112 protein-coding genes (1 of these 112 cut by a window edge) are annotated in these 112,189 nt (G+C 57.8%); 64 read left to right on the top strand and 48 right to left on the bottom strand.

The genetic code is table 11. The features are described 5' to 3' along the window. Positions 1-332: 332 nt before the first annotated feature. On the bottom strand, positions 333-1,208 hold the full coding sequence (locus AC2FH6_RS15160; protein ID WP_496703394.1) for an EamA family transporter: 876 nt from the start codon (positions 1,206-1,208) through the stop codon (positions 333-335). 109 nt (positions 1,209-1,317) lie between these two features. Here AC2FH6_RS15160 and AC2FH6_RS15165 point away from each other — a divergent pair, with 109 nt between their 5' ends. Continuing rightward, a complete protein-coding gene (locus AC2FH6_RS15165) occupies positions 1,318-1,752 on the top strand; it encodes a group II truncated hemoglobin (protein WP_496702431.1) in 435 nt (144 codons plus the stop codon). 431 nt (positions 1,753-2,183) lie between these two features. Here AC2FH6_RS15165 and glnT read toward each other — a convergent pair whose 3' ends face one another. From glnT to AC2FH6_RS15195, 6 genes are all read right to left on the bottom strand, one after another. Then, the gene (gene glnT / locus AC2FH6_RS15170) at positions 2,184-3,512 is read right to left on the bottom strand and encodes a type III glutamate--ammonia ligase (protein WP_142638474.1); all 1,329 of its coding nucleotides are present in this window, start codon (positions 3,510-3,512) and stop codon (positions 2,184-2,186) included. Between the two features lie 80 nt (positions 3,513-3,592). After that, positions 3,593-4,921 (bottom strand): FMN-binding glutamate synthase family protein, encoded by a 1,329-nt coding sequence (locus AC2FH6_RS15175; RefSeq protein ID WP_496678521.1) that lies wholly within the window; start codon positions 4,919-4,921, stop codon positions 3,593-3,595. 20 nt (positions 4,922-4,941) lie between these two features. Continuing rightward, positions 4,942-5,625, bottom strand: a complete 684-nt coding sequence (locus tag AC2FH6_RS15180) for a protein GlxC (protein ID WP_496678512.1) — start codon at positions 5,623-5,625, stop codon at positions 4,942-4,944. 1 nt (position 5,626) lies between these two features. After that, positions 5,627-6,556 (bottom strand): class II glutamine amidotransferase, encoded by a 930-nt coding sequence (locus AC2FH6_RS15185; protein WP_496703396.1) that lies wholly within the window; start codon positions 6,554-6,556, stop codon positions 5,627-5,629. 148 nt (positions 6,557-6,704) lie between these two features. Beyond that, complete coding sequence (locus tag AC2FH6_RS15190; protein WP_142638480.1) at positions 6,705-6,920, bottom strand: hypothetical protein; 216 nt, start codon at positions 6,918-6,920, stop codon at positions 6,705-6,707. 11 nt (positions 6,921-6,931) lie between these two features. Further along, positions 6,932-8,305 carry an ammonium transporter gene (locus tag AC2FH6_RS15195; RefSeq protein ID WP_271951763.1) on the bottom strand — a complete coding sequence of 458 codons (1,374 nt, stop codon included), beginning with the start codon at positions 8,303-8,305 and terminating at the stop codon, positions 6,932-6,934. Positions 8,306-8,644: 339 nt separating this feature from the next. On the opposite strand from AC2FH6_RS15195, the gene AC2FH6_RS15200 reads away from it, so the two are divergent. The 5 genes from AC2FH6_RS15200 to AC2FH6_RS15220 are packed head-to-tail and all read left to right on the top strand — an operon-like array spanning position 8,645 to position 13,007. After that, positions 8,645-9,790, top strand: coding sequence for an aminomethyl transferase family protein (locus AC2FH6_RS15200; RefSeq protein ID WP_496703398.1), 1,146 nt, complete (start codon positions 8,645-8,647; stop codon positions 9,788-9,790). 54 nt (positions 9,791-9,844) lie between these two features. Next, complete coding sequence (locus AC2FH6_RS15205) at positions 9,845-10,441, top strand: dimethylamine monooxygenase subunit DmmA family protein (RefSeq protein WP_496703400.1); 597 nt, start codon at positions 9,845-9,847, stop codon at positions 10,439-10,441. Continuing rightward, positions 10,438-11,400 carry a PDR/VanB family oxidoreductase gene (locus tag AC2FH6_RS15210; protein ID WP_496703401.1) on the top strand — a complete coding sequence of 321 codons (963 nt, stop codon included), beginning with the start codon at positions 10,438-10,440 and terminating at the stop codon, positions 11,398-11,400. Before AC2FH6_RS15205 ends, AC2FH6_RS15210 begins: the two co-directional genes overlap by 4 nt. Before the next feature lie 13 nt (positions 11,401-11,413). Continuing rightward, entirely contained in the window at positions 11,414-12,481 is a 1,068-nt protein-coding gene (locus AC2FH6_RS15215; RefSeq protein ID WP_142638490.1) for a heme-dependent oxidative N-demethylase family protein, read from the top strand. A gap of 7 nt (positions 12,482-12,488) precedes the next feature. Then, entirely contained in the window at positions 12,489-13,007 is a 519-nt protein-coding gene (locus AC2FH6_RS15220; protein WP_496703403.1) for a GNAT family N-acetyltransferase, read from the top strand. On the opposite strand, the gene AC2FH6_RS15225 is transcribed toward AC2FH6_RS15220, so the two are convergent. Then, a complete protein-coding gene (locus AC2FH6_RS15225; protein ID WP_496692831.1) occupies positions 12,985-13,641 on the bottom strand; it encodes a helix-turn-helix domain-containing protein in 657 nt (218 codons plus the stop codon). The two genes, AC2FH6_RS15220 and AC2FH6_RS15225, sit on opposite strands and share 23 nt — an antisense overlap. A gap of 237 nt (positions 13,642-13,878) precedes the next feature. Further along, positions 13,879-14,901 (bottom strand): helix-turn-helix domain-containing protein, encoded by a 1,023-nt coding sequence (locus tag AC2FH6_RS15230; RefSeq protein ID WP_496692830.1) that lies wholly within the window; start codon positions 14,899-14,901, stop codon positions 13,879-13,881. 138 nt (positions 14,902-15,039) lie between these two features. Between AC2FH6_RS15230 and AC2FH6_RS15235 the strand changes: the two genes are divergently transcribed. Next, positions 15,040-16,062 (top strand): alpha/beta hydrolase family protein, encoded by a 1,023-nt coding sequence (locus AC2FH6_RS15235; protein ID WP_496692829.1) that lies wholly within the window; start codon positions 15,040-15,042, stop codon positions 16,060-16,062. Positions 16,063-16,157: 95 nt separating this feature from the next. Here AC2FH6_RS15235 and AC2FH6_RS15240 read toward each other — a convergent pair whose 3' ends face one another. Next, the gene (locus tag AC2FH6_RS15240) at positions 16,158-16,574 is read right to left on the bottom strand and encodes a helix-turn-helix domain-containing protein (protein WP_142638500.1); all 417 of its coding nucleotides are present in this window, start codon (positions 16,572-16,574) and stop codon (positions 16,158-16,160) included. Positions 16,575-16,644: 70 nt separating this feature from the next. Between AC2FH6_RS15240 and AC2FH6_RS15245 the strand changes: the two genes are divergently transcribed. Further along, positions 16,645-17,892, top strand: coding sequence for an MFS transporter (locus AC2FH6_RS15245; protein WP_281995746.1), 1,248 nt, complete (start codon positions 16,645-16,647; stop codon positions 17,890-17,892). Positions 17,893-17,918: 26 nt separating this feature from the next. Next, positions 17,919-18,815, top strand: a complete 897-nt coding sequence (locus AC2FH6_RS15250; protein ID WP_496703404.1) for an alpha/beta fold hydrolase — start codon at positions 17,919-17,921, stop codon at positions 18,813-18,815. Positions 18,816-19,326: 511 nt separating this feature from the next. Here AC2FH6_RS15250 and AC2FH6_RS15255 read toward each other — a convergent pair. The 6 genes from AC2FH6_RS15255 to AC2FH6_RS15280 all read right to left on the bottom strand — a co-directional run bounded on the left by AC2FH6_RS15255 (position 19,327) and on the right by AC2FH6_RS15280 (position 28,020). After that, the gene (locus tag AC2FH6_RS15255) at positions 19,327-19,791 is read right to left on the bottom strand and encodes a hypothetical protein (protein WP_496703406.1); all 465 of its coding nucleotides are present in this window, start codon (positions 19,789-19,791) and stop codon (positions 19,327-19,329) included. A 133-nt stretch (positions 19,792-19,924) separates the two neighbouring features. Continuing rightward, complete coding sequence (locus tag AC2FH6_RS15260; protein WP_496703408.1) at positions 19,925-20,995, bottom strand: polyprenyl synthetase family protein; 1,071 nt, start codon at positions 20,993-20,995, stop codon at positions 19,925-19,927. Positions 20,996-20,998: 3 nt separating this feature from the next. Continuing rightward, complete coding sequence (locus AC2FH6_RS15265) at positions 20,999-23,047, bottom strand: hydroxysqualene dehydroxylase (RefSeq protein WP_496703410.1); 2,049 nt, start codon at positions 23,045-23,047, stop codon at positions 20,999-21,001. Next, positions 23,040-23,867, bottom strand: a complete 828-nt coding sequence (locus AC2FH6_RS15270; protein WP_496703412.1) for a DUF3237 domain-containing protein — start codon at positions 23,865-23,867, stop codon at positions 23,040-23,042. The genes AC2FH6_RS15265 and AC2FH6_RS15270 overlap by 8 nt, the downstream gene beginning before the upstream one ends. Before the next feature lie 14 nt (positions 23,868-23,881). Then, complete coding sequence (locus tag AC2FH6_RS15275) at positions 23,882-24,763, bottom strand: encapsulin (RefSeq protein WP_271951782.1); 882 nt, start codon at positions 24,761-24,763, stop codon at positions 23,882-23,884. 53 nt (positions 24,764-24,816) lie between these two features. Beyond that, positions 24,817-28,020 carry an adenylate/guanylate cyclase domain-containing protein gene (locus tag AC2FH6_RS15280; protein ID WP_496692823.1) on the bottom strand — a complete coding sequence of 1,068 codons (3,204 nt, stop codon included), beginning with the start codon at positions 28,018-28,020 and terminating at the stop codon, positions 24,817-24,819. A gap of 448 nt (positions 28,021-28,468) precedes the next feature. Here AC2FH6_RS15280 and AC2FH6_RS15285 point away from each other — a divergent pair, with 448 nt between their 5' ends. The 6 genes from AC2FH6_RS15285 (at position 28,469) to AC2FH6_RS15310 (ending at position 32,885) form a co-directional block, all read left to right on the top strand. Continuing rightward, on the top strand, positions 28,469-28,903 hold the full coding sequence (locus AC2FH6_RS15285; protein ID WP_496703414.1) for a hypothetical protein: 435 nt from the start codon (positions 28,469-28,471) through the stop codon (positions 28,901-28,903). Beyond that, positions 28,900-29,565, top strand: coding sequence for a MotA/TolQ/ExbB proton channel family protein (locus AC2FH6_RS15290; RefSeq protein WP_496697937.1), 666 nt, complete (start codon positions 28,900-28,902; stop codon positions 29,563-29,565). The genes AC2FH6_RS15285 and AC2FH6_RS15290 overlap by 4 nt, the downstream gene beginning before the upstream one ends. Continuing rightward, positions 29,558-29,923 (top strand): biopolymer transporter ExbD, encoded by a 366-nt coding sequence (locus tag AC2FH6_RS15295; RefSeq protein ID WP_496703416.1) that lies wholly within the window; start codon positions 29,558-29,560, stop codon positions 29,921-29,923. The genes AC2FH6_RS15290 and AC2FH6_RS15295 overlap by 8 nt, the downstream gene beginning before the upstream one ends. A 4-nt stretch (positions 29,924-29,927) precedes the next feature. Then, positions 29,928-30,305 (top strand): ExbD/TolR family protein, encoded by a 378-nt coding sequence (locus AC2FH6_RS15300; RefSeq protein ID WP_271951792.1) that lies wholly within the window; start codon positions 29,928-29,930, stop codon positions 30,303-30,305. After that, the gene (locus AC2FH6_RS15305) at positions 30,302-31,435 is read left to right on the top strand and encodes an energy transducer TonB family protein (RefSeq protein WP_496703418.1); all 1,134 of its coding nucleotides are present in this window, start codon (positions 30,302-30,304) and stop codon (positions 31,433-31,435) included. The genes AC2FH6_RS15300 and AC2FH6_RS15305 overlap by 4 nt, the downstream gene beginning before the upstream one ends. Positions 31,436-31,877: 442 nt before the next feature. Then, positions 31,878-32,885: a porin gene (locus AC2FH6_RS15310; RefSeq protein ID WP_496678480.1), complete on the top strand. Its 1,008-nt coding sequence runs from the start codon at positions 31,878-31,880 to the stop codon at positions 32,883-32,885. 60 nt (positions 32,886-32,945) lie between these two features. Here AC2FH6_RS15310 and AC2FH6_RS15315 read toward each other — a convergent pair whose 3' ends face one another. Genes AC2FH6_RS15315 through AC2FH6_RS15335 form a run of 5 tightly spaced genes read right to left on the bottom strand, consistent with a single transcriptional unit; the run spans position 32,946 to position 37,152 of the window. After that, positions 32,946-33,488: a DUF3833 domain-containing protein gene (locus AC2FH6_RS15315; protein WP_496703420.1), complete on the bottom strand. Its 543-nt coding sequence runs from the start codon at positions 33,486-33,488 to the stop codon at positions 32,946-32,948. Then, positions 33,485-34,102, bottom strand: a complete 618-nt coding sequence (locus AC2FH6_RS15320; protein ID WP_496692817.1) for a DUF3833 domain-containing protein — start codon at positions 34,100-34,102, stop codon at positions 33,485-33,487. The genes AC2FH6_RS15315 and AC2FH6_RS15320 overlap by 4 nt, the downstream gene beginning before the upstream one ends. After that, positions 34,099-35,322, bottom strand: coding sequence for an MFS transporter (locus tag AC2FH6_RS15325; protein ID WP_496703422.1), 1,224 nt, complete (start codon positions 35,320-35,322; stop codon positions 34,099-34,101). The genes AC2FH6_RS15320 and AC2FH6_RS15325 overlap by 4 nt, the downstream gene beginning before the upstream one ends. Further along, complete coding sequence (locus AC2FH6_RS15330) at positions 35,322-35,867, bottom strand: hypothetical protein (protein WP_496703424.1); 546 nt, start codon at positions 35,865-35,867, stop codon at positions 35,322-35,324. Before AC2FH6_RS15330 ends, AC2FH6_RS15325 begins: the two co-directional genes overlap by 1 nt. After that, positions 35,818-37,152, bottom strand: coding sequence for an NAD(P)/FAD-dependent oxidoreductase (locus AC2FH6_RS15335; protein WP_496703426.1), 1,335 nt, complete (start codon positions 37,150-37,152; stop codon positions 35,818-35,820). Before AC2FH6_RS15335 ends, AC2FH6_RS15330 begins: the two co-directional genes overlap by 50 nt. 178 nt (positions 37,153-37,330) lie before the next feature. Between AC2FH6_RS15335 and AC2FH6_RS15340 the strand changes: the two genes are divergently transcribed. Continuing rightward, the gene (locus tag AC2FH6_RS15340) at positions 37,331-38,056 is read left to right on the top strand and encodes an SDR family NAD(P)-dependent oxidoreductase (RefSeq protein ID WP_142638532.1); all 726 of its coding nucleotides are present in this window, start codon (positions 37,331-37,333) and stop codon (positions 38,054-38,056) included. Between the two features lie 34 nt (positions 38,057-38,090). On the opposite strand, the gene AC2FH6_RS15345 is transcribed toward AC2FH6_RS15340, so the two are convergent. Next, positions 38,091-38,378, bottom strand: coding sequence for an I78 family peptidase inhibitor (locus tag AC2FH6_RS15345; RefSeq protein ID WP_496678465.1), 288 nt, complete (start codon positions 38,376-38,378; stop codon positions 38,091-38,093). A gap of 130 nt (positions 38,379-38,508) precedes the next feature. On the opposite strand from AC2FH6_RS15345, the gene AC2FH6_RS15350 reads away from it, so the two are divergent. Next, the gene (locus AC2FH6_RS15350; protein WP_496694302.1) at positions 38,509-39,621 is read left to right on the top strand and encodes an S-(hydroxymethyl)glutathione dehydrogenase/class III alcohol dehydrogenase; all 1,113 of its coding nucleotides are present in this window, start codon (positions 38,509-38,511) and stop codon (positions 39,619-39,621) included. A 95-nt stretch (positions 39,622-39,716) separates the two neighbouring features. Next, positions 39,717-40,442, top strand: coding sequence for an NYN domain-containing protein (locus tag AC2FH6_RS15355; protein WP_496703428.1), 726 nt, complete (start codon positions 39,717-39,719; stop codon positions 40,440-40,442). Between the two features lie 8 nt (positions 40,443-40,450). Here the strand turns inward: AC2FH6_RS15355 and AC2FH6_RS15360 are convergent, their stop codons facing one another. Next, on the bottom strand, positions 40,451-41,389 hold the full coding sequence (locus AC2FH6_RS15360; protein WP_142638537.1) for a DMT family transporter: 939 nt from the start codon (positions 41,387-41,389) through the stop codon (positions 40,451-40,453). Positions 41,390-41,501: 112 nt separating this feature from the next. After that, positions 41,502-41,933 carry a group III truncated hemoglobin gene (locus AC2FH6_RS15365; protein ID WP_496703430.1) on the bottom strand — a complete coding sequence of 144 codons (432 nt, stop codon included), beginning with the start codon at positions 41,931-41,933 and terminating at the stop codon, positions 41,502-41,504. Between the two features lie 165 nt (positions 41,934-42,098). Here AC2FH6_RS15365 and AC2FH6_RS15370 point away from each other — a divergent pair, with 165 nt between their 5' ends. Then, positions 42,099-42,566: a DUF1203 domain-containing protein gene (locus tag AC2FH6_RS15370; protein ID WP_496703432.1), complete on the top strand. Its 468-nt coding sequence runs from the start codon at positions 42,099-42,101 to the stop codon at positions 42,564-42,566. On the opposite strand, the gene AC2FH6_RS15375 is transcribed toward AC2FH6_RS15370, so the two are convergent. After that, on the bottom strand, positions 42,563-43,555 hold the full coding sequence (locus tag AC2FH6_RS15375) for an ABC transporter ATP-binding protein (RefSeq protein ID WP_496703582.1): 993 nt from the start codon (positions 43,553-43,555) through the stop codon (positions 42,563-42,565). The two genes, AC2FH6_RS15370 and AC2FH6_RS15375, sit on opposite strands and share 4 nt — an antisense overlap. An 87-nt stretch (positions 43,556-43,642) precedes the next feature. Between AC2FH6_RS15375 and AC2FH6_RS15380 the strand changes: the two genes are divergently transcribed. The 3 genes from AC2FH6_RS15380 to polA all read left to right on the top strand — a co-directional run bounded on the left by AC2FH6_RS15380 (position 43,643) and on the right by polA (position 47,570). Beyond that, positions 43,643-43,822 (top strand): zinc-finger domain-containing protein, encoded by a 180-nt coding sequence (locus tag AC2FH6_RS15380; protein WP_142638543.1) that lies wholly within the window; start codon positions 43,643-43,645, stop codon positions 43,820-43,822. Between the two features lie 411 nt (positions 43,823-44,233). Next, positions 44,234-44,701 carry a hypothetical protein gene (locus AC2FH6_RS15385; protein WP_496703434.1) on the top strand — a complete coding sequence of 156 codons (468 nt, stop codon included), beginning with the start codon at positions 44,234-44,236 and terminating at the stop codon, positions 44,699-44,701. Between the two features lie 70 nt (positions 44,702-44,771). Then, positions 44,772-47,570 (top strand): DNA polymerase I, encoded by a 2,799-nt coding sequence (polA, locus tag AC2FH6_RS15390; protein WP_496703436.1) that lies wholly within the window; start codon positions 44,772-44,774, stop codon positions 47,568-47,570. A gap of 42 nt (positions 47,571-47,612) precedes the next feature. Here polA and AC2FH6_RS15395 read toward each other — a convergent pair whose 3' ends face one another. Continuing rightward, complete coding sequence (locus AC2FH6_RS15395) at positions 47,613-47,843, bottom strand: DUF2798 domain-containing protein (protein ID WP_142638700.1); 231 nt, start codon at positions 47,841-47,843, stop codon at positions 47,613-47,615. Positions 47,844-47,914: 71 nt separating this feature from the next. Continuing rightward, positions 47,915-48,670, bottom strand: a complete 756-nt coding sequence (locus tag AC2FH6_RS15400; RefSeq protein ID WP_496703438.1) for a hydroxypyruvate isomerase family protein — start codon at positions 48,668-48,670, stop codon at positions 47,915-47,917. A 178-nt stretch (positions 48,671-48,848) separates the two neighbouring features. Between AC2FH6_RS15400 and AC2FH6_RS15405 the strand changes: the two genes are divergently transcribed. Continuing rightward, positions 48,849-49,793: a DMT family transporter gene (locus AC2FH6_RS15405; RefSeq protein ID WP_496703440.1), complete on the top strand. Its 945-nt coding sequence runs from the start codon at positions 48,849-48,851 to the stop codon at positions 49,791-49,793. On the opposite strand, the gene AC2FH6_RS15410 is transcribed toward AC2FH6_RS15405, so the two are convergent. After that, complete coding sequence (locus AC2FH6_RS15410; protein WP_281995727.1) at positions 49,776-50,351, bottom strand: DUF1285 domain-containing protein; 576 nt, start codon at positions 50,349-50,351, stop codon at positions 49,776-49,778. The two genes, AC2FH6_RS15405 and AC2FH6_RS15410, sit on opposite strands and share 18 nt — an antisense overlap. Before the next feature lie 64 nt (positions 50,352-50,415). Between AC2FH6_RS15410 and AC2FH6_RS15415 the strand changes: the two genes are divergently transcribed. From AC2FH6_RS15415 to AC2FH6_RS15440, 6 genes are all read left to right on the top strand, one after another. Next, positions 50,416-51,423 carry an AAA family ATPase gene (locus AC2FH6_RS15415; protein WP_496703442.1) on the top strand — a complete coding sequence of 336 codons (1,008 nt, stop codon included), beginning with the start codon at positions 50,416-50,418 and terminating at the stop codon, positions 51,421-51,423. Beyond that, on the top strand, positions 51,420-52,295 hold the full coding sequence (locus AC2FH6_RS15420; protein WP_496697902.1) for a DUF58 domain-containing protein: 876 nt from the start codon (positions 51,420-51,422) through the stop codon (positions 52,293-52,295). Before AC2FH6_RS15415 ends, AC2FH6_RS15420 begins: the two co-directional genes overlap by 4 nt. Then, on the top strand, positions 52,292-55,054 hold the full coding sequence (locus tag AC2FH6_RS15425) for a DUF4159 domain-containing protein (protein WP_496703444.1): 2,763 nt from the start codon (positions 52,292-52,294) through the stop codon (positions 55,052-55,054). The genes AC2FH6_RS15420 and AC2FH6_RS15425 overlap by 4 nt, the downstream gene beginning before the upstream one ends. Further along, complete coding sequence (locus tag AC2FH6_RS15430; RefSeq protein ID WP_496703446.1) at positions 55,051-57,093, top strand: hypothetical protein; 2,043 nt, start codon at positions 55,051-55,053, stop codon at positions 57,091-57,093. The genes AC2FH6_RS15425 and AC2FH6_RS15430 overlap by 4 nt, the downstream gene beginning before the upstream one ends. 313 nt (positions 57,094-57,406) lie before the next feature. After that, positions 57,407-59,623 carry a response regulator gene (locus tag AC2FH6_RS15435; protein ID WP_496703448.1) on the top strand — a complete coding sequence of 739 codons (2,217 nt, stop codon included), beginning with the start codon at positions 57,407-57,409 and terminating at the stop codon, positions 59,621-59,623. A 9-nt stretch (positions 59,624-59,632) separates the two neighbouring features. Then, positions 59,633-60,094: a VOC family protein gene (locus tag AC2FH6_RS15440; protein ID WP_496703450.1), complete on the top strand. Its 462-nt coding sequence runs from the start codon at positions 59,633-59,635 to the stop codon at positions 60,092-60,094. Here the strand turns inward: AC2FH6_RS15440 and yaaA are convergent. The 3 genes from yaaA to AC2FH6_RS15455 form a co-directional block, all read right to left on the bottom strand. Further along, positions 60,064-60,855 carry a peroxide stress protein YaaA gene (gene yaaA, locus AC2FH6_RS15445; protein ID WP_496703451.1) on the bottom strand — a complete coding sequence of 264 codons (792 nt, stop codon included), beginning with the start codon at positions 60,853-60,855 and terminating at the stop codon, positions 60,064-60,066. The genes AC2FH6_RS15440 and yaaA overlap by 31 nt on opposite strands. Positions 60,856-60,888: 33 nt before the next feature. Next, positions 60,889-62,928, bottom strand: coding sequence for a DNA helicase RecQ (gene recQ, locus AC2FH6_RS15450; RefSeq protein WP_496703453.1), 2,040 nt, complete (start codon positions 62,926-62,928; stop codon positions 60,889-60,891). Between the two features lie 88 nt (positions 62,929-63,016). After that, on the bottom strand, positions 63,017-63,304 hold the full coding sequence (locus tag AC2FH6_RS15455; RefSeq protein ID WP_496703455.1) for a YggT family protein: 288 nt from the start codon (positions 63,302-63,304) through the stop codon (positions 63,017-63,019). 133 nt (positions 63,305-63,437) lie between these two features. On the opposite strand from AC2FH6_RS15455, the gene AC2FH6_RS15460 reads away from it, so the two are divergent. The 10 genes from AC2FH6_RS15460 to smpB all read left to right on the top strand — a co-directional run bounded on the left by AC2FH6_RS15460 (position 63,438) and on the right by smpB (position 71,634). Next, positions 63,438-64,805, top strand: a complete 1,368-nt coding sequence (locus AC2FH6_RS15460; RefSeq protein WP_496703457.1) for an MFS transporter — start codon at positions 63,438-63,440, stop codon at positions 64,803-64,805. Next, positions 64,802-65,665: a penicillin-insensitive murein endopeptidase gene (gene mepA, locus AC2FH6_RS15465; RefSeq protein ID WP_496692797.1), complete on the top strand. Its 864-nt coding sequence runs from the start codon at positions 64,802-64,804 to the stop codon at positions 65,663-65,665. Before AC2FH6_RS15460 ends, mepA begins: the two co-directional genes overlap by 4 nt. Next, positions 65,638-66,522, top strand: a complete 885-nt coding sequence (locus AC2FH6_RS15470; protein ID WP_496703458.1) for an esterase-like activity of phytase family protein — start codon at positions 65,638-65,640, stop codon at positions 66,520-66,522. The genes mepA and AC2FH6_RS15470 overlap by 28 nt, the downstream gene beginning before the upstream one ends. A gap of 91 nt (positions 66,523-66,613) precedes the next feature. Continuing rightward, complete coding sequence (locus tag AC2FH6_RS15475; RefSeq protein WP_496703461.1) at positions 66,614-67,258, top strand: queuosine precursor transporter; 645 nt, start codon at positions 66,614-66,616, stop codon at positions 67,256-67,258. Between the two features lie 262 nt (positions 67,259-67,520). Beyond that, on the top strand, positions 67,521-67,940 hold the full coding sequence (gene arfB, locus AC2FH6_RS15480) for an alternative ribosome rescue aminoacyl-tRNA hydrolase ArfB (RefSeq protein WP_142638575.1): 420 nt from the start codon (positions 67,521-67,523) through the stop codon (positions 67,938-67,940). Between the two features lie 59 nt (positions 67,941-67,999). After that, on the top strand, positions 68,000-68,746 hold the full coding sequence (locus tag AC2FH6_RS15485; protein ID WP_496703462.1) for an SDR family oxidoreductase: 747 nt from the start codon (positions 68,000-68,002) through the stop codon (positions 68,744-68,746). 82 nt (positions 68,747-68,828) lie between these two features. Further along, on the top strand, positions 68,829-69,842 hold the full coding sequence (locus tag AC2FH6_RS15490) for a P1 family peptidase (protein WP_496692793.1): 1,014 nt from the start codon (positions 68,829-68,831) through the stop codon (positions 69,840-69,842). Between the two features lie 113 nt (positions 69,843-69,955). Further along, a complete protein-coding gene (locus tag AC2FH6_RS15495; protein ID WP_496703464.1) occupies positions 69,956-70,369 on the top strand; it encodes a c-type cytochrome in 414 nt (137 codons plus the stop codon). A gap of 199 nt (positions 70,370-70,568) precedes the next feature. Beyond that, positions 70,569-71,111, top strand: coding sequence for an isopentenyl-diphosphate Delta-isomerase (gene idi, locus AC2FH6_RS15500; protein WP_271951847.1), 543 nt, complete (start codon positions 70,569-70,571; stop codon positions 71,109-71,111). 46 nt (positions 71,112-71,157) lie between these two features. Beyond that, on the top strand, positions 71,158-71,634 hold the full coding sequence (gene smpB, locus AC2FH6_RS15505; RefSeq protein ID WP_496692792.1) for an SsrA-binding protein SmpB: 477 nt from the start codon (positions 71,158-71,160) through the stop codon (positions 71,632-71,634). Between the two features lie 221 nt (positions 71,635-71,855). Here the strand turns inward: smpB and AC2FH6_RS15510 are convergent, their stop codons facing one another. Both AC2FH6_RS15510 and AC2FH6_RS15515 read right to left on the bottom strand, forming a co-directional pair. Next, positions 71,856-72,758, bottom strand: a complete 903-nt coding sequence (locus AC2FH6_RS15510) for a 2OG-Fe(II) oxygenase family protein (protein ID WP_496703466.1) — start codon at positions 72,756-72,758, stop codon at positions 71,856-71,858. 130 nt (positions 72,759-72,888) lie between these two features. Further along, positions 72,889-73,797, bottom strand: a complete 909-nt coding sequence (locus AC2FH6_RS15515) for a LysR family transcriptional regulator (RefSeq protein WP_496703468.1) — start codon at positions 73,795-73,797, stop codon at positions 72,889-72,891. Positions 73,798-73,893: 96 nt separating this feature from the next. Here AC2FH6_RS15515 and AC2FH6_RS15520 point away from each other — a divergent pair, with 96 nt between their 5' ends. The 3 genes from AC2FH6_RS15520 (at position 73,894) to AC2FH6_RS15530 (ending at position 76,457) form a co-directional block, all read left to right on the top strand. Beyond that, positions 73,894-74,676 (top strand): CmcJ/NvfI family oxidoreductase, encoded by a 783-nt coding sequence (locus tag AC2FH6_RS15520; RefSeq protein WP_496703469.1) that lies wholly within the window; start codon positions 73,894-73,896, stop codon positions 74,674-74,676. Positions 74,677-74,723: 47 nt separating this feature from the next. Next, positions 74,724-75,512, top strand: coding sequence for an SDR family NAD(P)-dependent oxidoreductase (locus tag AC2FH6_RS15525; protein ID WP_142640333.1), 789 nt, complete (start codon positions 74,724-74,726; stop codon positions 75,510-75,512). Between the two features lie 99 nt (positions 75,513-75,611). Further along, positions 75,612-76,457 (top strand): enoyl-CoA hydratase/isomerase family protein, encoded by an 846-nt coding sequence (locus AC2FH6_RS15530; protein ID WP_142640334.1) that lies wholly within the window; start codon positions 75,612-75,614, stop codon positions 76,455-76,457. Positions 76,458-76,637: 180 nt separating this feature from the next. Here AC2FH6_RS15530 and glpK read toward each other — a convergent pair whose 3' ends face one another. The 3 genes from glpK to panB all read right to left on the bottom strand — a co-directional run bounded on the left by glpK (position 76,638) and on the right by panB (position 79,864). Further along, positions 76,638-78,116, bottom strand: coding sequence for a glycerol kinase GlpK (glpK, locus tag AC2FH6_RS15535; protein ID WP_496703471.1), 1,479 nt, complete (start codon positions 78,114-78,116; stop codon positions 76,638-76,640). A gap of 69 nt (positions 78,117-78,185) precedes the next feature. Continuing rightward, positions 78,186-79,028, bottom strand: coding sequence for a pantoate--beta-alanine ligase (panC, locus tag AC2FH6_RS15540; protein ID WP_496702499.1), 843 nt, complete (start codon positions 79,026-79,028; stop codon positions 78,186-78,188). Then, a complete protein-coding gene (gene panB, locus AC2FH6_RS15545) occupies positions 79,025-79,864 on the bottom strand; it encodes a 3-methyl-2-oxobutanoate hydroxymethyltransferase (protein ID WP_496703474.1) in 840 nt (279 codons plus the stop codon). Before panB ends, panC begins: the two co-directional genes overlap by 4 nt. 170 nt (positions 79,865-80,034) lie before the next feature. On the opposite strand from panB, the gene AC2FH6_RS15550 reads away from it, so the two are divergent. Genes AC2FH6_RS15550 through AC2FH6_RS15575 form a run of 6 tightly spaced genes read left to right on the top strand, consistent with a single transcriptional unit; the run spans position 80,035 to position 87,448 of the window. Then, positions 80,035-81,522: an ABC transporter substrate-binding protein gene (locus tag AC2FH6_RS15550; RefSeq protein WP_496703476.1), complete on the top strand. Its 1,488-nt coding sequence runs from the start codon at positions 80,035-80,037 to the stop codon at positions 81,520-81,522. Between the two features lie 27 nt (positions 81,523-81,549). After that, a complete protein-coding gene (locus tag AC2FH6_RS15555) occupies positions 81,550-82,569 on the top strand; it encodes a hypothetical protein (RefSeq protein WP_496703478.1) in 1,020 nt (339 codons plus the stop codon). A 40-nt stretch (positions 82,570-82,609) separates the two neighbouring features. After that, positions 82,610-83,557 (top strand): ABC transporter permease, encoded by a 948-nt coding sequence (locus AC2FH6_RS15560; RefSeq protein ID WP_281995706.1) that lies wholly within the window; start codon positions 82,610-82,612, stop codon positions 83,555-83,557. Continuing rightward, positions 83,554-84,369 (top strand): ABC transporter permease, encoded by an 816-nt coding sequence (locus AC2FH6_RS15565; protein WP_496690260.1) that lies wholly within the window; start codon positions 83,554-83,556, stop codon positions 84,367-84,369. Before AC2FH6_RS15560 ends, AC2FH6_RS15565 begins: the two co-directional genes overlap by 4 nt. After that, a complete protein-coding gene (locus AC2FH6_RS15570) occupies positions 84,366-85,964 on the top strand; it encodes an ABC transporter ATP-binding protein (protein ID WP_496703480.1) in 1,599 nt (532 codons plus the stop codon). The genes AC2FH6_RS15565 and AC2FH6_RS15570 overlap by 4 nt, the downstream gene beginning before the upstream one ends. A gap of 32 nt (positions 85,965-85,996) precedes the next feature. Continuing rightward, a complete protein-coding gene (locus AC2FH6_RS15575; RefSeq protein ID WP_496703482.1) occupies positions 85,997-87,448 on the top strand; it encodes an aldehyde dehydrogenase family protein in 1,452 nt (483 codons plus the stop codon). A 3-nt stretch (positions 87,449-87,451) separates the two neighbouring features. On the opposite strand, the gene pncB is transcribed toward AC2FH6_RS15575, so the two are convergent. Then, a complete protein-coding gene (gene pncB / locus AC2FH6_RS15580) occupies positions 87,452-88,744 on the bottom strand; it encodes a nicotinate phosphoribosyltransferase (RefSeq protein WP_496703484.1) in 1,293 nt (430 codons plus the stop codon). Positions 88,745-88,909: 165 nt separating this feature from the next. Here pncB and AC2FH6_RS15585 point away from each other — a divergent pair, with 165 nt between their 5' ends. Next, positions 88,910-89,443 (top strand): hypothetical protein, encoded by a 534-nt coding sequence (locus AC2FH6_RS15585; RefSeq protein ID WP_281973310.1) that lies wholly within the window; start codon positions 88,910-88,912, stop codon positions 89,441-89,443. Here the strand turns inward: AC2FH6_RS15585 and pncA are convergent. Next, on the bottom strand, positions 89,440-90,033 hold the full coding sequence (pncA, locus tag AC2FH6_RS15590) for a bifunctional nicotinamidase/pyrazinamidase (RefSeq protein WP_142638619.1): 594 nt from the start codon (positions 90,031-90,033) through the stop codon (positions 89,440-89,442). The genes AC2FH6_RS15585 and pncA overlap by 4 nt on opposite strands. Before the next feature lie 96 nt (positions 90,034-90,129). On the opposite strand from pncA, the gene trhO reads away from it, so the two are divergent. Then, positions 90,130-91,035: an oxygen-dependent tRNA uridine(34) hydroxylase TrhO gene (trhO, locus tag AC2FH6_RS15595; protein WP_282022092.1), complete on the top strand. Its 906-nt coding sequence runs from the start codon at positions 90,130-90,132 to the stop codon at positions 91,033-91,035. A 73-nt stretch (positions 91,036-91,108) separates the two neighbouring features. Beyond that, entirely contained in the window at positions 91,109-91,612 is a 504-nt protein-coding gene (locus tag AC2FH6_RS15600) for a potassium channel family protein (RefSeq protein ID WP_281973307.1), read from the top strand. Positions 91,613-91,625: 13 nt separating this feature from the next. On the opposite strand, the gene AC2FH6_RS15605 is transcribed toward AC2FH6_RS15600, so the two are convergent. Beyond that, positions 91,626-91,955 carry a hypothetical protein gene (locus AC2FH6_RS15605; protein WP_142638625.1) on the bottom strand — a complete coding sequence of 110 codons (330 nt, stop codon included), beginning with the start codon at positions 91,953-91,955 and terminating at the stop codon, positions 91,626-91,628. A 166-nt stretch (positions 91,956-92,121) separates the two neighbouring features. Between AC2FH6_RS15605 and betB the strand changes: the two genes are divergently transcribed. Further along, positions 92,122-93,576, top strand: a complete 1,455-nt coding sequence (gene betB, locus AC2FH6_RS15610) for a betaine-aldehyde dehydrogenase (protein WP_281995702.1) — start codon at positions 92,122-92,124, stop codon at positions 93,574-93,576. 122 nt (positions 93,577-93,698) lie between these two features. Here betB and AC2FH6_RS15615 read toward each other — a convergent pair whose 3' ends face one another. From AC2FH6_RS15615 to AC2FH6_RS15635, 5 genes are read right to left on the bottom strand one after another with little or no spacing between them, the layout of a single operon-like run. Further along, positions 93,699-95,834, bottom strand: coding sequence for a hypothetical protein (locus AC2FH6_RS15615; protein ID WP_496703485.1), 2,136 nt, complete (start codon positions 95,832-95,834; stop codon positions 93,699-93,701). After that, complete coding sequence (gene motA, locus AC2FH6_RS15620; protein WP_496678419.1) at positions 95,831-96,700, bottom strand: flagellar motor stator protein MotA; 870 nt, start codon at positions 96,698-96,700, stop codon at positions 95,831-95,833. Before motA ends, AC2FH6_RS15615 begins: the two co-directional genes overlap by 4 nt. Positions 96,701-96,746: 46 nt before the next feature. Beyond that, the gene (locus tag AC2FH6_RS15625; RefSeq protein WP_496703487.1) at positions 96,747-97,322 is read right to left on the bottom strand and encodes a MotE family protein; all 576 of its coding nucleotides are present in this window, start codon (positions 97,320-97,322) and stop codon (positions 96,747-96,749) included. Beyond that, positions 97,319-97,825: a hypothetical protein gene (locus AC2FH6_RS15630; protein ID WP_496703489.1), complete on the bottom strand. Its 507-nt coding sequence runs from the start codon at positions 97,823-97,825 to the stop codon at positions 97,319-97,321. Before AC2FH6_RS15630 ends, AC2FH6_RS15625 begins: the two co-directional genes overlap by 4 nt. A gap of 9 nt (positions 97,826-97,834) precedes the next feature. Next, a complete protein-coding gene (locus AC2FH6_RS15635) occupies positions 97,835-98,332 on the bottom strand; it encodes a flagellar basal body-associated FliL family protein (RefSeq protein WP_496703491.1) in 498 nt (165 codons plus the stop codon). Positions 98,333-98,451: 119 nt separating this feature from the next. Here AC2FH6_RS15635 and fliF point away from each other — a divergent pair, with 119 nt between their 5' ends. The 4 genes from fliF to fliP are packed head-to-tail and all read left to right on the top strand — an operon-like array spanning position 98,452 to position 101,642. Continuing rightward, positions 98,452-100,038 carry a flagellar basal-body MS-ring/collar protein FliF gene (gene fliF / locus AC2FH6_RS15640; protein WP_496703492.1) on the top strand — a complete coding sequence of 529 codons (1,587 nt, stop codon included), beginning with the start codon at positions 98,452-98,454 and terminating at the stop codon, positions 100,036-100,038. Beyond that, positions 100,038-100,634, top strand: coding sequence for a FliH/SctL family protein (locus AC2FH6_RS15645; RefSeq protein ID WP_496692771.1), 597 nt, complete (start codon positions 100,038-100,040; stop codon positions 100,632-100,634). The genes fliF and AC2FH6_RS15645 overlap by 1 nt, the downstream gene beginning before the upstream one ends. Continuing rightward, positions 100,627-100,914, top strand: a complete 288-nt coding sequence (locus AC2FH6_RS15650) for a FliM/FliN family flagellar motor switch protein (RefSeq protein WP_271952383.1) — start codon at positions 100,627-100,629, stop codon at positions 100,912-100,914. Before AC2FH6_RS15645 ends, AC2FH6_RS15650 begins: the two co-directional genes overlap by 8 nt. Next, positions 100,914-101,642, top strand: a complete 729-nt coding sequence (gene fliP, locus AC2FH6_RS15655) for a flagellar type III secretion system pore protein FliP (RefSeq protein ID WP_496692770.1) — start codon at positions 100,914-100,916, stop codon at positions 101,640-101,642. Before AC2FH6_RS15650 ends, fliP begins: the two co-directional genes overlap by 1 nt. Positions 101,643-101,646: 4 nt before the next feature. Here the strand turns inward: fliP and AC2FH6_RS15660 are convergent, their stop codons facing one another. Together AC2FH6_RS15660 and AC2FH6_RS15665 are read right to left on the bottom strand one after the other, a co-directional pair. Next, complete coding sequence (locus AC2FH6_RS15660) at positions 101,647-103,098, bottom strand: sensor histidine kinase (protein ID WP_496692769.1); 1,452 nt, start codon at positions 103,096-103,098, stop codon at positions 101,647-101,649. Next, positions 103,095-103,832, bottom strand: a complete 738-nt coding sequence (locus AC2FH6_RS15665) for a response regulator transcription factor (RefSeq protein WP_496692768.1) — start codon at positions 103,830-103,832, stop codon at positions 103,095-103,097. The genes AC2FH6_RS15660 and AC2FH6_RS15665 overlap by 4 nt, the downstream gene beginning before the upstream one ends. A 214-nt stretch (positions 103,833-104,046) precedes the next feature. On the opposite strand from AC2FH6_RS15665, the gene AC2FH6_RS15670 reads away from it, so the two are divergent. From AC2FH6_RS15670 to AC2FH6_RS15690, 5 genes are all read left to right on the top strand, one after another. After that, positions 104,047-105,291 (top strand): ABC transporter substrate-binding protein, encoded by a 1,245-nt coding sequence (locus AC2FH6_RS15670; protein WP_496703494.1) that lies wholly within the window; start codon positions 104,047-104,049, stop codon positions 105,289-105,291. A 57-nt stretch (positions 105,292-105,348) separates the two neighbouring features. Further along, positions 105,349-106,221, top strand: a complete 873-nt coding sequence (locus tag AC2FH6_RS15675) for a carbohydrate ABC transporter permease (RefSeq protein WP_142638652.1) — start codon at positions 105,349-105,351, stop codon at positions 106,219-106,221. After that, the gene (locus AC2FH6_RS15680; RefSeq protein WP_271952391.1) at positions 106,214-107,113 is read left to right on the top strand and encodes a carbohydrate ABC transporter permease; all 900 of its coding nucleotides are present in this window, start codon (positions 106,214-106,216) and stop codon (positions 107,111-107,113) included. The genes AC2FH6_RS15675 and AC2FH6_RS15680 overlap by 8 nt, the downstream gene beginning before the upstream one ends. Positions 107,114-107,117: 4 nt before the next feature. Next, a complete protein-coding gene (locus AC2FH6_RS15685) occupies positions 107,118-108,215 on the top strand; it encodes an ABC transporter ATP-binding protein (RefSeq protein WP_496703496.1) in 1,098 nt (365 codons plus the stop codon). A gap of 92 nt (positions 108,216-108,307) precedes the next feature. Next, a complete protein-coding gene (locus AC2FH6_RS15690) occupies positions 108,308-108,640 on the top strand; it encodes a putative quinol monooxygenase (protein WP_496703497.1) in 333 nt (110 codons plus the stop codon). A 2-nt stretch (positions 108,641-108,642) separates the two neighbouring features. Here the strand turns inward: AC2FH6_RS15690 and AC2FH6_RS15695 are convergent, their stop codons facing one another. After that, positions 108,643-109,251 (bottom strand): MlaC/ttg2D family ABC transporter substrate-binding protein, encoded by a 609-nt coding sequence (locus AC2FH6_RS15695; RefSeq protein ID WP_271952395.1) that lies wholly within the window; start codon positions 109,249-109,251, stop codon positions 108,643-108,645. Then, on the bottom strand, positions 109,241-110,011 hold the full coding sequence (locus AC2FH6_RS15700; RefSeq protein ID WP_142638706.1) for an MlaA family lipoprotein: 771 nt from the start codon (positions 110,009-110,011) through the stop codon (positions 109,241-109,243). The genes AC2FH6_RS15695 and AC2FH6_RS15700 overlap by 11 nt, the downstream gene beginning before the upstream one ends. A 345-nt stretch (positions 110,012-110,356) precedes the next feature. Here AC2FH6_RS15700 and AC2FH6_RS15705 point away from each other — a divergent pair, with 345 nt between their 5' ends. The 3 genes in view from AC2FH6_RS15705 to AC2FH6_RS15715 are tightly spaced (at most 45 nt apart) and all read left to right on the top strand, a layout consistent with a single transcriptional unit that may run on beyond the window. Next, the gene (locus AC2FH6_RS15705) at positions 110,357-110,812 is read left to right on the top strand and encodes a RidA family protein (protein ID WP_142638661.1); all 456 of its coding nucleotides are present in this window, start codon (positions 110,357-110,359) and stop codon (positions 110,810-110,812) included. After that, positions 110,809-111,576, top strand: coding sequence for a glycerophosphodiester phosphodiesterase family protein (locus AC2FH6_RS15710; protein ID WP_142638663.1), 768 nt, complete (start codon positions 110,809-110,811; stop codon positions 111,574-111,576). Before AC2FH6_RS15705 ends, AC2FH6_RS15710 begins: the two co-directional genes overlap by 4 nt. Positions 111,577-111,621: 45 nt before the next feature. Beyond that, positions 111,622-112,189, top strand: the 5' end (the start) of a protein-coding gene (locus AC2FH6_RS15715; protein WP_496703500.1) for a GNAT family N-acetyltransferase. 620 nt of this gene lie beyond the right edge of the window; only the first 568 of its 1,188 coding nucleotides appear in the window; the start codon lies at positions 111,622-111,624; its stop codon lies off the right edge, out of view.

The following is a 112,189-nucleotide window of genomic DNA, read 5'->3' on the forward strand; positions in this document are numbered from 1 at the left end:
ACAATCGCATGCCTGCTGGCCAACACCCTGACCGCCGCATGCCGCGCAAACAAACTCCCAGAACCAGAAGGCCTGACGGCTTAAAACGAGGCCGCCGTTGTTCAAACTGCGGCTGTTCTTTTTTCCGTTCTGATTTTGGTAGGTATTGGCGACCTTTTAGGTCGTAACTTGTGCATGGTGATCGTATCCATTGGCGTGTCGCCTACCAATTCCCTCCGATCCCCGTACTACGAGCGTTGTGTGAATCCGGACCGCCACGCTCAGGCGAGATTGAGTGCCTGCGGAACAGCCCGGCTGCAGCCCATCAGGCACGTCAATTCGCAAGGCCGTTCTCAGAGCGCGAGATAGCCGATTCCGGCAAACGCGACGACACAACCAAGCCACTGGCTTGGTGACATACGCTCCTTCAAGATTGCCCAGGCAAGGACAACGGTCAGTAATCCAAAAACCGAAGCCGCGACGGATGCATATTGGGCATTGGGCAACCTACCAGCCGCGACCACACTGAGAATTGCGACGGCGTCCAGTAAACCCATTAAGCACAATAGGGGCAGAGCTTTTGTGCCGGGCCAAATCGACTTGCGAGACGCAAAAGCTATCGCTGCCAGAACCAGAATTGCCGTGAGTCGACCGATTAGAGACACGGTGTATTCGTTGCTGATCTCTGCCGCGTATTGCCCCAGGGCAAATGCTGCGGCGAACCCGGTTGCGGCGAGCAAAGACAAGACAATGGTTAGGCCACGGGCAGGGTAGGTTGTCTCGGTTTTGTCTGAGCGGGCTGCGACGATGGATACTCCGAGGCCGATCGCAATTACGGCCAACCAGTGCCATGCACTGACAGTCGAGCCGCGCCAAATTGCGACGGTGACGGACAAGACTGGATAGCTGGCAACTAGCGGCGCAACCAATCGCACGGGCCCTCGATGAAAAGCCTCGTACATGCTGAGCCCGGCCAAGAGGTAAAAAAAACCTGCTGCAATCGCATAAGCCATCGCGTTGCCCGATATGGAGTTGATGTCGCCCCAGGCTGCAACCATCCCGATCTGCAGGATGGCACCAAAGAGCAAAACAAACATAAGCGAGGCGACCACGCTGACGGACTGGCTGATATAGCGGACCGAGAGATCATGAATGCCCCAGCACAACGCAGCTAGCAACCCGAGTGCAAGGGCGCTCATGTAAGGGAAGATTGTTGTAGTGTCGACCATATTGGCATGTGTTCGGTCCCAGATATCAACAGCGCCAAGATGTCACTGTTGATAAACTAATATTCCTGTTATGCAATAAATTAGGCAATGGAGACCCGGAGAATCCACTATGTCCTCGGCTTTGGATCAACTTGGAGGCGAAGAGAGCCTGCGCGCGCTTGTCGAACAATTTTATGATCGAATGGAGGCCGATCCGGCTGTGTATTCCTTGCACCGGCTGCATTTTCGGGGTCACGGATTGAACCATACAAGGCAAGCGCAGTTCGAGTTCCTCAGCGGTTTTTTGGGCGGGAGAGCATATTACCGGGAACGATTTGGCCACATGGATTTACGGGAAATACATGCCCATGTGCCTATTCGCGAGGCCGATGCAGAGCTTTGGCTGGAAACCTTTGACGCCGCTTTGGAAGATTGTGAACTGCGCGGCCCGACGGTGGATAAAATGCGAACCTCCCTGCGACGTGCGGCATTGATGCTTGTTAACGACGTTCCCGACTGGCGCATCGAGGTGGATAGGGAAAAAGAACAAGAAGTCCCAGAATAGGCTATTTGCAGGGTCTCGAAATCAGTCGTCAAACAACCGACCGTTCAGATTAGATGAAGCTGGTCTAAAGTGTTGAACGTCATAAAGATTTGCTCGATCGCGATATCGTCGATTAGGTGTCATCTCTTGCACAGCACCCTTAGCCCATGCCCTGATTGACTGCTTTTCGGCCGCAAGCCAGGGATGATTCCGATTTCCCAGACAACCAAGGGGCCGCACAAAGCAGCTGTGCAATGCGGGGATTGGGTTCCCGTCTTAAAGCGCACAATTTCAACGGAATCCCCGTTTGACGATATGTGTGCAAAAGACGCGCCTCGATCTTCGCCCGGCGCGTGTTGACTGAAAAAACATCCCGGCGTGATCGTTGTTGGTGAATGAACAACAAGGCCGCGGCACAGGCCGCAACCTCGATGTCTTCCAGTTTTACCAGATCAGATATCCAGCGTGTTTTCCTTTTCCCAGCGCGAGAAATGCGACACGAAGGAATTCCACTCCTGATGCTTCATCTTCAGGAAAGCAGACGAGAATTCGGCGCCCATCATGCCCTTCAGGTCTTTGTCTTTGTCGTATTCGCGCAGTGCATCAAGCATGTTCAACGGCAGCTTTGGTGCTCCGCGCACTTTATGGCCTTCGGCATACATATCGATATCCCAGCGCTTGCCAGGGTCTGCTTTGGATCGGATACCTGACAGTCCAGCCGCAATGATCACGGCCTGAAGCAGGTATGGGTTGGTTGCTCCGTCCGGCAGACGCAATTCAAACCGCCCGGGGCCGGGCACACGCACCATGTGAGTCCGGTTGTTGCCCGTCCATGTCACGGTGTTGGGCGCCCATGTTGCACCCGACATCGTCCGCGGCGCGTTGATGCGTTTGTAGCTGTTCACCGTGGGGTTGGTGATCGCGGCCAGTGCTGACGCGTGCTTCATGATGCCACCGAGGAAGTGCTTGCCACGCTCTCCCAGACCAACCTCACCGGTCGGGCCGTCGCCCTCGCCTGCAAACACGTTGGTCTTGGCCGCATCGCCTGGCGCATCCCAGACCGAGATATGCGCATGACAGCCATTACCGGTCAGGCCTTCCACCGGTTTCGGCATGAACGTCGCACGCAGCCCGTGTTTTTCAGCAACCGATTTGGTCATGAACTTGAAGAAAGAGTGTTTATCAGCAGTGCGCAGAACGTCGTCAAATTCCCAATTCATCTCGAACTGGCCGTTGGCGTCCTCGTGGTCGTTCTGATAAGGTCCCCAGCCCAGTTCCAGCATGTAGTCACAGATTTCGCGCACGACATCATACCGGCGCATCACGGCCTGTTGGTCATAGCAAGGCTTTTCAGCTGTATCGAAAGGATCGCTAATCTGTTCTCCGTCCGGCGTCATCAGGAAGAACTCGGCTTCGATACCGGTTTTGACATGCATGCCTTCGCTTGCAGCTTCGTCGATCAGGCGGCGCAATACGTTACGAGGGGCTTGCGCGACATCGCTGCCTTCCATAACGCAGTTGCCAGCAACCCAAGCCACTTCGGGCTTCCAGGGCAGCTGAATGACCGATGAGGGGTCTGGAACTGCCAGCATGTCAGGATGAGCCGGTGTCATATCCAGCCAGGTGGCGAACCCGGCAAAGCCCGCACCATCTTGCTGCATGTCGGCAATCGCCTGCGCTGGCACAAGCTTGGCCCGTTGTCCACCGAACAGGTCGGTGAACGAGATCATGAAGTATTTGACGCCTTTTTCTTTTGCGAAAGCTGCGAGATCTGTCGTCACGATTGCTTTCCTTTCCCTGTTGAATTCTAGTTTTTCAAAGCAAAAACGCGGCCCCCATCAGGGAGCCGCGCAGCATCGGTTCAGAACCCTTCCTTGCCCGGGTACCAACTGGTGCCCGCCAAGGGGACTCGCGCCATGGCGGCCGCCTCCATTGTCAGGGCACACAGGTCTTCAGGTTCCAGATTGTGCAGGTGATTGTGGCCACATGCACGCGCGATGGTTTGGGCCTCAAGCGCCATCACCTTCAAATAGTTGCGCAGCCTGCGACCCGCAGCAACCGGGTCAAGACGCGAAGCCAGGTCGGGGTCTTGCGTGGTGATCCCTGCCGGGTCCTGACCTTCGTGCCAATCGTCATAAGCGCCAGTGGTTGTGCCCAGCTTCTGGTATTCGGATTCCCATTTGGGATCGTTGTCCCCAAGGGCCACCAGAGCAGCCGTGCCAATGGCAACTGCATCTGCACCCAGTGCCAATGCCTTGGCCACATCGGCCCCGGTGCGAATGCCGCCCGAGATGACCAACTGAACCTCACGATGTACGCCCAGATCCTGCAATGCCTGAACGGCAGGGCGGATGCATGACAGTGTTGGCAACCCGACATGCTCAATGAATACGTCCTGCGTCGCAGCGGTGCCGCCCTGCATGCCATCCATGACGACAACGTCCGCCCCGGCTTTCACTGCCAATGCAGTGTCGTAGTAGGGGCGCGTGGCGCCAACTTTCACATAGATAGGCACTTGCCAATCAGTGATTTCCCGAAGTTCGAGGATCTTGATCTCAAGGTCGTCCGGCCCTGTCCAGTCTGGATGGCGGCAAGCGGACCGTTGGTCAATGCCTTTGGGCAGGGTCCGCATCTCGGCCACACGGTCACTGATCTTTTGACCCAACAACATACCGCCCCCGCCGGGTTTGGCGCCTTGGCCAACCACAATCTCAATCGCATCAGCCTTACGCAGATCGTTGGGATTCATGCCATAGCGTGAGGGCAGGTATTGATACACCAGCTTGGTTGAGTGGCCACGTTCCTCGGGCGTCATGCCACCATCACCGGTGGTGGTTGACGTGCCCGCTGCGGATGCGCCGCGGCCCAGAGCTTCTTTCGCCGGACCGGACAATGCGCCAAAGCTCATACCCGCAATGGTGATCGGGATATCCAGCTCGATCGGCTTTTTGGCAAAGCGTGTGCCCAGCGTAACTGAGGTATCACAGCGTTCCCGATAGCCTTCCAACGGATAGCGCGACACCGACGCACCCAGAAAGAGTAGATCGTCGAAATGAGGAACTTTCCGTTTGGCGCCACCGCCACGAATGTCATAGATACCTGTCGCAGCTGCGCGACGGATCTCAGCATTGATCGGATTGGTAAATGTCGCCGACTGAATCGGCAGGGTGCGGGGGATCTGATCGTCCATATCTTTCATACCCTTCTTCCTCAGTAAGCTGCGGAATTGTCGATGTCGAAATTGTAAAGCTGACGAGCCGAGCCATAGCGTTTGAACTCTTCCGGCTTGGCGTCGCTGCCAGCGCGGTCCAGCAGATCCCTCAGAATATCCAGATGCTCAGGGCGCATTTCTTTCTCGATGCAATCAGCACCGAGGCTTTTGACCGAACCACGCACGAACAGCCGTGCCTCGTAGAGTGAATCCCCCAGCGCATCGCCCGCATCTCCGCAGACGACCAGATTTCCTGCCTGTGCCATGAAGGCGGACATGTGGCCGATATTGCCATGCACCACGATGTCGATACCTTTCATCGAAATACCGCAGCGCGAGCTTGCGTTGCCCTTGATGACCAGCAACCCACCATGGCCTGTGGCCCCGGCATACTGGCTGGCGTCGCCATCGACGATGACCTGGCCGGACATCATATTCTCAGCCACACCCGGACCAACTGAGCCGTGAACCTTGATGGTCGCCTGTTGGTTCATGCCGGCACAATAGTACCCGGTAGACCCCTTGACCGTCACTTCGATCGGCGCGTCCAGTCCGACAGCAATCGCATGGCTGCCTTTTGGATTTACAATTTCCCAGCTGGTTTGGTTGGTCTCAGCGTTTTGCGCCTGCAGGGACGAGTTCAATCCACGCAGTCCGTCTGCCTCTAAATCATAGGTCTGCATTTCAGGCGGCCTTTTCGTGGGTTGTGGGACTGTCGTTGTGCGACCAGAAATATACGGTGGCCGGTTCAGGTTCCCAAACTCGGGCGTCTTCGATTCCTGGCAGGTTCACCAAGGCGCGGTATTCGCTGCCAAAGGCAACATATTGATCCGTTTCTGCCATCACTGCAGGCTTGCAAGCGATTGGGTCACGTACGACGCCAAACCCGTCTTTGGTCCCTACTACAAAGGTGAAAAACCCGTCCAGATCATCAATGCTGGATTCCAGAGCTTCCCCTAAAGTGGCGCCATTCATCATTTTCCAGGTCAGGTATGCGGCACCAACTTCGGTGTCGTTCTCTGTCTGGATGGTAACGCCTTCGCGGCGCAACTTGCGGCGCAACGAGTTGTGGTTGGACAGCGACCCGTTGTGAACCAGACATTGATCGGACCCCGTGTTGAACGGATGTGCGCCCATTGTTGTCACGGCGGATTCCGTCGCCATGCGTGTGTGTCCAATGCCATGAGTGCCGCTCATGCCGCTGAGGCTGAAGCGGTCTGCAACATCCTTGGGCAGGCCAACTTCCTTGTAGATTTCGAGGCTTTCGCCACGACTCATGATACGAACCGTCGGCCGGATTTCAGCCAGCGCGGCGCGCGCGGCTTCGAACTGACGGGCGGGAATTTCCAAGACGGCATGTGTATCATTGTCTGCCTGACCAACCGTCACCCCAAGACTTTTGCCTAGCTCATCAGCCAAGTTGACGAAGTCCGTTTCGGGGTTGGGGGACTGAACTGTAATCTTGGTTTTGCCATCGGACTCAGAGCCGTAGATTGCAATACCGGCACTATCGGGGCCACGATCTGTCATCGTGATCAGCATGTCTGTCAGCATATTGCCCAGTTGGGGCGCAAGAGACTGGTCTTTGAGGAATAATCCAACAATTCCGCACATGGCTGGCAGATCTCCTTATGTGTTTCATTATGATTCGACGGTACCAACAAATCAGTGGGACATCAATAATCATAGGAAAGTTTTTTTCCTAAGAGGCAATGGGCGCGACCTGTGTTTTTCGCGCCCATTGCAAGCATTCAAGGCTGGATCAATATCGCTCCAACTGTGCTTTCACCTTTTCTTCGTCACCGGTGTGGCGCGCCTTTTCCAGGTGCTCAGCTTCGCGGACGAATTGGATGCGATGCCAGCCAACCCAGAAGACGACACCAATGATGACCATTAGAACTTCGTAACCTTGGAAGGGATAGACCGGCCCGACTTCGGCCAGATCCACGGCCCAGTTTGTATAACCATTCGTAGACATATCTTACTCCCTCATTTCGCTGCTACGCCACGGGCGGCCAGTTCTTCTTTATCGGCTTCGATAATGGCAGCTTTGGCGTCCTCATAGGCATGGTGTTCAGCGTAATCGAGACCCTGAAGTTCAACTTCTTCCGGGATGCGCAGTACGCCGGCAGCGGATTGCATTTTCGCCAGAGCCCAGCCTGGCAGGAACCCAAGGACAAAGAACATGATGACGGCACCCGTGATCTGACCGATTGGGTTGATGGTTGCATAACCTTCATATGGTGACGAAGGCACGCCCCACAGGACAAAGCCCGCGATGACCAGCCCGACGACACCTGCATAGCCATGCACGGCTACAGCACCGACAGCATCATCCAGCTTGAACCGACGCTCTACCCAGTAGTGCAGATTATAGACGATCACGACGCCGATTGCGGCAATGATCATCGCTTGGATCGGGTGATACAAATCGTTTCCAGCAGACGCGGTGATGATACCGGCCAGACCGCCCGAGAAGGTCCAGAAGGCATCTCCCTTCGAGACGACATAGGCTGCCATCAACCCACCCGACAGCGACATCAGGAAGTTAAAGGTAATCGCCGACAGCGTGGTCGGGGCCAGATAGATGTTGGTTGCAGTCCAGGTGGCGCCAACGATCTGACCGTCGATAACCTCGGGCGAGATTACAGGCACGTTGCATGCCGCATAGAAACCCCAGAACCCGGTATAGATCAGGAAAATACCGATGGTCAGCAACCATGGATTATGCGGAGGAATATCCCGCGGCGTTCCATCCTTGGCAAACTTGCCAAGTCGCGGACCCAGCACCATGATCACACCAAGTGCGTAACCACCTGCGATTGCATGGATAACGCCTGATGCATAAGCATCGTGATACCCCAAGATGCGCACCATCCAGCCACCATAGTGCCAGCCCCAAGCAGCGTCGATGATCCACCAGACGGACCCGATCATGACTGCATGGACCCACAAAGCCGATGACCTGATCCGTTCGATCACTGAACCAGAAACAATCGAGGCAGCTGTCCACGAGAACAGAAGGAACGCGGCCCAGAAGACCCCTGTGATTCTGTCGTCCAAATTGGTTGCCATTGTGTTCGCCCACGGTAGATTTGCGGCACCTGCTTCGGTGTCGAGACCGCCCCAGAACGGAAAGTTCGGGAACGCCCAGTAGATCCACCATCCAAAGAAGAAGAACGTGACCGTCACCAGCGGGATGATCATGATGTTTTTCATCAATGTGTGCATATGGTTACGGGCCCGGCTGGCGCCGACTTCGTACATGCAAAAGCCCACATGGATGAGGAACATGAAGACGACCGTTACCCAGTAATAAAACTCGGTAAAGACCGTCGTAAGTGCATTTAGATTGCCATCCACTTCGTAGTCTCCCTGTTGTTGCAGCAGGAGGTCTTTCTGCGAAGCATTTCCTGCTGGGAATAATTGTATACTAAGGGGACAATCTCATTGGCGACCTGTCAATAGATATGTGGGGCAAACATCTTTAAGGTCTGTGCTTGAGGTATGTCCTCTCACGTCCAAAAACGCACTAAGCCACAGATAAAGAAAAGAAATATCAATACTCCCGGATGATTTTAGGGTGCAAAAATTGCAGGCAAATATTCCCAACAGGAAAAAATTCTGCACACAAGTGTTGATTTTCAACCCAACATCGGCCTCAATATGGGCAACAAAAACGATCAACGGGAGAACCGAACCATGGCCATTCTTTGGAGGACGTCGGCCCTTGCGCAGCGCCACGCCGAGATCGGCGGCGAGCTTGAAGACTGGAACGGGATGGGGACTGCTTGGTTCTATGACCAAAGCCCTGAACGCGCCAAAGCTGACTACGAAGCAATTCGGACCAAAGCTGGTCTTATGGATGTTTCCGGTTTGAAAAAGGTTCACGTGGTTGGTGAGGATGCCGCCTATGTCATTGATCGTGTCACCACGCGGAACGTCGAAAAGATCATGCCGGGGCGGTCGACCTATGCCTCGATCCTGAATGCCGAAGGCAAGTTTGTTGATGATTGCATCATCTATCGCCTGTCGGTGAACACGTGGCTGGTGGTGCATGGCACAGGCACCGGAATGGAGCAGCTGACATCCGTGGCGGCGGGTAAGAATTGTTCGGTCATCTTTGATGATGACATGCATGACATGTCGCTGCAGGGTCCGGTGGCTGTAGACTTCCTGGCTAAGCACATCCCCGGAATTCGCGATCTGGCCTATTTCGGCATCATGCAGACCAAGCTATATGGCTGCCCGGTGATGATTTCGCGGACCGGCTATACCGGTGAGCGCGGGTATGAGATCTTCTGTCAGGCCAAGCACGCCGTTCACTTGTGGGACAGCATTCTGGTTGATGGCAAGGATATGGGCATCGTCCCGGTCCAGTTTTCGACGCTCGACCTGTTGCGCACCGAAAGCTACCTGCTGTTTTACCCCGGCGACAATTCCGAAACCTATCCGTTCGATGGCGATACCTGTGGTGATACACTGTGGGAACTGGGCCTGGATTTCACTGTCTCACCTGGAAAAACCGGCTTTATCGGCGCCGAGAACCACTATGCATCGCAAGGCAAAGAGCGGTTTAAGATCTATGGCGTCAAACTGAACGGCACGACGCCGGCGGATGAAGGCGCGGATCTGCTGCAAAACGGCGAGAAAGTCGGCGTTGTCACCTTCGGCATGTATTCTGATATCAATGGTCACAATGTGGGTATCGCGCGGATGCCGGTCGCATGTGCATCACCCGGTACCAAGCTGACGGTGCGCAACGGCGATGGGACAGAAATAACGGCAACTGCGGAAGAGATGCCGTTCTACGATCAGGACAAATCGATCAGAACCGCAAAGGGCTGAGTTTCAGGGGGCGCGACGGACACACCGTGGCGCCCTTTTCCTATTGAGGGCACAATGTCAAAGTTCGAATTTCCCAAGTCAATCGCAAGCCGCCCGGTCTGGGGCACGCTAGAGGTTCGCCAGGGCGAACATCATCTCATGATAGCCGAGGCCGAAGGGGCCGAAGCCATTCTCGACATCGCAACACCTGGCCTGATGGCCAAAACCCATCTGATCTACATCCCGAAAGGCACGGATTTCGCGGAAAAGCTAAGGGCATTGAACCCTGCTCAGTTCTATGAAGGCCCGTCTTTCGAGGCGTCTCTGACGCGCATTCGCCGGGTTCTGGAGGACGCGCATATGGGATTGCAGGTCTACCTGACCGGCACCGAAGGCATGATGGGGCAGGCCATGAATGAAGTGATGGCTGTGGGTCTGCCACACACGGCGATCCAGACCGAACATCGCGGATCGGTCGCCCGTCGGATGCAATGCGTGCATTGCAAAGGCATCACCGAAGACGTCGAGATTGACCCGTTTGTCTGTTCACATTGCGGCCTAAACCTGTTTGTGCGCGATCACTACTCCCGCCGTCTTGCCGCCTATCAGGGCGTCCGTATCGACGCCGAGGATCATGGTAATGTGCCCGAGTCGAAGGGGATTTACGAATGAGCGGTGCTGAGAAAATTCAGGTCAAAGTGACCGAGATCACTCCGCTGAACGAATTGGTGACGCGGTTCCGGTTCGAACGTATCGACGGCGCGCCATTACCAACCTTTTCGGGCGGGGCACATACTGTGGTCGAAATGCAGGATGGTGCCATTACACGGCTTAACCCCTATTCGTTGATGTCGGATCCGTTTGATCAGTCATCTTATGCAATTTCGGTTCGACGCGATGATGAGGGCAGGGGTGGTTCGCTGTTCATGCACCGCCAGGTCAAGCTGGGCGACGAGATGACCATCAGCTATCCGGTCAACTTGTTTTCACTGGACTTGCGCGCCCGCAAGCATCTGTTTCTGGCCGGTGGCATCGGGATCACCCCGTTTCTGGCGCAGATCAAACAGTTGGAACTGCTGCACGGGCATTGGGAGTTGCATTACGCGTGCCGAAACACTGCCTTGGCATCTTATGCTGAGCAACTGACAGACAGACATCCGAACGAAACCCATCTGTACTATGACGATCAGAGCCAGGCGATTGATCTGAAAAATCTGCTCAGCGGGCAACCCTTGGGAACGCATGTGTATGTGTGTGGTCCAAAGGGCATGATCGACTGGGTCCGAAACACGGCTGCCGCCGAAGGCTGGCCCGAAGATTGCGTGCACTACGAAGAGTTCCTGGCGCCTCAGCCCGGTAAACCGTTCGAGGTGCGCTTGGCGGCATCGGATAAGGTCATTCATGTGGGTGAAAACGAAAGCCTGCTGGAGGCCATCGAACGTGAAGGCGTGGACGCACCGTATCTGTGCCGCGGAGGGGCCTGCGGTCAGTGCGAAACCGTTGTGCTCGACCATGAAGGTAATTTCGTTCACCGCGATCACTGGCTGACCGGCGAAGAAAAGGCCGCGGGCAAGAAAATCATGCCCTGTGTATCGCGCTTCGAGGGCAAGTCCCTCGTGCTGGACCGTTGAGAGGAGGCCCAACATGACCATTCAATTCAACGACGAATCCTTCCGCGATGACTATACGTTTCACAACTCGGACTGGGCGATCAAACGCTTTCCGTTTCCGTTTCACGAAGACAGCTATATGTATTCGGTCAACATGGAACAGCATCGCGGCGGGCCCAAAGGATCGGTCTACGAGATGCGATTCGACGTCGACGAACACTATGTGTCCGAGATGAAAGACCGCGCCATGGTATTGGATCAGGATCCGTTGCGCTGCCAGTCACTGCCGCATATGACTTTGGCCGGTTGGGACTTGCTGGAGCTGATCATGGTCAGCAAATCCGAAGACTATCCCGATCTGTTCGAACTGCATCGCAATGGCAACCAGTGGCGCTGGGTCAACAAACCGATGGGCATTGATCACAGCTTTACCTTCATGGACGAAACCACGCTTCCGTACGGGCCGATGGAATACATCACCCGTCAGGCACAGGGTGATTTCGCCGTGCTGGATCAGCGTGACGAGATGCTGTGGATGGACGCGGGAATGGTGACGACCCAAGCGGATTGGAGCCTGGATTTTGACATCGGAATGAACTTTTTCGAATGGCACGCGCCGGTTCCCAAAGCCCATGAAATGGGTATTTTTCAACGCGCCCTGAAATTCCTGCTGAACATTCAACAGGGTGCCCCGGCACGGCGTCTGAATTGGACTATGACAGTGAATCCGCTGCTGGATACCAGCCCGGAGAACTATCACAAATGGGGTATCCAGAAGACGACGCTGACACCTGAAAACATAGCGCACAAACAGTATCTGCGGGTCGAGTTGCAAACCTTTTTCCGTCTACCGCGATCCAACGCCCTGGTATTCCCGATCCGCTGCTACCTGTGTAGTTTTCAGGACCTGATGACCGTTCCCAAATGGGGCCGCCGTCTGCATCGGGTCATCCGGGACCTGCCGGTCGAGCTGGCAACCTATAAAGGGTTCATCGATAACCGCCCCATGATGTTGGACTATCTCAGCCAGTTTGACGACGGGTTGCCCACGTCTCCGGGGATCTGGCCGGATTTGGAAACGGAACCACCTTTGTCTAAGTAAGCGAGACTTGCGAAATTTCTCAACTCATATGATTGATCCGGGCGAAGCGCCTTGGCTCATCTCGAGTAACGATTTTGCATTGTATGACGTGCTTGCGCTGCTTCGCGGGTCATTTCAGTACATGGATGCCCGGATCGACCCTCCGTCTTCTATCCATAGTCTGAACGTGGAAGGAATGCAGGTGCATTGTCAGGGTGGCGGCGAAATCTGGGCTGTTGGGCGACCACTTTTCGCGTGTATGTTTCTGACGCCCAAGCCCGACAGTTTGTACCTTGGAAAGCTTGCGGTGAAGGATGGATTGCGGGGTCAGGGTATCGGCCGCAGGTTGGTGGATCATGCTGCACGCCGTGCAGTAGAGCTTGGCTTACCTGCGCTGGAACTGGAAACACGCGTGGAACTTACTGAAAACCATCGCGTATTTTCGAGGCTGGGGTTCACGATCGTAAGCACGGGCAGTCGCGAAGGTTATGACAGACCCACAGATTTCTTATTGCGCAAACCGATCAGTTTGTCTGCGGATAGCTGATCACTGATATATACCGCGCCGGCAGGCTGACAAGCCGTTCGGGCCCATGCGGAGCATCTGCATCAAAGAACAGGGTATCGCCGGGTTTTAGCGGGTAAATCTGGTCCCCGTGGCGGTAATCCACCTCACCGTCCAGCATGTAAATCGTCTCGATCCCGCCATGTTGGAAAGTTGGGAACACATCTGATTCAGCGGTCAGGGTAATCAGATACGGTTCGACGATCACGCCGGATCCGTTGGCACCAATATGTCCCAACAGGTTATACTGATGGTTCGCACGTGTTCCTTCACGCTCCAGTTCGACGCCTTCTCCTGCTTTTGTATGAACCGCCTCGCGGCGTTCTTCAAACTGTCGAAAAAAGCTTGTCAAAGGAACCGAAAGCGCATCCGCCAGCGATTGCAGAGTCGTCAAGGACGGTGACGTATTTCCGTTTTCGATCTTGGACAGCATGCCAATCGAGAGGCCGGTCAACTGGGCCAGCTCTGCGACCGTTATGTTCTGCTGTTTGCGAAAGGCACGAACCTCGCGGCCGATGGCAACTTCAAGAACTTTCTCTCTGTCACCCGAACGAACGGAATGTGGGTCTTGCGTCAGGTTTGTTGCCATTTCTTTGTCGCGTTTTTTCAATTTCATTCTTTCAACGTCTTGCTACACGTGTCCAAACCGGTTCTGCAAGCAGGCGCGGCGCAATACCCAATTCAATTCGGATTACCATAGCATCAGTTTTTCCTGATAGTAATATAATCATGCTGGCAGAAAACAGAATAGAGATCGGATTCTCACTGTTTGACGGCTTTCACGGCTCTGACGCCGATGTCCTAAATCAAGGTTCGGCAGCTGTGGCAAGGATGCTTGGTGCACCGGAACGTCTTAGGTTTTGACCCTTTCATCGGGCACTTCCACAAGAGACCTCAACCAGCGACGCGGATTGACGCCGATCACCCTTAAGAACTCGCGGTTGAAGTTCGACTTGGTGTTAAACCCGCTGGCCAGCATCGCCTCGGTCACCGATTTTCCAGTCTTCATTACGGCGCAAGCGTGAGATATCCGATGCCTATTGATGTAGCGAGACACATTCTCGCTTTTGCCTTTGTTGATTGCGCTTGAAAGCTGCTTTTCTGGAACCTGCAACTTTCGGGCCAACCGGGCCAGTGTGAGATCGGGATCGAGATATGGCTTATGTGTTTCCATATAAGCGTCGAGCTTTTCGACAATAGCGGTGTCACGGGTTTTATCTTGCTTGGAATACGCATCGCGCGTGTCAGAACCAATGCTCTGGCTTTCGATTGCATGCGATAGGCTGAGCGCCCCTAATATGAGCAATGTGATTGCGGAAAACAGGCTTGGCAGCCAGAGCAAGACCTCGGTGTCTCCTGATGCAAGGCGGGCTGCAATGAATATGTCGCTGCCTGCTGAGGCGATCAAAGCGATTGCCAGAACACGCCAAACCCAAACAATCATGCGCCCGTTTTCTAAGCGGCTATGGGGCAAACTATCTTCGCCGCGCAAGAGCATAAACGCGATGGCGATACCGTATGCCGCAAAGATAAAGGGGATCAACACGTCCAGCGCTTCGGGTCGGGTTGCCAGAAAACTTATCGCAAGGGCCGGACCTACCGCATGCAAATACAAGTCCTGTCTGCGCAGATAACCCACCGAGGCCTGACGAAAGGACAGCCACGCGGATGCGGCAATTACAGTCGCAAGAATGGGCTGAACGACCCTGAGACCCGTAAAGCCATAATATTGCACAAGCGCGATAACCGCACTTTGTGCAGCGCAGCATCCGATGAGGACCAAAAGCGTGGGATGGGTTTTGCGGGTCAGAAAGCGATGTAAAAGAAAGCCCGAAAGCAGCAGGGCAGTAATCATTGGTATCGGTAGAACTGGCATCAGGGGGGTCCGTTTTCGTCTGTCATAGGACCTAAATCCTGATCTGCGCGACCTTAAACCGGATTCAGGTCGTATGAAATCCCGACAGCGTCTGAATGTAGGCCGACACTAATGCCACCCTACAAAAAAAGGCGCGCCATGAAACTTCCTCTTCTTACCCTCGTCATGACCCTTTCGGCGGGCACGGAAATTGCTGCACAAGATGTCGGCCTCGTCGAATTGACGATTGCCGCACCTCATCATGATCAGGACATGCAAATGGCTGTCATGTTCCCTGCGGCAGGTCAGCGCCAGACTATGTTTGCAGAAAATGCAGTGTTCTATGGAACAGCAGTAGTCGAAAACGCCAAGCCGGTGCCAGGGCAACATCCGGTTGTTCTTCTCTCACACGGATGGGGCGGCAATTATGCACGAATGGCGTGGCTTAGTGCGGGGTTGGTCTCGCAAGGTGCAATCGTAGTGGCAGTAAACCATCCAGGCAGCACGACCTTAGATTTGGATTTCGATACCGCATTTAATCATTGGACCCGCGCCCAGGACATGTCCGCCGCGTTGGATCACGCGCTGCAAGACCCGGATTTCGCCCCCCTCATCGACACTTCACGGATCTACGCCACGGGCTTCTCTTATGGTGGCTGGACAGCCCTTTCGCTTGCGGGCGTCCAGGGCAATCGTGACGGATTTTTCGATTATTGCGAGGCCGCAGGGGCAGGGTCACAATTTTGCGCAAAGTTGACGGCAGAGGGCGTCGATGTAACCGCAATCGACCAGGAAAAATATGAGGCATCTTACAAGGATCCACGGGTCAGTGCCGTCGCAGCCATTGATCCGGGACTAACTTGGGATCTTGCGCATAAGGATGTGCGGGACGTGACAGCCTCGCTTTTTCTGATTGGATTGGGTGACGGGGCCGACAGGCTGAATGCAACAGACACGAGCGCCCTGGGAAGCAATTTTGAGGCGCTGGTTCCTCAGGCCGCGGTGATGACGATCGCGCCCGCAACGCATTTCACCGCGCTTGGATTATGTAAGCCCGCCGGTGAAGCGATTTTGATCGAAGAGCAGGACGATCCTGTTTGCACTGATCCTGGGGGAACGGACCGCGCCCAAGTCCTTGATATGATAATTGACAGTTTGGCCGCTCACTTCGATCTGAATTAGTGTATTTCGGACATTTACATATCGGCATTGCATCCAATGGTGCGGGCCGACCATACCCCTCAGCGGTATACCAAAAATTCGTAGTTGGCTTGCCGCTACCTGCCACTGGCTTTCTTCGTGCCCCGATGATGGGCGAGATCGATGAGCCGTCTGAATGTTGGGCATTCCAAATGCGATGGCGCCGGGCAATCCGCCACATGTCGCAGGGTATCGCGCAGCGCCGTCAGCTCGCGGATTTGCCGATCCAGCGCATCCGCACGAATGTGAAACTCTTGCCGGGGGATATTCGGAGTTCCATCAAGGCCGAACATCCCCGAGATTTCCTCAAGTGAAAACCCTGCAGATTTGCCCATTGTGATCAGGGCTAGTTGCAATAAGACATCCGGCGTGAACTGCCGACGAAGCCCGTGCCGCGCAACAGACGAAATCAGGCCAAGCTCATCATAGTAACGCAGCGTTGAAGTTGGGGTGCCGGTCTTTTTCGACACCTCGCCTATATCCAAAAGTTTCATGCTTGACCTCAAGTCGACTTGAATTCGTAACGTCGCCTTCTGTAGCGATTCCGACAAGAGGAAAATAGTGGTGCACATCAAATCAAATGCATTGAAGACAACGAGACCCGGCGCTTTGTTGTGTTTCTCCCTGTCCATGCTGCTGGCCTCATTGGGCACCAGCATTGCCAATATTGCCTTGCCTGCAATCGCCCAGGACCTGAAGGCGCCGGTACATCAAGTGCAATGGGTGGTGATCGCATATCTCGCGACACTGACGCTGTTCTCTGTGCTGGCTGGACGACTTGGGGACCGCTTTGGACGACAGCAGATGCTGATCTTCGGGCTTATACTTTTCGCGCTGGCCTCTGCGTTTTGCGGCTTGGCGCCCAATCTCAAGGTGTTGAGTGCCGCGCGGTCTCTTCAGGGAATTGGTGCTGCATTCCTCATGGTGCTGACCGTCGCACTTGTTCGCGATATTTTTGAAACAGAGCGTGTCGGGCAAGCCATGGGCCTGTTGGGCACGATGTCGGCGGTCGGAACTGCACTGGGACCTTCGTTGGGTGGGGTGCTGATTGGAAAACTCGGGTGGCAAGGAGTGTTCTTTGTCCTGGTGCCGATGAGCCTGACTACGGCCATTTTGGCCGTTCGGCTTTTGCCCGCAAGTGTTTCCTCTGGGATAACACCACTGGTCGGACTAACTGCACTGCGAAAGAGCGGCGCAATCCCCGGCCTTGCGGCAAATTTTCTGGTGGCAAATGTGATGTTGACCACTTTGCTGATAGGCCCCTTCTTTCTGGGGCAATCTCTTGGGCTGAGCGCGGCGAAAGTGGGGCTTGTCATGTCGGTCGGACCAATCATATCGATCTTCCTCGGCGTCCCATCGGGTCGGCTTGTGGATGCATGGGGGGCGGCGCGTGTTCTGTCGCTTGGGCTCATTGCTCTGACCACCGGGACCTTTGCACTTGCGGTCCTGCCAGTCGCATTCGGTGTCATTGGTTACATTGGCGCAATCAGCATCCTGACACCGGGATACCAGTTGTTTCAGGCGGCCAACAACACCATGATCATGGTAGGGGTTCGGGCAGATCAGCGGGGGACAGTTTCAGGGCTGCTTGGCTTGTCGCGCAATTTGGGCCTTATTTTCGGCGCCTCTGTCATGGGGACGGTCTTTTCCTTTGGGATCGGCGCCCGCACCGTCGAGGCAGCATCTGCTGAAGCGATTGCCAACGGGATGCAGCTCACCTTTGTAATCTGCGGGGTATTGGCCATCGTGGCGTATTGGCTTTCGCGTCGAACTTCGTTGAAGAGCATCACCAGTAAGACAGTCGCGAGATAATGATAAAGGAGGTCGCAGCCCTACCGATGAACACTTTTAAACCTGTCCCAATAGACGGCTTGAATGTACAGATTTGGGGGCATGGCGATACGCCCGCGCTCATTTTCCATGGGGGGCCAGGGTCGGGTCTCAACCCGCAGCACACAGCCTATTTCGACGCCGACCGCCATCGGGTGGTTCTTTTTGACCAACGCGGAACAGGGTTGTCGGGCAGAGCTGGTCGGGTCACAGCAAACACGACTCAGCACACCCTACGCGATGCCGAGGCCATCCGGATGGCCCTGGGATATAAAGATTGGATTGTGCTGGGTGGTTCATGGGGTGGCGCACTGGCATTGGCCTACGCATCCGCTCATCCTGATCGGGTACGCGCATTGATCGTGCGCAGCACGCATATCTGCCGTCCTTCAATGGACCAGTGGATGTTGCGCGATAGGGCAGAGCGTTTCGAAGCCGGGCAGCGTGCGCGCGGCCTGTTTCTCGATCCTCTCGACGCGACTGAACAGCTCCATCCTGCCATAGCATGGTTTGCCCGTATGGAAGACAATGACGCGCAAGCACGTGAGGCAGCCCGCCGTGTGATGGCCCTTGAAGATGCGTTTCATGGACCGCAACCCGGCACTGTGCGGCTTCCGGCAGCCGTCACCCAAAGCGACATAAATCGCACCCGCGTGTACCTTTGGTACTGGCTTAATAATTTCTTCCTACCTGCTACGGGCCCCGGAGATCCAAATACAATCGCCGTACTCCCACATCGTTTGATCCATGGAGAGGATGACCTAATATGCCCGATTGAACCTGCCCGTGCCTTTGCCCAAGCTGGAAAGCTTCAATTTGAGGAGATTGAGAGACTGGGTCACAACGGTTTGGCACCGCAGATGATCGCTGCTGTGCGTCAAGCCGTAGAAGATTTGAGCGGTTGAGTATCGAGCAGAAGCGCGTTCTCAAATCGGACAATCGCGGCAATTCCGAGTGCGCGCAATTTGGGTTCAGGGCATCGTCATTTTTTTGGCTGCGTGAGGTGGTTGAAGCAAAGCGCGATGCCTGACCGCCTTCGATTCCGTATGCGAGAGACGGGGGACAATTCTGGCTGGTCGTTTCGCTTCGCGCGTCGATGTTGCTCAACAGTTTAAATCGTTTGCCCGGTAATCTTTTAGTCGATTTTTGTGCCAAGGCGACCCATCTCACCCGATTTAAAAAGCTGTTTGTTCTTGCTCTGCGTTCACGTTGTCTGCGGCACCTAACAGCCCAATGGCAGGAATAGTTAAGCTATCTATGAGGCGCATGTTTAGCCTCGCCCGGTGCCAGCTTCGTATGAGGCAGATGATTACAAATCGAAATATTTTTCGAAGCTATTTTTCTGCATATGTGCAATCGAAATAGAAAACTCCGACCACGGGCAATACTGCACCGTACCATCGGGGCAGGATCACTTTAGCCAGCCACAACCTCAAAGGTGACAACGATGGCGGTGTTTTCGCTGCCTTTGGTGTATACGCGCCCCTGATATTGGCCGGGTTCTGCCAGATCATGAATGGTGAGGCTTACGGCAACGTCGACGGCCTGTCCCGGGGGAATACGGACTGCGGAAGGTTGGATGCTCATCTTGTCGGTTGGCAACACGTTGCCGTCGCGGCTGATCATGTCGCCCGGTTCGAACTGCAAGTCGACAACGTCTGCTCCGGCAGGTGCAGCAAAGGACAAGAGAATGGTTCCTGTCTCACCGGGCCTGCAGGGCTTGCGGCAGTGAAAGGGTCCGTCCAGCTGTTGTGTGGTGCTGTTTTCCGCATTCAGAATGCCCCGTGCGATCTGAGATATCGGAAGTGTATCCTGCTCCGGAACGGCCTTGGTGGCCGTGCGGAGAGCGCTGACAAATGGTTTTCGCTCGAAATAAGGCATAGCTTAATGTGCACAGCCTACAGCGTTTAGTAAATGACAAACTTGAAAGGAATGCGTATTGGATTCGGCGGTGGATTCACGGGATTTCGAAATTTAAGATATTGAATATCTACAAAAAAAAATAGGGCTAGTGTTAGACCTGACGCGCCACCAGATAATCCATGAACTGACCAAGAAACGCGCGCGGCGCCGCATTGGTATTTGCAAATACAAGATCGAATTCCCGACGGGCCGCCGCAAGCAGGTCATTTGCTGCGGCCTGAGCATATTCAATGCAAGAATAGTGGTTCATCCGCGCCAATACCCATTCGACCTCTTGCTCCGAACGGGCCGTTCTTGGCTTTTCCAGAAACTCTGACAGTCGGGACTGTTCCTGCCGATCCGCCTGCGCCCCAAGACGTCCCAGCATCAGCGTGCGTTTGCCTTCGTAGATATCCCCGCCGATCTCTTTGCCGTATTTCCCCTGGCTTCCCACAAGATTCAGAACGTCATCCTGGATCTGAAAGGCGGCCCCCAGAAAAAAGCCGAACGCGTTGAAGTCATCCAGATTCAGCGCTCCGGAGGCGACATCGTCCGGGCGCGCGATCAGGGCACCTATACGCATCGGGTGAATGAAGCTGTACCAGCAGGTTTTCTTCAGACACATGGTCAGGTAGTCGGACGGGCTAAGGTCAAGGCGATTGTCTTTTATCCATCCCAATTCAAGAGCTTGGCCCTCGATCGACTCTTTCAGCAGGTGATCAAACTCGTCCACCACGCGCGCGCCGGTCATCGGGCCCAGAGGGCCGAGGTTCTGGCGCAGCAGGCTCAGCGCCAGAGATTGCATGCCGTCGCCGATATTGATCGCCAAAGGCACACCAAGACGTTTGTGCATACATTCCCGACCCCTTCGGAAATCGCTGAGGTCTTCGATATCGTCATGAACCAGAAATGCATTGTGCAGCAATTCGATGACCGCAGCAGCAATTTCGGCATCCTCGGCCTTTCCGCCGAATGCTTCACACGTGGCCAGAAGAAGGGCAGGTCTAAGTCCTTTGCCCGAGGTTTCGATATAGTCTCGCATAGGCCCATAGAGATAGGCTTGCGGCTCACCCGTTGGCATTTTGTCTAACAGTACCTTGCGCGCCTGATCGCCATAACGCGTCAGTTGCTCAAGGAAGCCTTGCGTGGCCGCGGATGCCGGCTGCGCCTTGGGAACAGTCACCTGTCAGCCCTTCTGTGTGATGATGACTTTGCGACCGGACGTGTCGGTTGGCGGTGTGGTCGCCTCGACAATGCCGATCGCCAGATCTTCGGCAAAGTCCGCGCCGGGGATCGGTGTGTCCCGGCCCGGCAGATGCGCGGCCATCAGATTATAGAGCTCTGGAGGTGCCGCGACCATGCGCAACGCGTCCGAGATCGCAGGGTCTTCGACAATTCCGCCAGGCTTGGAGTATTCGGCCGTCAGCGGACCAATCGCGGCCAGCGGTCCTTGCCCACCACGTTTGGTGCCGGTGGCGTCTTGTCCCATGCGCAAAGCGGCCTCGACAGCGATGGCAAAGCGTTCATCCCAGGGCTCACCCGCCTGATATCGGGCATAGTCATAGGCCCGCAGGGGTTGCAGGATGTCGGGCTCATGCAGATCCCAGATTTCACAGGGCTGCGCCTCAGAACCACTGCGCCGTAGGATGGCATTGACGGCTCTTCGGGCAGCCTCATTTGCGCCTTCCATGGTGGCCAGGTCGGTGTTGGTCCGGACGTAGTCGGACGCAAGCATAAAGTTCGGAATCAGCGTCGCCGCTTCGGGCCGCAGCCGCCAGCTGTTAATGCGGTTTACCAACAGCGGTTCGACATTGCTTTCTCGGGCAGGATGATCTGGGTCCTCGACGATGTCGGGATCCAGGAACCAATAGTGCAGTTCTTCATCCCTGAGGACGATGTTGCCATCAACGTTCAGGCTGCGTTTGAGCTGTTCCCAGACTTCTTTGGCGATTTCTTCACGAGAGCTGTCGCGCGCGGTTTTTCCGTTTGTGCCCGGCTTGTCCCATTCGGAAATATCGACCGAGAGCAATCCCTTGGTCTTACCGTCGGCCCAGTTTTCAAAATCTATCTGGGACCAGAATTGTTTTTGCGAAACAGCCGTCAGCGCCCAAGGGCTGTCGATAAAGATCACATGGCCATGGGCCAGTTCAACATCCTTGGTCAGGTAAAACTGTATGCCATTCATCCACTGCACGTCTTCGGCAAGCAATGGCAGCTTGGCCAGACCCGGATCTACCTTTGTCATAGCCGGCGTCACCAAAGGTGCAATGCGTTCAACGGGCAGGGCGCTGATGAACCAGTCGCCGGTGACCTGCTTTTGCGTGCCGTCCTGTTCAACAGTGGCGCTGACAATTCGGCCGTTTCGGCATTCAATCCCGGTCACCTTGGAATCGAAATGGTACACCACACCCCGGCTTTTCAGATATTCCAGCCAAGGCTGAATCCAGACCAGGTTGGTCGGCCCGTTCAGCAGCCTGTTGCTGGTTGCCTCAGGTGTTGCGATCCCAAGCTGCAGTTGAATGGCGACATCGCCAACGGTCTTGGTGCTTGCGGTTGTCGCTTTGGCTGCCACCAGTGACCGGGTCAGGCCGATTGCCAGAAACTTCTGATAGGCCTCGGACCGCTCCGCGGCGCCGATGAATTCCCACCAGCCGATACGTTCATACTCATCGAACCGGCGCTCTTTGCACGAGGTCGCAATGCGCCACATGCAACCAAGGAAATGTTCGATATCCTCAAAGTCGATTTCGTTGCGCGGCGAGATTGTATAGGCAAAGGTCTTGAGCGCATTGGCGACCTCTTTTAGCGATTGTGGAAACCGCTCGGGTACGATGATACCGGGGTGGTCGAACTGGCTGACCAATACCTGGGTTGTCGGAACCAGATTGTCGTAGCAGGTGCCCTTGTCATAATAGGGCGTGCGCGACATCGTATTGGTGATGTGCCGGTAGAAGTTGGGGAAGAACCGGAACCCATGTTCACCGGGCAACCAGGGACGTTTGACACCGGGTGGCAGGTCATAGCCGTGCATCCCGATCCAGTCTTTCAGCGCTCTGATATGTTCCTCTTTCGAACCGTGATCGTCTTCACCTTCAAGCACGGGAATGCTGCGGGCCTTGCCACCGGCGATAAGCTGACGCTCATACACTTCGACTTCGAAACCCCGTTCGATCAGCTCATGCGCGGCGCTCATCCCGCCGACGCCTCCGCCTAATATGACCACCTTTTCAGCCATCGGATGTTCCTTTCGCGGAATAGACGTCAAATCGCAGGGTGATGTCGGACAGGCTGGCCTCTCCGATCCCGAAACCCTGCAGACGGTTGATCCACATATAACGCGGATTCGAGGTCAGATACCGGGGTGCCAGCCGAACCGGGGCACTGGGTGGCAGCTTGCCCTTGGCAAGGGCGGCATAGCCATCCGTACCGAAATCGCAGATCCCGGTATCGTCGAACATGACCGGGGCACCGCCGGTTGTCGGATTGATCAGCGCCTTGGCATGCAGAATACCCACGCCATCAGGGCGCACGCGCATCCAGTCTCCGCCCACGGGCTCGATCGTTCCGTTCAGGTTCGGGCCGGTCACGGTACCGCCTTCTTTGATCGCAAAATGCAGCCATATGCCATCGGGAGTTTCACCCGATGGGTTGAATTTGCCCGAAAACGGCACCTCAAAATGGGCGATATGATCCAGCACCGGACTGGATGTCTCGTGTTTTGGCGCGCGATCTTCTGGTTTCGGCGCGACCGCGTTTCCGGGGTCATAATCGCGCCCGCCCGAGGTCAGAACCGGCCGCCAGGTCATCTGTTTTCCCACAGCGGGAACGGGCAGGGCCGCTGCAAATTGTTGCAACCCCGTTTGTGGATCCTGACCCAGTGGCCACCCACGGACAGCCCGCTCAGGTCCGCCGCCTTCGCGATAGAACAGGCGCAGCGTGTCATGCGGAGATATCGCAGGCCCGGCCTCAACCAGAACCCGCTGTACCCCGGTGGCTGCTTGAAAGGCGGCCTCGGACCAGCGCAGGGTGACCCCGCCGTCGCTGAATTCCCGCATACCCATCGCGCCGGTCAGCACGTGATGGTCGAGATAGCCTGAGCTTCTTTGATCCTAAGGCGGAATTTCTGCTGAACGCGGAAGATATGATCGCCATCTGCCGAGGTCTGCAGATATTTGACAGCAATGTCAGAAGGCACAACAATCTCAACCGGTGCGCCCTGCAAAGACACCAGCACGGCCTTGTTCACCGGAAATGCGCCAGACCGCAGCAGCGGCCCGTCCAGAAATGGCAGAATGCTGTCGCGGGGCAGGACCATCGAGTTTTCCATCGGTGTCGTGACCGCCTGGAACAGGCCGTTACCCATCACACAGGCATAGGGTCCAAGATGACCCAGGGATTCCAGTTGACTGATACCCGCAACCACGGCCTCGAATACCTCGGGGCCGGTAGGCTTTTTCTTGGAACCGCTGGAAATGGGTTGTGCCTCCCCCGCTTCCAGCAGGCCTTCGTATTTTCCACCACCGCTTACGGTATAAACTGGGGGCAGCGTGACGGGTGCGCCGGGCGCGGGTTGGGGGCCTTCACCGGTGCCGGCCTGACCGTTGAAAATGATCTCATCCTCGACCCGTGCGACAATGGCAGCCGCCCGGCGGAACATGATCAGCGCGGCGGCCAGTTCGGGATCTGCAAGCTGTGCGCCTTTGACATGGACGTTCACGGACACTGTCGACAGCCGCGTCGTATCAAAATCATTCACGCCAAAGCGCATCTTTGGACCGGTCGCTTCGGGAACCAGTTCAAGCTTGTTCAGAGGAACCGATTGGGTATCAGCCGGTAGCGGGCCGTAGAGCGGCAGAAAACTGGCAGCAATACGCGCGCGCAACGCTTCATCGTGGACGGCCTTGTTCACAGCGTCCCACTGCTGCTGGTCCAATTCAAGTGCTTCGGTCATCGTCTCCCCCTTCTGGATGGCACTGCGCGGTTAAATCTGGCAGCTATCTAATTTCATAACGTTTTAGCAAATTTGTTCAGGCAATCCAGAGCGCGTTTCTCTTGAACAACTGCCCCGATGTCACGTGCAAGCTGCAGGGCTTGATTTGCCTCGGTGACAGCTTGGTCAAGGTCGCCACGGGCGGCCAATGCTTTGGCGCGCACACGGTGATATTCTGGCTTGTTCAGCATCTCTCCACGCTCCCACCCGGGCGTGCAAACATGTTCAAGCCGGTTCAGGGCATCCTCGATATGACCCTGATCGATCAACAGCTCGGACAGGACAATCTGGTTTTGCGGGAAGGTAAAGTTGCCGCCAGCCTGGGACACAAGGTCCATATAGGTCCCGACACGAGCAGCCCCCCCGATCACGTCACCTTTGCCCGCCTGAGCCAGACCCAGATAGATATCCTGCATTGCGTGAAGATACAGGAACCCTTCTTCGTCCGCGATCCGACGCGCTTCGTTCATCGTATCGTCCAGCAAGTCCCATTCGCCCGCATACGGAAGGAACATCGACGACGCGCCCATAATGTAGACAAGGTTGGGGGCGTGTTCGAACGGCTTGCTGATTTCGATCGACTTCAGGCGGGCCTCTTCGGCCTCGTCGAATTTGCCAAGCTGCCACAGAAGACAGCCCTGAATGGCAAAGAACGACGCGCTGGTCGAGGACTGGGTCATCGGCATCATGGCCATGTCAAGCTCGGGCGTGATCAGGGCAAGGCCCCGTTCAAGCTGTCTTTCGCAATCGGCGAACTCGCCGCGGAAATAATGAGTATAGCTGAGCGCTCGAGCAGCAAGGACGTTTGTAACCGGATCCGGTGCAAGGCTGGCCATGCCGTCAAGGGCCTGCGCCATCTCAAGTGCGCGGTTCATCTGGCCCGACACAAAGAAATGCGTCCATCGGCAGAAGGTCGCGGCAAACAGGGTTTCGCCCGCACCCAGCGCCTGTGCAAGATGCATCGCACGGGCTGCGGTCTGCCCAACCTGTGTGGATGACCAACCGTGTATCGCCATGAACGCAGGCAACACATTCATCTGAACGCCAAGCTCTACCCCATCTCGTTCGGGACCGCCGGGCATCGTTTCGATATTGCGCAATGCGGCCTGAAAAGCGGCAATCGCCGGTAGGTTCGCAAGGCGGCTGAGGGCCTGTTCACCAGCCAGAACCCAGTGGGTAACAGCCTCGCCCTTCAGACCGCCTAGATCGCAGTGATGCGCCACGGTATCCGGTGTAGGGTTACCAAAAGCCTTGTGACCGGCCAGCAATTCTTTGGCGATTTTCAGGTGAATCTGTTCCCGGTCTTCAAGTAAAAGCGACTGGTACGCAGTGTCCTGCACCAGCGCATGGTGGAACGTGTAAGTCGGCGCCCCGGCTTCGCTGGTGATGGATACCAGACCTGCACCGATCAGTTGGATCAATGCCGATTCCACATCCGTGTCCTTGGGTGCTACCGCATGGATCATCGCCGACGTGAAGCTGCGGCCAATCACGGATCCCAACTGCGCTACAGGTCGCGCATTTTCCATCCGGTCCAGCCGCGACATCAGCGAGTCATGAAGAGTTGCGGGGATACTGAGGGTTCCCATTACCCCGGCGTCGATGGGCACGTCCTGCGGCAGTTGATCCAGAACCGCCTTGGTCATTTCCTCGATATAAAGCGGTACACCATCGGCTTTTTCGACAATCTGTCTGACCAAAGTGACCGGCAGGCTGCGCGGTACGGCAACACGGCGCACCAGTTCAGACGCTTCGAGAACCGAAAGAGGTGTCAATTCGACGATTGACGCGCGGCCTTCAAAATGTTCCGGAGGCTCGTATTCAGGGCGGTGCGTCAGAACCACAAGGATGGGCAACTGGTCCAAGGCGTCGATCAGCGCGTCCAAGGCATCCAGCGTGGTTGCGTCCGCCCAGTGCACATCTTCGAATACCAACAGTAATGACCCGCGTTCATCGCAGATGCTCCCGGCACAGCGGATCAGCAAGTCCAAAGATTTGCGGGCTTTCTTGATCGGATCGGGTTCGACCGGAGCGTCGGTTTCAAACCCGGCCAAATCCAAAAGCAGCGCAGCATCTTCTTCGGTCAAACGAGAGGCGTTTTCCGCGTATTTCCTGATCGACTCGGTTACCTTGTCGGTATCAGTCTCATCCCCTGCAAACCGTCGAAGCTCGGCACGCAGCGGGTGCAGGGGCAAACTGGCAAGATGCGGGACACATTGCAGGGTCATAGGCCTTTGTCCCAGCGTTTTGCTGAGGGAATTGATCAGGCGCGATTTCCCGATACCGGCCGGGCCACCAACCAGCGCAACCTGACCCGATCCGCGCAGCACATGATCCCAAAGCCCTGTCAGGCCGGTCAGGTCGTCTTCGCGGGCAACCAATTTGACCGTCGACTTGCCGGTGCGCGCGTCGAACCGGCTGGCGGCGATCTTTTCGTCAATAACGCGGAAGACCGAGCGCTCACCATCAAATCCCTTCAATTCGTGATTGCCGCGCGGTTCAAAGTTGAAGGCCCCTTTTGTCAGGCGCCATGTCTCGGACGAGACGACAACTTCACCGGGATTGGCCAATCCCTGAAGGCGCGAGGCAAGGTTGGCCGTTTCGCCAACAATGAAATCCTGTGTTCCCAGGCTGGCAGAGGAAACAACCCCGACAACGACAACTCCGGTTGCGATTCCCGCGCGCAGGTCCAGGTTTTCACCGAACTTGTTTTCCAGATTCTGAACCGCTTCGATGGTTTCCAAAACCGCACGCACCGCGCGCTCGGTATCATCTTCAGTGGCTTTCGGATATCCGAAATACATCATGATGCCATCGCCCTGCTTATAAGCCAGGTGGCATCCGTGTTGTTTCATCGTGCCGATGGCGGTGTCCAGATACAGATTCATGATCTGCATCAGCTCTTCCGGATCATGCCGCTGTGCTAATTGTGTGGACCCGACCAGATCGCAGAATACAAGCGTCAGCTGTCGCCGTTCGGCCACACGGGACATTGCGGGTTTGTCGGACGCTTCCTGAAGCTTCAGTTCTGCCTGTGTTTGCCGAAAACGTTTCCTTTGACCGACTGTCAAACCCAGATCTCGAAGTTCCGGGTCTGTCAATTCGTCCAATATTACGTCGTCTATCCCTTCTTCGAGAAACCGCGCGCTGAAGTCATGTAGATCGGCGTTTTGCAGAATAGTTGAAAGGCGTGTGGATTTCCCGATGACAGTCGTCATTGATCAGCGCTTGCCCCCTGGTACTTCTTCGGCACATCGTTGCATGCCTCATTCGCGTCAATATCGCGCCGAATCCAAAAGATTGACGTGGTATCAGACCAATTTGGTAACAAGTGTGGCAGATGTCAGGCCGAATTGCTATGATATTGCGGTCAAGCCTCCCAAATGAATGGTTTTGTTGTCAAATCGGAACCAGCCCGGTTTGGTCGGACCACTCAGACGCAATTTCGGTCGGTCCGAGGTTAATTGGCATCAGGTACATGGCCTCAGGGGTTCAGGTAAATCCGGCCGGAAACCAGTGGCCTGACCGGATGGCCGTAAATATGCCGGTTGGTCACAAATGCGTCGCGAGCCCTTTCGCGGGCCATAGCTCTTGGATAAAAGAATAACGCGCCAGCACCGAAACGCCGGCCTTCGATGTCTTCATTGAATTACCGGGAGAATACCTGTGACGTCTTTCCGCCTGGCGAAACTCGCGATCCTTTGTCTTAGCATTCCAACCATGTCCCTTGCGCAATCCGCCGAGGACCCAAGCGCTGGGCTGTTGATGGAACTGAACAATCTGCAACAGGTCGATGGCAACTGCCGACTGTCATTTCTGTTGCAAAATCAGACCGGTGCCGAGATTGAGGCCGCCAATTATGAAACCGTGATCTTCAACGCTGAGGGCAATGTTGTCAGCCTGTCGCTGTATAATTTCCGCGATATTCCTGCGGGACGTCTGCGGGTGCGGCAGTTCAGCATCGCGGACATGAGCTGCGGCGATGTTGGCCGGATTCTGATCAACGGATCCAATACATGTACGGTCGAAGGCGCCGAGAGCGATCTGTGCGACGCGGCCCTGACCCTGAACAACCGAACAGATGTGGAGTTTCTCAGATGAGCCCGCTTGATGCTTTGCGTGAAATTGTTGCCCTTGGCGGGCCGGTGGTTGCGGTCCTGATCGCCATGTCGATCGTGACGCTGGCCGTCACGCTGTACAAGCTTTGGCAATTCACGGTTTCCGGTGTCGGTCGGCACAAGATCCTGTCCCAGGCGCTTGCGGCCTGGGATGCCGGTGACACGCAGGCCGCAAGGGCCAAGCTGGCGGAAAGCCGCAGCTATCTTGCGCCGCTGGTCAGCACTGCCATGGATGCGCCCATCATGCCCGGGTTGGACCAAAGGCTGGATGCCGAGGCCGGGTTGGCCTTGGCGGGCCTTGAACGCGGCTTTCGCCTGCTGGACACCGTGGCACAGCTGGCGCCTCTGCTGGGCCTGTTCGGCACCGTCCTTGGCATGATCGAAGCGTTCCAGAGCCTTCAGACTGCCGGATCGTCGGTTGATCCCTCGCTGCTTGCGGGCGGTATCTGGGTAGCGCTGGTCACCACAGCGGTTGGTCTGGCCGTGGCGATGCCGACCTCGATGGTCCTGTCCTGGTTCGAAAGTCGCACTGCGCGCGAACGGGTTTTTGCCGACAAGGCCTTGAGGACCGTTCTTGTTCCGGGGCGGGGATCGTCAGACTCTGCCCAGGTGGCCGCTGTCCCAACGACAGCAGATCATGCGTAATTCTGCACCATTTGTGCGACGGCCAATGTCGATGACGCCGCTCATCGACATCATATTTCTCTTGTTGCTCTTTTTCATGCTGACCTCGACATTCTCGAAATATGCCGAGATCGAATTAAGCAGCGCCACCGGTGGCGCCTCTGTCGACGAAGTTACGGGTCAGCGGGTGTTTCTGCAGTTGGGCTCAGAGCGCCTGATCCTGAACGGTGTGCCGGTCACATTGGACGACGTGGTCGAACAGGTGAACACCGGTCAGGTCCTGGTCAGCCTCGACCCCGATACAACCTCGCAAAGGCTGGTCAATCTGCTGGTACGGTTGCGTGGCCGCGACGGGTTGAGCGTTCTGGTGTTGGAGTGAGGCGATGATCCGCAATATTCGACCCCGCCGCAAACGCGATTCGACCATTGCTTTGATCAATGTCGTGTTTCTGATGCTGATCTTCTTTTTGATCACTGGAACCATCGCGCCGCCGCTGGATCCGGATCTGCAACTTGTGGATACGTCGGAACTGGAGGGCAGTGAGCCCCCCGACGCGTTGGTTCTGCACAAGAACGGATTGCTCAGCTTTCGGGGCCAGCCGATGACCCCCGAGGCCTATATGACCGGCCGCGACCCCGCGCCGGTGCGGATCGTGCCCGACCGGGATGCGCCCGGTCACCGGTTGATCGAGGTGACAGGTACTCTGCGGCGGTTGGGGGCGACGTCGGTCTTTGTCGTGACCGAAAAGGCGCTGGAATGATCAGGCGCTCGGTTGTCATTGCGACTATTGCGGTGCTGGTGTCGCTGTTGATTCACTTAGGCGGGTTGAGCGTGACAGCGCCCCATCTGACGGAACCCGCAGAACCCGCAGGCCCGGCCGATGCCATTGCGCTGGGCAATGAGTTCGAAGAGATTGCCGATGTCGTTGCGGACCCGGTTGAGCCCGAGCCCGCCCCCGAATCCGAACCGGAACCGGAAGAGCCACTGGAGCCCGAACCGGCACCCGAACCCGAAGAAGTGCCGGTCAGCGAAGCATTGGTCGCCTCTGATAACCCTCAGCAGGTCCCTTCACCCGATCTGGGCAAGTCCGAAATTGTGCGCCCCGTGGTGACGGAAACGGTTGAGCCGTCTGAAACCGCGTCTGAGACACCTTCGGAGACGAATGAGGCCGCCAGCCAAGACACGGATGCCACGCCTCTGGCCGAACCCAGTGAACAGGCCGAAACACCGGAGGGAGAGCCCGAAGCCAGCCCGGCGCAAGCCGAAGAACAGGCAGCGCTTGACCCGGCCTTGACCGAGGTTCCAACGCCCGAACCATCACCGGTTCCAGAGATACCGCTGATAGCTGAGACGCCCGAGGTCGACATCCCACTTGTCGAGCCCGAACCCGAACCTGAGGCGGAGGAAGAGACAGAGACGGCACTGACCTCTTCGGTGCGTCCGAAGCTACCGGATCAACGGCCTAGTTCCAAACCGCAGGGCGTCTTGCCGGGCTCCAACGATTTCAGTGATCTGCGGTTCCCTGAGAAAGAGGTCGAATCCCCGCTGTCGCAGTACAAACGCGCGGGAATTGACCCGTTCACACGCGGCAACACCAGTGCCGGTTCAGGGGGAAGGGGGCCAGGCAATTCCACCAAAACCAATTATGCTGGCCGTGTGCTCATGCATCTGAACCGGGCGCCTTTGGTCTATGTTTCGGCGCGCGGTTTCGCTCAGGTCTTTTTTCAGATCAACCCGGATGGAACCTTGGCCTTTGTCGATGTGGTCGACAGCTCTGGATCCCCCGAAGTCGACCGTGCTGCCAAGGCGCAGGTTCGCGCGGCGTCGCCTTTCCCGTTGCCCCCCGGCGGTGTCAGCCGCAGCCTATCATTTTTCTATAGCAGCAACTAGCATATGGTGCCGTAGCAGGATCGCATCCGACCCGAGGCGCGGCTGGGCATTATGCCGTCTGAATGGGCGTGGTCTTGGACGAGGCAATACCCGGAACGCGGAATCTCAGATTGCGACTCACCTGAAATTGGGCTGCAGTCACAACAGGGCTAGGGACCGAGAATCCCTGAATCATGTGACCTGTCAATAATTCCCGGTTTAAAGAGGTGGTCTGGCTTTTTTGCGTTCAAATTTTTGTAACGTTTCCAATGGGCGAACAAAGTGCTCGAAAAGCTTGAATATCTGCGCCCTGCGGCCTTTTTGCCCGGTGCAAAGTGGCAACACCGTTGCAGGCAGAGGGCGTGGAAAATCCCGTCTCGCTATTGTGCCCATGTTGAAATTATTCGACGAATTTAGCCGCCGCTTCGGTGGCACTACTCCTCTCAAAACTTATGGATTAACCATGAAAAACGTACTCATCGCATCGACCGCGCTGATTGCAACCGCCAGTGTTGCTGCCGCGGAAGTCAAATTCAGCGGCTATGGCCGCTTTGGTCTGGGCTATGAAGAAGACCGTTCAGCAACCACCACCACAACGACCGCGTCTGGTGCGGTCAATTCAAACAACGCCTCGACCGACGATACCATTTTGGTGTCGCGTTTTCGTCTGAACATCGACGCCAGTGCCGAAACAGATGGCGGCGTTGAATTCCAGGGCCGTGTTCGTCTGCAGGCGGATGACGATTCAAGCACCGGCGAGCAGAACGAAGCTGGCCTGAATGGCGCCCGTTTCTCGGTTATCTATGGCGGCCTGCGTGTTGACGCCGGTAACGTTTCGGGTTCGTTCGACAACCTGGATGACTACTTCGGTACCGAGCCGGGCCTGGAAGAATTCCTGGGTCAGTATTCGGGCGTGAACTATTCCTTCCTGGAATACAGCTCAACCGGCACGGGCGCGAATGCTGTGTTCTTCCGCTACACCGTTGGCGATCTGGCATTCTCGGCATCCTATGACCAGGACACGAAATTCCTGGGCGCAGGCATCACTGACGACCGTGATCGCTGGGACGTAAGCGCATCTTACACCTTCAACAACTTCACAGCCTCGCTGGCATATGGTGAAACTGATGAAGGCGCAGGCGTTGACAAGGAAAGCCTGACTGTTCTGACCCTTGGTGCAGAACTGGGCGATTTCTACGGCACCCTGTTCGTGGCTGACGATGACGTCAACAACGACGCCGAAGATGGCACCGCTTATGGTTTCTCGGTCGCCTATGATCTGGGTGCGGCAACCACGCTGCAGCTGGTTTACGGTGACGGTTCGGCTGACGACGACACCCGCAATATCGGTGTTGGCGCCATCTATGACCTGGGCGGCGGTGTATCGCTGCGTGGTGCAGTTGGCGAGATCAAAGATGGCGACGACGACGGCAAGATCCGTGCCGACTTTGGTGCTCAGTTCAACTTCTAAGCTGATCTGAACCAGATTGATCTAAGGGCGGGCCTTCGGGTTCGCCCTTTTTCTGTCTGACTATTTCTTTTCAAAGAACAAAATGACCTCACCCAGCCGGATGCCATAGCGCGAGACATAGGCCCGGTTCAGCAGCCGGTCATCGCTCAGCAGCCACATCCAGTCATCGAAATCGACCCGCATGGTCCCATCCTTGACGGGCAGGTCGATCTTGTAGGTCCAGTTGAACGTGTCACCACGCTCGATCCCGCTGGCGGTGCCCAGCACGCCGGGGGCTGTGCCGGTCCAGGTATCCTCGCCGGTTTTGGTCAGGGTCCAGGCGCGCTGCTCGGTTGCGCCGTTGTCATAGACGAAATCCTCGATCAGGGTCAGCGTCTCGCCATCCCATGTGCCATTGATATCAACAGTGAACCGGCGTGGCAAATTGCCCAGAACATCCTGAAATTGACCATAGGCCACAGTCTGGCCCTCAAAGAACTCTTCCAGGTTCAACTGCCGATCGGACAAAAAGGTCTTGGGGGTTCGGGGTTTGGCGGAGCAGGCAGCCAGAACGGTCAGCCCCAGAACAGCAAGGCCCGCGATGACAAGACGACGTGGTTTCATTGCAGCACCCGTGTTTCAGCGGCGGTGTCATGGCCATTCGCCCGGTCCAGATAGGCTGATTTGGTGGAGGGCGCCGGGCGCATGGTGGCGATCAGCTCGGCGACTTTGATGCCGAACTTTCGCATCTCGGACCGGTTCATGATCACGCCACTTTCCGTCAGGTACATCCAGTCGGTTACGTCCAGCGTGTGTCCCCCTGCGTCCTCGGGCAGGATGATCTTGTAGGTCAGCTTTACGGTCGAGCCCGAGACCGTGCCGCGCCCTTCGCCCACGATGTCATCTGCTGTCGCGATGAATGTGTTTCCTGTGCCCAGAGTCAGATACCATTTGCGGGCCATCTTCTTGCCGTTGGAATAGGTGAAATTCTCGGTCAGGGTGCCTGTGTTGCCGTCCCATTCCCCGACCATACGGGCGACAAAGCTGTTCGACATCTTGCCGTCGGGGCCATAGATCAGCCCTTCGGACAGGATCTCCCCGTTCAGGTTTTCCTTCATTTCAAAGGCGGGGCCGGTACCGCTGTAATCCTCAGGCGATTGGGCCCGAAAGCTAAGATAGCGCCCCTTTGCAATGGACAGGGCGAAGATGATGAGCAGGGCTATAGCAAGTAGTTTCATTTGGCTGAGACCTCAGTTGGCAGCGTCAGGACCATTCCAAACGCGCCGAGTTTCAGGATGCAGGGCAAAATGGCATAGGCGAGGTTGAGCGTTTGCAGCGCCTCGGCTGAATTTGCCTGTCCCGGAGTGAATCCGCTGCGTTCCAGCAATGGAAGGGTGAAAAAGGCCGCCAGGGCCAGCCCCAGCTTGCCCGCGAATGACCAGATGCCGAATGCGGCGGATGCGTTCAGACCTGCGCGTGTCAGAGCGACCGAGAACATGGCCGGCAGCACCACCATATCCGCCCCAAGTGCGGCGCCCGATGCAATGCAGATCAGGGCGAACCCGGCTAGGCTGCCGGTTGACAGCGTCGCGGCGCTGACAAAGGCCGCAATCGACAGCGGCATGGCGATCATTAGGGTCTGTTTCGGGCCAATCCGATTGCTGAGCCGCGCCCAAAGGGGCACGCTTGCCCCCGCGCTGAGGAAGAACAAGATCAACAGCGGTCCTGCCATGCCTGGCAGTTGCAGCCGGTCTTCGACAAAAAACAGAAACAGGGTAGAGGTGATGGCGACCGGCAAGCTGTTGATCAGCGCAAGAACCAGCAGGCGCAGCGCACCGGCATCGCCGAGCCCGGAAAAGGTCAGGGCTTGTCCGTTTATCGGCGCGCGTCGCCAGATCGGGGCCGTCAGGACAAATGTCAGAATGGCGATGAGGCCCAAAAACAGCCCGAACGCAGGATAGCCCTGCGCCTGCGCGCCAAAGGCGACAAACAGCGCGGGGGCACTTGCGGCAAGTATCACGCCGGTTAGCTGCCCGCCCTCGCGATAGGCGGCGAGTGTCATCAGCTCGGACGGGGTGGGCGTTTTGGCCAACGTGGCGCTGCGGCCATAGAGCAGGATGGTTCCCAGGCTGTAGGCTGAAAACAGCAGGATAAGGATGGCCACCAAACTGGCAACGGACGCGCCCTCAGACAGAGTGAACAGCAGCGGGAAGCCAACGGCCAGCCCAAGTGCGGCGAGGGCAGCAAACAAAAGCTGGCCACCAGGCCACCGGTCAATCGCCCAGCCAATCAGGGGATCCTGCACAAGGTCAACCAAACGGATCAGCAACAGGACGGCGCCGATCACCCCAAGGCCAATGCCCAGATTGACCGCCGCAAAACGCGGCAGGTGAATGTAAAGCGGGATGCCTGCAGCGGCGAGCATCAACGCATAGAGACTGACCCGGGGATACAGCATCACTGACCCTTCAACTGCCGGGTAAAGTTGGCCGATCTGGTGTTGCTGCCAAGAAAGATCGATATGAATGCGCGCGTGATGCCCGGGCTCGACAAGGTGCATGTTCTGCTGCCATTGCGCCAGAACCCGATCTTGTCCGGACCCTCCGGGATTGCCAGATAGCTGTCGCCTTTGCTGACGGCCTGAAAACAGGCCTGCAACTGATCGGCGGTTGGTGTCGGGTTGCCCTGTCGCACCATTTCGTCAAGCGTCGACTTGATCAGAGCCTTCTGCGCGATGGATTTGCGGTATGTCAGTTTCAGTCCGAACTCTTGATTCCAGTTAAACGGTGCGCCGCCGGGCGTATAAAGCCTAGCATCGTAAACGGGCAAACCCAGAAACCGGAACGTAGAGCTGCCCAGAACCTGTGGATCGCCCAACCGTTCAGCCAGAGGTGACGCCGCTAAACCGCAGGGCAGCACCATCGCCAGCGCCAGAATGGCCTGGCGCAACAGCTCAAAGATCGGCCGCAACAGGGATGGCCGCGATCTGTTCGGGGGTGCCATTGTCTGCTCCGATGGTTTGCGGGCTGCCAGTGATCCGCTCGACGACATGCATGGCGCTGGCAATCCCGTCTTCGTGAAACCCATGCCGGTTATAGGCGCCCGCAAACCAGGTGCGGTTCTGTCCCTGCATCTCGCGGATTTGCCCCTGTGCCCAAAGTGCGGCCTTGTCAAAAACCGGATGGGCGAATTCGACCTGATCATAGATCTTGTCGGCGGCGATCTCGGATGAGGCGTTCAGCGTCACAAACAGCGGGTCACTGTCGGGAATATTCTGCAGCCTGTTCATCCAATAGGTCACCCCGACATTCCCGGCCTGCGAGCGATAGGTCCAGCTGGACCAGCAGGCCCGGCGTTTGGGCATCTGCGACGGATCGCAATGCAGGATGGCCGTGTTGGGCTGATACTGGATCGCGCCAAGCGCGGCTGCTTCGGCTGGGGTGGCATCCTGGCCCAGAATGGCAAGGGATTGATCCGAGTGGGTGGCCAGAATGATCTCATCATACTGATCCGACTGGCCTTGGCTGTGAACGGTCACGCCTATCTCATTGCGCTGAACCCTCTGAACGGGGCTGGCCAGACGTATTTCGGCCCCGCGGGCACGCAGGGTGGCGTCAATCCGGCGGACATATTCAATGCTGCCGCCCTTGACCGTGTACCATTGGTGCTGATTGGCGCGGCCATTGGCCAGCAGAGCGTGATTGCGAAAGAACTGCACCAGCGACCGCGCCGGGAATTGATCCACAAATTCAACCGGGGTCGACCAGATCGCCCCGCACATGGGCATCAGGTAATTGTGCCGAAACCAGTGCCCCAACCGCAGCTGATCAACCAGCTCTCCGATGGTTGTGTCATCGTCCTTGGCTGCGTCCGGGGCCTCTCTGCCAAAACGCAGGATGTCGGCGATCATCTTGTAATAGGCCGGCCGCGCAAGATTGCGTTTCTGCGCCGTAAGAGTGCGCAGGTTGTTCAGCCCGTATTCGATGCGCCCGTTGTCGATGGTCGCACCAAAGCTCATCTCGGATTTTTCGACAGGCACGTTCAGCGTATCGAACAACCGTGTCAGGTAAGGGTAGGTGGCATAGTTGAAGACGATAAAACCGGTATCGACGGGCTGATCGCCATTTTTTCCCGCCGTGACCGTGCGGGCATGCCCGCCAAGCCTGGGTTCAGCCTCAAAGAGTGTCACGCCATTGTTTTCGGAAAGATAATAAGCCGCTGAAAGGCCTGAAATGCCTGCGCCAACTATGGCGATTTTTTTCCTGCCCCTTTGGGTTTCGTCGAACATGATAGCCTCGTTACGTGACGTTTTGATAATGAATACGCAGTAGGAGCAGGATTGGATCATTCAAGACAGGGGTTTTTCAGGTGCGGCTGCAATTTAGCGGCCTCACCGCGAGCAACCGAAGGTGATCCAAACTGGCCGTGTAACCGTATTGAAATAACACAATTCAGAAATGGTCGGCATGAACAGCTTTGACGGGAAAACTTATTGGATAGTCGGCGCAAGCGAAGGTCTGGGTCGTGCATTGGCGCAGGCTCTAAGCAATCGCGGCGCCCGGGTGATCCTGTCGGCGCGAAACGCGAAACGCCTGGATGAAATCTGCAGCATTCTGCCAAATTCAAAAGCCATTCGTTGCGATGTCGCCGATTTAGACTCTGTTCGACGTGCCGCTTCCGCTGCCGGAAAGGTGGATGGCCTTATCTATAATGCCGGGGCTTATGACCCGATGCGCAGCACCGAGTGGAACACCGAGGCCGCTCTTCGGATGTCCGATGTTAATTTTCAGGGCGCTTTGCGGGTTCTGGGCGAAATACTCCCTGGGTTTGTTAAGGCCGGGCAGGGGGAGATCACGCTGATCGGGTCGCTGTCCGGCTATCATGGCCTGCCATCTGCAGTCGGGTATGGTGCCAGCAAGGCGGCTTTGATTTCACTGGCAGAAACCATGCGGCATGATCTGGCGGGTTCGGGCGTCACGGTTCGGATCGTAAATCCCGGCTTCATCAAGACTCGCCTGACCGAAAAGAACAGTTTCAGGATGCCGATGCTGATGACGCCTCAGGGCGCGGCCCAGCATGTGGTTCGGGCAATGTCCCGCCACAGATTCCGCACAGACTTCCCAGCGCCGTTTTCATGGCTGATCCGCCTTGTGGGCTATTTGCCGGATTGGGTGATATATCGCGGAAGATAGGCCCTAACATTGGGGTTTTGAGCTTCTGCCAGGCTTAACCGCAGGTCAGATTCTGTATGATCCCCGAGCCGTCCACAAAGACGTTCAACCGGTCGATGCGATAATCCTGTGTGGCGATGTCATCGGGGCCTAAAACGCGCGACCGTTCGGGTAATTGCGACTGAATGGTCGATACAGGCTTGCCAATCGCATCGGCAAATGGCTCTCCTCTGCAAAAAGCCAAATCGACCGGGGCGGGTTCAAGTGGCAGTGGCGCGTCCTCAGGAGCGGGCGACTCCGTACATGCGACCAGCAAAATCAAAACAGGGGTCAAACGGCGCATTGGCGCTCCTCTTTCTGGCAATGTCGTTTCTGTAATATCAAATATTTAGCATTGCTGCCATCAAAGCGCAGTTGAAAAAACCCTGCATTTAACGCAGGGTCAGGCCAAATTTGACTGGGAGAAGTACATCATGCGCACCCGTGCCGCTGTCGCCGTTCAGGCCGGCAAACCTTTGGAAGTGATGGATGTGAACCTCGAAGGCCCCAAGGCGGGCGAGGTTCTGGTCGAGATCAAGGCGACCGGCATTTGCCACACCGACGAATTCACCCTGTCGGGTGCAGACCCCGAAGGCCTGTTCCCCGCCATTCTGGGCCATGAAGGCGCAGGTGTGGTGGTCGAGGTCGGCCCGGGCGTGACCAGCCTGAAGCCGGGCGATCATGTGATCCCGCTTTACACCCCCGAGTGTCGCGAATGTGAATACTGCCTGCATCCCAAAACCAACCTGTGTCAGGCGATCCGTTCGACGCAGGGCCAAGGGTTGATGCCCGATGGCACCTCTCGGTTCTCGACGCTGGATGGTGATCCAATCCTGCATTACATGGGCTGCTCGACCTTTGCCAACCACACGGTCCTGCCGGAAATCGCGCTTGCCAAAGTGCGCCCGGACGCGCCCTTCGACAAGATCTGCTATATCGGTTGTGGTGTGACCACCGGCATCGGCGCGGTGATCAACACCGCCAAAGTTGAAATCGGAAGCCGTGCGATTGTGTTTGGTCTGGGTGGCATCGGTTTGAACGTCATTCAAGGTCTACGATTGGCAGGCGCCGACCAGATCGTCGGCGTCGACCTGAACCCCTCCAAGGTGGAAATGGCCACCCGGTTCGGTATGACCGATTTCGTCAACCCGGCTGAGGTTGAAGGCGATCTGGTGCCCTATCTGGTCAACCTGACCAAAGGCGGCGCGGATTACACCTTTGACGCCACCGGCAATGTTGGCGTGATGCGCACGGCGCTGGAATCTGCCCATAAGGGCTGGGGTGAATCGATCATCATCGGCGTGGCACCTGCAGGGGCCGAGATCTCGACCCGCCCGTTCCAGCTGGTCACTGGTCGTTCCTGGCGCGGTACGGCCTTTGGCGGCGCCCGTGGCCGCACGGATGTGCCCAAGATCGTCGATTGGTACATGGAAGGTAAGATCGAGATCGACCCGATGATCACCCACACCATGGGCCTGGACGACATCAACCATGGGTTCGACCTGATGCATAAGGGCGAAAGCATCCGCTCGGTTGTGGTTTACTGAGAAAACCGAAATAGTTTCCGAGGGCGGGCTTTTGCTCGCCCTTTTTGGGTCTTACATTCCTCACTATGAATTAAATTTAAGGTTGAGGATTTCAGGTGACGACAGGAAAGACAGACCGTCTGGCGGTTCTGATCGATGCGGACAATGTCTCTGCAAAACATGCAGCAGAGATTTTCGAAGAAATTGCCACGCTCGGTGAGGCTGGTTTAAGGCGGATATACGGGGATTTCTCGAACGGATCACCGCAGGGATGGGAGGCCAAATCTCTGGCCGAATACGCCATCGTTCCGCATCAGCAATTCGCCAACACATCCGGCAAGAACTCCAGCGACATTGCCTTAGTCATTGACGCCATGGATATTCTACATTCGGGTCGGTTCAGCGGCTTTGTGTTGGTCTCGTCAGACAGCGACTTCACGCGCCTTGCCAGTCGGATACGCGAGCAGGGGTTGGATGTGTTCGGAATAGGAGAACGCAAAGCCCCCAAGGCCTTTGTGGCAGCGTGCAATCGGTTCATCTATATTGAAAATATTGAGAAGCCCGATGCCGGCGCGGCAAAAGCCCAAAAGGGCGAGAGCCCGAAATCGAAGCATAACCTGAACCATGCCTATCAATTGATCCGCAATATTGTTCTAAACACCAATGAAGCCGATGGCTGGGCAAGTCTTTCGTTTGTTGGAAGTCAGCTTGGAAAGATGTACCCGGATTTTGATGCCCGCACTTATGGCCACAAAAGGCTGAGTGATCTTGTACGCGCCATTGATCGTTTTGAGGAAGGAAAAATAAATGGCGGTTTCAAGATAAGGTGCAAAGAGACCTGATGCTACCTTCATTCCCCCGGCCGCGTCGCCCCTGTATCCGATCGGGGTGAGCGGACCCTTAAAACCGGGGTATTGGTCGAGGTGGTGTTCGACCGGCTCTCGCGCCAGACGACGAAGACACCAGATGCGATGATGATGCTGGCGCCGACGGCAACCCAGCCGTCTGGCTTTTCGCCGAAAAACGCCATGCCAAAGATCGTGGCCCAGATGATCTGGCTGTATTGGCTGGGGGCGATGACCCCCGCTGGCGCGGCACGATAAGCCAGAATAATCAGGTGTTGGGCAATGACAGAAAATACTCCGACCAGTGCCATCATGGCCAGATGCAACAAGGACGGAGGCTGATAAACGGCCGGTTGCGCGATGCTCATGACCACTATGGCCAGCAGCATCGGATAAAGGATCAGAACGGCCGAGCGTTCCTCATTGCCGATCTTACGGACCAGAACCGACGCGAAGGCGCTGCAGAATGCGGCCGTCAGCGCCGCCAGATGGCCTAGCGTGATGTCCGTGGTACCCGGGCGCAGAACGATCAACACGCCGATCAGGCCCACGCCAACCGCGGCCCAACGCTGGGCGCGGACCACCTCGCCCAATATGGGGATCGACAGGACCGTGACGATCAGCGGGAAAGAGAACAGGAGTGAATATACCTCGGCCAAAGGTAGGACCGAAAAGGAATAAAATGCGCAGGACATGCCTGTGACCATCAACCCCGACCGCAGCAGGACCAGCCAGGGATGGTGCGGAAGGAAGTTGCCGGTAGAGCGGTCTGTCAGGATTGTCACGGCCATCGGTACAAAGGAAAACAGCGTGGCGAAAAAGATGATTTGCATCACCGAATAGGTTCCGCCCAGCACCTTGATCAGCGCATCGTGGCTGGCAAAGACAGCAAATCCCAGAAACGCATAGCCAAGGCCCCTGAGGGTGGTGTTTTGAGTGCTCATGGGTCTGACCTTGGGCAGCGGAATGGTGGGTTCATCCGTTGCATAAACCCATTTTTCAGAGTCTGATAGCCCTTATTTTACCGCTAACATGACTACCGGTCATGATCTGAGATCATCGCAGGATCGGTGGCGCGTCCTTTGGCTGGCGCGCGGATTGTACACCCACTTTCATCCCTACGCCGATGCGCCGGGCCAGCGCCACCCAGGGCAGCGCGGTCTCGGGAGGCAGGGTGCTATGGGCCACCTCCTCGAACAGGTCCAGCCAATGATCGAACAATTCGGGCCTGATATCGGGCCTTTCGATGTGGATACGCTGCGGATTTCCGTCATAACAACGCTCATGCAGAATGGCGTTGCGCCAGAACGCGGCGATCTTGTTCTCGTGCGGGGGCCAGTCGCTGACATGGTTTGCAAAGACCGGCGCCAGTGCCTCGTCCTGCCGGACGCGGGCGTAGAATGCGCTCACCTGCGACATGATCTGTTCAGCGGTGGCGGGAAACCTCGGAGGAATTCCTGGGCGGGCAGGAGAGGTAGGTTTGGACATGGGCGTTCCGAAACTGAATTGCGTCCCGTTCAGATCGGATTGTAGCCCGTGCTGTCAAGCCACGGCGCCTATATGTCGCGCTGTCTCAAAGAAGCGTTTGCGCAGGAAACGGGTCGGTTCCCCTCGCCGGGTCAGGCATCTTTTGTACAAAGAAGGAGACCTAACATGCACAAAATATCAGCCCTCCCCACCGCGCAGGTTCAGGCCTATCGCCAAGGTGCGCCTGATGGTTATGGCAACCCGCCCGAACGGGCGTTATCGGACGGGGAAGGAAGCCCCTGCCGTCATTGCCTGACCTATATTCCCAAGGGAAAGGAAATGCTGGTGCTGGCCCACCGGCCCTTTCCAGCGACACAACCTTTTGCTGAAACCGGGCCGATTTACCTTTGTGTAGAGCCTTGTCAGCGCTATGAGGATCTCACCAACCTGCCCGAGGCGCTGACCGCCTCACCCAATTATCTGATTAAAGGGTACGGATCGGACGACAGGATTGTTTACGGCACCGGGATCATTACGCCGCAGGCGGAATTGCAAAACGCTGCCGGGGATATCTTTGCCCGCGCGGATGTCGCCTATATCCACATCAGATCCGCGTCGAATAACTGCTATCACGCGCGGATCGACCGCGCCTAAAGCTTAACCCGGTGCAATCCCCGGCGCGGCTGATCAAGATCAGCTGCCGGGACATCGCCAGCCCGGGTCGAGGTCAGGGCCAGGAACACATCCTCAAGATCCGCTTCTTCGGTGCGGACGTCGCGGATGCGGATGCCCACGGCCCTGACGGATTCCAGAACCTGTTCGGCACTGGTCTGGGCACTGCGATAGCGCAGCACCAGGCTGCCATCGTCGCGCAGTGTGGCCTCGACTCCCTCGGCCGCAGGCAGTTCAGTGACGGGGCCATCCGGAATAATTACCATCGTCCGGCCATCCATGCGGCTCAGCAGGTCTGCCGTGCTGTCCTGTGCGATCTTTTCGCCATGATTGATGATGGCGATCTGGTCACACATCTCTTGCGCTTCTTCCAGGTAATGCGTCGTCAGGATGATGGTCATGCCCTGCTGGTTCAGCTTGCGCACGTTGGCCCAGAGCATTTGGCGCAGCTCGATATCCACGCCCGCTGTGGGTTCGTCCAGAACCAGCACTTTGGGGTTATGCACCAAAGCCTTGGCCAACAGCAACCGGCGCCGCATCCCGCCGGACAGGGTGCGGGCATAGGCCTCGGCCTTGTCGCTGAGGCCAACCAGTTCGAGGATTTCATCACTGCGCCGCTGCGCCTTTGGTACACCATATAGGCCAGCTTGAACCTCCAAAGCACCGCGCGGGGTAAAGAAAGGGTCCAGGTTCAGCTCTTGCGGCATAACGCCGATGGCAGCGCGAGATTGGCGCGGGTTGCGGTCTTGGTCATGACCCCAGATCGACACATGGCCTGCAGATTTCACCACCAACCCGGCCAGAATGTTGATCAGGGTCGATTTCCCAGCCCCGTTCGGCCCCAGCAATCCAAAGACTGAACCGCGCGGGATTGTCAGGTCGATGCCCTTCAGCGCCTGCTTTTCAGGCTGGCCCTTGCTGCCGCGATAGGTCTTGCGCAGCCCTTCGATCCTGATTGCCGCATTGTCCATGTGGCTCTTGCCCCCGGTTTGCTCATCGCTCATAAACGCACCTAATGCATGCCCGCGAGGCCGACAACCAGTGAAGGATCGCCAGCCGTGACAATCGAAGCGCCGGAAACCAAGATCGTCGAAACCTCTCGTGTCGCCTGTGATGGCGGCGAAGGTGCATTGGGCCACCCACGTGTCTGGTTACAGATCCCCGAAGACACCGGCTGGGTCGAATGCCCCTATTGCGACTGCAAATTTGTCTTAAAAGGGCACGAGGCCAGCGCCTGATTGTGCAAAGCCGCGGGCAGGTTTGACCTCTGCCTGATCATTGGAGCTGTTGGCTATTTTCTGGCCGCCGCTATCGGAATGCTTCTAACCGGATCGGGAAATCGGGCGCAGGGCGATGATACGATCGAAATCACCTGGTCAGCGGGCCGATCTACAGGCCTCCTGGGTGCCGGGTTTTTTCGACCGAAATCAGTTTTAAGGCCAGAGGGCGTTTCAACGCGCTGCGAACCTGCCATGTCTGGGCCGGTGAGGTGCTGTGGGCTGCGAATGAAGACTTCGGCACAAGGATGCCATTGCCTTACTCGATCACTTTGTCCCGCTTGATAAACCAATCCGGCAAGGTCTAACCTGCCCAACTAATGTCGTGTTCTGACGATAGCTTTGCGCCGGCTCAATGGAGGAAGTGTGTTGATGGACGCCAGTATCCAAAATACCAACCAACCGGTCTTCGGATGGATTGGTTTTAGTGTTTCCGCGATGGCCCTGTTGGGCGCCCTGTTCCTGTTCTGGGCCGGGCCATTCGCACCGCAACAATCGACTGGCGTGTCTTTGGGGGCGCTTGCAGCCGAGCTTGGAAAATCCACCCTGCGCTCGGCCGCCGGGCTGGACCAACCCGAGCCGGTGGCCCGGGTCCGTGATCTGGACGACTTTCTGCAGATCGGCGTAGCCCTTTTGGGAGGATTGGCCGTCATCCTGTCGGCCATAGGCATTCTGCGCCACGAAAAACTGCGCCCGGCCATTGCGGGTATCGCAATCGGCATCGGCGCAATCCTGTTTCAGTTCTTTGCTTTTGCGTTTTTCGCTTTCCTCGGTGTGCTGGTCATCATGGCGCTGCTCAACAGCTTTTCGGATGTATTTGGCGGCCTGTTCGGCGGATAGTTCACCTTCTGTACTGGTCACCCGTGCGCCCCTGTGGCAGAACCATCCCTGACCGACAGGGAGCGCGCGCATGAGCAATTTCGGAAAAGGGTGTCACCTTCATCTTATTGACGGATCGGCCTTTATCTTCAGGGCCTATCACGCGCTGCCGCCGCTGACGCGGAAGTCCGATGGGTTGCCGATTGGGGCCGTGTCTGGGTTCTGTAACATGCTGCAGAAATATGTCGAGGGGAACACTGGGCCAGACGCGCCGACCCATGTGGCGGTGATCTTTGACAAGGGCTCTCATACGTTCCGCAACGATATGTATGACCTTTACAAGGCCAATCGCGAGGCCATGCCCGAGGATCTGCGCCCTCAGATGCCGCTGACCCGCGAGGCGACCCGCGCCTTCAATATCGCCTGCAAAGAGCTTGAGGGCTATGAGGCCGACGACATCATTGCCACCCTTGCCATACAGGCGCGTGAGGCCGGTGGTCGCGTCACGATCGTCAGTTCCGACAAGGACCTGATGCAGCTGGTCGGCGATGGGGTCGAAATGCTGGATGCGATGAAGAACAAGCGCATCGACCGCGATGGTGTGTTCGAGAAATTCGGCGTCGGGCCGGAACGTGTGGTGGACGTGCAGGCGCTGGCCGGGGACAGCGTGGACAATGTGCCGGGGGCCCCGGGCATTGGGATCAAGACGGCGGCGCTTTTGATCAATGAATTTGGGGATCTGGAAACCCTGCTGGACCGCGCCGAAGAGATCAAACAACCCAAACGCCGCCAGACCCTGATCGACAAACGCGACCAGATTGAGCTGTCGAAAAGACTGGTGCAGTTGGATGAGAACACGCCGCTGGATTTCACCTTAGACGATCTTGAGGTGCAAGACCCTGAACCGGACACTCTGCTGGGCTTTCTGGCTGAGATGGAGTTCCGCACCCTCACCAAGCGCATAGCGGACAAGCTGGGGGCCGAGGCACCGGTGATTGCAGACGCGCCTGCGCCCGTTGCAGATGTGGCCGAGGCTGAAGACATTCCATTCGACGCGTCGAAGTATGAATGCGTCCGCGACGCGGGGGCTTTGCAGAAATGGATAGACCAGGCCTATGAGCGTGGCTGGGTTGCAGTGGACACCGAGACCACCGGGCTGAACGAGATGATCGCAGATTTGGTTGGCATTTCGCTCTGCATCGAGGCGGGCGAGGCCTGCTATATCCCATTGATCCATCGTCAAAGCGCCACCGACGATCTGTTCGGCTCGGACGCGCTGGCCGAGGGGCAAATGCCGATTGAACAGGCTCTAACACTGATAAAACCGATGTTAGAGGACCCGTCGATCCTCAAGATCGGGCAAAACATGAAATACGATGCCAAGATTTTTGCCCGCTATGGCGTGGATGTGGCGCCGATTGATGACACGATGTTGATGTCCTATGCGATGCATGGCGGCGAGCATGGGCATGGCATGGACACCCTGTCCGAGCGTTATCTGAACCACACGCCGATTCCGATCAAACCGCTGCTGGGATCCGGCAAATCCGCGATCACCTTCGACAAGGTTCCGATTGATGAAGCGACCGCCTATGCGGCCGAGGACGCCGATATAACGCTGCGTCTGTGGAAACTGTTCAAGCCGCAACTGCACCAGGTGCCGGTGACGACCGTCTATGAAACGTTGGAACGCCCGCTGGTGCCGGTTCTGGCCGAAATGGAGATGCATGGCATCAAGGTTGACCGCGATGTCCTCAGCCGCATGTCCAACGCGTTTGCCCAGAAAATGGCCGGGTTAGAGGCTGAAATCCACGAGTTGGCTGGTGAAAGCTTCAATGTCGGCTCCCCCGCTCAGCTGGGCGAGATTCTGTTCGACAAGATGAGTCTGGAAGGCGGCAAAAAGGGCAAAACGGGTAAGTACTCGACCGGTGCCGATATCCTTGAAGATCTGGCAACCGAGCATGAATTGCCGCGTCGGGTGCTGGATTGGCGGCAGCTATCAAAACTGAAATCGACCTATACGGACGCGCTGCAGACCCATATCAACCCCGATACGGGCCGGGTGCATACATCCTATTCGATCACCGGGGCGAACACGGGTCGTTTGGCCTCGACCGATCCGAACCTGCAGAACATCCCCGTGCGCACCGAGGAAGGTCGTCGCATCCGCGAGGCGTTCATTGCCGAACCGGGAAATGTGCTGGTCAGCCTCGACTATAGCCAGATCGAGCTGCGCATTCTGGCGCATATTGCCGATATTCCGGCCTTGAAGCAGGCGTTTACCGATGGGCTGGACATTCACGCCATGACTGCGTCCGAAATGTTCGACGTGCCGCTGGATGAGATGACGCCGGATATTCGCCGTCAGGCCAAGGCGATCAACTTCGGTGTGATCTATGGCATCTCGGGTTTTGGTCTGGCGCGCAACCTGCGCATTCCACGGGCCGAGGCGCAGGGCTTCATCGACCGCTATTTCGAACGCTTCCCCGGCATTCGGACCTATATGGACGACACCGTCGCCTTTGCCAAAGAGAATGGCTATGTGCAGACCCTATTCGGGCGCAAAATCCATACGCCCGAAATCAATGCCAAGGGGCCGCATGCCGGATTTTCGCGTCGGGCAGCGATCAACGCTCCGATTCAAGGCACCGCGGCCGACGTGATCCGCCGCGCCATGGTGCGGATGCCGGATGCGATCCATGGGTTGCCCGCGAAAATGTTGCTGCAAGTGCATGACGAATTGCTGTTCGAAGTATCCGAGGACGCCGTTGACCCGCTGATCGACGCGGCGCGCGACGTGATGGAGGGGGCCTCGGACCCAGCGGTGAAACTGGATGTGAAACTCAGCGTTGATGCGGGACAGGGCGCGAATTGGGCCGAGGCGCACTAGCGCCGCCGTTCATCAAGCCCTGCGGGCCCTCTTCGCGGCGGGTCAGCCCTGTGGTCTGACCATGCGGTTGACCATCCGTTGCACGCTGGGGCCCAGCAGTAGGATAACTGTGAACGCGATGGGCCAGGAGAAAACCCATGAGCCCATCCAGTCGCCCAGCGTCGCGGGACCGAAGCCGACGGCCTTGGCCGTGGCGATACCGGTGACGATGCAGGACATCATGCCTGACATGATCAGGCTGAACAGGGCGCGGGCATAGCGGGCAGGGATCATCCGGACATCCTTGGTGTGAGGTGGCAATGATCTGCGCCATTTTTCCGGGTAATACCAGTGCGAGCGGACAATCAAAGGTGCATCCAGCCGAGCGTCTCGGCGGTACGTTGGATCGAGGGCTGATATTCGGCACTGACCCAGCCGGTGTAGCCGCTGTCATCAATCGCTCGGAATAGCTCGGCAAAATCCATTTCGCCACGGCCGGGTTCTGAGCGATCCGGTGCCGCTCCAATCTGGGCATGCACGATGCGGGTTTGGAACTGCTGCCAGACCTGCAACGCGTTGCCATGGATCATCTGGGCGTGAAAACTGTCATATTGCAGGCCAACATTGGGCCGGTTCACGCGATCCAAAACCTCGGCGGCCAGATCGTAAGAGTTCAGGAAATATTCAGGCTGTGACACCGGGTTGAGCGGTTCGATCGTGAACGGCTGTTGGGGCGCGTGGTCTGCTGCCCATTGCAGGTTTTGAACAAAGCAATCCATAGCATCCGCGCCCGAGGAATATCCGGACATGATGTGGATTTTTTCGGGCCGCAGCGCCAGAGCATAGCGTAGAACACGGCGGATGTCGGACTGGAACCGCGCCTCACCACCCGGAACGGCGGCATATCCGGGAGTGCCGCCGGTGTAGTTGGGTGGCGGCGCGTTGATCAGCACCAGGTCGAGCCCATTAGCCAGCAGAGCACGGCGGGTTTCCTTGGTAGCCAGATCATAGGGAAACAGAACCTCAACCGCCTTGAACCCGGCCTGCGCGGCAGCTTGAAACCTGTCGAGATAGGGCAGTTCGGCAAAGAGCAATGAGATATTTGCAGCGAATTTGGGCATGGATGGCCTTTGCGTGTCTGTTCGCCGGACCATATCGGTCGGGTGATTTCAGCGAAAGGGACTGAAAACGACAGATTGTCGAAAATCGGCCAGATCACCCAGTTTAATTCAGTGACGTTCGGGACAATGCGGCGAATCATTTCTGGCGCCGCTTTGACCAGAGGTATGACCCATGGCAATGAGCCCTGACCCCGTGCGCGGGACCGCTATTTCTATGTCCGCCAACCGCAACTCCGCCTTGTCTGGCAACGGGTTGGCGGTTGCCTCGATGCTGGCATGGGCCGCAGGCTTTCCGGCGGCAGAGGTCTTGTTGCAAAGCTGGTCGCCAGTGGGCTTGCTGGCGGCACGTCTGGGTCTGGCGGTTCTGGTGCTGCTGCCGATCTGGCTGATGCTGGACGGTCCCAGCCGTATTCTAAGGGCCAGATGGGGATGGGCCATGATCGTCGGAGCGTTTGGCTTTGGCTGCCCGATGTTCCTGCTGATCCTGGCGCAAAAGCTGACCGATCCGGTAACCGTCGTCATCATCGCCTCTTGCGCGCCACTAATCGCAACCCTGCTAGAGCTTAAGGCGGGCACACGTCGGCTGAGCTGGAATTTTGGCCTAGGCGTTCTGGTTTCAATTATCGGCGGGCTGATCGCCACCAGCGCCGTCGCCCCGGCGCAGCTGGGCCTTGGGGCCTTATGCGCGGTCGTGTCGGTCGTCTTTTTCAGCTGGGGCAGCATGACCACAGCGCGCGATTTCCCCGAACTCAGCCAGACCGGGCGCGCGACGATCACGTTGATCGGGGGCTTTGCCATGGCCGTGATCTTGTGCTTTGCCGCTGGGCTGCTGGGTATGGATGTGGTGCCTAAGGTTGCGATTGACGGGCAGCAGATCGGGATGCTGGGGATTTACGCGCTGATTTCGCTGGGGCTGAGCCAGATCCTGTTCGTTGCTTCGGTTGGAAAGCTGGGCGTGGCGCTGGCCTCGTTCCATATGAACATCGCGCCATTTTACGTGATGCTGATCATGATTGTGCTGGGGGATGAGTGGAATTCAACCCGCGCGCTGGGCGCGGGCATCGTGGCGGTCGCCGTTGTTCTGGCGCAGGATCGCAGGCCGCGCTCAGCCCAGATCGGCTGAGCGGATCAGCGGAAAGAACTGACCGCCTGACCATACCCCGAACCAGTCTTCATGGTCGGTGCCGATCTCGACCAGCCGGTAAAAGCTTTTGCGGTCAATGCGCGCCTCTAGATTTGCGCGGATCAGGATATAGGGCGAGGGTTCCTGGGTCTTCGGATCAAACTCAACACGGATCGGGTGATCCGGTCCGGCCTTGGCCGTGTCACCCACATGGGTGCTGAAAGTCAAAATCTGCGCCGCGCCTGAGCCTGTGGCATCAAAGTCGACAGCGACGAACGGGACATCCTCGACCGTGATTCCCACCTTTTCGACCGGGGTCACCAGATAATATTTGCCCTCTTCTTTCTTAAGAATTGAGGAAAAAAGCTTCACAAGCTCGAACCTGTTGATGGGCGAGCCTAAATAACTCCAAGAACCATCTTTTGCGATCCTGATGTCCAGATCGCCACAAAACGGGGGATTCCACAGGTGAACAGGGGGTAAATCCCGTGTTTTCGCGGCTTTGACTGATGCCGCAATGCCATCAGGAGAAGGTGTCACAGGGATTTGTCCGCTCATTACTTTTGCCATTTCCTTTTCGCGCGATACACTTCAACCATACTCGTCCACGGAAGGGAAAGTCATGAGCGAACCTGCCGACCTCGTATCCGAGATCGAAGCGCTGGAAACTAAACTGCAAGAGGCCAAGGCCTCGATCACCCGACGCTTTATCGGGCAAGAGCGGGTCGTGAATCTGACGCTGGCCGCGCTGTTATGCGGCGGGCACGCATTGCTGATCGGATTGCCAGGGCTGGGCAAGACCCGGCTGGTTGAGACTTTGTCGACCGTGATGGGCCTGCATGGCAACCGTATCCAGTTCACGCCGGATCTGATGCCGGCTGATATTCTGGGGTCCGAGGTTCTGGATACGGCCGAGGATGGCAGTCGCCACTTCCGGTTCATTCCCGGCCCGATCTTCTGTGAATTGCTGATGGCGGATGAGATCAACCGCGCCAGCCCGCGCACACAGTCGGCCTTGCTGCAAGCGATGCAGGAACGCACCGTCACCGTTGCGGGCGAGGATCGTGCGCTGGATGAGCCGTTTCACGTGCTGGCCACGCAGAACCCGATTGAACAAGAAGGCACCTATCCGCTGCCCGAGGCGCAGTTGGACCGCTTTTTGGTGCAGATTGACGTAGAATACCCGGATCGTCAGACCGAGCGGGATATCCTTCTGGCCACGACCGGTGTCGAAGAAGACGACGCCCATCAGATTTTCACCAAAGAGGAATTGCTGGCGGCGCAGCTTCTGTTGCGCCGGATGCCGGTCGGCGAGTCTGTGGTCGAACTGATTCTGGATCTGGTCCGCGCGTTCCGCCCTGGCGAAGCAGGCGTGTCCGATCGTGTGGCCGAAACCGTGGCCTGGGGCCCTGGCCCCCGCGCGGCGCAGGCGTTGATGATGACGGTGCGTGCCAACGCCATGTTGCAGGGGCGACTGGCCCCCAACGCCGAAGATGTTCTTGAGATGGCCCGCCCGGTCCTCAGCCATCGTATGGCGCTGAACTTTGCGGCACGGGCGCGCGGTGACAGTCTGGCTGATCTGATTGACTCGACCGCGCTTGGGCTGATCCGAACCGAGGCTGCGGCGTGAATGCCGGGCTGACCCTTCGTGAAAGATCCGAGGCCGAGGCATCTCGGTTGCCGCCCCTGTTGGCGCGGGCGGAACATCTGGCCGGAACCGTCCTGCTGGGTGACCATGGGCGTCGCCGATCCGGGATGGGCGATGATTTCTGGCAATACCGCCCGGCACAGGTTGGCGACAGCCGCCGGATGATCGACCACCGCCGCTCGGCCCGTGGCGATCAACAATTTGTGCGCGAACGCGAATGGCAGATTGCCCAATCGGTGATGCTGTGGGTGGATCAGGGCGCGTCTATGCGCTTTGCCTCGGACGCTGCGCTGCCGACCAAGGCGGATCGGGCGCGGTTGCTGGGCCTGGCAACTTCGATCCTGCTGGCGCGCGGTGGTGAGCGTGTGGGCCTGACGGGCACAACTCTGCCGCCCCGGCGCGGCAACGCACAGATCATCCGGCTTGCGCAGGCCTGGTCCGAGGATGATCAAGCCGACTATGCGCCACCCGAGCACCGCGCCATGATCCCCCATGCGCGGGCGGTGTTCATCTCTGATTTTCTTGGCCCGATGGAAGAGGTTGAACTGGCACTGTCCAAAGCTGCGGATCGTGGCGTGCGTGGGGTGGTCCTGCAGGTGCTGGATCCCGGTGAAGAGAATTTCCCCTATCGCGGGCGTACCATTTTCGAAAGCGTGGGCGGCTCGGCCCGGCATGAAACGCTCAAGGCTTCTGATCTTCGCGACCGGTATCTTGCGCGCCTTGCCGAACGAAAGGATGCCTTGATGCGCTTGTGTCGGGTGACGGGATGGCAACTGGGGCTGCACCACACTGGCGACAGCGCACAGGCGGCTCTGTTATGGCTGTATCGCGCTTTGGACGGGGGCAGAGTATGACGGTTTTGGCTGGGATAGGCTTTACCGCGCCCTGGGTGTTGCTGGGATTGTTGACCCTGCCCATCCTGTGGCTGGTCCTGCGCGCTGTGCCGCCTGCGCCGATCCGGCGAATGTTTCCGGCTGTAACGCTGCTGCTGGGGCTGAAGGACGACGAGAGTGTTTCGGATCGGACACCATGGTGGCTGCTGCTGTTGCGAATGCTGGCGGCGGCGGCGATCATTATCGGTCTGGCCGGGCCGGTTTTGAATCCCTCGCGGGATCAGGTGGGTTCGGGGCCGCTGTTGTTGGTGCTGGATGCCAGCTGGGCAGGTGCAAGCGGCTGGCCATCGCTTCAGGACCAGCTTGATACGCAGCTGACCGAGGCCGGACGCGCCGGACGCACGGTGGCCTTGCTCAACTTGACGGAGCCGGAAGCCCCAGTCTTCCAGGCCGCCGAAGCGTGGCGGGGTCGGCTTCCGGGGGTGACTCCGATGCCCTGGCAACCAACTCAGCTGCAGATGGATCAGGTGCTCAATGTGCTGGATCAGCTTGATGGTGGCTTTGATACATATTGGTTCAGCGACGGTCTGGAATTTGCGGGTCGGGCAACGGTTCTGGCTGCGTTGCAATCGCGCGGGGAAGTGACCGTGTACCAGTCAGGCTCGCCTGTTTATGCGATTCTGCCCGCCGCCTATCAGGATGGTGTCATTCAACTGACGGCCCAACGCGCCACTGCTGGTCCAGAAAACATCCTGACCATTTTGGCACAGGGGCGCGATCCGGCGGGCGCAATGCGTGTTCTGCAAACCGCCAATGTCGTCTTTGCTGAAGGCGAAACGCTTGCTCAGGTGGAGCTGGCGCTGCCCTCGGAACTACGGGCCAGAATCACCCGGTTCGAGATTCAGGGCCAGCGGTCGGCGGGTGCCGTAACGCTGACCGATGACAGCCTGCGCAGGCGTGAGGTGGCCCTGCTTGCGGGCAGTTTGAACCGTGAAGGGTTAGAGCTGTTGTCGCCGCTACATTATCTGACGCAGGTTTTGGTCCCGACCGCGGATTTTGTCGAGGGCGGGTTAATGGATGTGTTGCCCGCCAATCCGGATGTGATTGTTCTGGCGGATGTGGCGAAATTGGCCGAAGCGGAACAACTGGCGGTGACCGAATGGGTCGAACAGGGCGGGCTGCTGTTGCGCTTTGCCGGGCCGCGCATGGCCGCTAGCGATCTGGGGCGGGATGTCGAGGATACCTTGCTGCCGGTGCGCCTGCGCAGCGGTGGCCGTTCGGTCGGCGGCGCGATGAGCTGGGGTGAGGCCAAAGGTCTGGCTCCGTTCCCCGAAACGTCTCCTTTCTACGGGCTGCGCGTGCCACCGGATGTTTCCGTGACCACACAGGTCATGGCGCAACCAGACCCTAATTTGGCTGATCGGGTGATTGCATCGCTGACGGATGGCACGCCTCTGGTCACGCGCAAGGCGTTGGGGTTGGGGCAGGTGGTGCTGTTCCATGTCACCGCTGATGCCGAATGGTCGAGCCTTCCCCTCTCGGGCCTGTTTGTCGAGATGCTGGACCGGCTCGCCGTTGCCTCGGCTGCGAAATCCCGGGAAGAATCGCAACTACAGGGCACGACCTGGGAACCGCTGCAGGTCATGGATGGGTTCGGAGGTTTGTCGGATGCGGATAACCTGGCCGGTGTCGATGGGGTTGATCTGGCCTCGGGCGCAATCGGGCCGGACCTGCGGCCGGGCCTGTATGAAAGCGGCAAGCAAAAACTGGCGCTGAATGTACTGGATGCGGATACGGTGCTGACGCCAGCCATCTGGCCATCTGATGTGCCGATCAAAGGGCAGGAAATCAGCGCCGAAACGCCGGTCGGGGGCATTTTGCTTAGCCTCGCGCTGATCTTGCTGACGGTGGACGTCATTGCGTCACTTCTGTTGTCGGGGCGACTTGGGCTGGCCCGGGCCGCGGCGATGGCGCTGGGTGCGTTGCTGATTGCACCTGACCTTCAGGCTCAGACGCCCGAGGAAACCGATTTTGCCCTGATGGCAACGCAAGAGCTGGTACTGGCTCATGTCATGACCGGAAACGCGCAGGTTGACGATATCGCGGGCGCCGGGATGCGTGGCTTGGCGCAAACTTTGTTCTTCCGCACTTCGGTCGAACCGGCAGAGCCCATCGGCGTTGATCTGGAACGGGACGAGCTGGCGTTTTTCCCGCTGCTGTACTGGCCGATCACGCCGGAACAGCCGCAACCCTCGGACGAAGCCTATGCCAAGCTGAATGCCTATCTCCGCTCGGGCGGCATGATCCTGTTCGACACGCGCGACGCGGATGTGGCGCGTTTCGGTGCAGCAAGCCCCAATGGCCGCAAGCTGCAACAACTGGCCGCCCCGCTGAATATCCCTTCGTTAGAGCCTGTTCCGGATGACCATGTTCTGACGCGGGCCTTCTATTTGCTGCAGGATTTCCCGGGCCGATATGCTGGTACCGAGATTTGGGTCGAAGCCGCCCCGCCGGATGCGGAACAGATCGACGGCATGCCGTTCCGCAACCTAAACGACAATGTGACACCGGTAGTGATCGGCGGGAATGACTGGGCCGGGGCCTGGGCCGTCGACCGAAACGGGCAGGCCTTGTTGCCGGTCGGGCGCGGATATGCCGGTGAGCGGCAGCGGGAATTGGCCAATCGGTTTGGCGTCAATCTGGTGATGCATGTGCTGACCGGGAATTACAAATCGGATCAGGTCCATGTGCCTGCGCTGCTGGACAGGTTGGGACAATGACCGGAACCGTTATCTTTGACCCTCTGATTCCGTGGCCCGTTCTGATGGTCGTTGCCGCGATTGCCATATCAGGCGTTGTTCTAGCCCTGTGGCGGGGCCTGTCTGGCTGGGCCTTGCGCGGGTTGGCCGCCCTGGTCGTGATCGCGGCCATGGCGGGGCCTGTCTATCAGATCGAAGATCGCACTCCGCTGACCGACATCGTGGTGATGATCGAGGATGAAAGCGCCAGCCAGACCCTGTCCGATCGCGCGGAACAGACCGCACAGGCCGCTGCCGAACTGGCGGCCGAGATCGACGCGCGCGACAATACCGAGCTGCGCCGGATCCGGGTGGGTGACAGCGATGGGGATGAGGGCACACAGGTCATGGCTGCGCTGAACAAAGTCCTGGCCGAGGAACCCCGTGCGCGCATTGCGGGGATCCTCGTGCTTTCGGACGGGATCGTGCATGACGTTGATCAGGCCCCTGACCTGCCTGCACCGATGCACCTGTTGCAGACTGGGCGGGCCAGCGACTGGGACCGCCGTCTGATCGTCCGCAATGCACCGGCTTTTGCCATTATCGGAGAGCCGGTCACGCTGACGTTGCGGGTTGAGGATAGCGGCGCAGTTCCTGTTGCGGCTGCGAATGCGCCTTTGGAAATTTCGGTTGATGGCAATGCGCCAGAGCATTTCACCATTCCAATCGGTGTCGATGTCGAGCTACCGGTCAAGCTGTCCCATGGCGGGCGGAATGTCATCCAGTTTACCGTACCCGGCGTCGAAGGAGAGTTGACCGACCGCAACAACACCGCACTGATTCAGATGAACGGTGTGCGCGACCGTCTGCGGGTGCTGCTGGTTTCGGGTGAACCGCATCCCGGTGGACGGACCTGGCGGAACCTTCTGAAATCCGACAGTTCGGTCGATCTGGTGCATTTCACGATCCTGCGACCGCCTGAAAAGCAGGATGGTGTGCCTGTGGACGAGTTGTCTTTGATCGCTTTTCCGACTCGAGAACTGTTTCTGGAAAAGATCAACGATTTCGATCTGATCATCTTTGATCGCTATAAGCGGCGCGGTATTCTGCCTGCGGTCTATCTGGAGAATGTCACCAATTACATCAATGATGGTGGTGCGGTTCTGATTGCGGCTGGTCCTGATTTTGCCAGCGCCGACAGTATCTTCCGCTCGCCGCTGGCGCCGATTCTTCCGGCGCAACCCACCGCGCGGGTCATCGAAGAACGCTTTGTCCCCACAGTTACAGATATGGGGCACCGGCACCCGGTGACCACGGATCTGGGCGATTCCGAGCATTGGGGTGCATGGTTGCGCCAGGTTGATGTCCTGTTCCGATCAGGTGAAACGCTGATGACCGGCGTCGATGACCGGCCGCTGCTGGTGCTGGACCGGGTCGGAGAGGGGCGCGTGGCAATGCTGGCCTCTGACCACGCTTGGCTCTGGAGCCGTGGCTTCGACGGCGGTGGTCCGCAGCTTGAACTGCTGCGGCGATTGGCACATTGGATGATGAAAGAACCCGAGCTTGAGGAAGAGGCTCTGTGGGCCGAAGCAAATGGTCAAATCATGCGCGTCATCCGTCAAACCCTGGGGGATGACGTCGGAACAGTTACCATCACGCAGCCCAATGGCGAGACACTTGAGGTGACGCTGAACGAAGTTTCTCCGGGGCGGTTCGAAGCTCAGATCTTCGGCCCCGAGATTGGCCTCTATCGTCTGCAAGAGGGTGAACATTCGGCGGTAATTGGGTTGGGCCCTGCGGCCCCCAAAGAATTTGAGCGCACGATTGCTACTGATCAGATCCTTGAGCCGGTTCTGGCCGAATTGCGCGGCGGTGTGATCCGGGTCGAGGACGGTTTGCCTTCGATCCGAAATGTCCGCGCTGGGCGGCCAGCATCGGGGCGCGGTTGGATCGGGCTGACCCCGCGCGATGCCTACCAGACCAGCTCTGTAACACAGGCTGGTGTTCTACCGCCCTGGCTGGTGCTTTTGCTGGCCGGTGGGTTCCTTCTGGCGGGTTGGCTGCGTGAAGGTCGGCGTTAGGTCATTCGACCACAACGCCGATTGTGGCCCCAATCACCAGCATCATGTCATGGTAAAGCACCGTTTGAACCGGCTTTGCTGCGTCAGGTTTGTCGTGTAATCCCACACAGTTTTTTTGATCTGAGCGCCTTTCGCGCATTCAGATACCGCAGATTTTGCGTTGAGTAGGAAAAGGCAGGTACCGGCGAGGCAGGCAGTTTTGGACGTTTGCGGCCTCTGAGCCTGCCATTGGTCTGTGGCAACAGGCACGGCTTAAACACTTTTTCACGCTCTGTCAGGATGCTGTGGGCAGATTGTACCGGGATCACCTTTGATGAGTCTTGCAACCAAACTGGCACAGGAAAGACGCGCACGGCTTGCCGCTGAACGTCTGCTGGAGATGAAACAGGCCGAACTATCAGCGGCCAACCGGAAATTGGGCCTGCACGCGATGGCTCTGACTAAACGCATTGGTGAAACGCGGGCCGAGGTTGAGACGGTGCGCGATGAAAATGAAAAAGTTAAATCGGACCTGACATTGGCCAATGCCAAGATCGAAGTGGCCGAACGACGGCTATGGCATTCGATCCAGACCTTCCCAGACGGGTTTGCATTCTTCGACGAAGAGAGCCGGTTGATCGGGGCAAATGCCTCATATTTCAGCCTGTTTGAGGGGCTGGATGAAGTAGCGCCCGGTATCAGCTATGGCAGAATTCTGGAAACCCTCACGCAGGAGGGTCTGATTGATACCGTCGACGAGACACAGGATGATTGGCGCGCCAGGATGCTGGCCCGTTGGAAGTTGTCCAACCCGCCGTCAGAAATCGTCAAACTGTGGAACGGGCTCTATATCAAGCTGATTGATCAACGCGGTGGCGGTGGCGATGTGGTCAGCCTTGCGCTTGATATAACCGCCTCGGTCCGGCATCAGGCCGAACTGACCGCTGCGCGCGAACGGGCCGAGGCCGCAAACCGCGCGAAATCTGCATTCCTGGCCAATATGAGCCATGAAATCCGCACGCCCATGAACGGTATTGTTGGCATGACCGAGTTGATGACCGAAACCGCGCTGGATGAAGAACAACGGCTCTATCTCAACACGATCCGCAATTCCGGTGAAGCCTTGCTGGTGATCATCAACGATGTTCTGGATTACTCGAAGATTGAGGCGGATAAGCTGGTCTTGCACCCCGAACAGTTCGATTTCGAACGCTGTATCCTTGAGGTGGCGATGCTGCTGCAGCCCAGTGTTCGTGACAAGGGTTTAAGCCTTTTAGTCGACTATGACCTGTTTTTGCCAACCCTGTTCGTGGGCGATCCGGGCCGGGTGCGTCAGGTCTTGACCAATCTGGTAGGCAACGCGGTCAAGTTCACGGCGGAAGGGCATGTCTTGATCCGCGTCACGGGGGTCCCCCGCGCGGAGGCCCAGGCCTGTGATATTCATGTTGCCATAGAAGATACGGGTATCGGTATCGCCGAGGATAAAGCGGCGCATATCTTTGGTGAATTCAATCAGGTCGAGGATGAACAAAACCGACAGTTTGAAGGGACCGGGTTGGGTCTGGCCATCACCAAACGACTGATCAAATTGATGGACGGTGCCATCTGGGTCGAAAGCGAGCCGGGCCAGGGGTCCTGTTTTGGATTTCGGATAACGCTGCCGACGGTCGAAGGTCCGCAACCCGCCCCCCCGAATCTGGAAGGATGTCTGCGCCATGTGGTCGTGGTTGAAGATCTGGCTGTCAATCGAGCGATCCTGTCAAAGCAACTTGGTCGCCTAGGTGCCAAGGTTACCGAATGTACCACCGGAACCGAGGCGCTGGCTACGCTTGATGACACGGTAGATCTGGTGCTGTGCGATCACGATCTGCCGGACATGGACGGGCTGGATTTGGCGGCCACGATAAAGGGCCGGGGGTGGACGGATACCTCTGTCGTGGTCATGTCAGCCAATCCCGGCGTGATTCATGCTCATCCGGCCTGCCAGCTCATTGACGGAGTGTTGCAAAAGCCGATCCCTCGTTCAGAATTATATACACGTCTGACCGCTCTGGGACGATCAGCGGATTCGATATCGAATGGTTCCGACACGCAAAACCCAACGGTTGCGCAGGTCAGACCGATTGCCGGGGATCAAAGGCTCATGCGGGTTCTGGCTGCTGAGGACAACAAGACCAACCAGCTGATCCTGCGCAAAATGGTCAAGGATCTGAACATTGATCTTCGCTTTGCGGGCAACGGGCTTGAGGCGGTCGCCGCCCATCTGGAATTCGACCCGGATTTGATATTCATGGATATCTCGATGCCCGGAATGGATGGTAAACAGGCCACAGGTGAAATCCGCCGCCGCGAGGTTGAAACCAATCAGCACGTCCCGATCGTAGCCCTGACCGCACATGCAATGAGCGGAGATGATCAGGGTATTTTATCGGCTGGATTGGACTACTACCTGACCAAACCGCTGCAAAAACAGAAAATCCACCAGATGATCCTTGACCATCGGCCAGACGGAACGCAACCGGTTCTTGATGACGAAACCCGAGCGTTCTAGGCTGCCGACATGACTGATGACCGTGGATTTCACCCCCGCGCGCTGGGCGAGATTGCCATTCGCTGCGCAGATATGGCCGCTATGGTGCAGTTCTATGAACAGGTGATCGGCCTGCAGCGTCTGAGCGGTGACCATGACAGCGCTATAACCTTCTTCCGGATAGCCGAGGGGTTTGGCGGCCATACGCAAGTTCTGGCCCTGTTTCACCACAGCACCGCGCCACGACCGGGGCAACATCGGGCCGGTGCAGAAGGTCCCGTAACAGGAGCGGGATCGTCGCTGCATCATATCGCATTGTCGCTGCCCTTCGACGAGCAGCCGGCGGTCACGAGTTGGTATGACAAGATCGGCCAACCCTATCGCGTCGAGCAGTTCGGATGGGTTGGTTGGCGCGGAATTTTCACCGAAGACCCGGAAGGCAACACAGTTGAACTGGTCTCTTACGACCCGTCGATGCTGGCTGAGGCCTGATAGGGCCGGATAAAGACCGGCTTGTCGTTCTCTGACAGGTCGGGGCGGTATTCATAGCCGCCCGAGTCGAACTCTGTCAGGCTGGCGGGATCGGACAGACGGTGTTGAATGACATAGCGTGCCATCGCCCCGCGTGCCTTTTTGGCAAAGAAGCTGACGATCTTTGGTGTGCCGCCCTTGTCTTCCATGAAGACCGGCGTGATGACCCGTAATTTCAGCGCTTTGGGGTCTACTGCACCGAAATATTCCTGACTGGCGCAATTCAACAGCACATCGCTACCGATCCCGGCTGCCTGAGCGTTTAGCGCCTTGCTTAGTTGGTCGCGCCAATAATCGTACAGGTTCTTGCCGCGCCGGGTCTTCAGCCTACTGCCCATCTCAAGCCGATAGGGCTGAATGGCGTCCAGCGGACGCAATATGCCATATAGTCCGGACAGGATACGCAGGTGATCCTGGGCCCAGGCCATCTCTTCCGCATCCAGCGAAGTCGCTTCGAGCCCCTGATAGGTGTCTCCGGCAAAGGCCAGTGCGGCCGGGCGTGTCGCCACAGCATCGGGGGCGTCCGAAAAGGCGCGATAACGGTCGCGGTTCAGGCGGGCCAGATCTTCGCTCAGATCCATCAGCTTTTTCAGGTCGCCCAATGTCAGATTGCGGGCGGTTTTCGACAGGCGGATCGCGTCATCCTGAAAGTCGGGTTGCGTGACCTCAACATTCCGTTCTGCCCAATCCAGCCGTTTGGCCGGGGAAATCACTACCAGCATAGTCGCCCTCGTTTCTTGCCTGTTGGTGGGTATCTAGCTTGCCATACGCAGCACGTCCAGAAAGGCGGCGCCAAACCTTTCGTGACGGCGGTCACCCAGAACCTGTTCGATGGCGCGCGGGTCGTCTGATCGCAACTGCGCCACCTTTGCCAGTTGCGAGGCGGTACAGGTCAGCGGCTTGTCGATTCCATCAGGGCCGCGCGACAGTTGCGACTGAACTTCGAGCAGGCGGTCGTAAATCTCGCCCTGATCGCGCCCGGCCAGTTTGCGGCGGGCCGGGTGCAGTTCTTCGACCGCGCCGGTCAGAACCTCCAGAAACGTGGCCCCGTAGCGTTCCAGCTTTTTAGCACCGATCCCGCTGATCCGGGCCATATCGTCCAGCGTTGCAGGGCGGGTTTCCGCCATTTCGATCAGGGTGCGATCGGGAAAAATAACATAGGCCGGGACCCGCGCGGATTCGGCCAGCGCACGGCGTTTCGCCTTCAGTGCGCTCAGCAGCGGTGCGTCTTCTTCGGATACCATCTCTTTGACTGCAGGCCGACGGGTTGCTTTGCGGATCGTGTCCTTACGCAGGTTGATCTGCGCCTCGCCTTTCAGGATCGGCTTGGCGGCCTCAGTCATGCGCAGCGCACCGTGGCGGTCGGGATCAGGACGGACCAGATCATGGCCCATCATCTGCCGAAAGATCGCCTGCCATTGCGGGCGCGACCAGTCCTTGCCGATACCATAGGTGGACAGCGCATCATGGCGGCGGGCGCGGATCTTGTCGGTCTCGTTGCCCAGCAGGATGTCGATCAGATGGCCTGCGCCGAACCATTCCTCGGTGCGCAGGATCGCGGACAGGGCCATACGAACCGGGGTGGTGCCATCGAACACTTCCGGCGGGCTGTCACACAGATCGCATTTGCCACAGGGTTCGGTCTGTTCACCGAAATAACCCAGCAAAGTCTGACGGCGGCAGGCCAGCGCCTCGGCCAGGCCAAGCAGGGCGTTCAAACGGGCGTGATCGGCCATCCGCCGGTCAGAGGGAGCAAGCCCCTCGTCTATCTGTGACCGGCGCAGGCGAATGTCATCTGCCCCAAACAGGGTCAGGGTTTCTGCCGGGGCGCCATCACGCCCGGCGCGGCCGATTTCCTGATAATAAGCTTCGATGGATTTGGGCAGGTCCGCATGGGCGACCCAGCGGATATCGGGCTTGTCTATGCCCATGCCAAAGGCAACCGTGGCCACCACGATCAGACCATCCTCGCGCGCAAAGCGGGTCTCGACGATGCGGCGATCCTCGGGATCCATGCCGCCGTGATAGTGACAGGCGGTGTGGCCTTCGGCACGCAGGGCCTGTGCCAGAACCTCGGTCTTGTTACGAGTGCCGCAATAGACAATGCCGGATTGGGTTTTGCGCGCGGCGGCAAAATCCAGGATCTGTTTGCGGGGCCCATCCTTGGCGGCAAAGGCCAGGTGGATGTTGGGCCGGTCGAACCCGCGCAGAAATTTGCGCGGGGCCGTACCGTCAAACAGCTTTTCGACAATCTCGTCCTGCGTTTCCGCATCTGCTGTGGCGGTGAAAGCGGCCAAAGGCACATCCAGCGCACGTCGCAGCTCTCCGATCCGAAGGTAGTCGGGGCGGAAATCATGGCCCCATTGACTGACGCAATGCGCCTCGTCCACCGCAATCAGGCTGACATTGATCCGCCGCAACATGCCCAGCGCCGATCCGGCGGCCAGACGTTCGGGAGCCATGTACAGCAGCTTGAGCCGTCCGGACTCCAACGCTTCCCACACAGCATCGGTTTCTTCGGGGGTATTGCCGGATGTTAGCGCGCCGGCCTCGACGCCTGCTTCCTGCAAGCCGCGCACCTGATCGCGCATCAGGGCAATCAGCGGAGAGATCACCACCGTGACCCCATCGCGCATCAGCGCAGGCAGTTGGAAACACAGGGATTTGCCACCGCCCGTGGGCATGATGGCCAGCACGTTTTCGCCCAGCGTGACGGCATCGACGATCTCTTCCTGACCGGGACGGAAGTCGTCGAATCCAAAGACATCTCGCAGCAAAGGCGCGGCGTCAAACATGTGCGGGGGTGCCCTGTTTTAAGGTTTATCTGCTCTTAAGACAGGACAATCACATACTAAGATTCACTGAACAAGAGGGAACACCCGCTCACATGAATCCGAAGATCGTTGGCAGGATGTAATTCTGCAGTGAGATGACAATCACCAATACCACAAGAGGCGTCAGGTCGATCCCACCGAGGTCGGGCATAATCCGGCGGATCGGCCGGTAAATTGGTTCTAGGATCTTGTTGATTCCATACCAAATCTGAGCAACCACCTGTTGATGAAGGTTCAAAACCTGAAAGTTGATTAGCCAGCTCATGATCACGTGAATGATGACAAACCAGTAGACAATGCTAAGGACAAGCATCAAGGGACCGTAAATTGCCATCATATTCGTGAACTCCGAGTTTGTTACGCGAGAGGTAGTAGTTAGCACGCAAAAGAGCAAGTCCGCGCCAACAGAACGCTTGCGAATTGAACCAAAGCCCCGTCTTATGACGCCAACAATAAAAAACGGGGCAGGTATGGCAGAGATTTCCAAGCGCAAACGCATCTGGGGCTGGTGGTTCTTCGACTGGGCAAGTCAGCCCTATCACACGCTGTTGGTGACCTTTGTTTTTGGGCCCTATTTTGCCGGAGTAGCCGCCGAGTATTATCTGAACGCCGGTCTGGGCGCCGATGCCGCAGACGCACGGGCGCAGACGGTGTGGGCGAACTGCATGACCATCGTGGGGCTGATCATCGCCTTCGGTGCCCCGCTGATGGGGGCGATGGCGGATGTTTCGGGCCGTCGTATACCATGGATATTCGGCTTTTCCATCATGTACGCGGTGGGCTCTGCTGCGCTGTGGTACACGTTGCCGGACGGGTCAAACATGTGGCTGATGCTGTCGGCCTTTGGCCTGGGTTTTGTCGGGGCGGAATACGCGCTGATCTTCGCCAATTCTCAGCTGCCCGATCTGGGTGATGACAGTGAGGTGGGCGAGATATCGGGTTCGGGCTTTGCCTTTGGCTATTTCGGCGGGCTGATCTCACTGGCGATCATGCTGGCCCTGTTTGTGGAACAGGGGAACGGCAAGACCCTGATCGAAATGGACCCTGTCTTGGGTCTGGACGCCGCAGCACGCGAAGGCACGCGATTTGTCGGGCCGTTCACCGCCGTGTGGTTCATTCTGTTCATGATCCCCTATTTCCTGTGGGTGCGCGACGATCCAGATGTCGAAAAGAAAGGCAGCGTCAAAGAGGCGCTGCAGCTGCTGGTCAAATCAGTCTCTAACCTGCGCAATCGCGTCAGTCTGGCCAGCTATCTGGGCTCGTCCATGTTCTATCGAGACGCATTGAACGGGCTGTATATCTTTGGCGGGGTTTATGCGGGGCTGGTGCTGGAATGGGATCTGATCAAGATCGGCGTATTCGGGATTGTCAGCGTTCTGGCTGCGGCAGCCTTTGCCTGGCTTGGCGGCAAGCTGGACAAGAAATACGGCCCCAAACCTGTCATTCTGGTTGCGATCTGGGTGCTGATCTTTGTCTGTATCACCGTCGTGATGATGGACCGGACCCAGATCTACGGAATCACCCTGCCCGAAGGGTCGGGCCTGCCGGATCTGGTGTTCTTTGGTTGTGGTGTTCTGATCGGCGGCATGGGGGGTATCCTACAATCGGCCAGCCGTTCTCTGATGGTGCGCCACACCGATCCCGCTGCCCCGGTCGAGAGCTTTGGCCTGTATGGCTTGTCCGGCCGCGCCACCGCATTTGCGGCCCCGTTGTTGATCGGGATTGCCACAACCGTGACCGGTAGTGCGCGACTGGGGGTGTCACCCATAGTTCTGTTGTTTATTCTGGGACTGTTCCTAATGCGCTGGGTGAAACCGGAAGGGGATCAGAGCAGATGATTTTATTACGTTTTTTCGCGGTCATTGCCGCAATCACATTCGCCGGTACCGCAGGTTCCGAGCCGCTGGCCAAGCAGTTATTCGGAGGCCAAAAGCAAAGTTCACAACAAAAACCGGCCGCTTTCGGCAGTTATTCGCGCGGCTGTGCGGCGGGGGCGGTACAACTGCCCGAAACCGGACCCACATGGCAGGCTATGCGCCTGTCACGCAACCGCAACTGGGGCCATCCGCAGGCGATCGACTATGTCCAGGATCTGAGCCGGTTTGCGGCCAAGCAGTCAGGATGGAATGGTCTCTATATAGGCGATATCAGCCAGCCACGCGGCGGGCCGATGACATCGGGCCACCGCAGCCACCAGCTGGGTCTGGACATCGATATCTGGATGCTGCCAGGTGACAACATGCGTCTTTCCCGCAAGGCGCGCGAGAATATCTCTTCGATTTCCCTGCGCCGTTCCAATGGCGCCTTCGTCAACGGCAACTGGTCCAAACAGCATCACGCCGTCCTGCGTGCGGCGGCAAAGGACAAGCGTGTGGCGCGGATTTTCGTCTTTCCCGGGGCCAAGGTGCAGATGTGCAACGACGAAAAGGGCAACCGCGCTTACCTGCGTAAAATCCGGCCATGGTGGGGCCATCACTATCATTTCCACGTGCGGCTGGCCTGCCCCAGAGGATCAAGCGGCTGCGTGAACCAGGATCCGCCGCCCAAGGGTGATGGTTGCGCCGAAGCACAGCAATGGGTGAACAACATCCTCAACCCGCCACCGCCCGATCCAAACGCGCCAGCACCCAAGAAGCGACGCGAATACCGGATGGCCGATCTGCCCAAGCAATGCACAAACGTCTTGCAATCCAACTGATCGCGGCGCTGCTGCTGACAGGAATGGTCTGGGCGGAGGGGGTAAAGTCTGCCGCTTTGCTGAACAATTTTGCCTGGCGACATCAGGCGGATTGGTTCGGCGGATATTCCGGAATTCACATCTTTGACGGTGGCACCCGCATGATCGCGCTGAGTGATCGCGCAACGATGTTGGACGCTCGTATTGATCGAAACGAGGATGAGATTACTGGCATCGAGATCCAGCGGCACTGGCCCATCCTGTCCAGCACCGGCAAGGTTCTGGTGGGCACCGCTGGCGATTCCGAAGGCTTGGCAATCGCCCCTGACGGTGGGGTCTATATCTCATTCGAGGGGGTGCACCGGGTGGCCTATTACCCCAACCCGACCGGCCCGGCGCAGGTTCTGCCACGCCCCAAAGCCTTTGAGGTTCTTGACCATAACGGCTCGTTCGAGGCACTGGCCATTGACGGGCTTGGACGGCTGTACACCCTGACCGAAAAGAGCCGTACCGTATCGGGGGACATACCGGTATATCGTTGGGATGGTCAGTCGTGGTCGACACCTTTTGTCCTGCCGCAACGGGGCAAGTTCCTGCCAGTGGCCGCGGATTTCGGCCCCGACGGGCGGTTCTATGTGCTGGAACGATCGGTGTCCCTGACAGGCTTTCGGTCGCAGCTCAGGCGTTGGGAGCTGAATGGTGACACACCGCAATCCGAAGAGATCTTGCTGCAAACCGCGCGTGGGACGCATGACAACCTCGAAGGCCTGTCGGTCTGGCGTGACGATCAGGGAAGGTTGCGGGTTACGATGATTTCGGATGACAATTTTCTGGCCCTTCAGCGGACGGAACTGGTGGAATATCTGCTGCCCGATTGACAGGCCTGAAACAAAGGTCTAAACGCACGGCTTGCCTTGGGACGGTCCCTTGGCCAAGTCGCCGCTACCTTGTCAAAACGGGCATCAAAATATGCAACGCGCTTTTATTCCCGGCATTCTTGCCATGGCCACCATCGTTGTGGCTTCGAACATTCTGGTCCAGTTCCTGATCCTTGACGGGCTGTTGACCTGGGGTGCTTTCACCTATCCGCTGGCCTTTCTGGTCACCGACATCATGAACCGCGTCTATGGCGTGGCCACCGCCCGCAAGGTCGTGTTGGCCGGGTTTGTCACCGGCATCATCTGTTCGCTGATCGGCAGCCAGATCATGCTGCAGGGGGATGGGTTCACCTATGCCGCTGTCCCGCTGCGGATCGCCGTGGCCTCGGGAACCGCGTTCTTGATCGCGCAGCTGACCGACGTCACCGTGTTCAACGCCATGCGCGGGGGGCGCTGGTGGCGCGCGCCGCTGGTCTCAACCCTGGTTGGGTCCGCACTGGACACCGCGCTGTTCTTCACCATCGCCTTTTCCGCCTCGATCGCGATCTTTGGCGCCAATGCAGACGCTGCGATCGGCTGGGCGTGGGAGCCTGTTCCCTTCATGCTGTCTGGCCCGATGGCACCCCTGTGGGTCACGCTGGCCTTTGCCGACTGGCTGGTGAAACTGTCGCTGGCGCTGGTGGCGCTGATCCCCTTCAAGGTGATCGTTGCGCGCCTGACCGCGCAGCCCGTGTAAAAAACGCTTTGAGAATGGCACAGCTTGTGTCACCATCCTAGTTAACCGCAACAGATAGAAAAGGAGGTGATCCAGTGTCGAGAAAGAGATTGGAGAGAGGTGTTGGAACAACCGGGGGGATCGCCCGTTAGGGCAGCCCTTGGCGGAGCGCTCGCTCCGGCTGGTCGATTGATCTAACCGACCCAACCTCCTGAACTTTCGAAGGGCCGTCCTGCTAGGGCGGCCCTTTTTGTTTCCGCGCAGCACTTGTAAGGTCCGCCCCATGTTGCGGATCAATGACGATATCACCCTGCAAGACTGGGAAATGACCGAAAGCTTTGTGCGCTCTTCCGGCCCTGGCGGGCAGAACGTGAACAAGGTTTCGACCGCAGTCGAGTTGCGGTTCGAAGCGGCGCGCTCGCCCTCACTGCCTGATCCGGTCAAGGCGCGGCTGAAACGGTTGGCTGGGCGGCGCTGGACCAAAGAGGGCGCGATCATCATCCAGTGCGAGGAAACGCGTAGCCAGGCCCGCAACCGCGAGATTGCGCGGGTGCGATTGGCTGAACTGATCACCCGCGCGCTGGTCAAACCCAAACGGCGTATCGCCACCAAGCCCACCTATGGCTCGGTCAAACGTCGATTGGCCGCCAAAAAGGCCCGTTCGGATGTCAAATCTCTGCGCGGCAGGGTCGACGAAGATTGATCTGGTAACTTCTTTGCGCCTTGCTACTCTGCCCTGACAGGCGACAAGGAGGCAAAGCTATGAGGTTGGAGGGAAAAACCGCAATCGTAACAGGCGGCGCGTCCGGGTTCGGGGCCGGTATCGCGCAGAAGTTCAATGCAGAGGGCGCACGCGTTATGATCGCGGATATCAACGGCGCTGCGGCCCGCGAAATGGCAGAAACGCTGGGCGCGCAGGCCATCGCGCAGCAGGTTGATGTGGCCAGCACGGCATCGGTTCAGGAAATGGCGGACACCGCCCACGACGCCTTTAGCAGGCTCGACATCCTGGTCAACAATGCCGGAGTGACCCATCTGCCTACACCGCTAGAAGACGTCTCCGAAGAGGATTTCGACCGTGTCTTCAACGTGAACATGAAATCCGTCTATCTGACCGCCCGCGCCTTTGTGCCGATGATGAAGGCACGCGGAACCGGGGCGATCTTGAACGTCGCCTCAACCGCCGGGCTGTCCCCGCGCCCCAACCTGAACTGGTATAACGCGTCCAAGGGTTGGATGATCACCGCAACCAAAACCATGGCGGTGGAACTCGCCCCGTCCGGCGTGCGTGTCAACGCGATCTGCCCCGTTGCGGGCGAAACCCCATTGCTGAAATCCTTCATGGGCGAAGACACCCCCGAGATTCGCGCCAAATTCCTGTCGACCATCCCATTGGGTCGCTTCTCGACTCCCGAAGACATGGCCAACGCCGCCTGCTTTCTGTGCTCGGATGAAGCCAGTATGATTACGGGCACCACGCTCGAAGTGGACGGGGGCCGATGCATTTGATCCGGACTTCATTTGGCTCAAAATATCTCCGCCAGAGGCAGCGCGCCGAGGCGCGCTTCCCTGCCCAACGTCAGAGGTTTCGATGACTCCCGGATCCAAAAACCTGATCACCGATGTCCCAGGGCTGAAGGTCGGCAACGCGCAGGACGAGGCGTTGAAATCGGGCACAACTGTTCTGACAGCGGACAAACCCTTTGTTGCTTCTGTCCATGTAATGGGGGGCGCGCCGGGCACGCGTGAAACTGACTTGTTGGCACCGGATAAAACCGTTGATCAAATCGATGCGATCGTGCTGTCTGGTGGCTCGGCTTTCGGGTTGGACGCCTGCTCAGGGGTTACGGATGGTTTGCGGGCCGACGGGCGCGGCTTTGCTGTCGGGAATGCGATTGTGCCCATCGTGCCGGGAGCAATTCTGTTCGATTTACTCAATGGCGGCGATAAAACTTGGTCCGAGAATCCATACCGCGCTCTCGGAAAGGCAGCCTACCACGCTGCCGCAGAACGTTTTGCGCTCGGTTCAGTCGGGGCAGGAACCGGCGCATTGGCGGCTATGCAAAAAGGTGGCCTGGGTTCTGCATCGTTGGTTCTGGACGACGGCATCACTGTAGGCGCGCTTGTGGCAGCCAATCCGGTCGGCAGCGTCACGACACCTGGGGATCGCCACTTTTGGGCGGCGCCATTCGAGATCGACAACGAATTTGGCGGCCTGGGGCCAGACCTCTCATCGGGTCAAGCACAGATTCAGCAAAGCCGCAAAGCTCTAGCTATGGGGCAGGTTGACCCGGACCGGGCCAACACGGCCATTGCAATTGTCGCAACTGATGCAGCGTTAACCAAGACACAGTGCCACCGCCTGGCGGTGACAGCTCATGATGGCATCGCTCGCGCGATTGTGCCTGCGCATACTTCACAAGATGGTGATCTGGTTTTCGGCATCAGCACCTCCGGTCAAGCTGTTGACCCAAGCGTGCTGCCTATGATCGCGCATGCAGCCTCGGTTTGCCTGTCGCGGGCGATCGCCCGTGCGATTTATCTGGCGTCACCCAGTGCAGGCGATCTTCTGCCCTGTTGGGCAGACGTACATGACTTAAGTTAAGGACGACCCGATCCCGGCTGTGACACAGTGCCATCGCGCGGCAATCTGCGCGTTGACTCTCTGCTGCGCCAGAGGTCCTTTCTGTGCAGCCAATTCGTATCGGAGCAAAAGTTATGAATCGTATCCTCGCGACCGCAATTGCCGGCCTACTGGCCCTTCCAGTCTATGCTGAAGGTGACACCGAAGCTGGCAAGAAAGCCTTCAACAAATGCAAATCCTGCCATCTGATTGCTGATCCCGATGGCGAGGTGATCGTAAAGGGCGGAAAAACCGGCCCGAACCTCTATGGGGTTGCAGGCCGTACTGCTGGGACGGTCGAAGGGTTCAAATACGGTGACAGCATTGTCGAAGCCGGTGAAAACGGTTTGGTCTGGGACGAGGCAGCCTTTGTCGAATATGCCCAGGACCCCAAAGCCTTCCTGCAATCCTATCTGGATCAGACCTCGGCCAAGTCCAAAATGACCTTCAAGCTGAAAAAGGGCGCTGAGGACGTTTACGCCTATATCGTCAGTGTTTCGGGCGAATAACCTGGGAAACCACGCAATCGGTAAGACCAGAAAAGGCCGCAGCCCCTGCGGCCTTTCGTGCGGTTGATAACCGGATCAATAGACGCCAGTTTGGAATCGCGTGGTGCATTGCCCGCTTTGCACCACAGCCAAGCCTATCAGGCCAAAGCTATTCCGGAATTCCCGGTCGCACAGGCGGATCGGCAGCAGGAGACGACAAATGGGAATCATGATCCCGGCCTGGGTTGATGGTGAATTGACCCCCGTTGAAAAGCTTGAAGCCCATGAAAAGGGTCTGCGGCACAAGGCGGTGTCGGTCTTTGTTGTGCGCGGCACCGAGATTTTGCTGCAGCGCCGGGCGATGGGCAAATACCACACGCCCGGCCTGTGGGCGAATACCTGTTGTACCCATCCTGACTGGGGTGAGATGCCCTCGGTCTGTGCAGTGCGTCGCCTGCAAGAGGAACTGGGGATCACTGGGCTGTATCCCGAATATCGTCACCGGCTGGAATATCATGCCGATGTCGGCAATTCCCTGATCGAGCATGAGGTGGTGGATGTTTTCCTCGCTCATGTCCGCGGGCCATTGAAGATCGAGCCGAACCCCGAGGAAGTGATGGATATCCGCTGGATCGACTACCACGATCTGCTGGCCGAAGTGCAGCGCCATCCCGACCGGTTTACACCCTGGCTGAAGATCTACCTGCACAACCACGCCGACACGATTTTCGGCCCCGATCTGATTATCTCGGCCAAATCCTGATGCACCTGCTTGCAAGGCCCGCCCAAGGGGCCTAAATCAACCCGTCATGGCCAAGCAGAAGACAGACCCGAATTACAAAGTCATCGCCGAAAACCGGCGTGCCCGCTTCGATTACGCGATCGAAGAGGATATCGAGTGCGGCATCATGCTGCACGGGTCCGAGGTCAAATCCCTGCGGGCAGGCGGTTCTAACATCGCCGAAAGCTATGCCACGGTTGATGACGGAGAGCTGTGGCTGGTCAACAGCTATGTCGCCCCTTACGACCAGGCCAAGGTCTTCAAACACGAAGAACGTCGTCGCCGTAAGCTGTTGGTGTCGCGCAAAGAGCTGTCAAATCTGTGGAACGCGACCCAACGCAAAGGCATGACGCTTGTGCCGCTGGTCCTGTATTTCAACCACAAGGGCCTGGCCAAGATTAAGATCGGCATCGCTAAGGGTAAGAAAAACCACGACAAGCGCGAAACCCAGGCCAAGCGCGACTGGTCACGGCAAAAGCAACGCTTGCTGAAAGATCACAGCTAAAGGCGCTCGACTATCGGTTGTCGGATGGATTTGATCCTCGCGTTCTCAATCAGGCTACCGGGGCTACAGATACGGCAGATGTCAGGTTTGAGCCCAAAACAACGAATGCTGCAACCTGCACCAATGGCTGCTTCGAGATTATCTGAAAAAGCGGCCAACGAGCCTCCGCTATGTTGGCTGGGCGACGTCTATCACCCAACCAACCTGTCGAGGTCCGCGGATCAGAAGGGCGCAAACCCGTCCGATGGATCGGTCGGGACCGTCCAGCGCGCGCGCGGATCGATTGTGGGCGCGAACGCACCAGGATGCGGGATCTGGCCGTTTTGACCGTAGAGCCACAGCACGAAATTGGAGCGTTGACCTTCGGTGATCGGTTCAGACGCATGGGGGACGCTGCCGTGGTGGATCAAGGCCGTGCCGGGCTCAAAGTGCAGTTTTTCGACCCGTCGCGACGCGGGATCAATGAAGCTGACAGCGGAGCCAGAAAAGGCCTCGTCCGGTAGATTTAGATTGATATTCAGCGTGACCGATGATGCGTCTGAGTGAGGCCGGAGCGACGTGTCCTTATCTGCTTGCCACTGGATGGAAAACCCGAAGGTCTGCGTGTCGTATCCTATCACATCCGGGAACAAGAGCCGTGAGATGGGCCGCATATAGGTGTTCATGAGGTCGCGGTAGAACGCCTGGAAGGCTGAGGCCCCAAGATGCCCTTCCGAGCGCGGGTCAAGCATTGCACCGCCCCGGTTGAGGGAAATGCCATAGGGTGGGCGCAGCGGAATGCCTGCATCGGCGACGCTGTCCAGATAGCTGCGCAAAACGAACAGCCGTTCGGGGTCAAAGAACTGGGTTTTGTAGACACCGGGGAAGACCTCTTCCCATAGTTTTTTCACTTCGCCTTCGGTTGCCGGGTCTTTCCAGGCCCCCTCGACCGCTGCGCGGAGACGGTCGTCATGAACAGATGCATCCAAGGCGGTTTGATTGGCCTGCTCCCATTCCTTCCATGCGTGTTTGAACAGCTCCTGGTTGTCATTCCAGAATTGCGCGACTTGCGGGGCGCGTTGCAGCATTGCTTCGCGTGTGGGGCGTTCCACGGCGCGTGCGCGCTCTAATGCAGATTGTGTCATGTCCTGTCTCAACTTTCTGATGGTCAAGCCTGTTGCTTCCGAGACATCAGATATTACGCTTAGATTGCGTATGAATGGACATATTTTTGATAACAGAATTCGTTTTCTCTACATAATAGAGGTGTGGCGCCTAGGACCCGGCCCAAGCCGCTGACCGTCCGATCTGTTGGATCAGATAGTCCATGAAGACGCGGACCTTTGCGGAGACTACGTTGCTTTTGGGGTAGATCAGCCAAAGCGCCGGATTGTCCGCCAGTGTGTACCCGGGCAGCACCTGCACAAGGGACCCATCATTCAGCTCGCTGTGGACTGCCCAGAGGGAGTTAATCGAAATGCCGGCACCCTTGAGCGTGACACGCACTTGTGTCAGCCCGTCGTTCACGATCAGCTTGTGGGAGGCTTTGTGGAGGTCGAATGTTGCTTTGGCTCCGTCATCTGACACCAAGGCGCGCGGCTCCAGATCCTTGAAGGCGACCAGACGGTGCGCCGCGAGGTCATCCGGTGTGCCGGGCACCCCATGTGTTTCCAGATAGTCTGGTGCTGCACAAAGAATACGTGTGTCGTTTGCCAGTTTGCGCGCCGTCAGACTGCTGTCCTCCAGAATAGAATTGCGGAGGGCCAGATCATAGCTGCCCTCAATCAGGTTGAACTGGGTATCTGATAAATGCAAATCGAGCGTCAGGTCTGGATAGGCATCCATAAAAGCGGGCAACAGGGGCGCGATATAGAGCTGGGCAAAGGTGCTTGGAGCGGCAAAGCGCAATGTCCCGCTCACCTCGGCCTTGCCTTTGCCGAATGCGGCGAGGGCCGCTTCTTCCTGTTCGATCATCTCTCGGGCGTACGGCAAGAAGTCCTGCCCCTCTAGGGACACCGAGACTTTCCGCGTGGATCGATGCAACAATTCGGCGCCCAGCAGTTTTTCAAGCTTTGCGAGCCGCGCGCTGGCTACCGCCGGTGCCATCCCTAGCGTTCGGCCCGCCGCGCTGATGTTCAGCGTTTCAGTAGCAAGGACGAAGAGGCGGAGGCTTTGCGTATCCATATTGTATATTTTTCCAGAAAACTGAATTCGATTATCTACCGTTTATATATCTACGCAGCGGTATAGGTCAAAGCTCAAGACAGAGCGGAGAGCGGAATGACTCAGACAGCGACAGTGAATTATCACGTCCACAAACCGGAGCGTCAGGCGTTCGAGCTTGATGCCGGTGGCATCGTTGGCAATCTGATCGCGCCAGAACTCACCCCAACCGAAGTGAAAGTGCGCGACGCGCGCAGGTCAGCCACAGACCCATCATTCGAGGATGACGCTGTCGCGTTTTCTTTCGTCCCAACAGCGGTCTCGTTCGCGCAAGACGATGATGCCTGGCAAGCGGAGTACGACGCAGAGCTGACGTCGCTTCTGACGACCAAGCTGGACGCGCAGGAGGTGATCATCTTTGATCACACGATCCGGGTGGATGACCCTGACGCCGCGCGCAAGCCCGCGCGAAACGTCCACAGCGACTACAGCCCTGACGGCGCAGAACAGCGACTGATCGACATTCTTGGTGCTGATACAGCGGCAAAATGGAGCGCGGGGCACTACGCCTTCATTAACATCTGGCGACCGATCGAGGCGGCGATCAACTCAGCCCCGCTCGGGTTTATCCTGCCGTCGAGCGTCGCCCCGGAAGACTGGATCCTGCTTGATCTGATCTATCCCGACCGCAAAGGACAGATCATGGGGTTGGCGGCAAACCCGATTCATCAGTGGATCTACATGTCGAAGATGACCCCGGATGAGGTCGCCTACTTCAACATCTTCGACAATCAGGGACGGCCCTCCATCGGGCACTCCGCGTTGGACATGGTCGAAGACCCAAACGTCATGACCATCCGCAAAAGCATTGAGAGCCGCACCCTAGTGCGTTTTGCCTGATCCCATCATCGGACCCACGAAACACGAGCAAACGGAGAGAGACAATCATGACCAAGACAATTCTTATCACCGGATCAACAGACGGCATCGGTCTTTTGACGGCGCAGACCCTCGCAAAAGAGGGGCACAAAATTCTGCTTCATGGACGCGGTGCAGCCAAACTGGAAGCCGCCGTCAACGAGGTCGGCGGCGACGTCGAAACCTATGCCGCTGACCTGTCGCGTATGGCCGATATCCAAACCTTCGCGGCAGAGGTGCGCGAGAAACACGACCGCCTTGATGTGCTGATCAATAACGCGGGCGTGCTGAAAGTCGCGGAGACCCAGACCGAGGCCGGCCATGATGTGCGGTTCATGGTCAACACCTTGGCGCCCTATGCGCTGACCCGCGCGCTTCTGCCGATCATTCCGAAAGACGGGCGGATCGTGAATCTATCCTCTGCCGCGCAAGCGCCGATTGATTTGGCTGCCATGCGCGGGGAAAAACAGCTTGGCCACAATGACGCCTACGCGCAAAGCAAGCTCGGCATCACGATCTGGACCCGCGAATTGGCGAAGGAGTTGACCGACGGACCCGTCGTCGTCGCCGTCAATCCCGGATCGTTGTTGGCTTCGAAGATGGTCAAGGAAGGCTACGGCATCGCGGGCAACGATCTGTCCATCGGCGCGAACATCCTGCGTGAAGCGGCGCTCGGGTCGTCGTTCGCGGATGTTTCGGGCAAGTATTTTGACAATGACAGCGGCCAGTTCGCGCAGCCACATGCGGCTGCACTGGACGCAACTCATTCGGCGCAGGTGATGCAAGGCATCGAAGATGCTTTGAAATCTCTCAGCTGATCCCACTGACGCCCGTCTGACGTCGGGCGTCTTTTACACCACCTGAAGCTGCAACCCTCCGGCGACATGCGTTGTCCGGACCCAAGAAAGGACTGACTGATGAAATACGAGAATTTTCAAACCTTTGACGTGAAGGTCCAAGACGCCATCGCAACGGTGGCATTCGATTTTGGAACAGTGAATGTGCAAGGCCAGGAAATGCTGGCCGACCTCAACAGCCTTGCCATGCGGCTGGAGCGGGACCGCGATACCAAGGTGGTCATCTTCCAATCCGCGAACCCCGAGGTTTGGGTCTGCCACTACGACACCGAGCTGCTCAAGGACATGTCGACCGAAGCTGTCTCCCGCGATGAAGCCCAGCTGCTCGATTTGCAAGCGGTCTGCGAACGCATTAGCAAGGTGCCTCAGGCCACGATCGCGAAGCTGGAAGGCTTCGCACGCGGTGGTGGCCACGAGTTGGCCCTGGCGCTGGACATGCGCTTTGCGGCGCGTGGCAAATTCAAGTTCATGCAGATGGAAGTCGGCATGGGTATCCTGCCCTGCGGCGGCGGTGCGTCCCGCATGGCCCGTCAGACCGGTCTGGGCCGCGCGCTGGAAATCATCCTGAGTGCCCGAGACTTTGACGCCGATGAAGCCGAGGCAATGGGCACGATCAATAAAGCGTTGGATGCTGATGAGATCGACGACTACGTAAACACCTTGGCGCAGCGGATTTCCAAGTTCCCGGCAGAGTCCATCAATGCCTGCAAGCAGATGGTCTACGAGTCGATCGACAAGCCTATCGATGAGGCCCTGAAGGCCGAGGCCTATTGGCTCTACCAGGCAACGAGCAAAACATCAGCCGTTAAACGCTTCACGATCGCAGACGAGCAGGGCCTAGAGCACGACATGGAAAACCAGCGGAACTGGGAAAACCTGGTCATGGATGTTCAGGATATCAACTGAGATTGATTGGATTAAGCGGACATTCGGCCTTGTGCGTCGGATGTCCGTTTTGTCCCGCGGTCCCGACATTGACCAACAGCCTTACTCGCAGCACTGACTTGCCGTAGAAATTCACCGTTCGCACGGGTGGCCCCATAAGAACCCAAGTTTGAACAAAGCAGAGCCCAAATGCGGCTGCGATCAGAACGCCATGGCCGCCTGAACAGCGCGTTGCCAGCGGTCATAGGCGGCGTCGCGTTCCTCTGTGGAGAGTTTGGGTTCGAACCGGCGATCCAGCGCCCAGGTTTCCGCGAACTCCTGTTGATCAGGGTAGATGCCTGCGCGCATACCCGCCAGCCAGGCCGCGCCCAGTGCGGTGGTTTCCTGCATCACGGGTCGGTCGACCTCGGCGCCGAGGTAATCCGACAGGCCTTGCATCGCCCAATCAGATGCGCTGGCACCGCCGTCGACGCGTAAGATGACATCGGTATCTGCGCCCCAGTCGCCCTGCATGGCATGCCAAAGGTCTCGGGTCTGATAGGCGATGCTTTCCAGTGTTGCCTTGGCAAATTCTGCCCGCCCGGAATTGCGGGTCAGGCCAAAGACCGCGCCCCGACAATCTGGTTTCCAATAAGGCGCGCCCAATCCGGTAAACGCGGGCACCAGCACAACATGCTGGTTGGGGTCGGCCTGCTGCGCCAGCTCGCCACTTTCCGGGGCGGTTTCGATGATCTGCAGCGCATCGCGCAGCCATTGGACTGCTGCGCCTGCGACAAAGATCGAACCCTCAAGGGCATAGGTTTTTTGCCCGTCCAACTGATAGGCGATCGTCGTCAGTAGGCGGTTCTTCGAGGCGACCGGCTGTGGCCCGGTATTCAACAGCGCAAAACAGCCTGTCCCATAGGTCGATTTCATCATGCCGGGCTGAAAACAGGCCTGCCCGATGGTTGCGGCCTGCTGATCGCCCGCAACACCCAGAATCGGGATTTTTCCCCCAATCAGAGTCGTTTTTCCGAAATCCGAGGCGCAATCCTGTACCTCGGGCAGCATGGACATGGGCACATCCAACAGATCGCAAATCTCGGTGCTCCAACAGCCTTTGTGGATGTCGAACAGCAGTGTGCGGGCAGCGTTGGTGGCGTCTGTCACATGGTTGCGGCCTTCGGTCAGGCGCCAGATCAGGAAACTATCGATGGTACCGAACAGTAGCTCGCCTGCCTCGGCGCGATCGCGGGCGCCGGGGACATTATCCAGTAGCCATTTGACTTTGGTGCCCGAAAAATACGGGTCCAGCAAAAGCCCGGTCTGCTGGGTTACGTCATCCTCGCAACCGGCCTGCTTGTAGCGGGCGCAGATATCGGCGGTGCGGCGATCCTGCCAGACGATAGCATTGTAAATCGGCTTGCCGGTCTGCTTGTCCCAGACCACGGTTGTTTCACGCTGGTTGGTGATGCCGATACTGGCAATCTGATCGGGGGTTGCGCCAACGCTCTGCATCACCTCGCGGCAGACACGTAGGACGCTGTCCCAGATTTCCTCGGGATCGTGTTCGACCCAGCCTTCTTGTGGGAAATGCTGCGTGAATTCATGCTGCGCGGTGCCTGCCCGTTGCATGTCCGCGTCGAACAGAATGGCCCGTGATGATGTGGTGCCCTGATCAATGGCAAGAATATAGGTCACGCCTGCGCCCCCCTTCGCATTTGGTTTTGCGAGACTTTAGCGCAAACAGTCGGTTGCGTACCAGAGTGTTCAGACGGGAATATTGTCGATTAGACGCACTCCATCCGCCCAGGCCGCGGCAAACAGGCGGGCGGGTCGGTCGGCATGTGTCAGCGGGTTCAGAGATTCCGCACAGCGCAGTTGGATATATTCCACTTGTGTAAAACCTGCGGCCAAAAGATCGGTACTGGCCTGTGCTGCCAGTGTGTCGAACGGGGCGCCGTTCTTTAGCGCGTTGGCAAGATCCAGCATGATGCGGTGTTTGTGCGCTGCAATCTCCATCCCCTCGGGCGAGAGGCGCTGATTGCGTGAGGACATGGCCAGACCCGAGGGTTCACGCACCGTGGGGCAGCCGATCACTTCGATCGGGATATCCAGATCGCGCGCCATGCGGTGCACGACAAGCAGCTGTTGATAGTCTTTTTCCCCAAAATAGGCTCTGTCTGCCTGGGTTTGCAGGAACAGTTTGGCGACCACAGTGGCGACGCCATCGAAATGACCGGGGCGGAATTCGCCCTCCATCACATTGGTCAGGCCAGTTACAGATACGGTAGTGGCAAAGCCTTGCGGGTAGATCTCGTCCGGGTCCGGCACATAAATTGCATCAACGCCATAGGGCGCCAGTTTCTGAGCATCTTCGATTTCGGTGCGCGGATAATTGGCCAGATCCTCGGGGTTGTTAAACTGCTTTGGGTTCACGAAAATCGTCACGATAACTCGGTCGGTGCCATTTTTGGCCGCCTCAACCAGAGACAGATGCCCCGGATGCAACGCGCCCATAGTTGGGACGACGCCGATTGCCTCACCTTTCTTGCGCCAGTTGGCGGTCAAGGCGTGCAGATCGGAGAGGCGACGCAGGATCGGAGCGGTCATTTAGCTGAGCCCTGTGACGGAGCCTGATCGGCAAAGACATGTTCATCGGCGGGGAAAGCGCGTGCGCGCACTTCGGCGGCGTACTCGGCGATGGCGGCTTCGGCCAGTGGCCCTAGCTCGGCATAGCGTTTGACGAATTTGGGTTTGAAAGCGGTGAAAAAGCCGACCATGTCGTCCACCACAAGTATTTGCCCGTCACATCCGGCGGACGCGCCAATGCCGATAGTAGGGATAGCGACCTCGGCAGTGATTTGGTCGGCTAGACCCTGCGGAACCTTCTCTAACACAAGGGAAAAGGCGCCTGCTTCAGCCACGGCATGGGCATCGGCCAGTACCGTCTGTGCCTGATCATCACGGCCCTGCACCTTGTATCCACCCAGCGTGTTGATCGACTGTGGGGTCAGGCCGATATGCGCCATCACCGGGATGCCGCGCTTGACCAGAAAGCGGATGGTCTCGGCCATTTCGACACCGCCCTCAAGCTTGACGGCACCGGCACCGGTTTCCGCCATCAGGCGGGCAGCATTGCGGAACGCCTGTGCGGGGCTTTCCTCGTAACTGGCAAAGGGCATGTCGATGACCATCATCGCCTTGTCCAGCCCGCGAGCAACAGCCTGACCATGCAGGATCATCATCTCCATCGTCACGCCAAGTGTGGATTCCAACCCGTGTAGCACCATGCCGACACTGTCACCGACCAGAACAAAGTCGCAATGATCATCCATCAGTCGGGCCATCGGAGTTGTATATGCGGTCAGACTGACCAGTGGCTCGCCACCTTTTCGGGCGCGAATATCCACGGCATTCGGGGCTCTTTTGCGGGCGGTGGCGCTCATGCTCGCTCCTCGCGGTTCATGTTGCGGTGCGGCATAGCAGATTGGACCGGGCCAAAGATAGCCCGGTTGCGCGAACATTTCCTTGATTGACCTAGGGTTTAAAGGGACATTGGTCCGCAGACCGGTCCGCGACATGCAGGACCACGCAGTTTCAGTGGGGAGACAACGATATGACAAAGCAGATGTTTCGGTCTTTTGCATCGGCGCTGGCGATTGGAGCCAGTTTGATAGCCACCCAAGCCCTGGCCAAATCCGACATCACCATCGCAATGCAGCTTGAGCCGCCGCATCTGGACCCGACCAGCGCTGCGGCACAGGCCATCGATTCGGTTGTCTATACCAATATCTTCGAAGGTCTGACCCGGTTCATGGGCGACGGATCGGTCGTGCCCGGGTTGGCGGAAAGCTGGGAGATTTCAGACGACGGCACCGTCTATACCTTTAAGCTGCGCGATGGTGTGACCTTCCACGATGGCACCACCATGGATGCCGAGGACGTCAAATTCAGCCTCGACCGGGCCCGCGCTGAAGACAGCGCCAATGCACAAAAAGCCCTGTTTGCCGGGATCGAAAGCGTTGAGGTCGTGGATCCGCTGACCGTCAAGGTCACCCTGTCAGGGCCAAACGGGAATTTCCTGTTCAATATGGCCTGGGGGGATGCGGTGATTGTCGCCCCCGAAAGCATAGAGGCGATCAAGACCAACCCGGTCGGCACCGGCGCGTTTGCCTTTGGGGACTGGGTGCAGGGGGACAGCATCACGCTGACGCGAAACCCCGACTATTGGGGTGATCAGCCCGCGTTAGAGTCTGCTACATTCAAGTTCATCTCGGACCCGACCGCCGCCTTTGCCGCCATGATGGCCGAGGATGTGGATGTGTTCGACATTTTCCCGGCGCCTGAGAACATGCCGCAGTTCGAGGCTGATCCGCGCTTTCAGGTGCTTGTCGGCTCGACCGAGGGTGAGACGATTCTGTCCACCAACAACAAACAGCCGCCCTTTGACGACATCCGGGTGCGGCAGGCGCTGGCCCATGCCATCGACCGTCAGGCAATTATTGACGGCGCGATGTTCGGCTATGGCACGCCCATCGGAACGCATTTTGCCCCGCACAACCCGGCCTATGTCGATCTGACCGGCAATTCGGCGTATGACCCCAAGAAGGCCGCGCAGTTGCTGGCCGATGCGGGCTATGCCGAAGGGTTCAAGACCACTCTGCACCTGCCGCCGCCTTCTTATGCTCGCCGCGGAGGCGAGATCATCGCCGCGCAACTGGCCGAGGTCGGGATCGAGGCTGAAATCATCAATGTCGAATGGGCGCAGTGGCTGGAATCGGTGTTCAAGGGCAAGGATTTTGGTCTGACTATCGTCAGCCATACCGAGCCGATGGATATCGGCATCTATGCGCGGCCCGACTATTATTTCCAGTATGACAGCATCGACTTTCAGACGCTGATGGAGACGTTGAACGCCACCACCGACCCTGATGAGCGTACCCGCCTGTTGGGCGAAGCGCAGCGTCTGATCGCAAATGATTACGTCAACGGGTATCTGTTCCAGCTGGCCAAGCTTGGCGTTGCCAAGGCTGGCGTTCAGGGCCTTTGGGAAAACGCACCCACAGCGGCCATCGACCTGACCGCCATCAGTTGGGTGGAATAAGACCATTTCCAGAGAGGAGACCGGCGCATGAGAAGATCAACCCTCGTTGCGTTGATGATCGCGGTTTTAGCCGTGATTGCGCCGGTCGCCAAAGGGGATACGCCGCTTGAACAGGCGGTGACACTGTGGCTGGAGGGCGATGATGAACGCGCTCTGCCTCTGCTGGCAGAACTGGCGGCTGATGGTGACGCGCAGGCACGTCTGCTGTTGGGGCGAATTGAAACCGCCGATCTTGGACCATCTCCGTTCCGCCAATCGCTGGGCCGAAAGGGTTCGCGCAAGCTGTTTCGTCAAAAAGACCTGACGGCCTTTGGCCGATCCTGGCTGTTGGTTGAGGCGAAAGGTGGAAATGAGCTTGCCCAAGCGCTGTTGGATGCCAAACGCCCCACACCAGACCCGAAGCTGATTGCACAGCTCAATGCGTTGGGAGAACATCAAGCTACGGACTACCCGACGCGAATTGTGGCGCTCTATGGCGATCCAGAAATGCGCGGCGATCTGTTGGCGGATGGGCAGCTGATGCAGGACCTCAAACCTTACCTGAGCTATCTGACGGTCGATCCCGAGCCGCGCGGCGACGGTCTCGCCGCGCTGCGCCACATTCAGCCTGATCCAGTTGACATGAATTCCGATCAGGCGCTGGGCATGGCGGGATTGCTGGCCCTGGGGCTGGGATATGGCGATCTGTCAGTGGACAATAGCTGGCGCCCGGCGGTGGAAAACTGGTTGATGACATCCCAGTCGACCCGCCCCATCGCGCAGCTCTGTTCTGACCGATGCGGGGCCGAGGCACCAAACTGCGCCTTTGCCTTCCTTGCCCTGTTTGGCGGCTATTTCGAGGTCATCCGCATCGACAGCCCGCTGGAAACGCTCATCCCGCAGGAGCAGTTTCTGGACAGTCCTCGCGCGCGCCTGATGGTCCTTCGTCGGGCGGCACTAGCCCGGACCGAGACAAATCTGGAAACGCTGGTGGACAGCGCACCCGCGGCGAAGCTTTCGACCTGCGCGACTGATTTGGTCCGGCAAGAGCAGCAGTCCTACAAGTAGCTGTTGCGTATGCGCGGCTCGCACCCGTAACCTGTTTGTAATGCTACGCTATGCCCTCAAACGTCTGATTTCGCTGGTGATCAGCCTGGCTATCGCCTCGGTGGTCATTTTTGCAGTGATCGAGGTCGCGCCGGGCGATCCGGCATCCTTCATGCTTGGCGTCAACGCGCAGGCGGACACGCTGGCCGCGCTGCGGGTCGAGCTGGGGTTGGATGTGTCCAAACCTCAGCGCTATTTCAACTGGGTCAGCGGAATGCTGGTCGGGGATTTCGGCACTTCATACACCTATCGCACGCCGGTGTCGCAGATGATTGCGGACCGACTTTGGGTGTCGCTGCCGCTGGCGCTTTATGCACTGACCCTTTCAACCCTGATTGCCTTTCCCGCAGGGATTTACGCTGCTGCGCGCCGGGGGCGGCCCGGCGATGTGGCGGTCATGGGGGCCACACAGCTCGGCATCGCCGTGCCAAATTTCTGGTTTGCCATGATGCTGGTGCTGGTCTTTGCCATCAATCTGCGCTGGTTCAACGCTGGAGGGTTCGCAGGCTGGGACGACGGGTTTTGGACCGGTCTGCACTCGCTGACCCTGCCAGCCATAGCGCTGGCTCTGCCACAGGCGGCGATTCTTGCAAGGGTCATGCGGTCGGCCCTGCTGGATATTCTGGGTGAGGATTTCATGCGCACCGCACGGGCCAAGGGCCTGTCCCGCCGACAGGCGCTGTGGCGTCACGGGGTGCGCAATGCGCTGATCCCGGTGCTGACTATCATCGGGCTGCAGTTTTCCTTTCTTCTGGCCGGGTCCATCATTATCGAACAGGTGTTTTACCTGCCCGGCCTCGGGCGGTTGGTGTTTCAGGCGATCTCGGCCCGCGATCTGATCGTGGTGGAATCGGTGGTCATGTTGCTGGTTTTTGCAGTGATCACGGTGAATTTTCTAGTTGACCTCGCCTATGCCGCCGTTGACCCCCGTCTGAGGAGCAGGACATGAGCCGTAACCTCATCCTTGGTGCAGTACTCTCCTCGCTGGTGGTCTTGGCGGCGGCACTTTCCTTTGTCTGGACGCCCTATGCGCACGCCGCGCTGAATATTCCCGCCAAGCTGCAACCACCCAATGCGCAGCACTGGTTTGGCACCGATCATTTTGGGCGGGACATGTTCTCAATGATCATGGTGGGTGCGCGCACTTCAATCGCTGTGGCCTTGGTGGCGGTGGGGATCGGCATGACATTGGGCGTGCCACTTGGTCTGGCGGCAGCGGCGCGCAAAGGCACGTGGCTGGATGAGGTGATCATGCGCGGCAACGATCTGGTTTTTGCTTTCCCGTCGTTGGTCATCGCTATCCTGATCACTGCCGTTTTCGGTGCCGGGGCGGTCAACGCCATTATTGCCATCGGTATCTTCAACATTCCTGTCTTTGCCCGTATCACCCGTGGCGCTGCGCTGTCCCTGTGGGAGCGAGAGTTCATCCTGGCCGCCCGGGTCTCGGGCAAGGGCGCGGCGCGGATATCGGCGGAACATATCCTGCCGAATGTGGCGAACTTGCTGATCGTACAGGGCACCATCCAGTTCAGCCTTGGCATTCTGGCCGAGGCAGGCCTGTCCTATGTCGGGTTGGGTGCGCAACCACCTACACCCAGTTGGGGCCGGATGTTGGCAGATGCGCAGACGATGGTCAGTTTTGCCCCGCATTTGGCTCTGATTCCGGGGCTTGCAATCATTGTCACTGTTTTGGGGCTGAACCTGCTGGGCGACGGTTTGCGGGATTGGCTGGACCCCCGAATACGGGTGGCGCGTGCATGAGCTTGCTGGAAATCGAAAATCTCAACCTGTCGATTCATGGCATGGACATCCTCAAACAGGTCAGCCTGTCTGTTGCGTCGGGTGAGATCGTCGCCGTCACCGGTGAAAGCGGTTCGGGCAAGTCCATGACGGCGTTGGCGGTGATGCAACTGCTGCCAAACGGTGCGGATGCCGCGGGCGCGATCCGGTTGGACGGGCTGGACCTGCTGAACTGTTCCGAGGATGAGATGTGCGCCCTGCGTGGCGCCTCGGTCGGGATGGTGTTTCAGGAACCCATGACCGCGCTCAACCCGGTCAAAACCATCGGGGATCAGGTGATGGAGACAATCCTGATCCACAAAGCCATGCCTACTGCACAGGCCGGGTCCCGTGCCGAAGAAGTGCTGACGCGCGTCGGCCTTCCGCCCGAAAGGTTCCCTCTGTCCAGGTATCCGCATGAGCTGTCCGGTGGTCAGCGTCAGCGCGTGGTGATCGCCATGGCCATCGCGTTGCGCCCAAGGTTGTTGATCGCGGACGAACCTACGACGGCGCTGGACGTCACTACGCAGGCGCAGATTCTAGACCTGCTCACGGGGTTGGTGCGCGAATACGACATGGGATTGCTAATGATCACCCATGATCTGGCGGTTGTGGCCGATATGGCCGACCGGATCATCGTCATGCGCTATGGCGAAGTCGTCGAGGCCGGCGCCACCGAACCCTTGCTGCGGAACATGCAGCACCCTTATACACGCATGCTGTTCCGGGCTTCGGGCCATCAGGTCGACCTGCCGGAACCCAAGCCAGCACAGCCTTTGCTTGAGGTTGCACAGGTGGTCCGGGATTACCGTTTGCCCCGAAAGGGCTTGTTTGATGCGCCGCGACACCACAGGGCTGTGGCTGGGGTCAGCTTTACACTGAACAAAGGCGAGCGCTTAGGCCTGGTCGGAGAGTCTGGGTGCGGAAAATCGACCCTAACACGGGCTATCCTGGGGCTGGAAGAGGTGCAGAGCGGCCAGATTCTGCTGGACGGGCAGCCAGTATTCACCGGGCACAAACCCAATCTGGCCGTCCGGCGTAAGATGCAGGTTGTGTTCCAGGACCCCTATGGCAGCTTCAACCCCCGACACCGGGTTACGCGCCTGATCACCGAGCCGTTTCACCTGCTCGAACATCCCCCAACCGGGTCCGAGCGGCAGGATCGGATCGCCGAGATTCTGACAGCCGTAGGTCTCAGCCCCGATGACGCGGGTCGGTACATTCACGAATTCTCGGGCGGGCAGAGGCAGCGTATCGCCATCGCCCGTGCGCTGATCATCCGGCCCGAACTGATCTTGTTTGATGAGGCGGTCTCGGCCCTTGATGTTTCTGTCCGAGCGCAGATCCTTGATCTGCTGGCCGAGCTCTGCGCCGCCTATGACCTGACTTATCTGTTCATCAGCCACGATCTAAGCGTCGTGCGCACCATTACCGACCGGGTTTTGGTGATGCAGGCGGGGCAGATTGTCGAACAGGGTGAGACCGAACAGGTCTTTTCCAACCCGCAGCACGCTTATACCCAAACCCTGATTGCCGCTGCGCCTATCCTGCCGGATGTCGGTCAGGATGTGGCGTAAACTTCAATGTTAGAGACGAAATGGAGCCTGACATGACCAACCCCTTGTGGTTCGATCCCAGCTTGTGCCTGATTGGCGGCGCGTGGCAGCGGCCTGCGTCTCAGGCCGGTTTGCCGCTGATCAACCCGTCGGACGGGTCCGAGCTATGTCGGATCGCGCGCGGGGATGCTGATGACATCGACGCAGCCGTGGCCGCGGCCCAAAAAGCGTTGGATGGGGACTGGGGCCGCAAATCCGCGTTAGAGCGCGGGCGCATTCTGACCCGGTTGGGTCAGATGGTGCTGGAGCGTGTCGATGATCTGGCCGCGTTGGAGGCGATGGATGTCGGCAAACCCCTGACACAGGCGCGCGCCGATGCGGTGGCACTGGCGCGGTATTGTGAGTTTTACGGAGGCGCAGCGGATAAGGTGATGGGCGAGACAATCCCTTATCTGGATGGCTATACCGTCTACACGCTGCGCGAACCGCATGGTGTGACGGGCCACATTGTGCCGTGGAATTATCCTATGCAGATCATCGGCCGTTCTGTCGGGGCGGCTTTGGCGATGGGCAATGCCTGTGTGCTGAAACCAGCGGAAGAGGCCTGTTTGACCGCGCTTGCCTTTGCCCATCTGGCGCAGCAGGCCGGGTTGCCGGCGGGCGCTTTGAACGTGGTTCCGGGGCTGGGGGCCGAGGCCGGGGCGGCGCTGTCGGCGCATCCGGGGATTCAGCATGTATCCTTCACCGGCTCCGTTGCCACCGGCGCGTTGGTGCAACAGGCCGCTGGGCATAACGTGGTGCCAGTGACGCTGGAGCTGGGCGGGAAATCCCCGCAGCTGGTGTTCGATGATGCAGATCTGGATGCGGCCCTGCCGTTTCTGGTGAATGCGGGCGTTCAGAACGCAGGGCAGACCTGTTCGGCCTCCTCCCGCGTTCTGGTGCAACGCGCAGTGTATGAGCAGGTCAAATCGCGCATGGCCTCGGCCTATTCCGAGTTGACCGTTGGGCCCGCGTCCGAAGATTTGCGCCTGGGGCCCCTGATTTCAGCACGTCAGAAGGACATCGTGACCGGATTTATCGACAAAGGCGCAGATCTGAATATCGTGGGCGAGGGGCCGATTGTTGGCCACGCACCCGAGACTGGTGCCTATGTGCAACCGACCCTGTTTGCCGACGTACCCGCTGATCATGTTTTGGCACAGGATGAGATTTTCGGCCCAGTCCAAGTGCTGATCCCCTTCGAGACCGAGGAAGAGGCCCTGCAGATCGCCAACTCCACCGATTACGGGCTGGTTGCCAGCATTTGGACACGCGATGGTGCGCGGCAGATGCGGCTGGCAAAGAAGTTGCGGTCGGGGCAGGTGTTTATCAACAATTACGGCGCTGGCGGAGGTGTGGAGCTGCCCTTTGGCGGTGTCGGGAAATCCGGCCATGGTCGCGAAAAAGGGTTCGAGGCGCTGTACGGATTCTCACAGGTGAAAACGGTAGCCGCGTTCCATGGTTAGGGCCTAAACGATGACCTCGATTGGCTGTTGCACGCCAACGCCAAAGACACGTTTGTAGCGCTCGATCTGATCCGCCGGACCCATCGCTTTTTCCGGGTTGTCCGACAGTTTGACCGTCGGGCGACCATTGGCCGAAATCGCCTTGCAGACCAACGAGAAGGGTGCCAGCGCGTCATCGGGAACCAGCCCTCTGAAATCATTGGTCAGTAGCGTGCCCCAGCCGAAGGATACTTTGGTGCGGCCCGCAAACTGACTATGCAGTTCGCGGATTTTGTCGACATCCAGACCGTCAGAAAAGATCACGCGTTTCTGTTTGGGATCCTCACCGCGTGATTGCCACCATTTGATCGCAGTTTCTGCACCGGTTGCCGGATCACCGCTGTCGATTCTGATGCCAGTCCATCCCGCCAACCAATCTGGCGCGTCGTCCAGAAAACCCTTGGTGCCATAGGTGTCAGGCAGGATGATCCGTAGGTTGCCGTCATGTTCCTCGTGCCAATCGCTAAGCACGTCATAGGGTGCCTGCGCCAGTTTCTCATCAGTATCAGCCAGCGCAGAGTAAACCATGGGCAACTCGTGGGCATTGGTGCCGATGGCCTCGACCTCGCGCCGCATGGCGATCAGGCAGTTCGAGGTGCCGGTAAATGCAGGGCCCAGACCTTCGATCATAGCTTGGACGCACCAGTCCTGCCATAGAAAAGAATGCCGCCGTCTGGTGCCGAAATCGGCGATGCCCAGCCCCTGAATCCCTCGTAGATGTTCGATTTTCTCCCATACACGGGTCATCGCACGAGCATAGAGAATTTGTAGCTCGAACCGCCGCATCGCATTCAGCACCGAGCGGGATCGCAGCTCCATCAGGACTGCCAATGCGGGAATTTCCCACAGCATGACCTCGTGCCATTTGCCTTCAAAGGTCAATTCGTACTGATCACCTTTGCGTTCAAGGTGATAGGGCGGCAGTCGCAGGTTCTCGAACCACCCCATGAAATCCGAACGGAACATCTGACGTTTGCCATAGAAGGTATTGCCGCGCAGCCAAGTGCTTTCCCCCCGGCTCAGGCTGAGTGACCGAATGTGGTCCAGTTGTTCGCGCAGCTCTCCCTCATCAATCAATTCAGCCAATGGAATGTGATTCGACCGGTTGATAAGTGAAAACACCACATCCGTTTGGGGCTTATTTCGAAACACTGACTGGCACATCAGCAGTTTGTAGAAGTCTGTGTCGATTAAAGACCGGACAATCGGGTCAATCTTCCATTTGTGATTGTATACTCGCGTCGCAATATCGACCATTGGGAACTCCTGCGATTTCCGTTGTTAGATCAATAGGTGCGTGGAATGGCAAGAGTCGCTAAATTGATGACAATGACAAGGTCAAGTCACAATGCGAGCATATTGTGGGGTCTTTTCACCGGTTAGTGGAAAGAGGGGGATGGATAGTCGAGGTTTAGTTAGTGAATGGTTCTCGAGTACGACTTTGATATTGTAACGATCGCTTCGGGGGAAAACGATCCGGAGGCGACCCCGTCAGGGGCGCAAAACGGACGCAAAGTGCGTGCGCTGTTTCGGAATGTGAAAACAGCCGATGCATTGCGGGCAGCGTCACCCAAAATACGCAAAATTTTTCATGATGCCGGTTTTGGTCTGGATTCGACGCGCAGCGAGATTACCCATGGATATTACCGTCCACAGGATACGGCGGACAGGGATCGCATTCTGCGAGCCTTGTTTCACAATATCCGGACGACGGGAGTCAAAGGCGAATATTGCGGCGAGTTTGATTTCCTGAAGTTCATGAACGATGTAAAAGCCGCCAAGCCGCGCGCCGGGTTGCCCAAAGAGGTTCCAATGTGGAAACCCAGGCCACAGCAGGCGGAATCGGCCGGACCAAATCGCCGAACTGTACCAGGCCGGGTTGGGTTTGCTTTGGGGTTGGCGGTGATTATCTTTGCGCTGCTCAAGTATCTGGCGGCTGCGGGGGCAACCCCTTAGATCAGCCGAACGCCAGCATCTTTCATCGCGGTCTCTGCCGAGGCCAATGACCCATCCAGGTTAATTGCCCGGCAGGCTCTCATCTGAACTGACACGTCGAAACCCAGCCGCGCTGCGTCAACCGCAGAGTAGTAGACGCAGAAATCCGTGGCCAGTCCGACGAGTGTCAGTCTCTCGATTTCACGGGTGCGCAGATACCCTTCCAACCCGGTGGGCGTGGTCTGGTCGTTCTCAAAGAACGCCGAATAGCTATCGATGTTGCTGCGGAACCCTTTGCGCAGGATCAGATCGCCATCCGTACGCAGGTTCGCATGAAATGCTGCCCCATTTGTTCCCTGCACGCAGTGATCTGGCCACAAAACCTGAGGCCCATAAGGCATCTCGGTCATGTCATAGGGGTTTTTGCCCGCATGGCTGCTGGCAAAGGACGAATGCCCCGCAGGGTGCCAGTCTTGAGTCAGGATCACCGCGTCAAAATCTGGCATCATCGCGTTGATCGGAGCCACGATCTCATCCCCGCCGGGAACCGCCAACGCACCGCCGGGACAGAAATCGTTCTGAACATCGATCACAATAAGGGCATGGGTCATGGGGACCTCCTTCGGTTGCGTTATCGGTAGTGGGCGCGACAAGGGGCGTCAATCCGGTCTCTTGCGACTCTGTCCGCGCGGGTTTAGACCGCGCGCATGTATACGATCGCTGCTCTCTATCATTTCACCCGGTTCGCCAACCACGAAGCCCTTCGTGCGCCCTTGCTTAAGCTGTGCCGCGCGCAATCGGTCAAGGGGACGCTCTTGCTGGCACAGGAAGGGATCAATGGCACTATTGCCGGACCCCGCGCTGGCATTGACGCGGTTCTGGCCCATATCCGTGCGCTGCCCGGCTGTGCTGATCTGGAGTGGAAAGAGGCCACGTCTGACCAACCGCCATTTGGCAAGATCAAGGTACGCCTGAAAAAAGAGATCGTGACCATGGGCCAACCGGACATCGATCCGCGCGCCCGTGTCGGCAATTATGTCGAGCCCGAAGACTGGAATGATCTGATCCGCTCGGATGATGTGGTGGTGATCGACACCCGAAATGATTACGAGGTGGCAATCGGTACGTTTGAGGGCGCGTTAGACCCTGAAACAAGCAGTTTTCGTGAATTCCCCACCTGGTGGGAAGAAAACAAGGACCGGTTCCACAATAAGCGTGTGGCGATGTTCTGCACGGGTGGCATCCGGTGTGAGAAATCCACCAATTACCTGTTGGGTCAGGGGGTCGAGGATGTCTATCACCTGAAAGGTGGCATCCTGCGGTATCTCGAGGAAATGCCCGTCGAGAACAGCACCTGGCAGGGTGAATGCTTTGTGTTCGACAACCGCGTATCCGTTGGGCATGGGCTGGTCGAAGGGCCGCACAACCTGTGCCATGGCTGCCGTCGCCCGATCCTGCCTGAGGATGTGAAACGTGCCGAATACGAACACGGCGTGTCCTGCCATCAATGCATAGAGGAAACCTCTGAGGTCGACAAAACCCGGTTCCGGGAACGTCAAAAACAGATCCTGCTGGCACGTCAGCGGGGACAGGAACATCTGGGCACGGACTGATTTTCTGAAATCTGGTTGCCACGCAGGACAGTCCACCGGATAATCCCGGAGATTTCAGCGCGTTGGAGGTTCCATGTCCCGAAAACCCACGACTTTGGAAGAATGGAAATCTACGCTGCTGGCGGCAGCCGCAATGGTGGTTGCCAGTTTCCTCGCATGGTTCGGTCTGTCCCGTCTGAGCGAGGGCACCGCAGGTGACACGATCGGTACGATCGCCTCTGTGGGGCTGGTTGTGTGGATGGTGTCTCAATCCTGGTTCTATATGACTCAGGTGAAATCACCGCGCCGCATTCTGTTTTTGATGGGTGTGTCCTTTATTCAGGTCGTTCCGTTCCTGTTCGCCGCTGCCTATGGCGCATTCGGGTACCAGGATAACTGCGTCATCGGGGCGCAAGGGCCCGCTGATATCCTGTATTTTTCTTATGTTACATTCACCACCGTTGGGTACGGCGATATGTCCCCAACCGGGCTGTGCCGCGCCCTGGCCGTGGCCGAGGCGGTGACCGGCTATATCCTACTGGGCCTGTTCGTCGCGGCGGCGGTGGCGTTGTATGCCCGCAATCATAGTCCGGATTAGGCTCTGATTTCGTCTATTTGTTTTGATCTATCCAACGCGACATCATCTGTTTGTCGCGAAAGCACTCCGACGGGATTGGGCGGCGTTTGCTGCGCGAGATACGTTCGGCAAAGGTAACCTGCTTGCCGGTCGGGTAATTTGCAAATGGCGAGGGATCATCAGGTTTGTGTTTGGAAATCCAGGCAGACATGGACTGACGGTCGCGCTGCGCCTCGACCGGAATCTCAAGAGCAGTTTGCTCCGCGATGGCGCGGGCATAGCGTATCTGCCGATCGGTGGCGGGCAGCAGGTGATAGTCGTTTGTCGGGCCGTGCGGGGCGGTGTTTCGCAATGAATGGGCCATCGGTTGATCCTCTGACTATGTAGAACATAAATAGAACATTAACCGAAAATTTCAAGCCGTGGCCTGTTGGAATTGGCAGGAAATCGCTCTGAATCAGTTTTATTGACTGCTGAGTCAATAAAATATAAACGCGGAGGAAACAGCTTCTGATCAGGGAATCCCCACAATGAGATTTCAGCCCAAGGCGAGCCATTTCATCAACGGTGAATATGTCGACGACACGACCGGAGCACCCATAGACGTGATCTACCCCGCAACAGGGGAAGTGATCGCACGGCTGCATTCTGCTACTCCGCAGATCATAGATCAGGCTCTAAACAGTGCAAAATCGGCACAGGCAGACTGGGCCGCGATGTCTGGGACCGAAAGGGGCCGTGTTCTGCGCCGCGCCGCGGACATAATGCGCGAACGCAATCGTGATCTGTCGATCATCGAAACCCACGATACTGGAAAACCGCTGCAGGAAACTTTGGTTGCCGACGCTACTAGCGGGGCTGATGCGTTGGAGTATTTCGGAGGTTTGGCGGCCTCGCTGACCGGCGAGCATATCCCGCTGGGTGGTGGGGATTTCGTCTATACGATCCGTGAGGCGCTTGGGGTTTGCGTCGGAATCGGCGCGTGGAACTATCCAACCCAGATTGCCTGCTGGAAAGGCGCGCCGGCTTTGGCCTGCGGCAACACGATGGTATTCAAGCCTTCCGAGACCACGCCCTTGTCTGCTCTGCAAGTGGCCGAAATCCTGGTCGAGGCCGGGGCACCAAAGGGTGTCTATAACGTAATTCAGGGTTATGGCGATGTGGGCGCATCACTTGTGACGGACCCCCGTGTTGCCAAGGTCTCGCTGACCGGATCGGTACCGACAGGGCGCAAGGTTTATGCCGCAGCAGCCGATGGCATGAAGCATGTCACGATGGAACTGGGCGGCAAGTCCCCCATGATCGTGTTCGACGATGCAGATATCGAAAACGCCGTGTCTGGCGCCATTTTGGGGAATTTCTACTCCTCGGGTCAGGTCTGTTCCAACGGCACCCGCGTTTTTGTACACAAAGGCATCAAAGAAGCCTTCCTCGATCGCCTGTCCCAGCGTCTGGCGAATGTGAAAATCGGCGACCCGATGGATGAAGAGGTTAATTTCGGTCCGATGGTTAGCGAAAACCAGATGAATATCGCTCTGGGTTATGTTGAAAAAGGCAAGGCAGAAGGTGCGCGTTTGGTCTATGGCGGTGCGCGTATCGAAGGCGACGGGTTCTACATTCAGCCCGCCGTCTTTGCCGATGTGACCGATGACATGGCCATCGCGCGCGAGGAAATCTTCGGCCCGGTTATGTCAGTGTTGGATTTCGAAACCGAGGAAGAGGTGATGGCCCGCGCCAATAACACCGAATTCGGTCTGGCAGCCGGTGTGTTCACCAAAGATCTGACCCGAGCCCATCGTATCGTGGCCGCGTTCGAGGCGGGCACCTGCTATATCAACACCTACAACCTCGCACCGGTTGAAGCCCCGTTTGGCGGGTCAAAAATGTCTGGGGTCGGGCGGGAAAACTCGAAATTGGCAATCAATCATTTCAGCGAGATGAAAACGGTCTATGTCTCGATGAATGACGTCGAGGCGCCTTACTGACTAAATCCACCAATTCAGGCTCTGTTCATGGGGTTTTCCCTCGGGAACAGGGCATTGGATGCCGCGGTTCGTCAGGAGATCAGCCCTGACTAAGTGGCCACCCTGAGTTTTTCCCAGACGTTTCAGTCCGCCCTCACAAGTGCGAGAAGCTGAGCGATGTTCTCTCGGGCGTTGGCCGTGTTTTCAAGCAGGGCAGTTGCATCCGCCAATGGTCGTTCTTCAATCCTGGTTACAGGTTCTGCCAATGCCAGAGTCGCCCGCCTGACCTGTCCGAATTTTTGGTCGACCTCAGGCTGCGGGACGTCTTCCATATCAGAAAGCCAGAACAATCTTTCTGCTTCGTTCACCCTGTCAAACTGCAACAATACCCGCCCTGCATTTTCAAACTCACCTATATCCAGATCGGCCTGCGCCCGCAGTGACATGGCCTTGTCCGAGGGGTCATCCCCTAACTCCAGCAAGGCTTTGTGTGGCTGGCCGGACAACAATGCCGCCTGCGCGCGCAAAAGGGCTCGGTCCTTTCGCCTGATAGTGTCCTGAGGTCGGTTGGACCAAAATAGCGTTGGACGGGCAAACCCCAGCGATGCCAACCTTTCGGCAATGGAGATTGCGGTTTCGGTTTTCAGCGATTGTGCCATCGGTTCGGGCAGGTTGAAGATGCGCCGCAAAAAAGTATCGTCGTCGGCGCGCGCAGTCAGTACTTGAACGGCCCGGTCCAGCGTTTCAGCTGAATTCGGAATATCTTCTAACAGATCAAAAGACTGGTCGAACTCTTGGCCCAAACTCAGCGCCAGCGCATATGTCCGTTGCATAAGTGGGCCGATCTCAGATCGGCGCAATTCGACCGTGTAAGATGCGGCAAGTTCGAGCTCCCGGGCGGAGGCTGACCCGCGTTCCGCCCACCGCTGTTCAATCAGTCGCGCCAGCGCCAGAGGCGCTTCGAGCCCTGCTTCCGAGCTGCCCACCACGTCTTTCAGCAAGGTTTCGGATTTCTCCTGATCGCCTTCGGCCTTTGCAACACCGGCCTTGGCCTGAATCGCGCCGGGGCTGGGTTTGGTTTCGATGCGATTAACAGCCCGCAAGACGCGCCGCGCGGCTTCAAGTTTTTGGGCTGCAACGAAAATGTCGGACAGCATAGGTCCGACTTGCCGGCGCAGATGATCCGGTAGTCGCGCAAACGATTGTTCCATAACCCTTATCTGGGCATCTTCGGCGAGCTTACCCTCGGTCAGAGCGGCCCAGATTGCGGCGTCACTTTCGCAACGCTGTAGGTCGCGGAATGGATTTGACCCTTTCAGTGGCCGGTTGTCCAGAACAGCGGCAATCGCAGAAATCCGGTTCGTTTCCGGCGTCTCTTCACCAATCCAGCCAAGGCTGCGAACCGCCTCGGCACCGAAGCCGAAATACGCATAGAGCTTGGCAAGCTTCATGGCCCGTCCTTTGTCAACGCGATCAAACTCCTGAAACAGGCCAGTGCGCAGCTCTGCCACCTGTTCGGGGAACAGGCGCCCATCGGACCAGCTGTCAAAGCCTAGCTCGGCGCTGGAAATGCAGGCCGGTTTCTTCTCCAGTTGTGGAATGGATGGTCCCAGCAAGCCATCCAGATCATCCAGTACCGAAGTGACCGCGATGTTCAGGTCCATGCGTGGCGGCATGTTCAGTGATTGATTGCCGTTCGAATCTCGTGGGCCGATCTGGGACAGTTCAAGATCAACCAGATCTCGGTCAGCGCCCTGCAACAATCGCGTCGATAGCTGGTCCTCAATTACCTGCGCATTGAGATTCAAAAGCGGCAATACCAGAGGATCAAGCGCCTGTGGCCCGGGCAGCGGGGCGTTTACCACTGCCGTTTTGGGCAGCGTTGGGGGTGGAATGTCGCTGCTGATCGGTGGAAGGGCTGCCCCCGGCGCAATATCCACAACGATCATCGTGTTTTGATGCAGAAATGCGGTGGCAAAGCAGTCGCAGCCGAATTCCATCTCTAACGCATCACCCGGGTTGGTCTGTGAGATCGCAGACAGACGGTTCTGCGACAGCCGCTGAAACACTGCCCCGGTCTGAAATTCGGCATCAAAAAGCGCTATGTCGAGTCTTGCGCCATTCTTCGTTTGCTTCAGACCCCATTCCGTTCCCGGGGGCACCTGCACAACAAGACGCGTATATCCGTCATGCTCGCCCGATCGCACAGAAATGTCGCGCGCGCCAGCCTGTCCAGCGGCCGTAAGCGCCGCTGAAACCATTAGGGCGTATCGGATCATGCCGCTGCCTGCTTTAGCTCTTTCAAGGCCTCTTCAAGTTCTGAGAAACCCGGCCTGTTATGGGTGGGAGTGTTCTGCCGTCCGACTTCGATGCACATGGCAGGGTTGTGGTTGTGCAGGTTGGCAACCAGAACCTCTTTGATCAACTGATAGAAATGATTGTCTTCCTCCACCACGGATTTGAGTTTTCCTGCAAATGGGCCGACCAACCCATAAGCCAGAAAGACCCCCAGGAACGTCCCGACCAGAGCGCCACCGATCAGCTTTCCCAACACTTCTGGGGGTTGATCGATCGAGCCCATCGTTTTGATAACGCCCAGAACTGCCGCAACAATTCCAAGTGCGGGCAGGCCGTCAGCAACAGTCTGTAGCGCGTGGCTAGAGTGCATGGCGTGGTGAAAATTCGCCTCCATCCGCTTTTCCAGCACCTCTTCGACCTGGTGGGGATCGTCATAATTCAAAGAGGCAGCCCGCATCGTGTCGCAGATCAAATCGACGGCTTCTTTGTCGGCCTGAATTTTCGGATAAGTCGAAAACAGAGGCGAGTTTTCGGGGTCTTCGATATGCTGTTCAACCTCGACCGGGTTGGCCTTGGCGATACGGATCAGCGAAAACAACAGGCACAGCAGGTCACGGTAGTCATCCGGTTTCCATTTCGGCCCTTTGAATACTTTTGCCATATCCTTGATCGTGTGCTTCACGGCGCTTAGGTCATTGCTGATCATAAATGCGCCGACCGCAGCGCCACCAATCATCATCATTTCGAACGGCAGGGATTTCATGATGATGGTCATTTTCCCGCCAGCCGCCAAATAGCCGCCGAACACCATGACGAAAATAACAACAATTCCGACAATTCCGATCATAAGAGGTCTCCGGCGAATTCCGATGCAGGGTTGAAAATCATGGGGGTTACTCCTGCGGAGCCGAAGCGTTTCGCCCGGCCATAATCACGCTGATTGTATAGGCAGCCTCGGGGTTCAGGCCTGCCAAAACACCGGCTGCGGCATCGGGCGGCATCCGTGACAGGAATCCGGCGGCAAAGGTCGGGTCCATCGTTTCAAACAGGGCGGCCGCGTCTTTCGGCTTCATGTTCTGATAGACATCCGTCAGGCGCGTCAGGTCTGTCTCAGCCGCTTTTTCTGCAATGGCCAGCGTCTCACGCAGCGCCTCTTCTGCCTGCTGCAGGGCGGCCAGGCGGGTCTCGATGGCCTCATCGGCAATGGCCAGCGCCTTTTCCCGATCAATGGCTGTGACTTCGCGTTTTTTCAACGCTTCTTCGCGCCGCAGCAATTCGGTCAGCAATATTCGGGCTCCGGGCAGCTCTGCTGGGGTCTCTTTCGGTTTTGATTCTGCCTGTTCGGCCCCTTTTGCCAGGGCTGGTGCAGCCTCAAACCCCAACCGAATCGCGGCTGATCCAAGCATCAACAGTGAGATCACTGTCAGCACACCGCTTCTTGGTCGTTTCTCTACAACGTGTCCGCTCATGTCGCGGCCTCTCCGCTATTGCGGTCGTGGCGGAAAAACATCAGCCCGCCCGGGCGCTTTTCCTGAGTGTCCTCAAATTTGGGCGCAGCAGGAGCCTCTGGCTTTTCCACCGCCTCGATTGGAACCTCTTCAGGCACAGGATCCGTCGTTGGTTCCTCGGCCTTGGGTTCTTGCGGCTTGGGATCTTCAACCTTGATGTCATTGGCGGGTTCTTCGGCCGGAATGACATCATGCATCGAAGCCATCATCAGTTCGAGCCGCTGAGCAACCGATTCCGCCCTTTGGGTCAGCGCCTCAAGCGCAAGGCCCGATTGGTCCGAGGCAGTCCGCGCCGAATCAAGCGATTTCTTCAGTTCATCTGCCTGGGATGACAGGACCGCGACCGCGCCACCGACGCCCTGTTCCAGATCCGTGAATCGCTTTAGCCGACGGGACAGCACGAAACAGTAAAGACCCGCACCCAGCGCACCTGCGACCAGCAAAATATCTGCAATCAGCTCCATCTCGGCCTCCTAATTCAATACGAATTCCATCACGAGGACATCGCGCACGCGCCCTTCCCCGACGACGATTTCAATGCGACGCAAAAGGTGACCACGGATACGCATCAGTGCGAGCGAATCCTCCAGATCCGACACTTCGACCGCCCGCAGGTACCCGTTCAGAACATCCATGATACGAGGCTTCATCTTCTCGACATCCGAGGCGTAGCTGCTGTTCACCTCAAGCTGGGCGCGGAATTTCAGGTGCCGCGAATCGCCAGCATTGACCGAGACGATCACCGCCGGCAGGTCGATAAAACCAACCTCAGGCAGGGCTTTAACCTCGGTCCCTTTGTCTTTTTCCTTGGCGTCTTCCGCGGCTGGTTGGCCGCCAAATGGCAGGAGTCCAGAAGTGGTCAGGAAATACCCGCCCGCAGCCCCGGCAACGGCCAGAATCACCCCTATGATCAGTCCCTTTTTCCCCGATTTTTCTGGGGCTTCTGCCTGTTCTGCAGTCGCGTCAGTCATGACGTCCTCATTCATTCAGTCTGGGGATGTCATAACCCGGCAGGGACTAACCGATTGTTAAGGGCAATCGTCCAAACAGGGGATGCGCCGGGCAGAATGTCGGCGAGTCGGAGGTGAGCGTGCAGCAGATCGGAACTGTCTGGGCAAGTTTGGACAGGCGAAAGCAAATCATTGTCGCCGGTGCAGTCGTGCTGGTGTTTTTGGGGGTCCTAGCGATGTCGCGGTTGGCGACGGCGCCGTCGATGACCCTACTCTATGCCGGGCTGGAAAGCGGCGCGGCGGGGGATATCGTTCGATCACTGGATCAGCGCGGCGTACAGTATGAGATTCGAGGCGGTTCGATTTACGTGCCCGGCTCGCAGCGGGACGAATTGCGCATGACTCTGGCCAGCGAAGGCCTGCCTGCGAACGGAAACCGCGGGTATGAGCTTTTGGATTCACTCAGCGGCTTTGGCACCACCTCGCAAATGTTCGATGCGGCCTATTGGCGTGCGAAAGAAGGTGAGCTTGCGCGCACGATTGTCGGCAGCCCTCACATAAGTCAGGCGCGCGTGCATATTGCCAACGGGTCGACGAATCCGTTTCAGCGCAGCGTCGCGCCGACGGCTTCGGTCTATCTGGTGTACTCGGGTGCGGATATCACTTCGGATCAGGCCAAGGCGATCAGGTTTCTGGTTTCCTCCGCCGTCAGTGGCCTCGCGCCCGAGAATGTCGCGGTGATTGATTCCAATGGGGCGGTGATTGGCGCAAAAGAGACTGCGGTTGCGGCAGATACTGCGGATGACAAGTCGCGCCAGCTGCGCGAACGGGTCCTGCGTCTGATTGAGGCCCGAGTGGGGGCCGGAAATGCAGTCGTTGAGGTCAGTGTTGATACGGTCACTAAAACCGAATCCATCCGTGAAAGGCGCTTTGATCCTAAGGGGCGCGTGGCCATTAGCACCGATGTCGAGGAACGGTCTGACAGCGCCCGGAACCAATCGTCCGATGTCACGGTGGCGTCGAACCTGCCCGATGGCGACGGCGCAGGTGGGGATGCATCCAATTCGAATGCCACACAGACACGGGAACGGGTCAATTATGAGGTGTCCGAGACGGAGCTAGAGGTTCATACCGCACCCGGTGCGATCAAGCGCCTGACCGTTGCAGTTCTGGTGAATGGAACGCGGACGGTTGATGCCTCGGGTGCCGAAAGCTTTACGCCCTTGCCCCAGACCGAGCTTGATGCATTGGGTGAGCTTGTGGCCTCGGCCGTTGGGTTCGATGCAGAACGAGGTGATGTCATCACCCTGAAATCGCTGGATCTGCCCGCAGTAGAGCCTGGTGGAACTGTGGTTTCCGCTTCGATCTGGCAGCAGATTCATTTCGACGCCATGTCGCTGGTTCAAATGGCGGTTCTGGCGATTGTGATGCTGGTGCTGGGATTGTTCGTGATCCGTCCGATCCTGATGAAACCGGCCCTTGCCCCCGCCCTTTTGCCAGCAGGATCGCCGCCAGAGCCCGAGGCGGTTCTGACCGGTGAGATCGCGACCGAAGAGGACGGGCAATTCGCCGCTATTCCGGGACATACCCCGGGGGATGTACCCGCGCTGGCGGCAAATCCGGGCGCTGATCCGGTTGATCGGCTGCGGGCCATGATCGGCGACAAGCAGGAGGAGACCGTGGAAATCCTGCGCAGTTGGCTTGAAGAAAGCGAGGAGCGTGCGTGATGTCGATAGCCCATCTTCTTGAGGATTTCACCGTACAGGCAGGCGGCGGCAAAGTTCATTTACTGGACGAAGAGGCGCTGGAAGAACAGCGGCTTGGAGCCTTCGAACACGGCTATCGCGCCGGATGGGACGATGCCCTTCAGGCCCAAGAACAGGGTCGTGGACAGGTATCAGACAACCTCGCCCGCGCGCTTGAGGATATGTCCTTTACTTATCACGAGGCGACGAGCCGGATGACACTGTCGTTGGAGCCCATGTTCCAAAGCCTGGTCAATCTGGTGTTGCCGGACACCCTGGATCGGGGGCAGGCCCCGCGGCTGGTCGAACAGCTTACCGAAATGGCCCGGGAACAGATTGGTCAGCCGATGCAGGTCTTTGTGCCTTCGGGTTTCGCGGATGCGGTCGAGGGGCTGTTGCCCCCTGAATTGGCCACCCCGACACGGGTTGTCGAGGACCCGTCTCTGGTGCCTGGTCAGGCGCGTCTGCAGGTTGGTACCTCGCAGCGAGAGGTGGATAGCAGCGCCTTGCTAGAGACAATCCGTTCAGCATTTGACGCTTACGTGTATGAGGCAAAAGAGGCATTGAACAATGAGTGACCCGCAATCCCCCAAACCCGAAAAAGCCAGCCCGTTTGATTCCGTTCCGATCGAGGTAACCGTGTCAGTCGGTCGGGCGCGCCCGCTAATCCGAGATCTGCTGAATATGGGGGAAAACGCTGTTCTCACCCTGGACAAACGGATCGAAGATCCTGTGGACCTATATGTTGGCGATCAACTGGTGGCGCGCGGTCTGCTGGAAGAGATGGAGGGTGATCAAGCCGGGCAACTGGCCGTGCGCCTAACCGAAATCGCGGATCTGCAGAACGGGATCGGGTAATGCGTTTCCTGTTTTGGGTGGCGGTGCTGCTGACGCTGACGCCGTCTCTGGCCGCCGCGCAAGAGGTGTCGCTGTCACTGGGCGAAGGCGGGTCGATTTCCGCGCGCACCATTCAGTTGATTTTGCTTATTACCGTGCTCAGCCTCGCGCCTGGGCTGGCGATCATGATCACCTGTTTCCCGTTCCTGATCACCGTTCTGGCCATCTTGCGGCAAGGGATCGGATTGCAGCAATCCCCCCCCAACATGCTGATCGTCAGCCTCGCACTGTTTCTGACCTATTTCATCATGGAGCCGGTCTTTTCGGAGGCCTGGACCACAGGTATTCGCCCCATGGTCGAAGAAACGATGGAGGTCGAACCAGCGTTGGAGCGCGCGTTGCAGCCGTTTCGTGCCTTTATGGCAGGGCGAGTTGATCCGGATACTTTCCACGCCATGGCAGCATTGCGACCCGGGGGTGATACGGTTTCCTTGTCGGCCGAGGCACCCTTGTCGATCTTGATGCCGTCTTTCATGCTCTCTGAGATAGCGCGGGCCTTTCAGATCGGGTTTCTGATCTTCCTGCCGTTTCTGATCATTGATCTTGTGGTGGCCGCTGTGCTGATGTCGATGGGGATGATGATGGTTCCGCCTGCAACAGTGTCGCTGCCGTTCAAACTAGCCTTCTTTGTCATTGCCGACGGCTGGTCGCTGATCGCAAGCGCGCTGGTGCGTAGCTATATGACATGAATCGTCACTGCCTGGTGATCTGCAGACGTGCGCGCAGGCCTTGCTCTCCGGCTTCGAAGCTGAGGGTGCCGCCATGCTGTTCCGCGATTGTCGCCGCGATTGTCAGACCCAGACCAAACCCATCCGAAGACCCGGTGTTTGACCCGCGCCGGAACGGGGCCATCAGGGCTTCGATATCCGAGACGGACAGATCGGCCCCTTTGTCCTCGACGGTGATGGTTGCTATTTTGGCATCGGTTTCCAGCTGAACCTCGGCATGGCGACCATATTTCAGCGCATTGTCGATCAGGTTGGTCAGGGCGCGCTTCAGCGAAATTGGCCTGCCGACGACCAGCATTCTCCGAGTCTCGGGCAGGGATCCATGCCCTCGGCGCGACATGAAAACGGAGGTGCCCCCCTGAACCGCCACCGGGGTCAGCTTTTTCAGGGTCACCGGCAGATCCATATCCTGATAATCCGCCACCAAGGCTTCGACCAGCGATGTCAGTGAAATCTGGCGCGGTTCTTCGATGCTCAGCTCGGACCTTGTGTAGGTCAGAACGCTTTCGATCATGCCGGTCATCTGATCGACATCGGCCTCAAGCTTTTCGCGCAGCTCTACATCCGGGATCAAAGCGGCACGCAACCGGACGCGGGTGGCCGGGGTGCCCAGATCGTGGCTGACACCCGACAAGACAGTGGCGCGCTTTTCCAGCTGCATGCGCTCGGCGTCCAGATGCTCGTTCACGGCCGAGACGATGTCGCGCAACTCGGCCGGGCCATCGGCCTCATAGCTGTTCGGCCCGCCCCGTCTTTTGCGGTCGCGCAAGGCAGTAGAGAAGCGGGTGAAACTGTCCGATACATTGCCGACCGAGGTAAGGATCACCGCCAGCGCGACAATGGCGACCAGAATCGTGGGCAGACGCAAGTCGGTTGGGGCTGCACGGCATCCCCAGATATCTGTCCCGTCCACCTGTTGCCATGCGCCGCGCCCATAGCGGGCGATCAGTATCGGTTCGCTGCAATAGGTCGCCAAAAGCCGGGTCAGGTTGCCCATTTTCTCTGGGCCGGTCTGGTCGATGCCGGAGAGGATGTCGGACACCGGGTAAACCAGCCGGTCTGACATCACAGCCAGCGTCAACTCTCGGCCCGAAACCGGTGCCGAGCTGTCGGTCAGGATCGACAGGTTGGTGACAAAGCTGCGATCCGAAAACCCGGGGAGTTGTTCGAACTGCCCGGCGTCCGCCAGGCTGGCGGATTTGGGTGGCAATGGAGTAATGGTGATGCCCGGCGGTGGGGATTTACCGATGCGCAAATCCTCATAGACCGCGAACCCGGCAACATAGGCGCGTGTCTGGAATTCCTGCCATGCGCGGGCCGAGGCGAACCAAAGGCCTGCGGCCAGCAACCCCGAGGTAAAAGCGGCGCAGGTCCAGATCCAGCCTAGGCTGCGCAGGCGCGTGGCGCGGACGGTCATGCGGTTTCGTCCACAGACACCTCTGCGGCAAAGATATAGCCCACACCGCGTTCGGTCTTTAGCATTTGCGGGTCTTTGGGGTTGGCCTCGATCTTGGATCGCAGCCTCCCGACCAGCATGTCGATGGCGCGTCCCTGGCCTTCGCTCTTGTCAGTAGCGCCTGTTACATCCAGGGCCGCGGCGATTTCATCCCGGGTCAGGGGAATATGCGGGTTGGCCAGAAAAACCTTGAGCATTGCTGTTTCTCGCTGGGACAGGGATACCAGATATCCGTCCGGCGAATGCACTTCGTCCCGTTTGCCGTCATAGAGCCAGCCGTCAAACCTAAAGGTGCGGGTGCGGCGGCGATAGGCAAGCGAAGGTGTACGACGCGCCCGTTGCATGACGGCGCGAACGCGAGCCAGCATCAGTTGCGGATTAAAAGGTTTGGCGATGTAATCGTCGGCGCCTACCTCATACCCGGCCATGCGTTGATGATCGGCGGACAAGGCCGAGACCAGAATGATCGGCACGTCCTGTTCGGCCCGCAGGCGGGCACAGATATCAACGCCGTTTTCATCCCCCAGCATCACATCCAATAGAATCAGGTCGATCCGACCCGACTTGAGATGGGCGCGGATTTCGCTTTCGGAACTGGCGGGCAGCGCAATGAAGCCATTCTGTTGCAGGAACTGGGTCATCATCGACCGCATTTCAGGGTCGTCATCCACCACCAACAGCCGCGGAATGCTCACAGTGTTCTTCCTCCTGTTCTCTGGCCCCAAACTTCGTCCATTGTAACGAACGGAAACAGATTCAATGCTAACGTAACACGCTGTAACAAAAGCGGTGAAAATTTGCGCCTTTCCCGGGTATTGGCCCGGATTAAGCGTTGTCAGACTCAGATAGGGGCACAGTATTGCGGCATTGCCAATTTGACTGGCACCGAATTCTCAGGGAGGAGAAAACATGAAACGATTTTCTTTTGCGACTGTGTCCGCATTGGCCGTCGCGGCCGGATCATCTGTGGTGGCCGAACCACAGGCGGAGGTCTTGCATTGGTGGACATCCGGTGGCGAGGCCAAATCGGTGGCCGTGCTTCAGGAAGAGTTTGCCTCGAACGGGGGCACATGGACCGATATGCCTGTCGCAGGCGGCGGCGGTGATGCAGCCATGACGGCGCTGCGGGCGCGGGTTCTGGCAGGCAACGCGCCGACAGCGGTTCAGCTGAAAGGCCCGGCGATTCAGGAATGGTATGAAGAGGGCGTTCTGGCCGATATCTCGAACGTGGCCGCCGCCGAAGGCTGGGCCGACGTTCTGCCCGCGTCGATCGCTGGTCACATGATGTGCGAAGGCACTTGGTGCGCGGCGCCTGTGAACGTTCACCGCATCGACTGGATCTGGGCCAATGCCGATGTGCTGGCTGCGAATGGCATCGAAATGCCCACCACATGGGATGAGTTCAACGCCGCTGCCGAGAAACTGCAGGCCGCCGGTGTGATCCCACTGGCCCATGGCGGTCAGGCCTGGCAGGACGCCACGGTTTTCGAAGCCGTTGCACTGGGTCTTGGCGGACCCGAGTTCTATCAGAAAGCCCTGGTCGATCTGGACCCCGAAGCACTGACCTCGGACACGATGATCCAGGTCTTTGACCAGATGCGCACCCTGCGTGGCTATGTGGACGAGAACTTCTCGGGCCGTGACTGGAACCTGGCCACCGCGATGGTGATGAACGGCGAAGCGGCCTTTCAGATCATGGGTGACTGGGCCAAGGGCGAATTCCTGGCAGCGGGCAAAAAGCCTGGTGAGGATTTCCTGTGCGCCTCGACCCCCGGCGATGGATATCTGTACAATGTCGACAGCTTTGCCATGTTCGAGGTTGAGGGCGACGACAATCGCGCCGGTCAGGAATTGCTGGCCAAGCTGATTGTTGCACCGAACTTTCAGGAAGTGTTCAACCTGAACAAGGGTTCGATCCCGGCCCGGACCGATGTGTCGCTGGATGCCTTTGACATCTGCGCGCAAATCTCGGCCGAAGACATGGGCTCGACCTCGGCAGGTGGTTCACTGCTGCCGTCTTATGCCCATGGCATGGCGCTGCGCGGGTCGCAGGCTGGTGCGATCACAGATGTTGTGACCGCGCATTTCAACTCGGATATGTCCTCGGCTGACGCGGTTCAGCAACTGGCGGACGCGGTGGCCAACAGCTACTGATCCAAAACGCTCTGCCCCCCAAGGTGTGGGGCAGAGCATCTTTCCCCGGAGGAAAACATGTCCGAATGGCTGGAAAACCACCTGCCCAAGGTGGTGCTGGCACCGTCGTTCATCGCCGTATTGATCTTTGTCTACGGATTTATCGGATGGACCGCATGGGTGTCGCTTACACGCTCAAAACTGCTGCCGAAATACGAGATCCATGGCTTCATCCAATATGAGCGCCTGTTCGACTCTCCTCGCTGGGATACGGCGATTGGCAACCTGTATATCTTTGGTACTCTGTTCATCGTGATCGCGATGCTGCTGGGCCTGCTGCTGGCCATCCTGCTGGATCAGAAAATCCGCGTCGAAGGAGCGATCCGAACAATCTATCTCTACCCCATGGCGCTGTCGATGATCGTCACGGGCACGGCGTGGAAGTGGATCCTGAACCCCGGTCTGGGGATTGAGTCCATGGTGCAGGGTTGGGGCTTTCCCAACTTCGAATTCGATTGGCTTGTGAATCCCGATTACGCGATCTACACCATCGTCATTGCCGCACTCTGGCAAAGCTCGGGCTTTGTGATGGCGCTGTTTCTGGCCGGTCTGCGCTCGGTCGATGGCGAGATCATCAAGGCCGCACAGGTCGATGGTATTCCAACATGGCGTATCTATACCGCGATCATCATCCCGTCGATGGCCCCGATTTTCCTGTCCGCTTTCATCGTGTTGGCGCATCTGGCAATCAAGAGCTTTGACCTTGTCATCGCCCTGACCGGAGGCGGTCCGGGCTATGCGACCGATCTGCCCGCCACCTACATGTATGCGATGGCCTTTTCGCGCGGCGATATCGGTCAGGCGGCGTCTTCTGCAATGATCATGATGCTGGTCGTCTTTGCCATCGTGGTTCCCTATCTCTACTCAGAATTGAGGGCTAAAAATGACTGATCTGTCGATGCCCCACACCCAAACCCGCAGCCAAAGTAACATGAGCAAAATCGCCCTGCGCTGGCTGCTTTACGTGGTGCTGTGCCTGTTCGCGCTGTATTACCTGATGCCATTATTTGTGATGTTGACGACATCGCTCAAAAGTCTTGAGGAAATCCGTACCGGTAGTCTGATATCGTTACCGCGTGAGGTGAGTTTCGAGGCCTGGAAAACCGCTTGGTCGGGCGCCTGCACGGGTATCCAATGCGAAGGTCTGCGGCCTTACTTCTGGAACTCGGTCCTGATTGCGGTGCCTGCGGTGGCTATCTCGACCCTGCTGGGCGCTCTGAATGGTTACGTTGTCGCGCAGTGGCGGTTCAAAGGGGCTAACATCATCTTCTCGCTGATGCTGTTTGGTTGCTTCATTCCGTTTCAGGTCGTCCTGCTGCCGATGGCGCGCCTTCTGGGCATGATGGGTATTGCCGGAACCATTCCGGGCCTGATCTTTGTCCACGTAATCTATGGTCTTGGCTTCACCACGCTGTTTTTCCGCAACTATTATGTCTCTATCCCGGCCGAGCTAACCAAGGCCGCCCGCGTCGATGGGGCCGGGTTCCTGCGGATTTTCTGGTCGATCTTCCTGCCACTGTCACTGCCGATCATCGTGGTAACCGTGATCTGGCAATTCACGCAGATCTGGAATGATTTCTTGTTCGGCGTGTCGTTCAGCCAGGCGGGCACACAGCCTGTGACCGTGGCGCTTAACAACATCGTAAACTCCACCACCGGTGTCAAAGAATACAATGTCGACATGGCCGCCGCGATCATCGCGGGTCTGCCGACGCTGCTCGTCTATGTCGTTGCCGGTAAGTATTTCATCCGCGGCCTGACCGCTGGCTCTGTGAAGGGATAGAATGATGGCTCCCATCCTTGATATCAACAAGCTGTACAAGAATTACGGCGCAACCGAGATCCTGAAAGATATCAATATCTCGATCGAACCGGGCGACTTTCTGGTGCTGGTTGGCCCCTCGGGTTGTGGCAAATCCACCTTGCTGAACTGTATTGCCGGGCTTGAACCGATCACCGGCGGCACGCTGGCCATTGGCGGCAAGGACATGACCCATGTCAGCCCCAAGGATCGCGACATTGCCATGGTGTTCCAGTCCTATGCTCTGTACCCGACCATGTCGGTGGCCAAGAACATCACCTTTGGCATGAAGGTGCGCGGGGTTGATCAGCCCACGCAGGACGCCAAGCTGAAAGAGGTCGCGTCCCTGCTGCAGATTGAACCCTTGCTGAACCGTCGCCCCAGCCAGCTGTCCGGTGGTCAGCGTCAGCGGGTGGCGATGGGTCGGGCGCTGGTGCGCGACCCCAAACTGTTCCTGTTTGACGAGCCGCTCTCGAACCTCGACGCCAAGCTGCGGGTCGAGATGCGGACAGAAATCAAGAAGCTGCACCAGACTCTGGATGCCTCTATCGTTTATGTGACCCACGACCAGATCGAGGCGATGACGCTGGCCACCAAGATTGTGGTTCTGAAAGGCGGGATCGTGCAACAGATCGGCAGCCCGGCCGAGATCTATAACAACCCCGCCAACCTGTTCGTCGCCGATTTCATGGGCTCACCTGCGATGAACCTGATCCCTGCAAAGGCAACCAAGAACGGCACGGGCACCGAAATCGCCATTGAGCGGTCATCCGGTGAAACGCTAGTCCTGAAGGATGCCCGTGATCTGTCACTGCCGCAGGATGTCATTCTGGGCCTGCGCCCCGAGGATATCGCCGAAGCCGGTTTCCGCGCCGGAGACGGTGTACAGGAAGCGGTTTGCATGGTCGACATGGTCGAACCTGCCGGAGCTGACACCTATGTAGTGTCCGAACTGGGCGGCAAACAGGTCACTGCGCGCCTGCACGCGGAAACCAGCGCCCAGGCCGGGCAAGAGCTGAACCTGGCCTTTGACATGAGCAAAGTGTCCTATTTTGCCAAGGAAACCGGCGAGCGGTTGAACTAGCGCACTGCGCAGGACTTGTTCTTGCTAAACTCGGGCAATTTCGCCAAGTACCGACGCCATGTCAGGCCAACGAGATTGCCCGGGGAATATCGATGATACTGGAAATTCGACATTACACACTAAAACCGGGCCGCCGAGAAGCGTTCATAGAATTCTTTGAGAAACACAATCGCGCTGCGTTGCGGGATGCAGGAATGCTTGTGTTTGGGCCGCTCAGAGATCTGGAAAATCTTGACAAAGTGCATTGGATGCGCGCGTTCTCTTCGTTGGAAGAACGCGACAGGATAAAGGACAGCTTCTATGGTGAGGCGGTCTGGAATGACCAGATCGAACCCATTGCAATGCCAATGATCGCACACTATGAGGCCGAACTGGTCGAAACTACGTGCGGATTTGAAAGTTTTGACTGCAGCAAATCGCTGTGAATTCACCCGGTTCGCTTCATATCTTTGATCAGACGGTTCAGATCACCGCCGCGCGCGTCCAGCATGGCGCCAATCTCGGTACGTTCGGTCAGCAGCATGTTCACGCCTTCGATAAACATGTTGAAGAATTTGTCGCGGCCGGATTTATCGGACACCAGGAAGGTCACCTCGAAGGGCGAGGAGCCTTGCAGCTTGACCGAGGTACGCACCTCGTATCCGGCTTTGATCTTGCGCGCATTTCGAACGGTCACCTCGCCGCCAATGAACTCGCGAAAGCGACGTCCGTATTTGTTCGAGATATAGCCCTGAAACGCGTCGGTGAACTGCTTTATCTGTGACGCACTGGCCGAGCGGCCATCGGCCCCCAGCACATAGCGGGCCATGATCGGAACGTCAGCATATTGCACGAAGATCTTTTCAAAATCGCGGATCATGCTCTTTTCGGATTTTCCTGAACTGATGACGCGGTTGATGTCATCCACAACGCTAACGACCAACGCTTTTGCACTGGCCTCTGTCTGGGCAAAGCCTGGCAAGGGGAGGGTGGCTAGCGCCAGGCCGGCGATGCCAGATGCAATAAACTCTCTTCTCTTCAAATAATTACTCGGCATATGGATCCTCGTAGGGGTCAAGGTAGGGGTCTCTGACAGGGTCGGTCCCGATATCTGCATAGGGATCGTCATACAATCCCAGATAGGCGTCCTCATCATCGCGTGCCAGTTCGAAACGTCGATTTTGCAGGTAAATTGTTTGTGCCTGCTTATAGCTGTCAGCACTTTCATAGAGGATGGAATCGACTGTGTCCGAGAACCGTCCACGGTCGCCCATCCGCCTTACGATTTCGGCGTAGACGCCGATATTCTCGACCGGGCGCACCGGTGTGAAGTTGATCGGGTTCGAAAACAGGTTGACGACGACGCCGACCGCATCCCTGGATGTTGAGGGGCCATAGAAAGGCAATTCCACATAGGCGCCTTCGCCAAAACCCCAGACGTGCAGGGTTTCACCGAAATCGGTATCCACGGGCGGCAGGTTCAATTCGCTGGCCGGGTCAGACAGACCCGCGCCACCAACGGTCGTATTGATGAGGAACCGCAGCAGGGCATTGCCCGACTGCTTCAGATTGCCCTGCAGCAGATAATCCAGAGCCTGACCCGGCATAGTCAGGTTTTCGGCAAAATGGTTGAAACTGGTCACCATCGGATCGGGCACGATTTTCACATAGCCCTTCGAGGCCGGACGGAACAGGAACCGGTCGACGCCCAGATTGAACTTGTGAATGCCGCGGTTTGTATTCTCGTAGGGATCGAAAGTATCGCCGCGCGCGGCCTGATCGGCGGGTTGGGACGCACAAGCGCCAAGAACGGTCATCAGGGTCACGACAATCAGGGGCTTGAATCTGATCTTGCTCAACACGGTATTTCAACTCCAAACGCGCCAGCCGTTTTGTGAGTGGGGCTGGACGCTCAATCAATAATGCCTGCGGCCATTTTGCGGCTCAATCTGTCGTCACATAAAGGTTTTGGGCCCATTTTGAAACAGTTCGCGTTTAACCCGGCCGACTGCATCTGGTAAAGTGACACAAGTTCAACACCTCGGGATAAGAGAAGTTACGCTTAATACGCCACTGACCGCAGTTTTACTGGTTTCACACTTTTCCAGCCGAACGATCCCGGATAGCGTCCCGCCGAGTCTATATCAGGTGAGGATCAACAGATGAGTATCGCAGCAAAACTGGAAAGCTTGGGAATCAGTCTGCCGGACGGGCCGGCGCCCGCCGCCAACTATGTGCCTTTCGTGCGGGTCGGCAATATCGTCTACGTTTCAGGACAGATTTCCAAGGATGCGGAACTGATCACCGGCAAGCTGGGTGATAACATGGATGTTGCAGCCGGTGCTGCGGCTGCCAAGGTCTGCGCGATCAATCTTCTGGCGCAGGTCAAGGCTGCTTGCGGTGGCGATATAGAAAAGCTGGTGCGTGTGATCAAACTGACAGGGTTCGTGAATTCAACCGCCGATTTCACCGACCAGCCGCAGGTGATCAATGGTGCGTCGGACTTTCTGGTCGAGGCGCTGGGCGAGGCTGGTCGCCATTCGCGCTCGGCCGTGAGTGCAGCGTCGTTGCCGTTGGGCGTCGCGGTTGAGATCGAAGGCATCTTCGAGATCGCATGACCCCGGTACTGCCCGCTACGTTCCTACAGGCCCCGATCACGCATCGGGCCCTGCACGACAAATTGGACAACCGCCCGGAAAACAGCCGGGCGGCGGTTCGTGCCGCTGTTAAGGCCGGTTACGGGATTGAGATTGATCTGCAGTTGAGCGCCGACAACCGGGCTTTGGTCTTTCACGACTATGACCTGGGGCGACTGACCGGGCGACCGGGGCCAGTTCGGCAGATTTCGGCGCAGGTAGCGTCCGAGACACAGCTGTTGCACGCTGATGACGGTATTCCGACACTGGATGATGTGCTGGAAATCGTGGCGGGCAAGGTGCCCCTGCTGATCGAGCTTAAGGATCAGGACGGTGTGATGGGCCCGAATGTGGGCCCGCTCGAGCGCGATACTGTACGAGCCCTTGAGGGTTATGAAGGTCCGGTGGCGCTGATGTCGTTCAACCCCAATTCGGTGGCTGAACTGGCGCGGTTGGCGCCGCATTTGCCCAGGGGGATCACGACCTGTTCGTATCAGCCCAAAGTCGAACTTTTGCCTGCGGCGGTGTGCGATTACCTGCGGGACATCCCGGATTTCGCAAGGGTCGGGGCCAGTTTCATCAGCCACGAAGCCGAAGACCTGTCCCGCCCAAGGGTTGCCGAGCTGAAGGCGCAGGGTGTTCCGGTCCTGTGCTGGACCGTTCGCTCGGCTGCGCAAGAGGCCGAGGCCCGCAAGATTGCCGATAATGTGACTTTCGAAGGGTACTTAGCCGCGCATCCGGGTTGAACCGCGCCCCTTCCGTCACAGATAAAGATGAAATGCAGAGGGCACATGGATCAGGCACAAATCGAGGTTCGGGTACTTGGATCGCTCTCGCAGATTATTGCGGCAGAGTGGGACAGCTGTGCCTGCCCCGAGGCTGCGGATGGGGGCCGTCCGCTTGATCCCTTTACCACTCATCGCTTTCTTTTGGCTTTGGAGGAAAGCGGGTCGGTCGGGCCGGGTACCGGTTGGCAGCCGCAATACCTGACGGTTTATCTGGACGGAATGTTGATCGGGGCCGCCCCGATGTACGCAAAATCGCATAGTCAGGGTGAATATATCTTCGACCACAACTGGGCGCATGCCTATGAAAACGCCGGCGGGCGGTATTATCCCAAACTGCAGATTGCCGTGCCGTTCACCCCGGCCACCGGGCGCCGCTTTCTGCTGCGGCCGGGATATCAGGCGGTGGGCATGTCCGCCTTGGTGCAGGGGGCGGTGCAGCTGGCGGTGGATAATCAGGTATCGTCGGTCCATGCGACCTTTTGCACTGAAGATGAGGCGTTGGCGGGCGCGCAGATGGGCCTGATGCTGCGCCATTCCCAGCAATTTCACTGGCTGAACGACGGGTATGCGA

The organism is Ruegeria sp. CDSC045, from assembly GCF_059610725.1.

Coding starts and splice junctions, on each gene's coding strand:
- AC2FH6_RS15160 (WP_496703394.1), bottom strand. CDS start 1,208: ATGGTCGACACTACAACAATCTTCCCTTACATGAGCGCCCTTGCACTC.
- AC2FH6_RS15165 (WP_496702431.1), top strand. CDS start 1,318: ATGTCCTCGGCTTTGGATCAACTTGGAGGCGAAGAGAGCCTGCGCGCG.
- AC2FH6_RS15175 (WP_496678521.1), bottom strand. CDS start 4,921: ATGGACGATCAGATCCCCCGCACCCTGCCGATTCAGTCGGCGACATTT.
- AC2FH6_RS15180 (WP_496678512.1), bottom strand. CDS start 5,625: ATGCAGACCTATGATTTAGAGGCAGACGGACTGCGTGGATTGAACTCG.
- AC2FH6_RS15185 (WP_496703396.1), bottom strand. CDS start 6,556: ATGTGCGGAATTGTTGGATTATTCCTCAAAGACCAGTCTCTTGCGCCC.
- AC2FH6_RS15190 (WP_142638480.1), bottom strand. CDS start 6,920: ATGTCTACGAATGGTTATACAAACTGGGCCGTGGATCTGGCCGAAGTC.
- AC2FH6_RS15200 (WP_496703398.1), top strand. CDS start 8,645: ATGGCCATTCTTTGGAGGACGTCGGCCCTTGCGCAGCGCCACGCCGAG.
- AC2FH6_RS15205 (WP_496703400.1), top strand. CDS start 9,845: ATGTCAAAGTTCGAATTTCCCAAGTCAATCGCAAGCCGCCCGGTCTGG.
- AC2FH6_RS15210 (WP_496703401.1), top strand. CDS start 10,438: ATGAGCGGTGCTGAGAAAATTCAGGTCAAAGTGACCGAGATCACTCCG.
- AC2FH6_RS15215 (WP_142638490.1), top strand. CDS start 11,414: ATGACCATTCAATTCAACGACGAATCCTTCCGCGATGACTATACGTTT.
- AC2FH6_RS15225 (WP_496692831.1), bottom strand. CDS start 13,641: ATGAAATTGAAAAAACGCGACAAAGAAATGGCAACAAACCTGACGCAA.
- AC2FH6_RS15230 (WP_496692830.1), bottom strand. CDS start 14,901: ATGCCAGTTCTACCGATACCAATGATTACTGCCCTGCTGCTTTCGGGC.
- AC2FH6_RS15235 (WP_496692829.1), top strand. CDS start 15,040: ATGAAACTTCCTCTTCTTACCCTCGTCATGACCCTTTCGGCGGGCACG.
- AC2FH6_RS15240 (WP_142638500.1), bottom strand. CDS start 16,574: ATGAAACTTTTGGATATAGGCGAGGTGTCGAAAAAGACCGGCACCCCA.
- AC2FH6_RS15250 (WP_496703404.1), top strand. CDS start 17,919: ATGAACACTTTTAAACCTGTCCCAATAGACGGCTTGAATGTACAGATT.
- AC2FH6_RS15255 (WP_496703406.1), bottom strand. CDS start 19,791: ATGCCTTATTTCGAGCGAAAACCATTTGTCAGCGCTCTCCGCACGGCC.
- AC2FH6_RS15265 (WP_496703410.1), bottom strand. CDS start 23,047: ATGGCTGAAAAGGTGGTCATATTAGGCGGAGGCGTCGGCGGGATGAGC.
- AC2FH6_RS15270 (WP_496703412.1), bottom strand. CDS start 23,867: ATGCGGGAATTCAGCGACGGCGGGGTCACCCTGCGCTGGTCCGAGGCC.
- AC2FH6_RS15275 (WP_271951782.1), bottom strand. CDS start 24,763: ATGACCGAAGCACTTGAATTGGACCAGCAGCAGTGGGACGCTGTGAAC.
- AC2FH6_RS15280 (WP_496692823.1), bottom strand. CDS start 28,020: ATGACGACTGTCATCGGGAAATCCACACGCCTTTCAACTATTCTGCAA.
- AC2FH6_RS15290 (WP_496697937.1), top strand. CDS start 28,900: ATGAGCCCGCTTGATGCTTTGCGTGAAATTGTTGCCCTTGGCGGGCCG.
- AC2FH6_RS15295 (WP_496703416.1), top strand. CDS start 29,558: ATGCGTAATTCTGCACCATTTGTGCGACGGCCAATGTCGATGACGCCG.
- AC2FH6_RS15300 (WP_271951792.1), top strand. CDS start 29,928: ATGATCCGCAATATTCGACCCCGCCGCAAACGCGATTCGACCATTGCT.
- AC2FH6_RS15305 (WP_496703418.1), top strand. CDS start 30,302: ATGATCAGGCGCTCGGTTGTCATTGCGACTATTGCGGTGCTGGTGTCG.
- AC2FH6_RS15310 (WP_496678480.1), top strand. CDS start 31,878: ATGAAAAACGTACTCATCGCATCGACCGCGCTGATTGCAACCGCCAGT.
- AC2FH6_RS15315 (WP_496703420.1), bottom strand. CDS start 33,488: ATGAAACCACGTCGTCTTGTCATCGCGGGCCTTGCTGTTCTGGGGCTG.
- AC2FH6_RS15320 (WP_496692817.1), bottom strand. CDS start 34,102: ATGAAACTACTTGCTATAGCCCTGCTCATCATCTTCGCCCTGTCCATT.
- AC2FH6_RS15325 (WP_496703422.1), bottom strand. CDS start 35,322: ATGCTGTATCCCCGGGTCAGTCTCTATGCGTTGATGCTCGCCGCTGCA.
- AC2FH6_RS15330 (WP_496703424.1), bottom strand. CDS start 35,867: ATGGCACCCCCGAACAGATCGCGGCCATCCCTGTTGCGGCCGATCTTT.
- AC2FH6_RS15335 (WP_496703426.1), bottom strand. CDS start 37,152: ATGTTCGACGAAACCCAAAGGGGCAGGAAAAAAATCGCCATAGTTGGC.
- AC2FH6_RS15340 (WP_142638532.1), top strand. CDS start 37,331: ATGAACAGCTTTGACGGGAAAACTTATTGGATAGTCGGCGCAAGCGAA.
- AC2FH6_RS15345 (WP_496678465.1), bottom strand. CDS start 38,378: ATGCGCCGTTTGACCCCTGTTTTGATTTTGCTGGTCGCATGTACGGAG.
- AC2FH6_RS15350 (WP_496694302.1), top strand. CDS start 38,509: ATGCGCACCCGTGCCGCTGTCGCCGTTCAGGCCGGCAAACCTTTGGAA.
- AC2FH6_RS15360 (WP_142638537.1), bottom strand. CDS start 41,389: ATGAGCACTCAAAACACCACCCTCAGGGGCCTTGGCTATGCGTTTCTG.
- AC2FH6_RS15365 (WP_496703430.1), bottom strand. CDS start 41,933: ATGTCCAAACCTACCTCTCCTGCCCGCCCAGGAATTCCTCCGAGGTTT.
- AC2FH6_RS15370 (WP_496703432.1), top strand. CDS start 42,099: ATGCACAAAATATCAGCCCTCCCCACCGCGCAGGTTCAGGCCTATCGC.
- AC2FH6_RS15375 (WP_496703582.1), bottom strand. CDS start 43,555: ATGGACAATGCGGCAATCAGGATCGAAGGGCTGCGCAAGACCTATCGC.
- AC2FH6_RS15385 (WP_496703434.1), top strand. CDS start 44,234: ATGGACGCCAGTATCCAAAATACCAACCAACCGGTCTTCGGATGGATT.
- polA (WP_496703436.1), top strand. CDS start 44,772: ATGAGCAATTTCGGAAAAGGGTGTCACCTTCATCTTATTGACGGATCG.
- AC2FH6_RS15395 (WP_142638700.1), bottom strand. CDS start 47,843: ATGATCCCTGCCCGCTATGCCCGCGCCCTGTTCAGCCTGATCATGTCA.
- AC2FH6_RS15400 (WP_496703438.1), bottom strand. CDS start 48,670: ATGCCCAAATTCGCTGCAAATATCTCATTGCTCTTTGCCGAACTGCCC.
- AC2FH6_RS15405 (WP_496703440.1), top strand. CDS start 48,849: ATGAGCCCTGACCCCGTGCGCGGGACCGCTATTTCTATGTCCGCCAAC.
- AC2FH6_RS15410 (WP_281995727.1), bottom strand. CDS start 50,351: ATGAGCGGACAAATCCCTGTGACACCTTCTCCTGATGGCATTGCGGCA.
- AC2FH6_RS15415 (WP_496703442.1), top strand. CDS start 50,416: ATGAGCGAACCTGCCGACCTCGTATCCGAGATCGAAGCGCTGGAAACT.
- AC2FH6_RS15425 (WP_496703444.1), top strand. CDS start 52,292: ATGACGGTTTTGGCTGGGATAGGCTTTACCGCGCCCTGGGTGTTGCTG.
- AC2FH6_RS15430 (WP_496703446.1), top strand. CDS start 55,051: ATGACCGGAACCGTTATCTTTGACCCTCTGATTCCGTGGCCCGTTCTG.
- AC2FH6_RS15435 (WP_496703448.1), top strand. CDS start 57,407: ATGAGTCTTGCAACCAAACTGGCACAGGAAAGACGCGCACGGCTTGCC.
- AC2FH6_RS15440 (WP_496703450.1), top strand. CDS start 59,633: ATGACTGATGACCGTGGATTTCACCCCCGCGCGCTGGGCGAGATTGCC.
- yaaA (WP_496703451.1), bottom strand. CDS start 60,855: ATGCTGGTAGTGATTTCCCCGGCCAAACGGCTGGATTGGGCAGAACGG.
- recQ (WP_496703453.1), bottom strand. CDS start 62,928: ATGTTTGACGCCGCGCCTTTGCTGCGAGATGTCTTTGGATTCGACGAC.
- AC2FH6_RS15455 (WP_496703455.1), bottom strand. CDS start 63,304: ATGATGGCAATTTACGGTCCCTTGATGCTTGTCCTTAGCATTGTCTAC.
- AC2FH6_RS15460 (WP_496703457.1), top strand. CDS start 63,438: ATGGCAGAGATTTCCAAGCGCAAACGCATCTGGGGCTGGTGGTTCTTC.
- mepA (WP_496692797.1), top strand. CDS start 64,802: ATGATTTTATTACGTTTTTTCGCGGTCATTGCCGCAATCACATTCGCC.
- AC2FH6_RS15470 (WP_496703458.1), top strand. CDS start 65,638: ATGCACAAACGTCTTGCAATCCAACTGATCGCGGCGCTGCTGCTGACA.
- AC2FH6_RS15475 (WP_496703461.1), top strand. CDS start 66,614: ATGCAACGCGCTTTTATTCCCGGCATTCTTGCCATGGCCACCATCGTT.
- arfB (WP_142638575.1), top strand. CDS start 67,521: ATGTTGCGGATCAATGACGATATCACCCTGCAAGACTGGGAAATGACC.
- AC2FH6_RS15485 (WP_496703462.1), top strand. CDS start 68,000: ATGAGGTTGGAGGGAAAAACCGCAATCGTAACAGGCGGCGCGTCCGGG.
- AC2FH6_RS15490 (WP_496692793.1), top strand. CDS start 68,829: ATGACTCCCGGATCCAAAAACCTGATCACCGATGTCCCAGGGCTGAAG.
- AC2FH6_RS15495 (WP_496703464.1), top strand. CDS start 69,956: ATGAATCGTATCCTCGCGACCGCAATTGCCGGCCTACTGGCCCTTCCA.
- idi (WP_271951847.1), top strand. CDS start 70,569: ATGGGAATCATGATCCCGGCCTGGGTTGATGGTGAATTGACCCCCGTT.
- smpB (WP_496692792.1), top strand. CDS start 71,158: ATGGCCAAGCAGAAGACAGACCCGAATTACAAAGTCATCGCCGAAAAC.
- AC2FH6_RS15510 (WP_496703466.1), bottom strand. CDS start 72,758: ATGACACAATCTGCATTAGAGCGCGCACGCGCCGTGGAACGCCCCACA.
- AC2FH6_RS15515 (WP_496703468.1), bottom strand. CDS start 73,797: ATGGATACGCAAAGCCTCCGCCTCTTCGTCCTTGCTACTGAAACGCTG.
- AC2FH6_RS15520 (WP_496703469.1), top strand. CDS start 73,894: ATGACTCAGACAGCGACAGTGAATTATCACGTCCACAAACCGGAGCGT.
- AC2FH6_RS15525 (WP_142640333.1), top strand. CDS start 74,724: ATGACCAAGACAATTCTTATCACCGGATCAACAGACGGCATCGGTCTT.
- AC2FH6_RS15530 (WP_142640334.1), top strand. CDS start 75,612: ATGAAATACGAGAATTTTCAAACCTTTGACGTGAAGGTCCAAGACGCC.
- panC (WP_496702499.1), bottom strand. CDS start 79,028: ATGACCGCTCCGATCCTGCGTCGCCTCTCCGATCTGCACGCCTTGACC.
- panB (WP_496703474.1), bottom strand. CDS start 79,864: ATGAGCGCCACCGCCCGCAAAAGAGCCCCGAATGCCGTGGATATTCGC.
- AC2FH6_RS15550 (WP_496703476.1), top strand. CDS start 80,035: ATGACAAAGCAGATGTTTCGGTCTTTTGCATCGGCGCTGGCGATTGGA.
- AC2FH6_RS15555 (WP_496703478.1), top strand. CDS start 81,550: ATGAGAAGATCAACCCTCGTTGCGTTGATGATCGCGGTTTTAGCCGTG.
- AC2FH6_RS15560 (WP_281995706.1), top strand. CDS start 82,610: ATGCTACGCTATGCCCTCAAACGTCTGATTTCGCTGGTGATCAGCCTG.
- AC2FH6_RS15565 (WP_496690260.1), top strand. CDS start 83,554: ATGAGCCGTAACCTCATCCTTGGTGCAGTACTCTCCTCGCTGGTGGTC.
- AC2FH6_RS15570 (WP_496703480.1), top strand. CDS start 84,366: ATGAGCTTGCTGGAAATCGAAAATCTCAACCTGTCGATTCATGGCATG.
- AC2FH6_RS15575 (WP_496703482.1), top strand. CDS start 85,997: ATGACCAACCCCTTGTGGTTCGATCCCAGCTTGTGCCTGATTGGCGGC.
- pncB (WP_496703484.1), bottom strand. CDS start 88,744: ATGGTCGATATTGCGACGCGAGTATACAATCACAAATGGAAGATTGAC.
- AC2FH6_RS15585 (WP_281973310.1), top strand. CDS start 88,910: ATGGTTCTCGAGTACGACTTTGATATTGTAACGATCGCTTCGGGGGAA.
- pncA (WP_142638619.1), bottom strand. CDS start 90,033: ATGACCCATGCCCTTATTGTGATCGATGTTCAGAACGATTTCTGTCCC.
- trhO (WP_282022092.1), top strand. CDS start 90,130: ATGTATACGATCGCTGCTCTCTATCATTTCACCCGGTTCGCCAACCAC.
- AC2FH6_RS15600 (WP_281973307.1), top strand. CDS start 91,109: ATGTCCCGAAAACCCACGACTTTGGAAGAATGGAAATCTACGCTGCTG.
- AC2FH6_RS15605 (WP_142638625.1), bottom strand. CDS start 91,955: ATGGCCCATTCATTGCGAAACACCGCCCCGCACGGCCCGACAAACGAC.
- betB (WP_281995702.1), top strand. CDS start 92,122: ATGAGATTTCAGCCCAAGGCGAGCCATTTCATCAACGGTGAATATGTC.
- AC2FH6_RS15615 (WP_496703485.1), bottom strand. CDS start 95,834: ATGATCCGATACGCCCTAATGGTTTCAGCGGCGCTTACGGCCGCTGGA.
- motA (WP_496678419.1), bottom strand. CDS start 96,700: ATGATCGGAATTGTCGGAATTGTTGTTATTTTCGTCATGGTGTTCGGC.
- AC2FH6_RS15625 (WP_496703487.1), bottom strand. CDS start 97,322: ATGAGCGGACACGTTGTAGAGAAACGACCAAGAAGCGGTGTGCTGACA.
- AC2FH6_RS15630 (WP_496703489.1), bottom strand. CDS start 97,825: ATGGAGCTGATTGCAGATATTTTGCTGGTCGCAGGTGCGCTGGGTGCG.
- AC2FH6_RS15635 (WP_496703491.1), bottom strand. CDS start 98,332: ATGACTGACGCGACTGCAGAACAGGCAGAAGCCCCAGAAAAATCGGGG.
- AC2FH6_RS15645 (WP_496692771.1), top strand. CDS start 100,038: ATGTCGATAGCCCATCTTCTTGAGGATTTCACCGTACAGGCAGGCGGC.
- AC2FH6_RS15650 (WP_271952383.1), top strand. CDS start 100,627: ATGAGTGACCCGCAATCCCCCAAACCCGAAAAAGCCAGCCCGTTTGAT.
- fliP (WP_496692770.1), top strand. CDS start 100,914: ATGCGTTTCCTGTTTTGGGTGGCGGTGCTGCTGACGCTGACGCCGTCT.
- AC2FH6_RS15660 (WP_496692769.1), bottom strand. CDS start 103,098: ATGACCGTCCGCGCCACGCGCCTGCGCAGCCTAGGCTGGATCTGGACC.
- AC2FH6_RS15670 (WP_496703494.1), top strand. CDS start 104,047: ATGAAACGATTTTCTTTTGCGACTGTGTCCGCATTGGCCGTCGCGGCC.
- AC2FH6_RS15675 (WP_142638652.1), top strand. CDS start 105,349: ATGTCCGAATGGCTGGAAAACCACCTGCCCAAGGTGGTGCTGGCACCG.
- AC2FH6_RS15680 (WP_271952391.1), top strand. CDS start 106,214: ATGACTGATCTGTCGATGCCCCACACCCAAACCCGCAGCCAAAGTAAC.
- AC2FH6_RS15685 (WP_496703496.1), top strand. CDS start 107,118: ATGGCTCCCATCCTTGATATCAACAAGCTGTACAAGAATTACGGCGCA.
- AC2FH6_RS15690 (WP_496703497.1), top strand. CDS start 108,308: ATGATACTGGAAATTCGACATTACACACTAAAACCGGGCCGCCGAGAA.
- AC2FH6_RS15695 (WP_271952395.1), bottom strand. CDS start 109,251: ATGCCGAGTAATTATTTGAAGAGAAGAGAGTTTATTGCATCTGGCATC.
- AC2FH6_RS15700 (WP_142638706.1), bottom strand. CDS start 110,011: ATGACCGTTCTTGGCGCTTGTGCGTCCCAACCCGCCGATCAGGCCGCG.
- AC2FH6_RS15705 (WP_142638661.1), top strand. CDS start 110,357: ATGAGTATCGCAGCAAAACTGGAAAGCTTGGGAATCAGTCTGCCGGAC.
- AC2FH6_RS15710 (WP_142638663.1), top strand. CDS start 110,809: ATGACCCCGGTACTGCCCGCTACGTTCCTACAGGCCCCGATCACGCAT.